The following is a 114686-nucleotide window of genomic DNA, read 5'->3' as shown; positions in this document are numbered from 1 at the left end:
GACGATGCTTTAGAAACGTTAACGGCGTATCAATGGCCGGGTAATGTTCGTGAACTTAAAAACTTTATTGAAAGAGTTTATATCTTGGTGGATAAAGACGAAATCGAAACCAAAGACTTGGCAGAATCTGGTTTGATCGTAGATCCCGATATGGGTGCTATCACGGCTTCGAATTTAAAGATCGCAAGATCTATTTTCGAAAAACAATATATTCTAAAAAAACTAGAAGAAAACAACGGCAACGTCAGTAAAACAGCAGAGATGATCGGCCTTGAGCGAAGCCATCTTCACCGAAAAATGAAAACCTACGGAATTGAGACATAAAGGACAATTGCAATGAAATGGTCAAAGACACATATATTTACCTTAAGAGAGGCACCGGCAGATGCAGAACTCGCATCTCATAAACTTTTGATGAGAGGTGGTTACGTTAAGAAAATTGCGCCCGGTATTTTTGTATATAACGATTTGGCTCTCAGAGTGATCCGCAAAATTGAGCAAATCGTTAGAAAAGAAATGAATAAGTACGCAACAGAAATACTCATGCCGATGGTGCAACCGCGGGAATTATGGGATGAGACAAAAAGATGGTCACAGATGAGTGAGCTTTTAAAATTCAAGAATCGTGCGGACCAATGGTTTTGTTTGGGTGGAACTCACGAAGAGGTTGTGACGGATGTAGTGAGAACGGATGTAAAATCCTACCGTGATTTGCCAAAATTTTTATATCAAATTCAAACCAAATACAGAGATGAAATTCGTCCCAGATACGGATTGATGCGTGCTCGAGAATTCATTATGAAGGATGCATATTCTTTTGATACCACAGTGGAAGATGCGCATAAGAGTTATGATCACATGTACACGGCTTACAACAATATCTACAAAGAAATGGGTTTGGACTTCAGAGTGGTGCAAGCCGATGCAGGAAATATTGGTGGAAGCAAGACCCATGAATTCCAAGTTCTGGCAGAAGCTGGAGAAGATTATTTATTGGTGGCAGGGGATGCTGCTTACAACGTGGAAATCGCTCCATTGGAGTCTAAGCTCACATCCACTGGTGAAGCTGCAAAATCTCCAGAAGAATTCGCCACTCCAGGTTTAAAAACCATCGACGACCTTTCCAAATCACTTAACGTTAAGCACGAAGACTTAGTGAAAACCCTCTTTGTCAAAGATGACGATGGCAAACCGATCTGCATTCTCTTAAGGGGATCAGATGAATTGAATCCCGTAAAAGTAAAAAACTTATTGAAACTGGGAAATCCGCCAGAATTCATGTCCGATGAAGAAGTTAAGCAACTCACGGGAGCTTCGCCAGGGAGCTGTGGGCCTCAAGGTTTGAAGCTTCGTATTCTCATGGACAGTTTTCTTAAAAATCGCACAAACTTCACTGTGGGAGCAAATAAAGACGGATATCACACTAGGAATATCAATCCCGAAAGAGATTTCAAAGTCACTCACACGGCAGACTTGAGACTTGCCAAAGAAGGTGACCTTGCTCCCAATGGTCAGCTTTATAAGGCTTACAAAGGGATTGAAGTGGGTCACATTTTCTATCTGGGAACAAAGTATTCTGAAGCTATGAAAGCTAATTATCTCGATAAAAATGGCAGAACTCAATCCATCGAAATGGGATGTTACGGAATCGGCGTTTCCAGAACGATGCAGGCCGCGATCGAACAAAATCACGATGCCAACGGCATCATATGGCCCAAAGAAATTTCTCCTTACCAAGTTCACATCGCAGTTCTTGATCCGAAGGACGAAAAAGTTATGGCCCAAGCTCAAAAACTTCACGATGCTCTTCAAGAAAGAGGCCACGAAGTTCTACTCGATGATCGTGATGAGAGACCAGGAATCAAATTTAAGGACGCTGATCTCCTAGGTTTCCCAATTAGAGTAAACATTGGTAAAAAAGGTTTAGAAAACAACGAAGTAGATTTAGTTATAAGAAAAACTGGAGAGCAAACAAAAATGACTCCAGATCAAATTTATCCACAAATCTTAGAGATTTTAAAGTAGGAGAGTCATGAGCAATAAATTTGACGGAATGAAAAATCCAATTTTTGTTGCTCTGGACCTAGATGATAAGGAAAAAGCTCTAGATATAGTTTCAAAAACTAAAGATCACGTCGGGGGATTTAAGATTGGTCCTAGGCTCGTTTTCCGCCACGGAACAGAAATCATTTCTCAAGCAGCAAAGTCAGCTCCGGTATTTTTAGACTTTAAATTTTTGGACATTCCATCGACGATGGATAGCGCAGTTCGTGCTGCATTTGAGGCAGGAAGCACGTTCGTGACAGTTCACGCAACTTCAGGTCCGGAAGCTCTCAAGCTCTTAGCAAAAACCGAAAAAGAACTTTCACAAAAAAGGCCATTCCATATTTTTGCTGTCACTCTTCTCACAAGCTTTTCAAAAGAAACATTACCTGCAAACTACAATAATGATTCTATCCAAGAACAAATCTTAGCTCTGGTAGAACAAAGTGTAGAGTGCGGAATCAAGTCCTTCGTTTGCTCGCCACATGAATTAAAAACTCTAAAAAATAAATTCCCTCAATGTCATTTTATTACTCCTGGAATCAGGTCTCTAGCAGATAGCGCTGGGGATCAAAAAAGAACTGCAACGCCTGCTGAGGCATTGAATCACGGAGCTTCCGCTTTAGTAATAGGCAGACCTATACTTCAATCCAGTGACCCCAAACAATTTATATTGGATATTTTAAAAAGCATAAATTAAGATATTTCTTATGCACTCATTACCAGAAACAAAAATTTATGCTGATGGATTTAAACTCGCACTTTGCACGGTTTATAATGAAAAGGCAGAAGCAATTCAGCTGAGAACTCTCTGGGAAAAACAACCTGCCATTTTGATTTTCCTTCGTCATTTCGCTTGCGATGCTTGTCGTACGCACGCGCTTGAAATTTGGAAAAGCAGAGAAGTCTACGAAAAGAAAGGTGCGAAGCTACATTTCATTGGCAATGGGCACCCTCAATTCATGCAGCAGTTTAAAGAAATGCACGGCCTTCAGGAGGCTTCTTTTTTCACAGACCCAAAGTTATCCGCGTTCAATGCAGCGGGCTTTAAGCGCGGCTTCTGGATCGATCCAGGCGAAATGCACAGTCGTGGTGAATTTTTATGGTTGGCCACAAGACATGCAATGAGAAAAACGGGATCAGGTAATGTCTGGCAACTCGGTGGGGTTTTAGCGATCTGCCCCGGTGGCAAGGTGACTTACCAATTCACCAGCCAAATGATGGGCGAATTCGCTCCATCAGGTGACATTCCAAAGATAGTTGAAGCGACTGAGGCGCCTGACTCTAAAAAGGCAAAACAGTCTTAGAGACATTCTCCGCCGGAGTACTGAACCATCTTTTCAAGTTCATAAGTTGATTGCGGACATTCAAGGTACGCTGCATACCACACGTACTTTATGGGGTTATACCAACGGTTATCTACACCAACGGCTTCAACTTCACTGATGATTTTACATCCCAAGATATCGGCTTGAAGAGTGATCTTCTCTTTTCCAGCGCTCAAGCACTTTTCAGCAAGCTCCTCATCAGGAATTGCGAAAGCGTTTGTAGAAACAAGTAATAATAAAGCAAAAATAACTTTCATATGAATTCTCCCAATAAAATTACTCTAATCAACCCAAGCGTATTAGTAGCTAGATTTATTCAGGTTTGTAATCCTTACTTTATTACATCTATGTAATTCATTAAGGGTTCGCAATTGCAATTTTCCTAGAGCCCAAGTACAAATGTCCCATGAGAAAAATTGTAGGCCTTCATTCAGTCAACGAAGTTTTTAAAATTCGTCCCGATAAAATTAAATTGGTAACTCTAAAAAGAGACTACGAATTCACTCCAGAATTAAAAGAGCTTCATGCGATCGCTACAGGTAGAAAAATTCCCGTTAAAGTCACTTCGGTGAATGAAATCGACAAAATTTGCGAAGGCAATCAAGGTGTCATGATTGAAGTTGCTGGCGAACCAGAATTTCCATGGGAAAAATTAAAAGGTGAAGATCCTTCTCTTGTTCTAGGTCTTGATGGATTAGAAGACCCGCAAAACTTAGGAAATATTTTAAGAACAGCATGGCTTCTCAATACAAAAGGAATTCTCATTACAGAGAGTAAATCCGTTGGTCTTACTCCGTCAGTTTGTAAGATCGCGAGCGGTGGGGCAGAGCATGTTGGTGTTGAAACTTACAACCAACTTTTTCAACCACTAAAGCAATTAAAGGAACAAGGCTTCTGGATTTATGGGTTCAGCGAAAAAGCAGAAAAAAGTATCTGGAATACGGAATTTCATCACAAATGCGTTATTGTAGCAGGTTCGGAGATGAAAGGTATGCGTCCACAAACCCTGAAAGAATGTGACGAACTTATAAAAATCCCTCAAATCGATGTTCACGCCAGTTTGAACGTTGCAACTTCGATTTCCATCGGAATTGCAGAATTTAATAGGCAACATATTAAAACTTAAGACTTTTTTTCATTTTTCAGGCAATTTCAGATTATTATATTGCCTATTCTTATAGCGAGAGTAGAGTGGCCCTCTGAGAAAAGTGAATTAAATAGTAAAACAGCCAAACAATATCTTTGACTTAGACCTACTATCTAAATTAAAAAAAAAGACTTCTTTGAACAAACAGGCACCGGTTTGTGATGGTTTCATTATTTGAGACTTTTACCAATATTGTGTTTAGAAATTCAAAAAAGGTTTTGTTGCTGGTTTAGCTCAATTGGTAGAGCAGCTGATTTGTAATCAGCAGGTTGCGGGTTCAAGTCCCATAACCAGCTCCATTTTTTTCGGAGAGGTGCCCGAGTGGCCAAAGGGATCAGACTGTAAATCTGACGGCTTTATGCCTTCGAAGGTTCGAATCCTTCTCTCTCCACCATTTGCTTTTTTAAATGGAAATTTAAAAAGGAAATGTGGCCATGGGTTTTTAGAATTTCAGCTACAGCTGAAGTTATGTTTGCGGGAGTAGCTCATTTGGTAGAGCATCAGCCTTCCAAGCTGAGGGTAGCGAGTTCGAGCCTCGTCTCCCGCTCCATTTTTTCTAAAGATAGCTTTAGGGAAGATGAGCGTTTTGATACTTTGCCCACATAGCTCAGTGGTAGAGTACGTCCTTGGTAAGGACGAGACACGAGTTCGATCCTCGTTGTGGGCTCCACAGCGTTGATATGGATGGGTGGAATTTTAATTTAAGATTAAAGTTTGAATCGTTGGATTCAAAAAGTTTAAGAAACGAAAGTATTTATTAATATAAGATTGTGCCTAGAAAAAATAATTTAGGCGCAACATCTAGGAGGAATTACGAATGGCTAAGGCTAAATTTGAAAGAAAAAAGCCCCACGTTAACATCGGAACTATTGGTCACGTGGATCATGGTAAGACATCGTTAACAGCTGCGATTACAAAAGTATTAGCAGAATCTGGTGGAGCTGAATTTAAAGCATACGATATGATCGACAATGCTCCAGAAGAAAGAGAAAGAGGGATTACGATCTCTACAACTCACGTTGAGTATGAAACTGCAAACAGACACTACGCACACGTAGATTGTCCAGGTCACGCCGATTACGTTAAAAACATGATCACAGGTGCTGCTCAGATGGACGGAGCAATTCTAGTTGTCTCTGCTGCTGACGGACCTATGCCACAAACTCGTGAACACATTCTTCTTGCTCGTCAAGTAGGTGTTCCTGCGATGGTTGTATTCATGAACAAAGTAGACATGGTTGATGATAAAGAATTATTAGACCTAGTTGAAATGGAAGTTCGTGATCTTCTAAATAAATATGATTTCCCAGGTGATGATATTCCAATCGTAAAAGGTTCTGCTCTTAAAGCTCTTGAAGGCGATAAAGGCGACATCGGATACGGTGCTATCACTAAATTGATGGCTGAAGTAGATCGTTACATTCCACAACCAGTAAGAGCGCTTGATAAGCCGTTCCTAATGCCAGTGGAAGACGTTTTCTCAATCTCTGGTCGTGGTACAGTTGTTACTGGCCGTATCGAGAGAGGCAGAATTAACGTGAACGACGAAATCGAAATCGTTGGTTTAGCTGTAACTCAAAAAACGACTGTGACAGGTGTTGAGATGTTCAGAAAACTTCTTGATTACGGTGAAGCAGGGGATAACGTTGGAGCTCTATTACGTGGTACTAAGAAAGAAGATGTACAACGTGGTCAAGTTCTTGCTGCTCCAGGCACTATTAAGCCGCACAAGAAATTCAAAGCTGAAGTTTACGTATTAACTAAAGAAGAAGGTGGAAGACATACTCCATTCTTCAACGGTTACCGTCCACAGTTCTACTTCAGAACTACAGACGTAACTGGTGTTGTATCACTTAAAGGTGGAACTGAAATGGTTATGCCAGGTGATAGAACTGAAGTTAACGTAGAGCTTATTGCTCCGATCGCAATGGAAAAAGAATTGCGTTTCGCTATCCGTGAGGGTGGTAGAACTATCGGTGCAGGTGTTGTTACAGAAATCGTTGAGTAACGACATTTTTTAATCTGGTATAAGCGCAGCGGGGACTCCATTTACTTGGGTCCCCATTGCTGTTTTAAGAGCAAAAGTATTTTTTAATCTTAAAACGAATATAAACAACGCTTAAGAAATTAAGCACAACTCAAAAACTACGGCCGTCATTCCTAAAAGTTAGGTCAACCGGTGTAGTAGATGAAAAACCAAGTGCGACGAATTGTTCTTGGATTGTTTTTAGCTAGCAGGAAGTTCGATAGGGCAGTAGCTCCAACGGTAGAGCAGCGGATTCCAAATCCGCGTGTTGGGAGTTCGAATCTCTCCTGCCCTGCCATTATTTGGATTATCGGATAGGCGAACTAAAAACATGAAGTAGACAATGAATTGTACAAATCGAAACGGAGTTGAACGAATGGATCAAACGAATAAAAAAGTCATAACAGTTGGCTTCTTAGCTGCCGGCGCACTCACTGCATACGTATTGAATGTGTTGATTCAGCTTTTGCAAGCTTCTGTCAGTTTTTTCGCTAGACTCGCTGAAAACGACCTTTTTACACACGGCCTTCCTGTAGGTGCAGGTATCCTCGTTTTCTTGTTTCTTCAATTCAATCCTAAAACGGTAAAGTGGGCTGACGAAGTCGTTACTGAAATCCGTAAGATGGTTTGGAGAACAATGAAGGACACTGTCGCAGTAACAATTGCGGTTTGTATCATGGTGATCATTTCTGGAATACTTCTTGGCTTCCTTGATTTCTTATCGGGAAAAGTCATTAACTATTTAGTGTCACTGTAAAGGGGAATATTTGTGGATAAAAAATGGTACGTTGTAAACATTCATTCAGGTTTTGAAGCGCAAGCGAAAGCTTCTCTTCAAGAAAGAATTAAAAGACATAATTTGGATACACAATTTGGTGAGATTCTAATTCCGTCTGAGAATGTTGTTCAGCTAGTTAAAGGTAAGAAACAAACACGATCTAAAAAGTTCTTTCCTGGCTACATGTTTGTAGAAATGGAAATGAATGAGCAAACTTGGATGCTTGTGAAAGGTACGAACAAAGTTTCTGGCTTTGTTGGTAACAAAACAACTCCTCAAGCCGTTCCACCTGAAGAAGTAGCGAGAGTTACTAAGCAGGCAGAACAAGGCGCAGAAAAACCTAAAGCGAAAGTGGATTTTTCAGAAGGTGAATCTGTAAGAGTGGTTGATGGACCTTTCAGTAATTTCAATGGAACGGTTGAAGAGATCAACATTGAAAAAGAGAAAGTAAAAGTATTGGTCAGCATCTTTGGTCGTCCAACACCAGTGGAACTTGATTTCGTTCAAGTTGTTAAAAGCGAATAAAAATTGAAGAAGAATTCTGAAGGAGAATTAATATGGCAAAGAAAATAACTGGATTAGTAAAATTACAAATCCCTGCAGGTAAGGCGAATCCCGCACCACCAGTAGGTCCCGCTCTTGGTCAACAAGGCGTGAACATTATGGAGTTCTGTAAGCAATTCAACGCGAGAACTCAAAAATTAGGCGATACTATCGTTCCTGTGATCATCACGGTTTATCAAGATAGATCATTCACATTCATCACTAAGACTGCGCCAGTTTCAATCTTGTTAAAGCAAGCTTTGAAACTTGAGAGTGGATCTAAAATGCCACAAAAAGACAAAGTTGGAAAAGTGACAATGGATCAAATTAGAAAAATCGGTGAAATTAAATTGCCAGATTTAAACTGTATGTCAGTTGAATCTGCTGCAAGCCAAGTTAAAGGTACTGCTAAGAGCATGGGCCTTGAGATCGTAGGAGAATAAGATGGCTGGAAAAAAATACGCGGAAGCGTCTAAAAAAGTAAATAGAGATAACAAGTACACTGTTGATGAAGCATTTGCTTTAGCTGTTGAAACCTCAATCGCAAAGTTCAATGAATCCATCGACGTATCGGTAAACCTTGGCGTAGATGCAAAGCAATCTGATCAACAAGTTCGTGGAGCTGTAACACTTCCTCACGGTCTTGGAAAAGAAGTTAAGATTCTTGTGTTTGCAAAAGGCGACAAAGAAAGAGAAGCAAAAGAAGCCGGAGCTGATTTCGTAGGATCTGACGATCTAATCGAAAAAATTCAAGGTGGGTGGTTAGGTTTCGATAAAGCTATAGCAACTCCTGACATGATGGTTGCTGTTTCTAAAGTAGCAAGAGTATTAGGTCCAAGAGGACTTATGCCGAATCCAAAAGTTGGAACAGTAACTTTTGATTTAGCAAAAACAATTGCTGCTGAGAAAAAAGGTAAACTGGATTTCAGAATCGAAAAAGCTGGTATCGTACAAGTTTCTGTAGGTAAAAAAGATATGGGCAAAGATAAGTTAAAAGACAATTTCATGTCTTTCTTAACTGCGCTTATGAAAGCAAAGCCTGCAACAAGCAAAGGGAACTACATCAACGCAATCACTGTGTCTTCTACAATGGGCCCAGGAATTAAAGTTGATATTAACAAAGCACAAGCGCAAGCAACTGCTTCAACTACGTAATCGCTGGACTGAATGCAGTGCTCACTAAGGTGAGCACTATGAATATAGAATTGGATTTTTAAATTTTAATAACCGCGGTCAGAGACAGAAGGTCTGAAATACTAGATGAGGTAATGCTTTTATAGCAGAGCGCCTTCCGAGACAGGTGAAGAATTACATTCTCCCTGATCGCTAACCCGAGAAAGGAGGATAAACATGGATAAAGCTAAAAAAGGCCAAGAGATAGCTGACATTTCTGAAAAATTCAGCCGTGCGAAAGCAGCATTTCTAGTGGACTTTAAAGGCATGAACGTTGAGCAAGTTACGAATCTTCGTAAAAAGCTTTACGCTACGAAATCAGAAATGAGAGTAGTGCGTAACACTCTTGCTAAACGCGCACTGAAGGATTATCCAGCTCAAGCTACTGCTCTTAACGAAGGATTCACTGGCACAAACGCCATCGTGTTTGCTTACGGAGATGCATCTGCTTCAGCTAAATCATTATCTGAATTTGGTAAAGATGTGGAAACACTCGATATCAAGTTAGGAGTGATGGATGGTCAGGCATTAGACAGAGATATGATTAAGTATCTCGCGACATTGCCGCCACTAGAAGTACTAAGAGCTCAGTTCCTTGGTACACTTGCAGCACCTATGCAGAAATTTGTTTCTACATTGGCTGCTCCTGGTACGCAATTCGTTAGCTTATTAAAAGCTTACGAAAATAAACAAGCGAACGGATAAGTCTTAAAGCAATTTAAGATTTTACGATTTGAATTAATTAATTATTAACAATTTTTTTTAAAATAAACTTTAGATGTGGCAAAGCCACCAAGTTTAAATTTAGGAGACACAGAATATGTCATTATCACAAGACCAAGTAGTAGATTATCTATCAGGTTTACCTGTAACTGAAATTGCAAAACTTATCACAACTCTAGAAGAGAAGTGGGGAGTTAAAGCTTCTTCTGGCGTAGCTATGGCTGCAGCACCTGGAGCAGGGGCAGCACCAACTGAAGAGCAAACTGAATTCACAGTTATGCTAATGGATGCTGGCGCTAACAAAATTAACGTAATTAAAGAAGTAAGAGCATTAACTGGTTTAGGCTTAAAAGAAGCTAAAGATCTAGTTGAAGGCGCTCCGAAAGCCGTTAAAGAAGGCGTTACAAAAGAAGATTCAGAAAAAATGAAGAAGCAATTAGAAGCTGCTGGCGCGAAAGTAACAGTTAAGTAATTTTTGTTTTAATAATCTCGATAAAGGGATGTGATTCACCTCACATCCCATTTTTCCTTTCAAAAAAATTAGTGGATAGCCTTCTCCCGAATAAGGTAAATTTTAGTAATTCAAGCTGAGCCAAATTTTAGGCCAAATTAGGAGAGTAAATAATGTTATCCCTTACAGGATCCAATTTACGCTTACGTAAAAGTTTCTCAAAAAGTAAAAACGTAATAGAAATTCCGAACTTAATTGTTCTACAAAAAAAATCTTACGAACAGTTTCTACAAAAAGAAGTAGATCCAGATAGACGTGGTGATGAAGGCTTACAAGGCGTTTTCAAGTCTGTATTCCCAATCATGTCTTTCAACAATACATCAAGCTTAGAGTTCGTAAGCTACACATTAGAGCCGCCCAAGTACGATGTTGATGAATGTCGCCAAAGAGGTATGACATTCGCTGCACCATTAAAAGTTACATTAAGACTAATTGTATTTGAAGTTGATGAGCAAACTGAAGCTCGCAACATCAGAGACGTAAAAGAACAAGAAATCTATCTTGGTGAAATTCCACTTATGACTTCTAATGGTTCTTTCATTATCAATGGTACTGAAAGAGTTGTTGTTTCTCAGTTGCACAGATCTCCAGGTGTATTCTTTGACCACGATGATGGCGAAAGCGCATCAAGCGGTAAATTAATTTACACAGCAAGAGTGATTCCATATAGAGGTTCTTGGTTAGATTTCGAATTTGACCAAAAAGACGTTCTTCACGTACGTATCGACAGAAGAAGAAAGTTCCCAGCAACAATCTTGTTGAAATCTTTAGGTTACACAACTGAAGATCTACTTTCTTACTACTACGATGCTGACACAGTAAAATTAAACAAAAACGGCAAGATCACTAGAAGCTTAGACATCGAAAAAATGTCAGGCCAAAGGGCACTTGCTGACATCGTAGATCCAAAGTCTGGCGAGACACTTGTAAAACAAGGTCGTCGTATCACTAGAGCCGCAGTTAACAAAATCACAGCATTGAACTTAAAAGAAATCGAAATCGAAGTTGAAGCATTGATGGGCAAAGTTATCGCTAAGTCTATTGTTGATGAATCAACGGGCGAAGTGATCGTAGAAGCGAACACTGAAATCACTCCAGATGTTTTTGCTAACGTAAGAACTGCTGGCGCTAAAGAAATCAAAGTTATTTTCTTTGACGGTCTTTCAGTTGGTCCATTCTTAAGAAACACATTATTGGTTGATAAAGTTCAAAACTCTGATGAAGCATTGATCGAAATCTACAAGAGATTAAGACCAGGCGAACCAGCAACTATCGAAGCTGCAAAAGCCTTCTTCGAAAGATTGTTCTTTGATCCTGAAACTTATGATCTATCTGAAGTAGGTCGTATCAAGATCAACCACAAATTCAAAATCTCAAACGAAGAGTGTCCTATTTCACATAGAACACTTACAAAAAAAGACATTATGTCTGTAGTTAAGACATTGATCGATCTTAAAAACGGCCGTGGTCAAGTGGACGATATCGATCACTTAGGTAACCGTCGTGTAAGATCTGTTGGTGAATTATTAGAAAACCAATACAGAATCGGTCTCGTGAGAATGGAAAGAGCAATTCGTGAAAGAATGTCTCTCCAAGATATCGAAACAATGATGCCTCATGATCTAGTGAATGCAAAACCAGTGAACGCCGTAGTAAAAGAATTCTTCGGTTCAGGTCAGCTTTCTCAGTTCATGGATCAAACAAACCCTCTTTCTGAGATTACTCATAAGAGAAGACTTTCTGCTCTAGGACCCGGCGGGTTAACAAGAGACAGAGCTGGGTTCGAAGTACGTGACGTACATCCGACGCATTATGGTCGTATATGTCCGATTGAAACTCCAGAAGGTCCGAACATTGGTTTGATTGCATCTCTTGCAACATACGCAAGAATCAACAACTACGGATTCATCGAAACTCCATACAAAAAAGTGGAAGATGGAAAAGTAGCTTCTAAAATTGATTATTTCTCTGCCCTTGAAGAACAAGGTCACGTTATTGCTCAAGCGAACTCTGTAATCTCTGGTAAAAACCAAGAGAAGTCAGTGAACGTAAGACAAAATGGTGAATACGATCTAGTGGGTCCGGAACAAGTAACTTTAATGGACGTTTCACCTTCACAGTTGGTGTCTATTGCAGCTTCACTAATTCCATTCCTAGAGCATGATGATGCGAACAGAGCCCTCATGGGATCGAACATGCAACGTCAAGCGGTACCATTATTAAAATCAAAAGCCCCACTTGTTGGAACAGGCGTTGAGAAACTAGTAGCACAAGATTCAGGAACAAGTGTTGTTGTAACAAACGACGGTGTTGTTGAAGCTGTTGATGCTTCTAGAATCGTAGTACGTCGTATTACAAAAGGTGGCGGTCTTGGTGCAAACGTAGATATTTACAATTTAACTAAGTATCAACGTACAAACCAAAACACATGCTTCAACCAAAAACCAATCGTAAAAGTTGGTGATAGAGTTAAAGCAACAGACATCATCGCCGATGGTCCTTCTACAGAGTACGGAGAATTAGCTCTAGGTCAAAACGTGTTGATCGCGTTCACACCTTGGATGGGTTATAACTTCGAGGATTCTATCTTGATCTCTGAAAGAATGATCAAAGAAGACACATTCACCTCGATTCATATCGAAGAGTTCGAGTGCGTTGCGCGTGATACTAAATTAGGTAAAGAAGAAATTTCTCGTGATATCGCAAACGTGGGTGAAGAAGCTCTTAGAGATCTCGACTCATCAGGTATCATCAGAATCGGAGCTGAAGTATCACCAGGAAACATCTTGGTTGGTAAAGTAACTCCAAAAGGTGAAACTCAACTCTCTCCTGAAGAAAAACTCTTAAGAGCAATCTTCGGTGAAAAAGCTGGTGACGTACGTGATACATCGCTCAGAGTTCCATCAGGAGTTTCTGGTACTGTTATCGATGCTCAGGTTTATAGCCGTGAAGGAATCGAGAAAGACGAAAGACTCCAAGAAATCATCACTGAAAAGAAAAAGAAATTGGCTAAAGATTTAGACGTTGAGCAAAACGTTATCAAAAACAATGCTCTCGATAAATTGAAAGACATGCTTGTTGGTAAAAAGACCACTGGTGTTCTAGTCAGTGAAGATGGTTCTAAAAAATTATTAGAAAAAGACCAAAACATCGAAGCTGATGATCTTGAATCAGTTCCGTTTGAGTTGTTGAATTACATTCCACTCGAAACAGAACTTGAATATCAAGTTACAAAAGTAATCGATTCTGCAAGAAACCAATTGGATGCTGTGAAAATGGTATTCAATGAAAAGATCGACCGCTTAAACCGCGGTGATGAATTGCCTCCAGGCGTGATCAAGATGGTAAAAGTTTACGTTGCAATTAAACGTAAGCTTCAAGTTGGTGATAAGTTCGCCGGCCGTCACGGAAACAAAGGTGTTGTTTCTAAGATCATGGCTGTTGAAGACATGCCTTACCTTGCTGACGGAACTCCGGTTGATATGGTGTTGAACCCACTTGGCGTTCCTTCACGTATGAACATCGGACAAATTCTTGAAGTGCATTTAGGTTGGGCGGCCCATCACTTAGGTTCGCAGATCGAAGAGTATCTAGAAAACTTCGATGCGAAGGGTGCTAGAGAAACATTAAAGAAAATTTACAAAGACGATGATATTTCTAAGAAGATCGACGACACAGACGATGCTTCAATTAAGAAAGTTCTTCCGGCTATCAGAAACGGTATCCATATTGCGACACCAGTATTTGACGGAGCGAAAGAATCTGAAATCAAAGATCTTTTAACATTGGCAGAACTTCCAACTCGCGGTCAGGCCATCTTGTTTGACGGTAGATCAGGTGAACCGTTCGAAAGAGCAGTTACAGTTGGGATCATGTACATGTTGAAACTGCATCACTTAGTTGAAGAGAAGATCCATGCGCGTTCAATCGGACCTTACTCACTCGTTTCTCAACAACCACTCGGAGGTAAAGCTCAGTTTGGTGGTCAAAGACTTGGAGAGATGGAAGTTTGGGCAATTGAAGCATACGGTGCTGCTTATTCATTACAAGAATTCTTAACTGTGAAGTCCGATGACGTTGCAGGTAGAACTCGTATGTATGAAAGCATTGTTAAGGGTGAAAACATTCTCGAGCCAGGATTACCTGAATCTTTCAACGTATTGGTGAAAGAACTTCAGTCATTGGCATTGAACGTTCAATTGGTAGAGTCAGATATTTTGACTGACCAACCTGGACAAGAAGTGTTACCGCCACCGCAATTGGAACAGTAATTTTAATTTGTAAATAAAAGGAGAATACCTTGAAAGATCTTTTAAATTTTTTCGACAAGCCAAAAGATCCTCTAGCATTTAATGCTGTTCGCATCTCAATTGCGTCTGCAGAAATGATTAGAAGCTGGTCATATGGTGAGGTTAAAAAACCGGAAACTATTAACTATCGTACATTCAAACCTGAGCGTGATGGTTTGTTCTGCGCTAAAATCTTTGGACCAATCAAAGACTACGAATGTCTATGTGGTAAGTACAAGAGAATGAAGTATCGTGGCGTAATTTGTGAGAAGTGTGGCGTTGAAGTTACACAATCTAAAGTACGTCGTGAAAGAATGGGTTCAATTGAACTCGCAACTCCTGTAGCACATATTTGGTTCTTAAGATCATTACCATCAAGAATTGGTAACGCGCTTAACATGACATTAAAAGACGTTGAACGCGTTCTTTATTGTGAAGCTTACGTTGTGACTGACCCTATGGAAACAACTCTAGAAGAATCTCAAGTTCTTTCAGAAGAAGCTTACCAAGCGGCATTAAATGAATTCGGTCCAAACTTCAAAGCTGGAATGGGTGGAGAATCTGTTCGTGAGCTTTTAAGAAAAGTGGATCCAGAATTCTTATCTCGTAAATTAAGAAAAGAAATCAAAGAAACTACATCTGAAGCTGCAACAAAAAAACTAACTAAACGTTTAAAAGTTGTAGAAGCATTTAAAGATTCAGTGAACAAGCCAGACTGGATGATGCTAGAAGTGATTCCAGTAATTCCTCCTGATCTTCGTCCACTAGTTCCACTTGATGGCGGAAGATTTGCGACATCTGACTTGAACGATCTTTATAGACGCGTAATCAACAGAAACAATCGTTTGAAGAGACTTCAAGAGTTAAACGCTCCAGAAATCATCATCAGAAACGAAAAGAGAATGTTGCAAGAAGCGGTTGATGCATTATTCGATAACGGTAGACGCGGAAAAGTATTTACTGGTCCAAACAAGAGACCATTAAGATCACTTTCAGACATGCTTAAAGGTAAGCAAGGTCGTTTCCGTCAAAACTTACTTGGTAAGCGTGTGGATTACTCTGGTCGTTCGGTGATCGTAGTAGGACCAACACTTAAGCTTCACCAATGTGGTCTTCCAAAGAAAATGGCTTTAGAATTATTTAAACCATTCGTTTATAATAAATTAGAAGAAAAAGGTTACGCTTCAACAATCAAGCAAGCTAAGAAATTAGTTGAGCAAGAAACAGTTGAAGTTTGGGATATCCTTTCTGAAGTGGTTCAAGAACATCCAGTGCTATTGAACAGAGCACCAACTCTTCACAGACTTGGCATTCAGGCGTTTGAACCCCTACTCCATGAAGGTAAAGCGATTCAGCTTCATCCATTGGTTTGTACAGCGTTCAACGCCGATTTCGATGGTGACCAAATGGCGGTTCACGTTCCACTTTCAATCGAAGCACAAGTTGAAGCTCGTGTTTTGATGATGTCTACGAACAACATTTTATCTCCTGCCAGCGGACGTCCGATCATCAACCCATCACAAGATATTATCTTGGGGATCTATTGGATGACGAGAATTCGCCCAGGCGCTAGAGGAAACGGCAGAGCATTCTCTTCAGTTGATGAAGTGATCCATGCTTTTGAGGACAAACAAGTTGATCTTCAAGCTGCAGTTAGAGTTCGTATCAATGGCGAAAGATTTGAAACAAGCGTAGGAAGAGCTATCTTGAGCGATATCGTTCCGGAAGAAGTTCCATTCGCATCAGTAAACAAAGTGATGACTAAAAAAGAAATCGCATCACTGATCGATAAATGTTTCAGGGTTGCAGGAGCGAAAGCGACTGTTCTTTTAGCTGATAAGATCATGCAACTTGGATTCCAGTTCTCTACAAAAGCTGGTATTTCAATTTGTATCGATGACATGTTGATTCCTGATAACAAACAAAAAATGATCGAAGATACAGAGAAGCAAATTACGGAAATCCGTCGTCAGTATGACGAAGGTTTGATCACGTTCGGTGAACGCTACAACAAAGTTGTGGACGTTTGGGCGCAAACTGGTGACCGCGTTGCTAAAGAAATGATGAAGAACATCGAGAAAGAAACTTTCATCGTAGACGGTAAGTCTGTTGAAGAAGCTTCATTCAACTCGATCTTCGTTATGGCTGACTCTGGAGCCAGAGGTTCTGCGGCTCAGATTCGTCAGTTAGCTGGTATGAGAGGTTTGATGGCGAAACCATCAGGTGAGATTATCGAATCTCCGATTACGGCAAACTTCCGTGAAGGTTTATCAACACTTCAATACTTTATTTCTACTCACGGAGCGCGTAAAGGTTTGGCCGATACAGCTCTTAAAACTGCAAACTCTGGTTACTTAACAAGAAGACTTGTAGATGTAGCTCAAGATTGCATCGTTGTTGAAGAAGATTGCGGAACACAAGACGGAATGACAATCACTCCATTAATGGAAGGTGGCGAGATCATTCAACCATTGGGCGAGAGAATTCTTGGCCGTGTTTGTATGGAAGACGTGACTCATCCTTACTCTAACGAAGTTCTCGTTGGCGCTGCGGAAGAGATTACGGAGAACCACTTAACTCAAATTGATGAAGCGGGTATTGAATCAGTTCATATTCGTTCAGTTCTTACATGTAAAACACTTCGTGGTGTTTGTATGAAGTGTTACGGCCGTGATTTATCACGCGGTAACATGGCAAACCTGGGTGAGACAGTAGGTATTATTGCTGCTCAATCCATCGGTGAACCAGGAACGCAGTTAACAATGAGAACATTCCATTTGGGTGGTACTGCAACTAGAGCAGTTGAACAATCAGTTCACGAAACTCGTCATGATGGAACATTGAAGTTCTCAAATATTATTGCTGTAGGAAACAAAGATAGCAAGCTCACTGTTATGAATAGAAATGGTGAGGTTATTGTTATCGATGCTACAGGAAGAGAAAGAGAAAGATTTAAAATCGTATACGGAGCTGTGTTGAACTTCAAAGAAGGAAGCATAGTAAAAGCGGGTCAAGTTGTTGCGGAATGGGATCCATACTCAAATCCGATTATCTCTGAGACAGGTGGAAGAATCTTGTTCAAGGATATCGAAGAAGGTGTGACTCTCGCAGAACAAGTGGATCCAGTGACTGGATTCTCAACAAAAGTAATTACTGAAGGTAAGGGCGGGGACATGAAACCTCGTATCGCTGTTGTTGATGAAAACGGAAACCCTAAGAAATTCTCAGGACGTGATGTCGATGTTCAGTACGTTATCCCAGTAGAAGCGCAGCTTCTAGTGACTGACGGAGAAGAAATCACAGCAGGTCAAATCATTGCAAAAATGCATAGAGAAACTTCTAAAACAAGAGACATCACGGGTGGTCTACCTAGAGTTGCTGAATTGTTTGAAGCACGTAAACCAAAAGAAGCTGCGATCATCACAGAGATCGATGGTTACGTTTCATTCGGTAAAGATTTAAAAGGTAAACAACGTGTGATCGTGACCCCTGAAGTTGGTGAACAAAAAGAATACCTCATCCCTAAAGGGAAGCATATTGCGGTAAGAGAAGGTGAATTCGTAAGAGCCGGTGAGGCCCTCATGGATGGACCAACGAACCCGCATGACGTATTGAGCGTACTTGGTGACAAAGAACTTGCTGGTTATATGTTGAATGAAATCCAAGAAGTTTACAGACTTCAAGGTGTGAGCATCAATGACAAGCATATCGAAGTTATCGTTCGTCAGATGCTTCGACGTGTAAAAGTTCTTGATGCTGGTGATACAGCGTTCTTACCTGGAGAGCAGATTGAAAAACCTGATTTCGAGGCAGAAAACGAAAGAGTAAGAGTTCTTGGTGGCCAATTGGCAACTGCAGAGCCATTATTGTTGGGTATCACTAAAGCTTCATTGAGTACTGAATCATGGATTTCAGCAGCTTCATTCCAAGAGACTACAAAAGTTCTTACGGAAGCAGCTCTTAAATCTAAGACAGATAACTTGAGAGGTCTAAAAGAGAACATCATCATGGGTCGTTTGATCCCTGCTGGAACAGGTCTACAAACGTATAAGACTTGGAAAATCATGGTGGAATCTAAGGACAATGACGTAGCTGCAAGCCTCCCATTCGCAATGGGTAATGCACAACAACCTCAGACGTAGGTTATTGCTTGGCTTAATCCTCAGAATAGGTAAAAAGTGCCCTAAATCGGGTACTTTTTAATTAGAATAGAAACTTGACGTGGGGGCTAATTTTGTATAATTTCCCCCAATTGATATAAACACGGAGTAAGAATGCCTACTATTAATCAGTTGATTAAAAAAGAAAGAAGCGCGCAGAAAGCTCGCTCAAAATCACCAGCTTTAAAACAATGCCCACAAAGAAGAGGCGTTTGTACAAGAGTTTATACAACAACTCCTAAGAAGCCAAATTCAGCTTTAAGAAAAGTTGCAAGAGTAAGATTGAGTAATGGTTACGAAGTAACTTCTTATATTCCAGGTGTTGGACACAACCTTCAAGAGCATAGCGTTGTTATGATCAGAGGCGGAAGAGTTAAAGATTTACCAGGTGTTAGATATCACATCATCAGAGGTATTCTAGATACTCAAGGCGTACAAGGTAGAGCAAACGGAAGATCAAAATACGGAACTAAGAAAGCTAAAAAAGCAGTTTAGCGCTTATAGCAGTGCTTACTCAAGTGAGCACTAATTATTAAATATAGAGGAAAATAAAAATGTCTCGTCGTAAAGGTAATTATAAAAGAGAAGTTCTCCCAGACCCAGTTTTTAATGATGTTACAATCACTAAATTCGTAAATACACTTATGGAAGGTGGGAAGAAAACTACAGCGCAAGGAATTTTGTATTCTGCATTTGATGAAATCAAAACTAAAGTTCCAGCTGAAGAACCATTAAGTGTTTTCAAGAAAGCTCTTGAGAATGTAAAACCATCTCTTGAAGTTAGATCAAGAAGAGTTGGTGGAGCGACTTACCAAGTTCCAGTAGATGTAAGACCAAACAGACGTCTTGCACTGGCAATGAGATGGATCGTTGAATACGCAAGAGCTCGTGGTGAAAAATCTATGGCTGCAAGATTAACTGGGGAACTAGTTGATGCTTACAACAAGCGTGGAAACTCTATCAAAAAGAGAGAAGACGTTCACAAAATGGCTGATGCAAACAAAGCATTCGCCCACTACAACTGGTAAAATTTCCGAATCTTTTGGTCCGTGGTCCGTGGACTGCGTTGCTTGGTCGGTCGGATACCTTAACGCGTATACCTCCCTCCCGCGCGCCTTGCCACGAACCAAAATATTCAGAAATTTAAAATCTACAAAGACCTCGGCAAAAGCTGGGGTTTTTTGTTTTTGGAAATAGGCTTTGTGTACTTCTCTATTAGAGACTTCTGTGTTCTCTGTCCTCACAAATTTAACATCAATAAAATCTAGAGTTGAAATCTTTCTAAATCGCAGGCATGAATTTCTCAATGAAATAAACAAAGACAGAATGTCTTTTATGGGGGATCAATGTTTAAGATTTTTTTAATTACAATGTTCTTAGCTCAAGGTGTGTTTGCGCAACAAAGTGTTCAAGTTGTTATTGATGGGGATAGATATTATTGTTCTCAAGATTCTAGTGAAGGTGGTTCTGCTTTATGTAAGCAAGCATCAAGCTCATTCAGTCAAGAGTTTGAGGCATGTAAATCAGCTACAAATAACCCGTCATACTGCTTTGATAAGGCATACGGTAAAGTGAGCGAGAAGGATAAAGAATGTCCTGAGGTTAAAGTTGCATGTAATAACACGTGTAAGCTGGCAACAAACAATCCCTCGTATTGTTATGATAAATGCTTCTAAATTAAAAGTTCAATTTACTTGAAATATTCCAAGTTCTTAATTAATTTCTATACTTTAGAGAAATTCAGAAGACAATATTGAAAACTTGGAGTTATCCCGTGTCGTTTTTAGACCCCAAAAATCGTGATGAGTTAAGGTGGACCCGTAATATCGGGATCATGGCTCATATTGATGCCGGGAAAACTACAACTACCGAAAGGATTCTCTACTACACAGGTCGTAATTATAAAGTGGGCGAAGTTCACGAAGGTAATACTACGATGGACTGGATGGAGCAGGAGCAAGAGCGTGGAATCACGATCACTGCAGCTGCAACAACAACTCAATGGAAAGACTACCGAATCAATATCATCGATACCCCAGGACATGTGGATTTCACAATTGAAGTAGAAAGATCTCTTAGAGTTCTCGATGGTGCTATCGCTGTGTTCGATGCCGTTAACGGTGTTGAGCCACAATCTGAAACTGTTTGGAGACAAGCAGATAAGCATAAAGTTCCAAGAATTTGTTTCGTAAATAAAATGGATAGAGTTGGCGCTGATTACAAAATGTCTTACGAAAGTATCGTTTCAAAATTAGCAGCGAATCCTGTTCCTGTGCAAATGCCATTGGGCGCGGAAGATCAATATAAAGGCGTCATTGATCTTATGAATATGAAAGCGCAAATCTGGCAAGGCGATGGCGTAGATGCAAAATTCTCAGAGCAGCCCATTCCAGAAGATTTAAAAGCGGACGCTACTGAAGCCAGAAATTTCATGATCGAAAAGATCGCAGACCTTGATGATAAATTAATGGAAAAATATTTAGGCGGTGAGGAGCCAACCGTTGCAGAGTTGAAAGCCGTACTTCGAGCAGCAACAATTGCACTCAAAGCTTTTCCTGTGTTCTGTGGATCTGCATTTAAAAATAAAGGCGTTCAATCATTACTCGATGGAGTAATTGATTATCTTCCAAGCCCAATTGAAGTTCCAGACATGGAAGGTATGGACGTAAAAGATCACGACAAAAAAATCCTTTGTAAAACAGACTTCGATGAAGAGCCCGTAGCACTTGCTTTCAAGCTCATGACGGATTCTTACGGAGTACTCACATTCATTCGCGTTTACTCAGGAGTTATTGCGCCAGGAAGTTATTTATTAAATCCAGGTAAAGACAAAAAAGAAAGAATTTCAAACATCGTAAAGATGCACGCCAACTCTCGCGAAGAAGTAAAAGAATTAAAAGCTGGAGACATTGGAGCAGTGCTAGGTCTTAAGTACACTTACACTGGAGACACAATCTGTTCGACAAAGCGTCCGGTGCTTTTAGAAAATATTAAATTCCCAGAGCCAGTGATTTCATCTGCTATCGAAGCAAAATCTATTGAAGATCAGAAAAAACTTGTTGATGCGCTTATAAAGCTTCAGCAAGAAGATCCATCTTTTAGAGTGAGAAATGATGCAGAGACTGGACAACAATTGATTTCAGGAATGGGAGAGCTCCATTTAGAAATTATTGTTGATAGGCTGAAGCGCGAACACAAAGTGAACGTTAATCAAGGTAAGCCTCAAGTTTCATACAGAGAAGCGATCACAAAAGCTGCGACGGCAGAAGGTAAGTTCATTCGCCAATCAGGTGGGCATGGACAATACGGCGATTGCACAATTAAAATTGAACCTCTCGAGCAAGGAAAAGGCTTCATTTTTAAAAACGACATCAAGCAAGGAACGATCCCTGCGGAATTTATTCCGGCTATTGAACAGGGCGTTAGAGAATCCATGGAAAACGGGGTTTTGGCGGGTTATCAGGTCAATGATGTTAAGGTTACATTATTACATGGCAGCTTCCATGAAGTGGATTCTTCAGAAGTGGCCTTCAAAATTGCCGGCAGTATGGCGTTTAAAGAAGCTGCAAGAAACGCCGGACCACAGCTTTTAGAGCCTATTTCCCGCTTAGAAATTATTACTCCGGAAGAGTTTATGGGCTCAATCATCGGTGATTTGAACTCTCGTCGCGGAAAGGTCCATCGCATGGATCCTCGCGGAAATGCTCAGGTTATTAAGGCTGAGGCTCCGTTAGCAACGCTTTTTGGATACGCTACAGACATCAGATCTATGAGCCAAGGGCGCGCGACATTCACCCTAGAGCCAAGCCATTACGCTCCTGTTCCTTCTAAGATTCAGGAAGAGATTTTGACCCGCTTGGGTAGGATTTAAAGGCATCCTGCCTGAAAAGGGCTTTGCCCTTTTGAACCCATTTCGACCGGCCATCGTGGCCGTTCGATCAAGGTTTTTGAGAAGAGTAAGAATTATTTAAAATATTATTTTTTCTCTTTGACAATTTTCACCCCGAAAGTGCATATTTGCCAATTCGTACGGGTTATAGACCTTTACTATTCTCAGAAATCAATGCCGCCCAGGTGTTTTTCCTGCAAGTCTTTTCGAAGATTTAAACAGGGAAAAAGACATCGATGGGTGGAATTTACTTTGGATAGAGTAAATATTTTTTGAGGAAATGTTTTTTGAAAACATAAAATTAGAGCAATAAGGATAAGATATGCAAAGTCAGAAAATTCGAATTCGTTTAAAAGCTTTCGATCATAAACTTCTCGATCAATCAACGAAGGAAATCGTAGATACAGCAAGAAGAACTGGTGCAAGAGTAGCGGGCCCAATCCCTCTTCCGACTCGTATCAACAGATACACAGTTTTGAGATCGCCACACGTTGATAAAAAATCAAGAGAACAATTCGAAATCAGAACACACAAAAGATTGCTCGACATTTTAGAACCATCACAACAAACAGTAGACCAACTCATGAAGTTAGATCTATCTGCTGGTGTAGATGTAGAAATCAAGTTGTCAGTGGTATAGGCCTGAGGAGATAAGCAATGACTGAACAAGAAGTAACAACAGAAGAAACTAATACAGAAGCAGCTGCTCCTTCGCAAGACAAGCAAAGCAATGAGCTTAAGCTTGATGGGATCTATGCTTTCAAAATGGGTATGATGACTATTTATGGTGATGACGGAGCGGTTATACCTGTGACTGCATTAAAATACGATCCATTATTTGTTTCGCAAGTTAAAACAAAAGAAAAAGACGGATACGAAGCAGTTCAAGTATCTTTCAAGCCAAAGCCAGCGAGAACTTCAAACAACGCTGAACTTACTCTTTGCAGAAAGGCTGGATTCGAAAATGCAGCTTATTTTTCAAAAGAAGTAAGGCAGGCACTTCCAGAAGGTGTAACGGTTGGGCAAAAAGTTTCAATCGACTCTCTTCCAAAAGGCACAAGCGTTAGAATCGTAGCTAAGTCCAAAGGACGTGGATTCACTGGCGTTATGAAAAGACATAACTTCAAAGGCGGTCCTGCAGCCCATGGTTCTAAGTTCCACAGAAAGCCAGGTTCAGTGGGTATGAGAACATGGCCGGGTAGAGTTCTAAAAGGTAGAAAGCTTCCGGGTCAATTCGGTGACGAACAAACAACAGTTAAAAATGTACAAATCGTGGATGTTATCCCAAGCGAAAACGTTATTTTAGTAAAGGGGCCGGTTCCAGGAGCTATGAACACCCTTGTAAGATTGATGAAAGAGTAGGACTTATTATGGCAATCAAATTACCTGTATTAGGTTGGAACAAAAAAGAAGTTGGAGAAGTTTCTGTACCAAAAGAAATCTTCGGTGCGGACGTTAGAAAAGATATTCTTCAAGTTGTAGTAAAATGGCAGTTAGCTTGCCGTAGACAAGGCACTCACAGCACTCTTGAAAAAGGCGATGTTCGTGGTGGCGGAAAAAAGCCGTTTAAGCAAAAAGGAACTGGTAACGCTCGTCAGGGTTCTAGTAGATCTCCATTGAATCCGGGTGGAGGAGTAATCTTTGGACCAAAACCAAGAGATTATTCTTACAGCTTGCCTAAGCAACTAAAAAAAGCAGGGTTAAGATCAGCGCTTTCATACCTACATAAAGAAGGAAGATTTTTTGTTGTAAAAGATATGACTTCTAAAGAAGGTAAAGCAAAAGAACTTGCAACAAGATTACAAGAGTTCGGAGTAGCAAAAGCATTATTGGTTGACCAAACTGCTGATGTAAAATTCGCAAGAGCTACTCGTAACCTCAAAAATTATAGATACACAAAAGTTGATGGATTGAATGTATTCGATCTATTAAAGTACGACGCAGCCGTTGTTACAGAGTCTTCTCTTGAGAAGATTTTGGCTCGCTGTGGAGAAGGGAAATAGTCATGTTTGATATTATCAAGCGTCCTCTCGTAACAGAAAAAAACACAGTTTATTCAGCAATGAACACTTATGTTTTTGAAGTTGATAAGAAGGCTGACAAAAAACAAATTAAAGTAGCTATTGAAAAAGCGTTCAACGTAAAAGTTGACGAAGTTAGAACACAGATTTGCCGTAATAGAGCCAGAAGAACTGGAGCTAAAGTGAGTGCTGTCCGTTATTGGAAAAAAGCATTTGTTAAGCTTCAAGATGGTGAAAAAATCGGTCTGTTTGAGGGAGCATAAAGATGGGCATCAAGACATACCGTCCAACCACAGATTCTAGAAGACACATGACTGGTTTTGATTTCTCTGAAATCACAAAAGATAAACCAGAAAAGTCACTGACGTCGAAGTTGATGAAGAACGCGGGTAGAAATAACCACGGTCAAATTACAGTAAGACATCAAGGTGGCGGTCATAAAAGAAAATATAGATTAGTAGATTTCAAAAGAGTTAAGACTGATATTCCGGCAAAGGTTGCAGCAATTGAATACGATCCAAACAGATCAGTTCGTATCGCTTTGATCAGCTATGCTGACGGGGAAAAGGCTTATATTTTAGCTCCAGTTGGATTGAGTGTGGGTGATCAGGTAATCTCTAGCGAAACAGCGGATATCAAGCCTGGAAATTCACTAAAATTAGAAAGTATCCCAGTTGGTACAATCATTCATGGAATCGAAGTGAGACCTGGAAAAGGTGCTCAAATCGTTCGTTCTGCTGGGAGTGGAGCATCTCTGGTTTCTAAAGAAGGGCAATACTGTTTAGTAAAATTACCTTCTGGTGAAGTCAGAAAAATCCTTAGTGTTTGCAGAGCTGCAATCGGACAATTAGGAAATACAGATCACGAAAATATTAAAATTGGTAAAGCAGGAAGAAACCGTTGGAAAGGTATTAGACCTTCAGTTCGCGGTATGGCGATGAACCCAGTTGATCACCCACTCGGTGGTGGTGAAGGTGTTGGTAAAGGTCACCATCCGGTAACTCCTTGGGGGCAACCTTGCAGGGGTTATAAAACTAGAAACAATAAGCGTACAAATACGTTTATTGTTAAGAGACGTAAATAAGGGAGAATGAAAAGTGGCTAGATCGATAAAAAAAGGTCCATTTGTAGACCAACATGTACTTAAAAAAATTAATACTGCAAATGACACTAACAATAAAAAAGTTATTAAAACTTGGTCACGTCGTTCAGTGATCATCCCTGATGCTGTCGGATTAACATTCGCAGTTCACAACGGGAAAAAGTTTATCCCTGTTTACATTACAGAAAACATGATTGGACACAAACTTGGTGAATTTGCACCAACTAGAACATTCCATGGTCACTCTGCGGTTAAAAAAGCAGAAGTAACGAAGTCGTAAAGGTAAGGAAAAATGGAAGTAAAAGCTTATTTAAGATTTGCAAGAGTGAGTGCGCAGAAGGCAAGACTAGTTGCTGATCTGGTGCGTGGAAAAGATGTTAACGAGGCTCTTAAGACGTTGTCATTCACAAATAAAAAATCTGCATTGATGATGAAAAAACTGATCGAGTCTGCTGTAGCAAACGCAGAACAAAAACAAGTTATCGATGTGGATAATTTATTCGTAAAACACATCTCGGTTGATGCTGGCCCACATATCAAAAGATATATGCCAAGAGCACAAGGTAGAGCAGCAGAGATCAGAAAAAGAACCGCACACATCAACTTAGCATTGGAAGAGAGGTAATTCGTGGGTCAAAAGGTTAATCCAATTGGTTTACGCGTAGGCGTTATTAGAACTTGGGATTCTCGTTGGTTTGCTAAAGGCAATTTGTATGCTCAGCAGGTTCATGAAGATTTCAAACTAAGAAAATACATAAAAGCAAAATTAAAACACGCTGGTGTTGCTCGTATTGAAATGGAAAGAGCAGCTAATAAAGTGAAGATTGTAATCTCAACAGCTCGTCCAGGTGTTGTTATCGGCAAAAAAGGAACTGGAATTGATCAGTTAAAAGCTGAAGTTCAAAAGCTGACAAAGAATGAAGTGTTTTTGAACATTCACGAAGTTCGTAAGCCAGATATGGATGCACAATTGATTTCAGAAAACATCGCTCTTCAATTAGAAAAGCGTATTTCTTGGAGAAGAGCTGTTAAAAAAGCTATTCAAGCGGGAATTAAAGTTGGTGTAAGAGGAATTAAAATTAAAGTTGGCGGAAGACTTGATGGTGCAGAAATCGCAAGAGTTGAATGGTACAACGAAAAGTCTGTTCCATTGCACACATTGAGAGCGGATATTGATTATGGAACAGCAGAAGCTTTAACAACATACGGTTTAATTGGAGTTAAAGTTTGGGTTTACAAAGGTGATATTTTAACTGCTAAGGAAGTTTCGGAGGGCAGCCGTGCTTAGTCCAAAAAGAGTAAAACATAGAAAACAACATAAAGGCAGAAGAAAAGGTATTGCTCACAGAGGGAGTACTTTGAATTTTGGAGATTTTGGTCTTCAAACTGTTGAAGATGGTTGGATTACTGATCGTCAAATTGAAGCAAGTCGTATTGCTATCAGCCGCTCTATCAAAAGAGGCGGAAAAGTTTGGATCAGAATTTTCCCAGATAAATCTGTAACAAAAAAACCAGCTGAAACTCGTATGGGTAGCGGTAAAGGTAATCCGGAATTTTGGGTTGCTTCAGTAAGACCAGGAAGAATCCTGTTTGAAATGAACGGTGTAACAAGAGAACAAGCTTTTGAAGCTTTCAGACTCGCGGGGCACAAGCTTCCTTTAAAAACTAGATTCCTTGAGAGAGAATAATTATGGAAAACAAAGAAATTAAAAACTTATCGTTAGAACAACTGAACAAGAAGGCTCAAGAAGTTAGAAAAAGCTTATTTGAGTTACGTATGAAGAACACGGTTGGACAATTGAACAATCCAATCCAAATCAGAGATACAAGAAAGACAGTTGCTAGAATTATGACAGCTATCATAGCCGCTAAAAATGCAGCACCAGTTGCAAAGAAAGCTCCGAAAGCTGCTCCTAAAGCAAAAGCTCCTAATAAAAGCGGAACGAAAAAAGTTACTAAAACTAAAAAAGTTACTAAGAAATAAAAGGTGAATGAATATGTCGTCAGCTCATACACATACTGAAGGTAGAGGAAGAAGAAACGAGAGAACTGGAGTCGTTGTTAGCGATAAGGCTGATAAAACGATTAAAGTTGAGATTGACCGTTTGGTTAAGCACACTCGTTACGGAAAATACATGAGATCACACGCTAAATTTACAGCTCATGATGAGAAAAATGAAGCAAAAATGGGTGATAAAGTTTTGATCGTAGAAACTCGTCCTTTGAGCAAAACAAAAAGATGGAAGCTTGTATCTGTAATTGAAAAATCAGTTCAAGAGGGAGTGTAATCATGATTCAGATGCAAACTCGTTTAAAGGTTGCTGACAACTCTGGTGCAAAGGAAGTCCAATGCATTAAAGTTATCGGTGGATCTAAGAGAAGAACAGCTTCAGTAGGGGACATCATTGTTGTTTCTATTAAAGAAGCTCTTCCTAATTCAAAAGTAAAAAAAGGTGACGTTGCTAAGGCTGTGATTGTTAGAACAATTCACAAGGTTCGTAGAGTGGATGGAAGTTACATCCGTTTTGATGACAACTCAGCAGTATTAATTAAAGCAGATAAAGAACCAATCGGGACACGTATTTTCGGCCCCGTAGCAAGAGAACTTAGAGCGAAGCAATTCGTGAAGATTATTTCTCTAGCTCCAGAAGTGTTATAAGGAAGGTAAGCAGTGAACCGTTTACAAGAAAAATATAGAAAAGAAGTAGTTCCTGGTTTGCAAAAGGAATTTCAATTTAAGAGCGCGATGCAAGTTCCAAAATTGGATAAAATCGTTATCAACATGTGTGTTGGTGAAGCGACTAAAAATCCAAAGTTGATTGAAATTGCAGTAGCTGAATTAACTCAAATTACTGGTCAAAAGCCAGTTATCGCTAGAGCTAAGAAAGCTATCTCAAACTTTAAATTGAGAGAGGGAATGCCAATTGGTTGCTACGTAACTTTGAGACGTGAGAAAATGTGGGCATTCATTGATCGTTTAGTGAATCTTGCTTTACCACGCGTAAGAGATTTCAAAGGCGTTTCTGCAAAAGGTTTTGACGGCCGCGGGAACTACAACATGGGTTTAAAAGAACAGATCGTATGGCCGGAAATTAATTTCGACAGAGTAGATCAAACTCGTGGAATGAACATTACAATTTGTACAACAGCTAACAACGATGACCAAGGTAAAGCGCTACTAACAGCCCTTGGCGTTCCATTTAGACAGTAGGAGAGACTGTGGCTAAAAAATCAATGATCGTAAAAAATGAAAAGAAAGCTGCATCGGCAGATAAGTTTAGAAAAGTTCGCGCAGAACTTAGAAAAGTTATCAAAAGCCCAAGCACTACACCTGAAGCTAGACATGAAGCTCAAGTGAAACTTGGAAGCCTTCCGCGCAGATCTCTTTCAACACAAGTGAACAACCGTTGTAAAATTACAGGTCGTCCACGAGGTTTTTTAAGAAAATTCCAAATGTCTAGAATCGCGTTTAGAGAAAATGCAAGCCGTGGGATGCTCCCAGGCGTAATCAAAGCTAGCTGGTAAGAGGAAAATATGGATTCAGTATCAAACTTCATTACAAGAATTAGAAATGCATCAGATGCAAAGCACACGAAAGTGGATATTCCTTCTTCTAACGAAAGAAAAGGGATTGCGGAGCTTCTAAAAAAAGAAGGTTTCATCAGAAACTTCAAAGTTGTTGCAGATGATAAACAAGGAATGATGAGAGTTTACCTTAAGTACAACGACAAAGGTGAGCCCGCAATCAACACAATTAAAAGAATGAGCCGTCCTGGAAGACGTTACTACATCGGTTACGATAAAATCGAAAAAGTAAGATCTGGTTACGGAGTATCTGTATTGAGCACTAACAAAGGTATCGTTAGCGGAACTGACGCTGAAAAGCTAAAAGTTGGCGGCGAATATCTATTAAAGATTTGGTAGGATTTTATGTCACGTATTGGAAGATCACCGGTTATTTTCGATAAGGCAGTTCAGGTTACAATCACTCCAGCTAATGAAGTGGTAGTAAAAGGTGCGAAGTCTACAGAGAAAGTGCCAATGAGAAAAGAAATTAAGGCAACTGTTAACGGTCAAGAAATCGTTTTCACTAGAGCAAATGAATTGAAGCCAACTAAAGCCCTTCACGGTCTTTACAGAGCATTAGTTCAAAACGCAGTAACTGGTGTAACAAAAGGTTTCACTAAATCTTTAGATCTAGTGGGCGTTGGTTACAGAGCTGGTGTTAAAGGAAAACAACTTGAAATGACTTTGGGATTTAGCCATCCGATCATTTTCGATATTCCAGCGGGAATCGAAATTAAAGTTGAAAAGCAAACCCACGTTGATGTTATCGGTTCAAACCGTGCATTGGTTGGTCAAGTTGCTGCAAAAATTAGAGGATTCAAGCCGCCAGAGCCGTACCTCGGTAAAGGTGTGAAATATTCAGACGAAGTTATCCGCAAAAAAGCTGGTAAGGCTGCTGGTAAGTAATTTTAGAAAAATAATAAAGGTAGAACATTATGAGATTAAGATTAAAAAATAAAACTGCGAAAAAAAGAGCAGATAGAATCAAAAAGAAACAAAGAGTAAGAAAGAAAATCTTTGGTACAGCTGAAAGACCAAGACTCTGCGTTTATAAATCTTTGAGATACATCACGGCTCAAATCGTGGACGACGACACAAGCAAAACTTTGATCTCTATGTCTACTAAAGATCTAAAGTCTACTAACAATCTTGAATCGGCTAAAGCTCTTGGAAAAGAGTTCGGCAAGAAAGTATTAGACACAAAAGTTAAAGCAGTTGTTTTTGATAGAAACGGATTTTTATACCACGGTCGTATTAAAGCTTTTGCAGATGCTGCAAGAGAAGCCGGCCTACAGTTTTAATAAATATATGATACTAAGAACGATAGTTCTTGGGGCATTCAGAGGAGAATTAAAGAGTGAGCACTACTGAAAATAAAGAATTACAAGAAAGAGTTGTTTCTATTAGCCGTGTTGCAAAAGTTGTAAAAGGCGGAAGAAGATTCTCTTTCTCAGCACTTGTTGTTGTTGGAGATGGTTCAGGAAAAGTTGGTTATTCTCTAGGAAAAGCAAACGAAGTTCCAGAGGCTATCGGTAAAGCAACTCGTGGAGCAAAAAAACTACTACAGCAAGTTCAAGTTGTTGAAGGAACAATTCCACACGAAGTAGTTGGAAAATTTGGTGCAGCTAAAGTTCTCCTTATGCCGGCAAAACCAGGTACTGGTGTTATCGCGGGTGGAGCTGTTAGAGCTGTTCTAGAAACTGCTGGAATTAAAAATATTCTTACAAAGTGTGTAGGCACAACAAACCCTCATAATGCTTTAAGAGCAACTATCGATGGCCTAGCACAATTAAGAACTGCTAAAGAAATTTATGCATTAAGAGGAAAAGAGGAATAGTCATGGCAAAAACATTTAAAGTGACATTATTAAGAAGCACTATCGGTTGCACTGTAACTCAAAAAGAAACAGTTCGCTGCCTTGGTCTTCGTAGAATTAGACACACAGTTTCTGTGAACGATACACCGGCAAATCGTGGCCAAATCTATAAGGTTCAACATCTTGTAGACGTACAAGTGGAGAAGTAAGATGAGTTTATTATCAAGCCTCAGACCTAGAAAAGGTTCTGTTAAAAAGAAAAAGAGAATTGGTCGTGGTGACGGATCTGGTACTGGTAGTACTGCAGGTAAAGGTCATAAAGGACAATTAGCAAGAACAGGCGGAAAAGTACGTCGTGGTTTTGAAGGTGGTCAAACTCCTTTACACAGAAGACTTCCAAAGTTTGGATTCTCTAACGTAGATTTCGCAACTAAATATTCTATCGTAAATTTAACTCAACTTGAAACATTGAGCGGAACTGTAACTCCAGAAACTCTTAAGACAGCAAAACTTGTAAAAGGTAGAGCTCCAATTAAGGTTCTAGGTAACGGTCAGTTAAAGAAAGCTTTGACTGTAAAAGCTCACCAATTCAGCGAAACTGCTAAAAAAGCAATCGAAGCTGCTGGTGGAAAAGTAGAAGTTGTAAAACAATAATCCTGTTTAACTAGCGCTCACATTAGTGAGCACTGAGATAGGAGAGGGAAACATCTGTGTCAGGCGTATCAAACATTGTTATAAATCCAGAGTTAAGAAAGAGAATCCTATTTACCCTAGGCGTTTTGATTGTGTACAGAATTGGTGTACACGTTCCGACTCCTGGAGTGGATGCAACACAAGTTATTGCGTTCTTCCAATCTCAAGCAGGTGGAATCTTCGGACTCTTCAATACATTCACGGGTGGAGCTTTAGAGCAATTTTCAATCTTTGCTTTAGGGATCATGCCTTATATTTCTAGCTCGATCATTTTTCAGCTTTTAACAGCTGTGGTTCCGGCTCTTGAATCTTTGAAAAAAGAAGGTCAGCAGGGACAAAAGAAAATCAATCAATACACAAGGTATGGGACTATTGTTCTTGCAGTTATTCAAGGCTACGGGATCAGCACGTTCTTAAAGTCACAAACTAACGGTGGAATTCCATTGGTGCATTCTGCATTCGTAGGGCCAATTCCATTCGAGCTAATGACAATCATCACACTCACAGCGGGAACTTGTTTCATCATGTGGTTGGGTGAACAAATCACGGAAAGAGGAATCGGAAACGGCGTAAGCTTAATTATTTTTTCAGGTATCGTTGCTGGAATTCCGAGCGGTTTCATGAAGATGTTAAACCTTATTAATCAAAACCAACTTCTTCCAATCGTAGCCATCGCAATCTTAGCTTTAATGATAGTTGTAATCGGAGCGATCATTTTCTTGGAAACTGGTCAAAGAAGAATTCCAATTCAACACTCTCAGAGACAAGCGGGTAGAACGCAAATGTCATCGAACACGAATTATCTTCCATTGAAGCTGAACTTCTCTGGAGTTATTCCTCCGATCTTTGCTTCAAGCTTATTGATGTTCCCTGCGACAATTGCACAGTTTAGCCAAGCACCATGGTTGATTAATCTGCGTGATTCATTATCGTTTCAAGGTCCTTTGTTTAACATCGCATTTGTTGGATTGATCACATTCTTCTGTTTCTTCTATACAGAAGTAGTATTTAATCCTAGTGATGTAGCAGAGAACTTGAAGAAGAATGGTGGATTTATTCCAGGAATTCGTTCTGGAACTTCAACCTCTGAATATATCATGAAAGTTTTAAACAGAATCAACGTGGGTGGCGCGATGTACATCAGTGCTATTTGTATCATGCCGACATTGATTTCTAATTACACAGGTATTCCTTTCCAATTTGGTGGAACAAGTTTATTGATCGTTGTTGGTGTTGCTTTAGATACAACTCAACAAATTCAATCTTACCTTATCTCTCAAAAATATGAGAGTTTCCTTAAAGGAACTAAAATTAGAGGTAGGAGGGTACAATATTGAACCTTTTGATTTTCGGTGCCCCTGGATCTGGCAAAGGAACTCAGTCGGCACTACTTGTCGATAAAAAAGGATATAAGCAAATCAGTTCAGGCGATTTGTTTAGGAACGCAATAAAAGCCCAAACACCCCTCGGCCTTGAAGCAAAAAGCTTTATCGACGCTGGAAATTTGGTGCCTGATATTCTAACTATTAATCTCATTAAAGAGGTTTTGGAAAAGAATCAGGATAAGAAGTTTATTTTGGATGGTTTTCCAAGAAACATTAAGCAGGCTGAGGCCCTAAATGACCTTCTGAAAGGGTTAAATAGAACTGTCGGAGTTGCGCTGTTTCTGGAAGTGTCGCAAGATAATTTAAAGAGTCGACTTATAGGTCGTCGCGTATGTAAAAACTGCGGGGCTACCTACCATGTGGACTCTTTCCCTACAAAGGTTGCAGGAAAGTGTGACAATTGTGGCGGTGAAGTGGTTCAAAGGCCTGACGATAAGGAAGACGTCATTGCTAAGAGGCTGGATGTTTATGAGGTAAATACAGCTCCTTTGAAAGATTTTTATAAGAGAATGGGCCTATTTAAATCCATCGATGGATTAGGTAGCCAAGAAGAGATTTACAAGCGAATTATACAAGAATTAGAAAAATAGTAACAAAACCACTAGACAGGTGTAAGTCCCGCAGGTAAAGTTTGCGGTCATTTGTCTATTAAATATATTTAAATGAAAGTATGACCAGAGGAATTTATTATGAAGGTTCGAGCGTCAGTTAAGAGAATTTGCAAGAAGTGCAAGATGATTCGTCGTCAAGGCACTATTAGAGTTATTTGCGAAAATCCAAAGCATAAGCAAAGGCAGGGATAAAAAATGGCACGTATTTCAGGTGTTGATTTACCAAGAAACAAAAGAATTGAAATTGCATTAACATACATCTACGGAATTGGCCGTGTGACTGCTTCAAAAATCTGTAAAGAGGCTGGATTCGCTCCGTCTTTAAGAACGGATACATTGACTGACGCTGACGTAGCTAAAATTCGTGAAATTTTAGATAGAGATATGAAAGTTGAAGGGGACTTGAGAAAAGACGTTTCTCTTTCAATCAAGAGATTGATGGATTTAGGATGTTACCGTGGAATGAGACATAGAAAAGGTCTTCCAGTACGTGGTCAAAGAACTAAAACAAATACAAGAACAAGAAAAGGTCCACGTAAGACTGTGGCTAACAAGAAAAAAGCTGTTTAATAGCTAAAGATAAGAGTTAGTGCTCTTCACAGAGAGCGCTGAAGACCAGAGGAGTTAATTTAAATGTCTGAGAATACACAAAAAGCCGAAGCAAAGAATAAGCCGGTAAAGAAAAAAGTTAAAAAGAACGTTTCCGTAGGACGTTGCTATATTTTTGCAGGTTTCGGTAACACTATCGTTACGATCACTGACACTGGTGGAAATACGGTTTCATGGTCTACTGGTGGAATGTTAGGTTTCAAAGGAAGCAGAAAAGGAACTCCATATGCAGCTCAATTGACTGCTGAAGATGCTTGTAAGAAAGCTCTTGAGCACGGTCTAAAATCTGTTGATGTTTTCGTTAGCGGACCGGGAGCTGGTAGAGAAACTGCAATCAGAGCTGTAGGTGCTGCTGGTATCAGAGTTTCTACAATCAAAGATGTGACTGGAGTGCCTCACAACGGTTGTCGTCCTCCAAAGAGAAGAAGAGTTTAATCTTAGTGCTCTTATCTAGAGGGCACTGTTACTAGCGGATTTTTGATTTATTTATTTTTGATTATTGTTCATTTAGGCCATAGGGAGTTTTTAAAATGCAAGAATACTATTACAAGTTCTGGAGAGATCTCATTAAACCAAAAAGCTTCGATGTGGATAAAGACACATTGAGAGCTACTTACGGTAAATTTGTGATCCGTCCACTTGAAAAAGGATACGGAGTTACTATCGGTAACTCACTTAGAAGAATCCTTTTAAGTTCAATGATGGGATCTGCAGTTTCTGCAGCAAGATTCGAAGGCGTTCTACATGAATTCTCTACGATTCCTGATGTAATGGAAGACGTAACAGACATCATTTTGAACCTGAAACAAGTTCGTTTCAAACAATTCGATTCTGAACAAAAGACAGTTAGAATTCAAAAACAAGGTCCTTGCACGATCACTGCTGGAGACATGCAGTTAGTGGATGGTCTTGAAATCTTGAATCCAGATCAACACATTTGCACAGTTGGTGCTAATGGTAAGATCGATGCTGAAATCATCGTGAACTTCGGTCGTGGATATGTTCCTGCAGAAGCTCATTCAAAAGGTTTCCCAGTTGGATTTATTCCGGTGGATAGCCTTTTCTCTCCAATCAAGAGAGTAAACTACAATGTGGCAAATGCTCGTGTTGGTCAAAGAACTGACTACGATGCTTTAACTCTTGAGGTTTGGACAGATGGATCAATCAAGCCTGAAGAAGCTCTTTCACTCAGTTCAAAAATCATGAAAGAACAACTTCAAGTGTTCATCAATTTTGATGAATCTGTTGAGCCTGAAGAAGGTCAAGAAACAACATCTTCACCTAAGCTTAACGAAAATCTCTTTAGATCAGTTGATGATTTAGAACTTTCAGTAAGAAGTGCGAACTGCTTAAAGAACGCAAACATCAGATATATCGGTGAATTGGTAACTAGATCTGAAGCAGAAATGTTGAAAACAAAAAACTTCGGTAGAAAATCTTTAAATGAAATTAAAGAACTTCTTTCTGAAATGGGATTATCACTTGGTATGAAAATCGACGGCTGGCCTCCACAAGGCTGGGATCCAGATCAACCAAGAAAAACGAACTAGTAATAATTATCAACTAGTGCTTACACCAGTGAGCACTGTATTAGGTAGGAATTGTCATGAGACATAAGGCGGCCACGGCACATTTAGGTAGAAGTTCAGATGCAAGAAGAGCACTTCTTCGTTCACTTACGATTTCTCTTGTTGAACACGGTAGAATCAAAACTACTGTTGCAAAAGCAAAAGAATTAAAAAGACACGTTGAAAGAGCAGTTACACTTGGTAAAAAAGGTGACTTGAATTCAAGAAGACTTTTAATTTCTAGATTAAATTGCAAAGACACAGCAAAAGCAATTATGGATGATTTATCTCCAAGATTTAAATCAAGACCAGGTGGATACACACGTATCATGAAACTTGGCAACAGACCCGGTGATATGGCTGAAATGGCGCTTATTGAATGGGTTGATTATGAGCTTCCAGCAGCTACAACTGAAGGAACTAAAGAGAAAGCCGCTGCAAAGAAACCAGCTAAGAAAGCAAAAGCAGCAAAGCCTGCAAAAAAAGCAAAAGTTGCTAAGAAGTAATTCCGAAGTTTAAATAGTAAATATTTGAATATAAGGATTAAAGACGCCCGATGAAGAGTAAAAAGATAGCAACACTGTTTTTTGTATTCATAATCTTGGGCGTTTTTTATTTTATCTATCGCGCAATTCTCAGTGATAATAGTCCCGAGTTAGAGAGCATTCAAAATCAAACTGGAAAAATTGAAGAGATGATGAATGCAGGTCTTCAAGACTTTCAGGCGCCAACGATCAATGATTCTATTTTTAAACTCTCTCAATTAAATCAAAAAGTAATCATCATAAATTTCTGGGCTTCATGGTGTGGACCTTGCGTTGAAGAAATTCCCTCTTTACTTAAGCTAATCGATCAAGCCAGTGGGCAAGTGGCCTTAGTAGCACTTTCGTTAGATAATGATCAAAAGGCTATGATGGACTTTTTAAAAAACTACGATACCTCTAATCCTAATATATACATGTTAAAAGACCCTAACTATATGCTAGCCGAAAGCTTTGGGACTTTTAAGCTTCCTGAGTCCTATATATTAAATAAAGATAGAAAGCTTATTAAGAAGATATCAGGCTCAATCAATTGGACAGCTTCCGATATCACAGCCCTCATCAACTCAGAACTTCAAAAATAGACCGAGCAACTAAGGTGTATAACTTTAACAGCTGAATGACAATTTACGTTCTGAGCTGGCTCTAGGGATAAACCTAATATTCTCACTTATTCAACATATTGATTTTACTGGTATTTATTAAATTTAAAATTGTCCTGAGTTGGCTCAAGGCTTGCTCTAATAGGTTGTGTAAGTTTAATAAAACAAAGAGAGAGATTATGAAAAACTACAATTTGATCAGATTTGCAAAAGTACTAATGTTGTTACCCTGCTTACTGTTCTTAGTTAACTGTAGCAAGAGTTCTAAAGACAGCAATAGCAATAATAACCAATGTTATAGCCAGAACAACCAAGGTCAGTACGGTAATGGTTCTACTTATTACAATCCAAATTGTAATAATGCTGGGAACGGGCAATACGGCCAATCACAATCATGTCAAGGTATCTACTTCTATCAAGGTCAGCCAGTTCGTTGTGATTACCCACAGCAGTGTTCAGGTTGGACTTTACAAATGAACAGCAATGGACCATATGGTGCACTAGGTACTGAAGGACAATCAGTTCGTTGTATCTAAGTAGACAAACGTTTAATCGTCAGTAAAGATAAAACCTTATACAATACTCACGAGGAGATAGTGTATGAGGTTTTTTTGCGTCTTAAATCTATTTTTATTTTTTGTTTCTCAAAACGCCTATGCATCCAAAGTATGTGGTGAAGTAATTCAAATTACCGGGAAGGTTGAAGTTCTACGTGCTCAAGCTGGCGAAGACCTAAATCGTGTGGCCATCCGTATTGAAGCGCCTTATTCAATTCTCTGTACAGATGTTCTTGTGACTCAAGCTGGATCAAGAGCAAAGGTAAAATTGGCAAACGGTCTAATCACTTTGAGTCCTAACTCTAGAATATCCATAGCTAAAGTTGTTAAGGGTTCACAAACTCCAAGCCTACTCAATTTGACTTATGGAAAGATGAGAACTTTCTTTGATGGAAAAAAGAATGAACAGAAAAGTAAAGATAACCAGACGCAATTCAAAGTGAAAACTCCGAGTGCTGTAGTTGGAGTCAGAGGTACAGATTTTTATGTCGGTTACGATCCAAATAAAGAAATAACAAAACAGGCAACTCTCAAGGGCGAAGTGGAAGTCGAGCAGATAAAAACTAAGAATAAAGTTATTGTTAAAGGCGGAGAGCAAGTTGATGTTGCGATTGCCGATAAAGTTACAAAAGCAGAAACACAAGAGTCTTTACAGGATGTAGTTTCGAAAGAATTAGCTACACCAATCTTAATAGTAAAACCTATTGAAAAAGAAACGATTATTCAAATCAGACAAACTTCACCTCTTGTGAAGGAAGATATAGAGTTTAAATCTACAGAAGCTGTAGCTATCTTGGGCGAACCAGAGAAATGGATTCCGCCTACGGATGAAATTCCTGGTGATCTAAAAGATATTAAGAATGAATTCTAGAAGTTGAATTCTCTAAAAGTTAAATGTCGGGCCGAGGTATAAAAAGCCAGCATATTCGGTGATCGTGCTACGTGGATCCTTGGTTTCTGAAAAGGGCTGATTAAAGTATTCAACTTTTCCTTGAGATAAACTTTGAATCAGTTTTAAATCCACTCCAATCACGAGTGAAATCCAATTCTTTGCCCAGAATATTTTTTGATATCCGCCTCCAACAGTAATGTTGTAAGGATATTCAATCTCCCCATCATAAAAAGAGGAACTCTCTGGCCTTAAGTGAAACTCTACACGCTGTCTTGTGAGTCCTAAGTAGTAATAGTAGGATGAACTACTTACGTGACTATGTCTTAGCCCCAATCCAAGAGTGAAGGCCTCAAAGCGAATAGATCTGAAACCAATAGGAGGAGGCCCCATGGACTGATTTTTATTGTCCTTTGATTCACCTTGATTGAATTCTAGAAATGTAAATATAGATTTACCTCTCCAAGGAAAATTTGTGCCAAGTCTGAACGCATGAGTGTCCATATCAAACTCACTCACAGTATTTTCTAATTCATGGTGATAGAATCCTGCAATGCCCACAGGAGCAACATTTAAGAATACTCTTGTGACGTAAGGATCAATTGGTTTTTCCATTTTTAATCTCGTACTCTCAAGTGGAGGAGGGAATTTATCATGTTTTTTCCATAGGTCATAAGGATCTGGTTGTTCCTTGAGAGAAAGCCATTTTCCATTCTTATAGACATAAATAGTTTCGAGCTTTAAATCTTTTCCATCATAACGAACGTTATCTCGAATTGCGGTGAGTTGATTTCCCAGCAAAAGAAATTCTCCATTCTGTACTTGGATTTCTGTGTCTTTGTAAACTATACGTTCGACCCGATCTTCTGGGCAGATCCACCTTACATTTCCAGATAAAATTTTCCACGGAGAAACTTTGTCAGTAGGAGATTGCAACTTCGTATTTTCATAAAATACAGCTACACATCTTTTTTGTGTGACCACCTTGATATTGGCATTCTTAGGAACCTCGATTGTTTTGTCGAAAGTTATAAGATCTTTGAAATCCAATTCAGTTTTACCATTCGTATATTGGACTATGGCTGCAAATTTTTCTTCTTGCGAAGGAGTAATCTGCGATGACTTTTCGCTTTCTTCCGCATGCAAAGAAGTTGTAAGTAGTAAAGATAATGCCAATGCAAATTGTTTCATTGCTTTAAAGAATGAAATTTAAAGCAATAAGAGTCAAGTCTAAGAATTAATCCAGATCATCGATAAATTGTTCGATAGCTTGAATATCCCTAGTTTGAAGCGGGCCTTGTGGAGGCATCAATCGCATTTCTCCACCTTTTAAGCGTTTTACAATTAAACTTTCAGATGAATTTCCAGGATTCATCCAGCCCGAAGAAACTAGTTCCTTAATAAGTTCTTTGCCGTTTTGATTCTGAACTTGGTTATGGCAAGTAGCACATTGCGGAGTTAAAATATTTTTTTGGATTTTTGACCATCTAGCCATAAATACAGAATCGTTGAATTTCTTTTCGTCTAATGTGCTGGAATTTTGATTTGATCCATTGTCATTAGAACTTTTTCCCTTGGCAATTCTTAAGATGGTTTTGTTTTTATCTTCAACTACCCAAATGGCTCCATCACTTGCGACAGTCAGGCCAACTGGAGCACCTATTGGCCGTAAGTTCGGTACTTTGTACCAATCAAATACAACCTCTGTATAAGAAGCGGTTCTAACAAGTCCACCAGCAGGATTGGCTTGAATTTTTTGTGTTTTATCGGTTTTTGGATTGTAGCTATTGTAGTAAAATGTATCTTGCGAAACATACGGCAATCCATCCGTATTTGTGGGGTATGATACAATTCTTTGTCCTGTACCACGATAGCCGTGCCAGCTCACAAGTAAGGTATTCTGTAATTCTGGAAACATATTTCCTGAATAATACAAACCATCCAGAGGAGCGGTGTGCGGCGGTATAAGGGCATAAGGTTCTTCATAGCTTTTATTTGTTCCATCGCACTTGAAGAATAAATTGTAAATTGGGTTTTGACCTTTGAAGTTAAAACAATAAGGCCATCCATAATGACGTGCTTCTTTTAAGATATTTATTTCTTCAAAAGGTTCTTTTGCATCGGGGAAGTCCATGGAGTTTTCCATTTGAATTATATTTCCAGATTCATGCGACACAAGAACCATGGAGTTCCTAAGGCCGCGAGCTAAAATTCTAAAATTTGGATTCCAATTTCCATTGCCTAGATATTCGTATTCTCTTACTGACGCGCCAGGATTTGATCCTTCCATCTCAGAACATCTTCCCTGTGAGTCGACTTTGATTTTTCCAGATTTGTCTGTGCAATTGTCGGAAGAGCTCCCACTATTCACAATTAGGTTTCCTGCTGTGCTGGGATTCTTTGAAAAAGTAAAACTCACTAAGGGATGGCTGATTTCCTGTGTTGCTTTGGAAACTTTCTCATCTATGCAAGGATTGCCTTTTGTTCGAAGCACTGTAGACGGGAGATTGTGAATTACAGTTTGGCAAGTTTGGCTTGGCTTTGGTGAGTTCGGGTCAAACTTAAAAATCAATCCCATTTCGCCGACATAGATCATTCCATCAGGGCCGATGGCAAGTCCGTGTGGTAAGGTGAGTTTATCAATTAACTTAGTAAGTTTATTTTGAGATGAATCTAGTAGCCAGATTTTTCCTTGAAAGGGTGGTTCCCATCCCCCCATGTCTGAAATTAAAAATAAATTAGGTTTTAATTCTATAATTTTTCTTGGGAACTTTAAGGTCTCTCCATTTTTGTCTTTGAGCTGCGATGAGGCTACGAGGCCGATGCAGCTTCCAGGAATGCTTCCAACAGAAATTTGAGGATAACCATCGCAAGTTTTCCCAGTCACAAGTTGATAATCTTGAGAGTAGGCTAAAATAGGAAAAATTAAAATAAGTAAGATTCTATGCATTTGCAAAGCATAGAATCATGTCTTACTACATATGAAAAGACTCAAGATGAATTACAATATTTTTTACAGGGAACTTTCGATATTGTTAACGTAATTGACTACGCCAGCTTTAATAGAGCTAACCACTTGTTTTAAGCGATCTGAATAAGGGTAGTTTACGCCATTGATAATCATCGGATATTTAGTATTTGTAAATGCAGAGAACTCTTGGGGGCGGTTATAGAACAAACACTCTAGATATGCCACTGCAGGAGCTTCTAGGAATCTCGGAAGAGTTAGGTTTCTAGCAAAAATTCCTGGTGCGACAGGAATGCTGCCTTCGGAGCCACTCGGATAGCTCAAGCCCATTTGAGAATTGAATTGATCAAGAATATTTCTACTCAAGTTAATAGACTCGTTCCATTGATTTTGGTCCAAGAGTTTTTTGGCAAATTGTTTTCGGGCTTTTCTAGAGCCAAATTCGATATCAAAGTAAGAGCCTGCAACATAAATTTTTGTTTGATTTGGGGCTTGAGGGTTTACGGCGTGCCCATCTCCGCTGTTTGGTAACACGTCATAGTGAATGATGAGAACTATGTCGGGTTTAAAATTATTGATCTTATCAGCTCTTGCCCAAAGATCTTCTTTCAGGATGAAGTAATTGTAGCGAGAAGTATCTGACCAAAGTTTTTTTCTATCAGCGTTCTGATCAAAAGCTTTATGAAGCACGCTTCCTGTACCGCTTGAAAGAAGCTTTAGAAACCAAGGTGAGTAAACATGTTCGAGAAGCTCGGTTTTTGCAAACTTTGTTACAGGCAAGTCTTCATACTTCATCTCCGTGACCGGAACCATTCCCATTCTAGTCAGCTCAACTTCGGCCCCTAATGCTTTGAGCTCGCTTTGTAAAAGTAAAGAAGTCTGTAGTGCCATGACTCCTTCGCTCAGGTATTTTCCTTGATGTTTAACATACTTTCCAGTCATTTCATCCCATTGAGATTCACCCATATGGCCCGGGTCAATAGCTACTCGGAGCCCACGTAGAGGTGAGCTTGGTGTTCCTAGGCGCTGGAAAGTTGTCGGTGCGGCTGTTGGATTGAGTTTGATGTTTAGAGTTTGTTTTGTTTTTCCATTGAAATCTTCGAAACCTTTAAGTTCGTTTGAGGAGAGTGTAAAGAGTTTGTCGAAAGTATTTTGCTTATCAAAATACTTTAAAAGTTTTTGAATATTGGAATAACTTTGGAGGTTATTCATCTTAACGAGCTCCTCTTGGCCAGTCGATAAAACAGGAGAATTGTAGTACTCTAAAACAGATTGGGTTCTTGTATAGATTTCTGCGGGAGTGAGCGGAGAAATAAAAGAACGATCATAGCTGCTTCGGGGTATGATTTCTAAATCTTCATCTTCTGTGGCAAATGAAAAGTTAGAAAAAGTGAGTGAAAATAGTCCGACGAATAGCCCAAGCATTAAGAGTGTAGATTTGATTCTCATGCTTAAATCATATTCAAAAGTACAATAATGTCAAAAAATATATCTTAAAGTGGTTTTATAGAGTCTGAAGGAAGTGAATGAGAGCTTTTTTATCGTCTACAGTCAGGATTTCACTGCCGTGTTCATCTTGAAAGATTTTTTTGTAGTGCCCGCTATTGGATAATCCGACTCTCTTTGTATCGTAAAGAAAGGCTTTCTTTTTCCAATTTTTTGGAGTTTTTTCGCCCAATGGATAGCCATTGCATTCAAAATCAAAATCCGTTTCTGTGCTGATAGATTCACCTGAATAATAGCTGGGAGGTCTTAACTCGGGAGGAGTCATGAGAGCGCAAAGATTTGGAATGGAGTTATTGTGGAGGTACGGCCATCTTGCCCAGATTCCCACGAGAGGAGGAGGAACGTAACCTTCTTGAAGTTTAACCTTAATCCCGTTGTTTTTTGAAATGGCTAAGTCATTCAATTGCTCAAGGGAAGCCATGCCTTTCCAGCGATTTGGATCGGTTCCTACATTTCGAACTAAAGTGTCTTCGGGGTAATGAACTTCTGTGGTTTTGAATTTATCCTTCCAAGAAAGTTTTGCCAAATCTTCAGGAGGAAGATCCCAGGCTTTTTTATAGGTGCCATGGCATCTTGCGCACTTTGCAGTCTCAAATGCGCGTTGACCTTGAATTGCTTTTTGAAGATCAAAACGTTGATCATCAAAGAAATCTGTCATGCGAGGAGCTTCACTTGCAAAGACTGCAGTTGTTAGTTCGTCTACAATATTTTTATTATTATTCAACCAATTTTCTAAAATGCGAAGATTTGATCCTCTGCCAATTTCATTCCAGAGGATATTTGTAAGAATTGGATTTCCTGCAACGACAGATCCATCCAATAACCATTTGTTTTTGTATTTTACATTCCACCAAACTGCGGGTTTGGAATCAGCAACAAAGGTTCTTAGTGGTTCGGCTCTAGGAAATAATGCATTGGCAAGATTCTTATCTGCATATTCATTTTTGGCTCTACGGCTTAAAGAAATTGCCACATGGGCAAGAGAGGTATCAAGACCGAGCAAAACAGGATTTCTTGCTTCGAGAAACTTTAAATTGTTTTTTGTTTCTCTTATCATATTGAGTTCAGCTTTTGTAGGATTGCTCACCATACTGAAGGTGATTTCGTTGATGGCGTGAAATGCCTTTTTACCTTTCACAAAATAATCATTTGCCCTAGGAAATCTATTTGTAAGTCCAATGATTTTTTTGCCAAAGAGATTATTGCTGTGGCAAGCGGCGCAAGAATGAGTAAAGCCCAGAGCATTGTTTCTTTGCATGAGAGTAAATCCCATACGTTCTTCTAAAATATTGTCAGGACGAGGGACCATATAGGCACCTTCACCCACTTCTGAAGGATAGGTATTGAGGCCTAACCATCGATTCATATCATCAAAACTTTTTACCTCGGCAACACCTTTGATAAATTTGTATAGAATTTTTTTGATTGGATTTTCGGTGTCAGATTCTAAAATGGTTTTTATAGGGTAGTAGGGAAGCAGAATTCCAGTTGCTGTTACCGGATAGCTCAACGCATGTTTTCGGCCTTGCAAATTTTGTCTAGCAAGTTCATTTGTATCAAGATTAAAAGGGTTTGAAAGACCGTCGACAGGCGTAGGTCTATTCTCCGACCACAGAGGAGTAGGATCCCATGCATAACTCTGGATTGTCCATAAGTGCATAGGTAGCGTGAAAGCCACTAGAATTATTAATATTGTTTTCAAGGTCCCCACCTTAATTCATGAGGACTTTACATGGACTTGGATTAAGAATTCAAACAAAAACTGTTCGCTTAAAATCCATTAGATCAAATATATTGGGATTGGCTTTTTTCATCGGCCCAAGTCTTGCATTTTACTTTTTCTGGCGATTCAATTTTATTTAAATTGATTATTGTAGCTCTTTTTATGCCGTTCTACGCCACTGTGATAATTAACTATACATAGGCGAGATAACTTTGAAAAAGGTATTTTTAAGTAAAATAATGATCATTATGGTTTGCACCGCGATTTGTACCGTGGATTTTCAAAATCCTGCTTTTGCTGAGGATAAAATAGAAGAGATCCAAGTGGATGGTATTTCTCAGGCTACAAGCGAAGATGATAATGTTTTTCTTTTGTATTTCCGTAAGAAGGTTATTGCTTCTATTTCTTGCTACCATCAGGGTGCGAATAGACATGTTGTCAGTATAGGAAAAAAAGAATTCGATTTTAAAAAAGGTCCTTTCTGTAGGCGAGCAGTCCTGAATATTCAAGAGAAAACACAAAATAACGAAATCGTTTTAGTAAAGGTTGAAACTGTAGAAAGTTTTTTTGCTGATTATAACGTGGTGAACTCTATTGAGTAGCATTTAAAAAATAAAAATCTTTAAATTCCGAAAGATCCTTTAAAGCTCACTTTTTTTGCGGTCACGTCTTGATATGCAAAAGATAATTCGTATTGAGTTGGGACCAAATCAATCACCACAAAATTCTCAGCTCCTTCTCCATACAAACGAGTTGGATTTTTTGGCAGCGAGCTCTTTGCCATAGAATGAAGGCTACTACTTGTAATCTCTACTGTGTTGTAACCAAAGTAATCTTTAGGCAATTTATTGACCTCAGTAAAGTGCACATCGCCCGCGGCAAATACGGAAGGTGAGTTGAGTTGTGAAATTTTCTTTCTAAATAATTCACATTCTTGAGGAGCATCTAGGATATAGCATTCGTTTCCTTTTCTTTGGCCTTGAAAGAATTGACTTCCCTCCATGATCCAATTGGGCTCAGTGCCTGTGACTAATCTTGAGAATGCCCAGTCCATTTGATCTTGTCCTAAGAATCCCTTCATTCCATTGTGCATAAGCCCCTTGAAATAGCGATTGTCGAGGAGTAAAAATTTTTGTCCAAAGGCTCTGAAGAAACTAGATACTCCAGGGCCATTTTCAAAGGAACTCACAATATCATCTTGAGCGGTGAAGGCTCTGAAAGTATCCAGAGAATCATTTTTATGTTTGTAATTACCGTTGGTGTTGTTTGCTCCGTAATCATGATCATCCCATGTCACAAGTGCGGGCTTTAAATTTTTCCAATGGTAATAAGGTAATTTTTGGCGAGTTTCAATGTAGCGTCTCCACAAGAGTTCGGGTCCGTTGAAGGTGGCTAAAATATCACCGTAGACGTGATCACCGATAAAGAATAAAAGATCACAGTCTGCTTGTTCTACTCTTGGCCAAATAACGTCTTTATTTTTATTGCTGTCCATCATGCAAGACATCATTGCAAAACGCGCGTCTCTTTTTTCGATATCGAGTAAGCCCAAATTTCTTTCGTCTAATATTTTTTTCTTATCATCTAAAACTCTAAAGATAAACTCACCCAGATACGGTAAGTTGATGTATGCGAGTTTATCCACTCTCCAATCTGAAGAATCTCTTGTTGCTTGCTTGAGATAGTGTGGGGAATAGGATTTGCCCGTACTTGTGTGGATGAGTTCGTAATGAACGTTCATCTGTTTTGGCACGTCCACGGTGAGCTGAGTCGTTGTTTGAGTCGTTAAACCTTGAAGTATGCTGAATCCATTTTTCTGAACATCGTAGGTATCTTTTGCAAAGGCATGTTCGGGTAAGGCAAGATCAACGGCCAGTACAGTTGCTGAAACAGAAGATAATTTTAGAAAGTCACGACGATTCATATCCCTCTCCACCTTAAGAGTTTGAGTTAGATACTTGTCGGACTTTTAGGCACCGTGTTTAGAAAATGACACAAGATCAGGACTTAAGAATATAAGAGCAACCTTGTGGAATGCGGACTTAGGAATAATAGTTAAAGTGATTTTGTTTTTTAAGGCTTTGTTGTTCGTTTCATTAAAAAAAATGCCAATCATTATGATTGGCATTTTTTTAAATCATTCGAATTTATCTAAAACTTAATTGCAGCCCCAATTTTCATCTGGGCTAAGAGCATTCACGTGAAATAATTCTGCATCTTGATGAGTCCAAACGGTAGAGCTCACCCAAGCCACGTCTCCATATGGAGTTTGGAATAACGCCTGAACAACGCCTTTGTCAGAGAAATACTCTGGACGAAGTTGAGAGCAGTCCATGCTAGGAGCGCTGTTGATAGAAACGTATTTACCATCTGTAGATTTTGATGAATAACGATAAACGCTTTCTTTAGAAACGATAACTTTCTCAGGATTTTCATTTCCTTCAGTTTTTGCGCTGAGGTAAACAGCAACGTTTTCGCTGTCCCCAGGAATAGCTTCCATGTGCCAAACGATTTTCCCCGTTTTTGCCCAAGCTTCTGGTGATATATCTGAAACTGGTTTTGTTGGATTAAAATAATTTGCTTCATAAGTATTTACAAGATCACCAGGTCCTGCATTAGCTACATTTAGAATTGATACTGCGATTAGAGCCAGTACTAGTAAGTGTTTCATAATTTCCCCCTTTGGTTTTTAAACTCAATAACCTGAAAACAATCTCAGAAAAGATATCCTTTTCCAATCAAGTTTATATTTAACGCGCTATATTCTGTGTAATTGGGAGAAATCAATAGCTTGGGAAGCTTGATACCTATCAAATCAAAGATATTTTACGTTCTCCAAGGCTCGGGTTCATTTCAATAATGAAATATTCTATGTGGGAAGTTTCTTATAAGCTATAGACATAATTATTTTCAATATATTGAAATTTAATAAAATTTAAATAAGAATAGTTTGAAGAAGCGAGAGAAAATGAACTTAATAGGAAATATAGTATATGTCGTTTTCTGATGACTTGAAAAAAGTCGGTAGAACAATCTTTAATCAATTTATCAAAGAGACTTTGAAAAAGATTTTTTCACCCAAGCCTGACAAATCGGAAGGAAAAAAAGAAGAAAATTCTAAAGAACCTAATTTCCCAAAAAGTCATCCATGGAGAATGTGCCCAATTGGACAGCATTGGGTCCGTACGCATCCACTAACTATCCCACCAAGTGATAAAGGTCCTAAAAGAACAACCACCCGTCACGGTCATTGCCGTATAAATTCCGGTCGTTCAGAATTTTATACAGCAGATGAACTTAGAGAAATAGCTAAACAGCATTTCGATAAATTAATTCAAGACTCTTATACTATGCCTGTTCCTGATTCGCTTAGTTTTCCCAATGGTAATGCATATGATGAACTTATTGGAGGTTGGACAAAGTTTTGGAATGAAACGTTGAAACCTAAAAACCCTCTCACGCCAGATTTTGTAAAAGCGCTTATCGCAACCGAATCTAGCTTTCGAGTGCCGCCAGATGTGAAGAGTAAAGATGGCTCAGCGCGAGGGTTAATTCAAATAACAGAAAATACTCGAAAAATCCTTCAGGATCCAAAAGGTGAATTGCGAAATCACTTGATTGAAATGACTATAGAGGAAAGTAGAGAGCCCGTCATCAATATAGGGGGCGGAATTCGCTGGCTCCATCACAAAAAATACTTAGCAGAACATCGACTCAAAAGGGAGATTACATGGGAAGAGGGTGCCGCAGAATACAAGGGAATCTTACAAGCTTTAGGCAAAGACAAGAAATCCGACGAGATTATGACCAAATTGAGAGGGTACCACAAGAGGCTCAAAGATCAGCGCGCACAAAAAAAATGATCATATGCGCAGTCTTTGTACTGACATTGATATTAAGCACAATAAGTCATGGATCGTCTACAAATCCAAGCATAAAAGTACATAATCGAACAGAGAATTTCATTGATGTTGAAACTTCTGTGAATCAATTAAAAATTGATTGTTCAAAGGGTAATCCAAAATCTGAAAACTACTATATGAGTATTGATGCTTTTGATGGTAAAGAGGTTTACCACTTTTTTTATCGACGGCCGTTGAATCGTTCATTATGCAAAGAAGAAGAAAAAGAATATCAGCAGATATTGAAGGGCGCAAAAACAGTTCGTATAGTTGGCATTAGTCCAGATGAAAGTAAGGAGCCACCACCTGAACAATTTAGAAGTAAAGATTTAAAAAAAGCTCTTGCGCCTGTACTTGTAAAATGGACGAATTCGGTTTTTATACGTTTGCAAGTTGGAGAAAAATGTAAAGCTTACTTTAAAGATGATTGTGATCTCCCTAAAAACTATTGGGCCAATACTATACCACCTAAGAAAAAATAGAATTTAGTATATTAATTTAACTGCATTGAGATTTTACTTTCTCAATTGTTTTTTCGAAAATGGTTATATAGTTTTCAGTAATTTCCTTACATAAAGAAACTGCTAATTTTTGGTCATAGGTGTGGGATGTTTTGTTCCGAGCATCCATAATGAGTTTCCAAACCTCATTTCCTTCTATCAAATCTCTTTTGAAGGCTTCCTCAAAAGTAATTCTCGGAAACGGTGATTTGATTCCGTTGGATTCAAGTAATATTTTGAGAGTTTGCCATGTGAGCTCATAAACAAATTCAAAACTTTGAATAATGCCCGCGTAATCTCTTTCCTCTATCGGAGGTGTGGCAACTGCTCTTTTTAAGCTTTGGAAAGATCTTTCTAAGTTTTTAAAGGATTGTTGTAATTTAGTCATTGGAACTACTGTACAAAACAATTCCGTCTTTTAAAATATTATTTTTAAATTCATCAGATATTTGATCCATTCTAATTAAATCTAAGCTATTTAGCTTAGGTTTTTTTTCATTTAGAATAGAGGTGAGTTGTCCCCACATTAATAGCGACTCTGAATCTGTACTCAGCAGTTCAAAAGCGAAATCATAATCAGATTTTTTGTGAGCAGTTCCTTTTGCTTGGGATCCAAATAGAATTATTTTTCTAAAAATTTGAAATTTATCAGCACTCTTTAGTACATGCTGAATCATCGTATCTGACAATATGGAAGCCGGTGCTGTGACCAACGATTAACCCCAGGCGCAAAAAATGGCGATCCCGGCACGACTCGAACGTGCGACCTACTGCTTAGAAGGCAGTTGCTCTATCCAACTGAGCTACAGGACCGTAGGATAAAATATCCGTAAAAGGAAAGTATGTTTTAATGTTTAGTGGCCGGGGTTGTCAAGATAAGTGAAATCGTTCTTTGGCTTTAAAGTCATCTTTTTCGGCCTCAACGCTGGATAAATCGCAGTAGGGATCGTGTTCAAAGTAAATGAACCAGCTGTTTTGGACGGCTTCCTTTAAAAAAGCCCGTTTTTCCTTGATAATGGTTAAAGGGTCAAGATCGTAGCCCATAATCCAGGCAGATCGGATATGGGTGCTTGTCGGGATTACATCAGCGGCATAGAGGATACCGGTATTGGCATCCGCAACTTTTACGATCTGTTGAGCTTCGGTGTGGCCATTGCTCACCAGCACGCTCACGTTTGGAAAAAGATTTTCTACATCACCATCTAGCAAATTCAAAACTCCAGCTTTCACTAAGGGTTCGAAGTTGGGTTTTAGATAACTTGCTTTTTCGCGGATATTTGGATTTCTCGCTATTTCTAAATTCTTCTTTTGGACATAATATTTTGCCTTAGGAAAAGTCGGAACAATTTTTCCGTCTTTAGCGCAAGTCGCCCCTCCTGCGTGGTCAAAATGGAGGTGGGTTAAAATCACATCGGTGATGTCTTCTGGGCTTAACCCATGCTGCTTGAGGGATTTCAATAACGAAGCCTTGCTGGGATCGACAGCGTACATCTCAGCAAATTTTGATCCCATTTTATCGCCATACTTCTCTGTAAAATCAGAACCATTTCCGGTATCGATCAAAATATTTCTATCTTTGCTCTTCAGTAAAAGCGCCCGGGCCTCCATGGGAATTCTATTGGCTTCATCAGGAGGATTGGTCTTAGACCACAGAACTTTTGGTACCGTTCCAAACATTGCTCCGCCATCCAAACCAAACTCTCCCGTGGGGACAGCTTTGAGCTCGTAGGGGCCGATACGTAAATTTATTTGGCTAAGAGTTGCTTTTGACGTTTGCATGACATATTTGATATCACATCGCTCTATATATTTCAGCTGAAAAAGTATTCGAAAAAAGGTAATTAAACTCATGAGTAAAACCATTGAAAAAGAAATCAAATTTGACGCTAAAGACATATTAGCAAACACAAGACCCACGCCATATCATGACACCAAGATGTCGGATGCAGACAAGATCGAAAAGATCACCGGACACTTTCAAGCCATCATGGAAACTTTGGGTATGGATTTATCCAACGACAGTCTTCAAAAAAGTCCACATCGTGTAGCCAAAATGTACGTGAACGAAATCTTTGCGGGACTGAAAGAAGAAAACTTTCCTAGAATCTCAGTGATCGAAAATGAAATGCAATACGATCAAATGATCGTGATCAAAGATGTGAATGTTGTTTCTTTTTGTGAACATCACTTTGTGACCATTCAAGGAAAAGCGAATATTGCTTATATCCCAAACAAAAGAGTGATTGGCCTTTCGAAAATCAACCGCGTAGCCAAGTACTTTTCACAAAGACCGCAAGTTCAAGAGAGGCTTACCAAGCAAATCGCAGATTGTTTGAGTTATGTTTTGGACACACCAAATGTTGCTGTGATGATCGATGCCAAACACTACTGCGTAATCTCAAGAGGCGTAGAAGACGTGAACTCGACAACGTTGACATGTGATTTACGTGGTGAGTTTCGAGAAGACGAAAAAACCAGACAAGAATTTATGATGCACACGAGAGTGAGTGAGCGATGATTGAAAGACCCCGCAGAAATAGAAAATCCGCCGTGATCAGAGACATGGTGAGTGAGACTCATCTTTCGACAAAAAATTTGATTTATCCGTTATTTTTAAAAGACGGAAATGATAAAGTTGAAATCAATTCGATGCCGGGAATCTTTAGATTTTCACCAGAATTACTTTTGAAAGAAATTGAAAGTTGCTTGGAAGTAAGTCTCAATTCCTTTGCTTTGTTTCCTTGTGTGGAAGAAAATTTAAAAGATCAAAAGGCTACAGAGAGTTTTAATCCTCAGTCGACCTATTTAAAAACTATAAAACTCATCAAGCAAAAATTCCCCGAGGCTTGCATCATTACGGATGTAGCGATGGATCCTTACAGTACTGATGGTCACGATGGTTTGGTGCGAGGCGGACAAATTTTAAACGATGAAACTCTAGAGATTTTAGCGAAAATGGCGTTGGCCCAAGCGGCAAGCGGAGCTGATATTATTGCTCCTAGTGATATGATGGATGGAAGAGTGGGTTACATTCGCCAAGCACTGGATGAAAATGGATTTCAAAATGTTTCTATTATGGCCTACACCGCAAAATATGCTTCGGGATTTTATGGTCCTTTCAGAGATGCTTTGAATTCTGCGCCAAAGTTTGGAGATAAAAAAACTTACCAGATGGATTATGCCAACAAGCGCGAAGCTTTTAGAGAGGCAAGACTAGATATGGAAGAGGGTGCGGACTTTTTAATGGTAAAGCCTGCGCTATCTTATCTGGATGTGATTTCTGATTTGAAACAAAACTTTGATCTTCCGATTGCGGCTTACAATGTGAGCGGTGAATATGCGATGGTAAAAGCGGCTGCGCAAAAAGGTTGGATTGATGGAAACAAAGTGATGACCGAGATTCTCACTTCGATTCGTCGTGCGGGTGCGGATGTTATTTTGTCTTACCACGCGAAGGAATTTGCCCAACTGGAGCGGTAGTCGCTTCTTTGGCTTCTCTTACTTCGGTTTTATCTTTGATGGCTCTTTCTTTAACTTTAGAATCAGTCATAATTAGCGTTCTACCCAATTCCCAAATAAGATTTTGAGAGGCAATATCAAAAAGTTGATACTGAATCATAAGACCGTAATCTGATTTTCCATTTTCGTTATCTAGCCAATCATCCACGGTCACTTCCATTCGGTATTTTCCGGTATCGTGCGTACCGAGTGGAGGACGGATCTTTGCGAGAAGGTCTTTTGTGGTTTCTGTGAGAGGGAAATATTTGATTTCTGAAACTTCAATCCACTCCTTCGGAAGGGATTTAGAACGCACTAGAAGCTCCATATCCTGCTTCCAAAGAGTTTCTATCTGTTGGCTTTGAGTGGAGTCGAACCAGAAGGGCGAGAGGTCCTTATACGTCGTAACTACGGCCAGTAAACCGAAGAAAAGTACAGTCATTCCGAATATTTTAGCCATAGACCTTCCACCCATATCTGTCTTGATGTTTTCACCTATGAGGGTAGGGACGAAAATTGTTATTGTCTAAAGAATTCGTAAAAAAATTCCAAACTATTGATTTTGATAGGTATTTTGCCATGAATAAATTGCTGTACAGAATAATAACACTTTATTGTGGCTCCAAACTGCTTTATGGCCAAGGCCAAAATTGAGTGAATTCAATAGGTTGGAAGATCTTCGTCATGGCATAAATATTGGAATAGAAAGGGTAGATAACCAGCGCCCGAGATGCGCCTAAATATGGAGATGGAACGTGAACTTAAAAATGCTAATAACAGTTTTTATGTCATTATCGGTAGCGGTTTCATGCTCCGATGTGAAGTTCAGTAATGCTCCAAGCTCAGATTGTGCGGCAGCTGACAGTTGTATTACAGAGCCTAGCGGTGAGACTTTAACAAAGTTTTTAAAAGTTTCTCATCCAAACACTAAAGTAGACATTTTATTCGTAGATGATAACTCCAGAACAATGCTGGATGAGCAAGCTAAAATCTCTCAACGCTTACAAGGCTTTTTAAATTCAATTTCTGGTTTAGACTATAGAATTGCCATCGTGACTACAGATAATAAAAGTGGATCACAAGACTACAGAGACGGAAAAATGGTTCCATTCTTAGCAACGAATAGCAATGGTGTATTCACGTACGCAACTGATGGCGCAAATAAAATCTACTATATTACTAAGAATACACCAAACGCGGCTGCACTTTTTCAGAATACAATGTATAGACCGGAATCTTATACTTGTTCTCAAAATCAATCGGCTTGTCCTTCCATCGTATCTGGTGATGAGAGAGGTATTTACTCAGCAGTTAGAAATATTAAAGCAAATTCAAATGGCTTTATTAGAGCAGATGCTCAACTTCATGTGGTAATTATCTCGGATGAAGATGAAAGATCTAATGGTGGCGGATTCGCCGGAATGCCAATCGAGGCGGGTAACGATCGTCCAGAAGATCTTTTGAATGCGTTGAGAGCTTTGAACAAAAGAACAAGAGTTCACTCTATCGTTGGGTTACCAGGTGGATTTGATTATGCAAATTTCAATTTTGCATCATGTGTGAATGCACAAATTGGGAATACAACAGGTCAAGAATACGTAGGTTGTCACTATTTGAAATCAAGCGTTGATTCTGGTGGTATCGTTGGAAATAAAAACTCTAGTGATTACACTTCAATTTTGAGCGCTATCAGCACTGACATTCAAGACACAAGCATCAGCAGATTTACATTCAACTGTGTACCAACAGAAATTAAGCTAGAAGCGGTTCAGGGAGCTCCATTTCCACCGCAGTTCACAAATCCACAAATCTTATCTGCAAATGGTCAAAGCCATATCGACTTCAACCCTGTGTTGACGTCAGGAATGGAAATGAAGATCACTTGGAAATGCCCAAGAAGTTAATATTGAAATCAAAAAATTCATAATCAGTTATTTAAACATCAAGTCATGTCATATTTTCACGATCTATATTTTAGATCAGTTTGATCTAATTTAAATTTCTAAATTTTAAAATCTCACTTATAACCTCTCCAAATTGGAGAGAAATATGTTTTTAGGTGAGCAAAAGCTAAAAGAAATACTGATGACCGAGTTTATGAATTCTAAAACTCGCAACTCAAGTTATTCGATGAGAGCCTTTTCTAGAAAGGTCGGTATTCCGCAGTCAGCTATTTCTGAAATTTTGGGTGGCAAGAGAAGCATTACAAGTAAGATGGCTCTGAAGATCATGAATGGTCTCAGTGTGACATCAGAGCAGATTAGTGAAGTGTTTGGAAGCAATAACTCGAACAAACCTGACTTATATAAATCTCTTGAGATGACAACCTTTGATGTTATTTCTGATTGGCATCACTTTGCCATTATCAGTTTAATTGAAACAAAAAGTTTTCAATCTCGTCCCGATTGGATATCTAAAAGATTGGGAATCTCTTTAAAGGCAGTTAAGGACTCTTTAAATAAGCTTCAAGCTTTAGACTTAATCAAGGTAGACCCAAAAAGTAAAAGAATCTCTTTAACTAATGAACAAGTGGCCGCGATTTCACCAGTGGCCACAGCTGCATTAAAGAAAGCGAACAGACAAAATTTGGATCTGGCATTGGATAAGTTAGAAAGTACGAAGTTTGAAGAGAGAGATTTTACGGCTATTACGATGTGCTTTGATCCCGGTCGTATGGAAGAGGCAAAGAAATTGATTAAGGATTTTAGAAGAAAGTTTTGTAAAACAATGGAATCTGGAAACAGAAAAGAAGTCTATAAGTTATGCGTACAACTTTTTCCTCTGAGTAAAATACAAGATACAAAAAATTAATAAAAATTCATTGGCATTTTTGCCATGAGAAGGAGATTTATGAATTTTCTAATTATGAATATAGTTTTTCTGATGGGCATAGCATGTTATGCGGGTAATAATAATACCGTAGGCAAACCGATCTATTCAGGCAGTGATCAGGGCGGCGGGGGCCACTTAATAGTGGACTCTAGTGGGAGTTTGATTCCGTTGGATTTATATAAGGAGCCTGTGAAGGGTATTGATGTATATTCTAATCCCTCAAAAGGATTGAATGTAAATCTTGTAGATGTATGTCCTAGTGACTCAATTAAAAAAATAGATTCAGAAAATGGTCCGAAATGGTTCGTTGAATCTTATCGTTCAGCATTACAATTTTTAGATTTATTGAAGCAAGATAAAGATTATAAATTAGCAGAGATAGCTTTTAATCAGAGTGCCACTTCTATTAAGTGGAGTTTATGTGCAGTGGATCTACCTCTGATTGCTGATCATAGATATAAAGATCAGCAGACTGATAAAGAAATAGTTCAAATGGCTATTCAAAATAATAATGGAGAAGTTATTTTTTCTTCACCTGTGATTTCTCGTTTATTAAAACAAGATAATGCGATCAGTGTTATGCGCTATATAATTATACATGAGATCGCTATCCGCGCCTTGCCTTTAACACCAAGAACTCAAATATCGTCAATTATTGAAAGTTTGGAAAAATTTTATACTCAAGGCCAATTTGATTATAGTCTGCAGAGAATGTTTAGTGCAAGAGCTTCAATGGAAGCATACTTCGATTTGAAATCTACAGTAAAACAAAATGGCATTATAATTAATGAAGCTGCTGTCCCAAATATGGATGTTTCAGTTTACTTAGAAGATGGTAGCATTTTGTCTTCAACCTATACCAATCAATTTTCTCCGATCTCATTTCATAGGGTTATTTTGTTTACGAAAAAAAGAAAAACACTATTCTTGGAAGGATTTAGCCCAAAGAATACGGAAGTTAAAAAAGCAAATTATAATTCTACAATACATGGTGCATTGCCTGGCTTTAAATCAAATACTGGTATTATAGTTGAGTATGATTTTAAAAGAGCCATCGAAAAAATTTGTTTTGAAAATATCAATTATTCTAAGAGCTATGCAAACCAATCTTCCAAAAACAGTAACAGTAAAACAGTTGATTTGCGTTTGGACGTTGTTTATGGCTTAGGTAAGAGCATAGGTCATGATAAACGCGCAACTTTGGTGGATTTACGAGATGTAACACTTGAAGATAAAAACGGTGACGGTAGATTGGACTTTCCGCATCCGGTTTGTATAAATATCGACGATTACTTTGCTAAAAATTAAGATACTTTTTTCTTATTATCTGCTGTACGGAGAACATACCCTTGTCCGTACACGCTGTCGATCATCTCACCAAGCTCTGGAAATTTCTTTTTGAATTTAGAAATCTGAGCATCGATGGATCTTGGTGAGATCTCTTGTCCTTTCCAAACTACATCTTGCATGTGTTTTCTTGAAACCAATTGATCTGGATGTTCAAAGAAAAGCTTAATCAATCTTGTGTGGATAGGTTCGAGTTCAATAAATTTTCCGTTATGTTGAATCTCGTGTTTTAAAAAATCAATAACATAGGGACCGAATTGAACCACGCTTGAATTTTGGAAGCCATTGATTCTTCTATTGAGGGCATAACACTCTAAGTAGATTCTTTCCATTTCTGTGTATTGAGTAAGAACCATATCGCTACCCAATTCAAAAAGTTCTTTTTGTTCTGACATTGAGGGATTACTCATCACCGAGATTATGCCGTGATTATAGAATTGAGGATTTTCTCTGATCACTGTCGTTTGTGCTTTCAAAAATTCGAATGAATTTGAAACAAACAAAAAGACCAAAGGGTTTTCCTTCAGCGCCGTAGAAAAGTAATCATGTGGCTTTAGCAAAGCACACTTCACTCTTCCGCTTAAGAAGTTATAGATAAGATTTCCTCGAATTGGGTCATCGCTGACTATATAAATTAAATCCATAAATATTTATCGACCAATTGTTGTGAAACATTAGTCATAAATTAAAAGACAGGACCTCCGTCCTGCTTTTGTATAAAAATCTAAACAACTTAGACATTGAGGGTGCGACTCAACTCAAGTTAGATGGCTTTAGATTTAACTTAAAAGGAGTTTGTTTATGAAAAAGTTTTTATTAGCCTTATCAATTTTATCACTACCTTTAGTGGCTTGTACAAATAGCGGTGTCGACAATGCCGCAACCAGTGCTCCATCCGAAACATGGACGGAAAGAAGAGATGAATTCATTTCGGGGTCACAAGCTAAACTTGAAGACCTTTCAAGAAAAATTACAGACCTCGAAAAAAGAGGGAAGCTAGTTAAGGCTGATGATTCTCGCAAGGCTAGAAACGAAGCCAAAGATCTGCGAGAAGACATTGCAGACTTAAAAGAAGATCTTGAAAAAGATGCTCCGAAAGTTTCTGCAGGAAAATGGGAAGAAGAACGCGTTGAACTTCAAAGCGATCTTAATGAGCTTGAGCAAGAATTTTCAGAATACAGTTCGCTATACAGATAATTTAACTTTTTTAATCGGTTCATGGGATACGGCTGCGGCGATTACGAGATCGCCGCTGACGTTAATAGTTGTGCGACACATATCCAACAATCTATCTACACCCAAAATAATTCCCACACCTTCAGGAGGAATCCCTACAGCTTGAAGTAAAATCATCATTGGGGGGAGTGATCCTCCAGGAATACCTGCAGTCCCAATTCCAGCTAAGATCGAAATTAAGATTACAAAGACTTGTTCAGCCAGCGCCAATTCAATACCGTAAACTTGCGCTAAGAATAGAACGGTAACTCCTTCAAAAAGTGCGGTTCCATTTTGATTGGCCGTAGATCCTACTGTGAGAACGAATCTCGCAATCTGAGGCGGAAGTTTCAATTTGTGTTCTGCAGTTTCTAAAGTTCTAGGTAAAGTGGCGTTGGAAGAAGCCGTGGAAAATGCATACAAGAAAACCTCTCTGCAGTTTTTGTAAAATTCCAGGGGCTTAATATTAGTGAAGGCTTTTAGAATCGCCGTGTAAACCACAAACTGTTGAATCAACAATCCTAATACCACAACGAAAACATAAAATAGTAATGATTTAAAAATATCAAATCCGAATTTATAGGCAGAATTAAATACCAAAGCAAAAACAGCTAGCGGAGCAAGCTTCATGGCAAGCTCAACCATCTTCATACAGGCTTGAAGAACTCTTTCTAATAATTCAATCAGAACATTTTTTTGCCCGACGGGTGAGGAGAGCATAACCCCAATTCCAAAGAGAAGCGCAAAAAGCATAAGAGCTACAATCTCACCATCCAGAGCCCTTGCTGCAGAATCAATGGGATTTTTTGTAAATAGATCTACAACGATTTGGGAAAATGGTTTCGATTTCATTACATTTTCTTTGAGCGTTTGAAGAGTCGAAGCATTTTGCTCAATTATGGATTGATCAATTTTTAATCCTTCGCCAGGTTTAAAAACATTCACGAGAGTAATCCCAATCAATACAGATGCAGTGCTTGTGATGATTGTAAAAATAATGGTCTTCATTGCGACTCGCCCGAGACCGCGAGCTTGGCCCAATTCGTAAACTCCGAGCACTAATGCTGAAAAAATCAGCGGCACCACAACCATAAAAATCAGCCTTAAGAAGATTTGGCCAATAGGATTTAGAATATGGCTATTGATCTGATTTAGCCATTCAAGGTGTGAGTAATTATGAAGAACTGTTCCAAGGAGACCGCCAAGAAACAATGCCAGTATGAGCTTATAGTGAGACTTCATGTTTACCCCTCATTTTTGTCTTAAAAGATTATGTGGACAAGGGGCGTATACTACGTTTTATCTTATAAAAGATGCAAACACTTTTAATTCCGATTCTGCTACAGATTATAATAATTTTGGCTATTTCGCGCTTGTTTGCTGCATTATTTAAGAAGATAGGACAACCTCGGGTAGTCGGCGAAATGCTTGCAGGTCTTTTTCTGGGTAAATCTATTTTTGGTTTATTTTTTCCAGAGAGTTACAATTATATTTTCCCACCAGAGTCCTTTAAATATCTTCATATTTTAAGTCAAATAGGTTTGATCATCTTTATGTTCACGATCGGACTTGAAGTTGATCTTGGGTTAATTAGAAATAAAGCCAAACAAGCTATCGCAGTTTCTCACGTTGGAATAATCGTACCATTTATTTTGGGAGTATTGGCAGCATATCTATTCTATGATGATTTTAGAACTCCTCAGAGTGATTTTGTTTCTTTTGCATTATTCGTAGGAATTGTAATGAGCATTACTGCATTTCCAGTTCTTATTAGAATTCTGCAAGAATACAATATGACGAAGACCGCCCTTGGAACTATGGCTATCACTTGTGCTGCGGTGGACGATATAACCATCTGGTTGGTGTTAGCAGTTTTTATCGGTGTTTCAAAAAATTCAAATATTTTGCATATATTGATGATTGCCACATTTCTTTTGGGTATTGCTTTCTCTCGTACAGAATTTTTTAAAACGAAATTCATCGAAAAAATTGGAAGTGTAAGCTCTAAAATTTTTCTTCCACTCTTTTTTACTTTTTCAGGATTGAGAACGGATATTTCATCGGTACAGAGTGCAACTCTCTGGTCTATATGTATCATAATAATTCTTTTTGCAGTTTTTGGAAAACTTCTTGGAGTTGCTATTATGGCAAAGTTGACAGGATCCAATTGGAAAGATGCATTTGCTCTGGGTGCCTTAATGAATGCGAGAGGATTGATGAGCCTGATTGTATTGAATATTGGTTATGATGTGCAGATTTTATCGAAAGAAATTTTTACGATTTTAATCATCATGTCCTTTGTCACGACAATGATGGCGGGACCTCTCTTGAAAATCACTCTAAAACGAGTTTTATCATAAGGCCGATTACCACCAGCACCAATAAGGGGCGAGCCACTTTTTCGGCGCTCTTACTAGCTAAACTAGAACCAAGCAATGCTCCAACAAAGGCAAACGCGGCTAAATTTAATCCTACTGGCCAATTCACCACGCCACTTAAAGCAAAACTAGCAAGTGCGGTAGTCGCAGAAATAGCATTTGCAAACTTAGAAGATGCAATCGCGGTCATCAACGGAAGTTTTGCCCAGATAACAAGGCTAAGTAACATCAGTGTTCCACCGCCAGGCCCCAGTACTCCGTCATATATACCGCAGAGGATCCCTGAAAAAATCAATTTGTAGAAATGCTCTGAAGCTTGGGGATCTGGCTGTTCATTTTTTAAGAAAGTTTTTTTATTAAGAATGACATAAAGAAAAATAGGGCAAACAGTGATGACTAAATATTTAAATATTTCTACAGGCAAAATCAAAGCAAGCTTTGAGCCAATAAAAGTTCCCGCGCCAACAGATAATAAAAATGGGGTTGCAGATTTGAGTTTGAGGTGACCATTTTTAGCATAAACGATTAGTGCTGTAACGGTAGCAACGGTAGCAATAATTTTATTGGTTGCGACAGCCGCGGCCCCAGGACCCACTAAGAGTGTAAAAACAGGAAGAGTGATTAGCCCCCCTCCACCAACGATGGAATCTATGAATCCTGCAATAAACACTAAAATTTTGAAAACGATTTCCACTTTACCACTTTAACTTTTACTAATTAACTTTTTCCACTTTAACTTTTTAAATGCTTCAACAAAACAAAATACAAGCTATTTATCTCAAGTGGCTTAGTAAGATAGTCATTGCATCCAGCTTGAAGACAGCGTTCCCGATCTTCTTTCATGGCATTTGCCGTTAGAGCAATGATGGGTTTGCTGAAACCTTTATTTCTAAGTTCTTGAGTGGCTGTACAACCATCCTTAACAGGCATTTGAATATCCATCAACACAATATCGGGATTAAGAGAAAGCGCCTTCTCTACCCCTTCGTTCCCATTGCTTGCAAAGTGAACATTGGCTTTTACTTTAACCAAATAGACTTTTACCAAAAGCTGATTATCAACACTGTCTTCTACAACTAAAATGTTTTTTCCATTAAAATTTTCTAAATCTTCATTGGTCAGAGTTCGAGATTGTAAATAAGTTGGTGTATGATGTTCTTTATCGTGCAGCTTAATTTGACAAGCGAATATGGAACCTTTATTTGGTTCGCTATACTTCAAAATTACATCTCCACCCAGAAGATTAGCTAAACGTTTAGAAAGAACTAAGCCAAGTCCTGATCCGCCAGGTTTTCTTGTTGCAACAGAGTCCACCTGTGAGAAGAGTCTAAAGAGTTTTTCTTTTCCTTTTTGATCAATTCCTGTCCCGGTATCTGAAACTTCAAAATGTAAATTTTTAGACTCTATCCAATAGCTCACCTCAATAGTTCCTTTTTCAGTAAATTTCAGAGCATTATTCACGAGATTGAGAAGAATTTGGTGGAGTCTTGTTTCGTCAGTTATGATTTCCTCAGGAATCTTTCCTTTCGATTTAAAAATAATATTATTTTTAGTTTCATGCGATTTAATTTCTAATATTGAAGCTAAATTTTTTAGAAACGGGGCAAATTTAAATTTGCTTACAGAAACCTCAATATATCCGGACTCAACTCTCGAAACATCTAAAATATCATTTATAATTCTTAAAAGATTATTACTAGTGCGATGAATAGTGTCGATGTAGTGATCGCGATCATGCTGTGTGATATGAGGGTCTTTTAAAAGCTCCGTGAATCCCAGAATAATTCCCACCGGAGTTCTAATTTCATGGCTCATATTTGCCATAAAAATAGTTTTCAAATGACTGTCGCTTATAGCTTTGTCTTTTAGACCTAAACTGTTTTTTAAATCTTCAGTCATTTTGTTGATGGCTAAGGCAAGTTGTCCCAGTTCATCTTTGGATCTTACAGGAACTTTTTCGTTGAAATTTTTCTTTCCCACTTCTTGAGCTACGTGATTCAATTCATCCAGTGTACGATTTAAATTTTTACTGAATTTAAATGTTAAAAATAAACCACTACCCTCAACAATAACGATCGTACAGATGAGCATAAGCATGAGGAGCTTTTCCAGCCACCTAGAGCCTTCGCCAAGAATATATGAAAACCGATCTTCAACCTCCGTCAATCTTGTATCTACTTCATAAATTTTAATCAGCTTGGCTTGAACAATATCTGCATCAGCGTTATTTTGAATGCTTGCATGGAGTTCTTCGGCCGCTTTAACGAATTCATCGATAAGAATATCGGCTTCTCTCCAAACCTCTATGGCTCTGCGAAGGTGTGGAATTTTGTGAAATCTTCGGATAACATTAATAAGGCCGTCGATATCGTCCGGGTGAATTCTGCCTTGCAGAAACCCTTGGCGAACTTCTTCAGGATCATATTTTTCCTTTTCTAGCTCTAATCTTGCACGCCTATCGCCTAATGGAACTTTTAGGTTTTCTATAAACTTGTCATAGTAATCATGATCTTTTGTTAATGCATAACTCTGTAAATTACGAACTGCGGTTTTCTGAGCTTTTGACCAGAGTCCTTCTCCGCCAACAAATGATCTTACTGCAGAAAGGGTGTTCATTGCGAAGAATAAAGTGAATAGCTCAGTCGCTATCAGTAGCGCCATAATGCCTACTACGCAGTATAGTTTTTTAGAAACAGACAAATCTTTCCAGTTTAGCAAAATATCTCCCATGAGAAGTAAGCCAAGATAAGCAAATATTAATAATACACAGATTTTGTTTAAAATCATGCAATATGTGTTGTGCCTATCTGTGTCAAGACCATCTCTTTAGTAGTATTTCAATTGGGGGTTGAATTATGATTTTCATTCGCAGACATATGTAAAGGGAGACTTAAGAAATGCAGCCAAAGATTCCAGAGAATATTATTTGTCATAACTTTATAAAGGGTGCTTGGATTTTGGGCGAACAGGGCACGCAAAATGTAAACTCACCCTATAACGGTAAAAAAATAGGGATATTCAGTATTCCCACAAAAAAACAAATTGACCAAGCCATCGATGCAGCGGAAGTGGCGCAGAAATCTTGGGCAAAACTCCCCATCAAGGAACGCAGTAAAATTTTATTTAACTTCAGAAATATTTTAATTAGAGACCAAGATGAGATCGCTCATTTAAAAAGTTCAGAAAGTGGAAAAACCTTTGAAGAAGGTAAGGCTGGTCTAATGAAAGGGATTGAAGTGTTGGAGTACGCGCTTTCAATTCAAAACTTAGATCTTGGTGGAAAAGTAGAAGTGTCAAAGGGTGTCACGTGCGAGTTTCGTCGTGAACCTTTAGGTGTTGTTGCGAACATCACTCCATTTAATTTTCCAGCGATGGTACCGATGTGGACGATTCCAATCGCAATCGCTCTTGGAAATTCATATATCTGGAAGCCGTCAGAAAAAACACCACTCACAGCATTTAAAATCGCAAGTAGTTTCAAAGAAGCAGGTTTGCCCGATGGAATCCTCACGGTCCTTCATGGTGGTGGAGATACAGTGAATGCCATTATTGATCATCCCAAAGTGAAGGCAATTGGATTTGTTGGTTCAACGAAGATTGCAAAACTTGTCTATCAAAGAGGAACTCAGTTGGGAAAAAGAGTTTTAGCATTAGGCGGAGCAAAAAATCACATCGTACTTTTACCAGATGCAAATACGGAATTGAGTGGAATTGGAATTTCCGATTCTTTCACGGGCTGCGCCGGACAAAGATGCATGGCCGCTTCCGTGCTGCTTGCGGTTGGTGATGTAAAATCGCATATCGAAAAAATTGTGCAAAGAGCAGCCTCACTTGAACTTGGAAACACAATGGGTGCAATCATCACCAAGGATCAAGTTGAATTTTTAAAAGGTGCCATTGACCGCGCTGAAAAGGCAGGAGCAAAAATTTTATTGGACGGTAGAAAAACCAAAGCTCCGGCAGGTATGGATCACGGCAATTGGATTGGGCCAACGATCTTGGATATGGTGGCAACGGGATCTGAAGCGAGCACGCATGAATTATTCGGACCGATCTTAAGCATTGTTCATTGCAAAGACATCACTCAAGCTATGGAAATTGAAAATGGCGTAGATTACGGAAATGCTTGCAGTGTCTTCACCACAAACGGAGCACTTGCAGATAGAGTATCTAGAGAAGCTTCTACTGGAATGGTTGGTGTGAACGTAGGGGTTCCTGTTCCTCGGGAGCCATTCTCTTTTGGTGGCGTGAATGCTTCAAAATTTGGTCACGGTGATATCACGGGGCCCTACAGTTTGGACTTTTGGTCCAACGTAAAAAAAATAACAACGAAATGGGAAATGCAGGCAGACAGTAATTGGATGTCTTAAGAAGATCTTTTAGGAGATTAGGATGAAGGAAAATAAATTTACAGATTTCAAAAAGAAATCAAGCCATGTGATCTTGGCTTCACATACAAATTTAAAATACAAAGAAACTCTACCAATTGATTGGGGAAATAAAGACCCTCTCAAGCGTGGCCCAGTAGTGGCGTCGATCACCAATGCGCGTGCAAGAAACGCTATTGGGACTCACAGTGGAAGTTATACTGTTTACAGAGCGCTATCGATTGCTAGCGGGAAGTTTTCAACAACGCACAAACCTGATCTACAAAATACACAAAGTCCGGTGAAGATTGGACCTTATGAACAATGGTTTGATCCTACAAAGATGGTTTCTATTGATCCTTGGGGGCTTGATCCGCAAGTTCATTTTAAAACTTTATTTGATCAAGGTTATGATATCCGTCCAACGATTGCCGTTACGCAGGCGCATTTGATGCTTCCAGAAATTGCAGAAGCAATCGATAAAGGTCGCTTACAAATCGATGGAAAAATTATTCGCGAGAGCAAAGACATTAAAGTGACTAAAGTCGCTTTGGATCCAGTTTGGTATCTTCCTGGTATCGCGAAAAGATTAAATATTGAAGAAGGTGAGCTTAGAAAAATTCTCTTTGAAGAAACTGGTGGAATGTACCCAGAACTTATCACAAGAAGAGATTTAAAAGTTTGCTTACCACCGATTGGCAGCACGACAGCTTATATCTTTGGTGATCCGCAAGCCTTGGCCAATCAAAAAGTGGAACTCACTTGCCGGGTGCATGATGAATGTAATGGTTCTGATGTATTCGGATCTGATATTTGCACGTGCAGACCATATTTGATGTACGGAATTGAGGATGCAGCAAGAACAGCTCAGCGTGGAGGCGTTGGCATTATTATTTATTTCCGTAAAGAAGGCCGAGCTCTAGGAGAGGTAACAAAGTTCCTGGTTTATAATGCAAGAAAAAGGCAAGAGGGCGGAGACTCTGCTGCAACTTACTTCCAACGAACACAGTGTGTCGCAGGAGTTGAGGATGCGAGATTCCAAGAGCTAATGCCAGATACCTTGCAATTCTTTGGAATTAAGAAAATTCACAATCTTCATTCCATGAGCAATATGAAATACGATGCCATTGTTGGTAGTGGTATTGAAGTGGTAAATAGAATTTCAATTCCGGACTGGCTGATTCCTCAAGATGCACAAGTTGAAATGGAAGCAAAAAAAGCGGCTGGATATTTCACTAAAGATAAAAAGAAATCAAAAGATGAATTGTCAAAAGTTAAAGGACGTCCAATTGAATAAGCTTTCTGATCAAAAAATAATACTGACAGACGAACAGATTGATTTTTTGCTTTCTCCTAAAGCTATTAGAGAAAGAACAAAGAAAATTTTTGATTTAACTCGTGAGGGAAAAACTCACTTTATCTATCATCCAGAAAAAATGGATGCGACGGTAAACTATGTTCTTCAGGTGATCAAAAAGAATTACCCATTGATGGATATTCCATTTCATTCAAGGTGGGGACACTTTAGAGTTGGAAAAATTGATCGCGTCAAAAGATTAGATGAAACATTATCAAGACTAGATGCGCTTGAAAAAGCGAGAACAAAATTGGATCTAGTGATCACATCTGTCCTCCTGGATGCAGGTGCTGGCGCTGCCTGGAAGTTTTTTGAAAAAGAATCGGATAAATCTTTCTCAAGATCGGAAGGCTTAGGTGTTGCGAGTCTTTACATGTTTTTAAAAGGAACAATGAGTTCTGATAGAAAGACATTGAGGGCTGATCGCGAAGGACTCAAAAACATTTCTATCAATGATTTAAAAGAAGCCTTTCAAGTTTCAGAAACAAATCCACTCGTCGGGGGCGAAGGAAGAGTATTGCTTTTAAATAATCTTTCAAAAGCTTTAGAAAATAAAACTATTTTTAAAGATGGAAGACCGGGAAACATTATTGATTATCTTATCGCTAAATATGGTAAGGATATCCCGGCAAGTGGCGTGCTCAGGGCCGTCCTTGACGGACTCGGACCTATCTGGCCCGGGAGACTAGAGGCAAATGGCATTAACCTTGGTGATGTTTGGTCACATTCGCAACTGGGAAAAGCAGGAAGTTTTGAATCATTAATTCCATTCCATAAACTTTCGCAATGGATGACGTACTCATTGATTGAGCCCATCATGGAGGCAGGAGTTGAGGTCACAGGTGTTGAGGGGCTCACGGGTCTAGCGGAATATCGCAATGGCGGACTTTTGATTGATTCTGGCCTTGTAACAATGAAAGATCTAGAAAATTTCAAGAAACCCTGGTCACCAGATTCGGAGCTTATCATTGAGTGGAGAGCGTTAACGGTTTATTTGTTGGATCGTTTTGGTGACGCTGTTCAAAAAGCAATTGGGAAAACTCCACAAGAATTTCCATTAGCAAAAGTATTGGAAGGTGGAACTTGGTGGGCAGGAAGATTTCTGGCTCAAGAAAAAAGACCCAGTGGAGATCCACCAATTATGATTAAAAGTGATGGAACAGTCTTTTAGTTAGCAAAAAATTGATAAGGAAAATATTTATGGAAGGCAAAGTTATAGTTCTCAATCATCCATTGCTGAAGCATAAGCTGGGATATTTGAGAGACAAAAATACAAAGTCAGTTGAATTTAGAGAAATCATGAAAGAGATCAGTGTGCATCTTGGTTATGAAGCTATGAGAGACTGGAAAGAGTTCATGAGCGTGGATATCGAAACGCCTGTTGCCGCAACAAAAGTAGAAAGAATCGTAAAAGCTCCCGTTATTGTATCTGTAATGAGAGCTGGGAATGCTATGTTGGATTCCATTTTAACGGTTATCCCTTTTGCTTCGGCAGGCTTTATCGGAATCTATAGAGATAAGTTCATCAACAACACGGTAGAGTATTACTTCAAAATGCCTGAAGACATTAAAGGTCGTATGGCGATACTTTGTGATCCGTTGGTTTCAACGGCGGACACGATGGTGGCGGCGATTGATCGATTGAAAAGTTATGAAGTGAAAGAGATCAAAGTTCTCACGATTCTTTTGAGTGAATATGCAAAAGAAAGAATTCATTACTTTCATCCTGATGTAGACATTTACACATTGAATATTGAAAAAGAAATCAACGAATCAGGATATTTGGTTCCGGGTTTAGGAGACGCTGGTGACAGACTTTACCAAACAAAGTAGGCCGTCAGATTCTGTGCTTACTAGTACGAGAACTAGACCCTATATTCTCGGAGTCGCTGGAGGCAGTGGCTCGGGGAAAACTTATTTTGCGAGAGACTTGTTGGATGCTCTTGGTGATAAGGCTGAGATCATTTACCAAGATAACTTCTATATTGATAACTCTAAGAAGTTTGATTTTGATGGTGGATCTGTAAACTTTGATCATCCTGAAAGCATTGATTTTGATCTTTTGGGCGAACACATTGCTCAATTGAAAGAAGGCAAAGCCGTGGATATTCCAATCTATGACTTTGCTACGCACTCGCGGAGACCAAATAAGCTCCACATTCGTCCACGGCCTATCATTATTGTGGATGGAATTTTAATATTTCATGCTGAGCAAGTGAGGAAGCATTTTGATGATATGGTTTTCTTTGATACGCCAGAAGAGTTAAGATTTGAAAGAAGGCTTGAACGTGATGTAAAAGAAAGAGGAAGAAAGCCTGAAGGTGTAAAGAATCAATTCCTCAAGCAAGTAAAGCCAATGCACGATCAATTTGTTGAACCCTCAAAAAAATACGCGACGACGATTGTAAAAGAAATTTCAGAATACGAATATATTTTGAGCGATTATTGCGCAAAACTTAAAAAGAAGACCTAATGTCACAGGTAAAGAAGAAGACAAGTAATTCATTTAAAGCCAGAAATCCTTCAAAAAGAAATCAACCTTCTAAATCACAAACACAACCACAGTTCAATATTGGAAAACCGCAAAGAGACTCTCGCTCCAAACCGAGAGACGATGGGCACTTTTCAAAAGTGTATGGAATCAATGCTTGCAAGGTATTTGCTAAGCAAAAATCTTCAAGTATCATCCGAGCTTTCTTCACTCAAAATGTGGCTCCTCAATTTTCTGATCTTATGAAAAAACTTGCCGCGCAGAAAAAAGTATATCGAATAGTGTCGGAAGAAGAATTAGAAAAAGTAAGCCAGAGTCAGCATCACGAAGGTGTTTGCTTCAATATAGAACTAGATCCTCCGATAAAGCTTTCTCAATGGCTGAATGATGAAAAGAAAAAGAAGCAGTCTTATTTATTGGCGCTAGAGAATGTGGGCAATCCTCATAACCTTGGCGCAATTATGAGATTGGCGGCACACTTTGGAGTTGATGGAATTGCCATGACCAATCCAAAAGCTCTTCAATCGGGTGCGGCGAGAAGAACAGCTGAGGGGGGAGCAGAGTTCATCAAAATCATAGAATGTGAAAGTATGAAATCTTTAATTTCAGCAGCTAAAAAAGAAGGTTATTCTGTCGCAACAACAAGTAGCCATAAGGGCAAGAGTTTGTATGAGACTGAGTTCTCGGACAAATGCGTTTTACTTTTTGGTGAAGAAGGACCTGGGCTTTCAAAAGACATATTGAGTTCTGGTGATTTTTCTATTCAGATTCCTGGAACGCAAAATGTAGAAAGTCTAAATGTCAGCTCTTCTATTGCAATAATATTAGGCGAGATCTGGAAGCAAAAGAAGTAGTAATGTCTCGCCATCTTTTTATTTAATTTTTAATTTAGAATCCAAGAGCGATTTTAACACCAATACGATTGGCATCAAAAGCACGGCTAAATTCTGCACCTAATTTAAAAAGAGCTAAGCTTCCTTCAACTCCCACTAGAAATTGAGTGCTTGATTCTTTCTTTGAATCTGACTGTGCAAGAGTGTAGTCAAAGATTGTGCCTGTTGTTCCTGTCACTCCAAGTTCATTGTCGACTTTAAGGTAACCAATCCCTACATAAGGCTCAATCAGCGGGAGCATTGGGCTCACCAGCAATTGAAGACCGGTCACATTGGTTTCATTTTTTACGGTAGCATTTTGTGCGGAAACAGTTTGCGCAAAAGAGAGTTCGGCCTTTGAATAAAAACCTCTAACGGCAACGTTGACTGGCAATACCGGAACTACTTCATTGATATTCCACTTCACTCCAAGTGAAGTCGATTGAACATCAGAGTCACCGGCAGAAACTTTTGGAATCAACACGGCTTCAATAGAGATTCCGAAGGGAACGCCGACTGCCCCCATCAGGCCTGCATTGTACAGCGCAGGGAGTTCGCCGCCGTTTCTTTTGGCGATGTCATCGAGTTTTGGTGTGGAAGTTCTTGCGGCTGTTACGCCCACTTGAAATCCAAATAGCGTCCCCATCTTTGATGCACCCATCATTGAGTTGTGGGTGAAGTTTGCCCCCATGCTTTTTGAAATCTCTTTAAGGTCATTTTGGTCAATACTATCGAAATTTGGATCTGCAAAGACCGAAAAAGGAAAAAGAAATACGATCAGTATGTTTAGAATTTTCATGTGTTACCTCGTTGTTTTAGATTTATTTTAATTTAGTTTTATGTTTCCAAATAGGTAAATATTGTGTAATTAGCCTAAAGAAGGTCCTGAAGTTGGACCTTAATGACACCAAAGGGGTGGGCACGGTACTTGAATAGCAGTAAGGGTGGGGATCAAAATGATCCTATATCTGGGCGCGTAATAAAATAGCAGGGGGAGCAACGGTGAAGAGATCATTAATTTTATTGGCATTAACGGGGCTTGTGGCATCTGAGGGTTTAGCGGGTCAGATAGAAAAAAAAGACAGTTGGATTCTAAATGAAATCAACACCAGTGACGCAGTCATTTGTGAAGCTTCAACCGTAGATAATGGCTTATTGAGAGATTATACGTTTAAAATTCAAAAAGTTAAAAATTCTCATATGCCCTTAGAAATATTTTTACATGAAAAGGGTAAGGCAGATTACGGTCCTATTGCCGCATCAATAATTAATAAAGAAATTCTTCTTTTTAGCCAAATTTCTGCTGAAGAAAAAAGCCAGTCTTTTTGGTACTTACCTGATGAGACAAAGCAGTTTGTAGATCTGCTTAAATCCACAGAAAAGTCTTTTGAGGTGAAGCCCTATGGTGACCTCAAGGGAAGAGATCTAAAGTTTTCACTAAAAGGCGCAGCTCATATTCTCGCGGCGATGGAAAAACATTGTAACGGTGGTAAATCTCTTGTGGATGAAAGGTTAGCAAAGTTAACAAATCATCCAGCAAGTTTTGACCAGGCACCAAAAGTTTTTGATGGCAGCACGGTCTCTGCAATTAGAGCAAATTATTATGAGCTTGCAGAATACTACAACCAGCTTGTAATAAATGAAGCAAGTCTTGCAAAACTTGTTCAACAGAATCTCCCAAACATTACAGAGCGAGATAATCTCCGAGTTGAGAGAACAGATCTTGTAAATAAAAAAATACCAAATTTAAAACAAGATATTCAATCTACAACGGCAAGAATTGATGCAACTGAAAAAAGATTGTTGCAACTAAAGACTGAGATCCCAGCAGCAGAAAAGCAAAAAGCTTTAGCTCAAGCTCGCTATGATGAGGCCTACAAAAAAATTGAACCTCATTTGCCAAAGCACAATCAGTTGGTCGATGAGTTGAGATATGCAGAGAATTCTTTGTCAGACGCTCTCCAAGAAGTGTCTTCCGCAGAAGATGAGATTGATAGCAACTTGAGACGCATTCAACAGCTGGATAGAGAGGTTCAGCAGTTAACACAAACTATTCAAAGACTGAGAAATGAAATCCCTTCAGCGCAAGCGGAAACGGACAGAGCGTTCAGAGAATACAATGGCTACGATACTGAGTATCAAATTCAAAAAAAGCTCTCAGAATCTAGCAGATATCGTTCGCTAAGAATGGAATCTGAAAGATTGCGTGAACAAATCAGTAGAGCGCGCGAGACACTCGGTTCTTTAGAAAGAGAACTCGGTAGAGCTAAGATGAAATTGAATGATTGCCAATCCGTAGTCGGGAATGATTGTACGGCTTTCATTAACAGAGTGAGTGAATTAGAAGGACTAGTGAGTTCCAATGAAAGAGAGCTTTCTCGTTTGGAAAGTGAATACAGTTCAGTTCAACGTGAGATGGAGAATATTGAAAATGATATTGAGCGCGAAGTTCGTAGAATAAAAGATCAGTTGAGAGCAGAGTATGATCAAGCGGCATCACGACTTAGCAATTTGAACTCTCAACTCCAACAAGCCGAGAGTGATCGTCGAGATATCGTTGAATACCAATTGCCTCGCTTAAAATCTCGTAACGAGGAACTGAGAAGACGTATCGTTGACCTTGAAAGACAGATCATTTCGTTGAGACAAGATGTGGCTCGTGCACAGAGCGAATTGAATAAATTCGATCAAAGCGTTGGTTTCAGCAAACTGGAACAGAATCTGGAGAGCGCGGAATCACAGTTGGATACGGCGAAGGATCAGCTCAGCAAATTGGTTTCTGAGGACTCTGGGTTGAAAGTGCAATTGCCACAAGATAAAGCTCGCTTAGCTCAATTGACTGAGGCTTTGAAATCAAGTGAAACGCGACTTGTACAAGTGAATCAAAGATTGGTTCAGCTGGATAAAGACCTTGCAGGTTTTGATAGTGCAAAGAGCGCTCTTGAGGAAAAAATGCTTTCCATCAAAAACCAAATTAAAGAAGCTCAAGATCGCTACTTGAGATTTTTTCAATAATAGAGTCTTCTCTTTAGAGAGTAGAGAAGTTGAGCCTGAATGTACCTGGAGGCAGCATGAGAAGAGCTGAGGCAAAAATTAATAATGGAGTCCCAGAGGTTGGGGTTGAAGGTGTTTTTAAAACATTGGGGCAAGTAAAACTTATTGATGTACGGCGTCCTGATGAATTCAACAATGAGCTTGGTCATATAAATGGCGCAGAACTTGTGACGCTAGGATTAGAGCTAACAGAATATTTAAAGGGCCATAAAAATAAAGATCAGGAAATTATATTTATATGTCGAAGCGGCAAGAGATCTGAAGCAGCAACACTTGAGGCTCAGCAGTTAGGCTTTAAAACAGTAGCTAATATGATCGGCGGTATGATTTTGTGGAACGAAAAAACATTTCCTACGGTAAAGGAGTAATGAAATGCCACAAGAATGGATAAATGCACTCATAGGTGGAGCTGTTATTGGCTTAGCGGTTTCAGTGATGCTTCTATTTAACGGAAGAGTAACGGGTGTAAGTGGAATTATTGGAGGAATATTATCTCCTACGAAAGGCGATGTTCAGTGGAGAGTTCTTTTTGTTTTGGGATTAGTGTTTGGTGGTTTTTTTCTAAAAAATTTGAGTCCCCAAGTTTTTTCAGGACAAATTGCAACGGAGAGCTGGACTCTTGTGTTAGCAGGAATTTTGGTTGGATTTGGGACTTTATTGGGAAGTGGGTGTACAAGTGGACACGGAGTTTGCGGAATGAGCAGGCTTTCTATTCGATCTGTAATTGCCACAGTCGCCTTTATTTTAGCCGGGATTCTCTCAGTTATATTTTTTAGATCTTTAGGGGTTTTGCCATGAAAAATTCATTACTCGCATTTGTAGTAGGTTTTTTATTTGCATTAGGACTTGGTTTTTCAGGAATGACAGAGCCTCAAAAAGTTGTAGGATTTTTAGATCTTTTTGGAAATTGGGATCCATCCTTGATGTTTGTAATGGTTGGAGCAATTGGCGTTCACTTTGTTATGTATAAAATTATTAGAAAAAAGAATTCACCCATACTGTCAGCGGAGTGGCATGTACCGAATAAAAAAGATGTTACTCCATCTCTTATCATAGGTTCCTTGTTATTTGGTGCGGGCTGGGGATTGGCGGGATTTTGCCCGGGTCCGGCAATAACTTCGATTGCGAGTTTAGAGATGCGGCCATTAATTTTTGTTTTAAGTATGTTGGCAGGAATGGTTCTTTTTCAGCTGGTAGATAAGAAAGTCAAATTTAAAAAGTAGGGGATGATAGTGGAAATCCTAGGTTATCTGGCATCAATATTGATGGGACTAACTCTTGGACTTTTGGGAGCTGGCGGAGCAATTCTCACAGTCCCAATTCTTGTTTATTTTTTTCATGTAGATCCAAAAATTGCAACGGTGAACTCACTTTTTATTGTTGGAATGACAGCTTTTTTTGGTGCAGCAAATGCAAAGTTCAAGAATAAACTAGACATCAAGGTAGCATTTCTTTTTGCAGTCCCAGGCTTTGTGGGTGTGTCCTTTACAAAGTACATATTTTTACCGTCGCTACCTGATCATATTTTTTCTATTAACAATTTGGAGGTAACAAAATCAATTCTCATTATGCTTGTTTTCTCTATTTTGATGCTCTACTCATCTTTAGCGATGGTTCTTGGAAAAAAAGCTGAAATACAAAGCTTAAAAAAGGATATTTCATTTTATTTGAAATTGGTACTTCAAGGGTTCTTTGTAGGATTTGTTACAGGATTTATTGGAGCTGGAGGGGGCTTTCTGATTATCCCAGCGCTGGTGGGGCTAGTTGGATTACCTATGTCTATAGCAGTAGGAACCTCTCTTGCGATTATAACACTAAATTCTGGAATTGCTTTTTTGGCGGCTTTACATAAAGGATTTATTCCTGACTGGAACCTTCTTATTAGTCTTCTTATGATATCTTTGGTTGGTTTTTTTATAGGGTCTTATTTTTCTCAAAAAACATCTGAGAAAATTCTAAAGAAAATTTTTGGCATTTTTCTTTTTGTTGTGGCCTTATTTATTTTATTTGATCAAATAAAAAATTTATAAATATTGTTTATTAATTACAATCTTCATCGTTCAAGTTTTCATACATCTTATCGCCAAAAATTTCGAATGATTTCATAAATCGCTCGAAATTCTTTTTATCAATACAGTATTTTGACCTTGGTCCATCAATTTCACCTTTAATGAGTCCTACTTCTTTGAGGGCTTTTAAGTGCTGACTGACTGTTGATTGCGCAAGTGGAAGATCTAAAACTAAATCTCCACAAATACATTCACCTCGGCGAGCCAAAGTTCTGAGTATTGCTATTCTAGCAGGATGAGACAGCGCTTTGCACCAATCGGCGAGTAAAATGTCTTTGTCTGGAAATTCTTCTTTTCTTGATAAGGCCATTCAATTATCGTATATCGTAATATTACGATAATCAAGGATTTATGCGTGAGTGTTTCAATGACTAAAAAATTATCATTTCTAGATCGATACTTATCCTTTTGGATACTCTCGGCGATGGTTCTGGGTGTGTTGGTAGGCGTTCTTGTACCTGGGGCGCCACTTGTATTGGATAGCCTCAGTATAGGCTCTACATCAATACCGATCGCTATGGGATTGATTCTTATGATGTATCCGCCACTAGCAAAGGTGAAATACGAAGAGCTACCTAAAATATTCAAGCAACCCAAAATTCTAGTATTGTCGCTTGTCCAGAATTGGATCGTGGGCCCAATTTTGATATTTTCCTTAGCGATAATTTTCCTAAAAGGTTACCCAGATTATATGATGGGACTTATATTAATTGGTCTTTCAAGATGTATTGCTATGGTTCTTATATGGAATGAGTTAGCGGAAGGAAATAGCGAATATTGTGCGGGCCTGATTGCCTTCAATTCTATTTTTCAGATTCTATTTTTTCCATTTTATGCTTGGCTTTTTATGACTTTACTTCCTGGTTATTTTGATGCTCAAGGAGTCGTTGTGAGTTTTTCCATTTGGGATGTGGCACAAGCTGTATTTATTTATTTAGGAATTCCATTTGCGGCAGGCTTTCTAACTAGACATTTTTTAAGAAAAATTAAAGGCGACAGTTGGTATCAAGCTCAATTCATCCCTAAGATTAGTCCTGTGACTCTCTACGCATTACTTTTTACTATTGTGATTATGTTTTCCTTAAAAGGAGATCAAATTGTTCAATTGCCATTTGATGTTTTAAGAATTGCAATTCCGCTAGTAATTTACTTTGTGATTATGTTCCTAGTTTCTTTTTTGATGAGCAAGGCAGTTGGAGCTGATTATTCAAAGTCCGTTACACTATCATTTACGGCCGCTAGTAATAATTTTGAATTGGCTATTGCAGTAGCAATCGCTACATTCGGAATTCATCACGGGGCAGCCTTTGCTGCGGTTATTGGGCCACTTGTTGAAGTCCCTGTATTGCTTGCTCTTGTCAGCGTATCACTTTGGATTAAAGAAAAATATTTTAAGAGTGAGGTTGTAGGATGAAAATACTTTTTTTATGTGTAGCCAATTCAGCACGAAGCCAAATGGCTGAGGGTTTAGCAAAACATCTTTTTGGAAGTAAAGTAGAAGTGGAAAGCGCTGGATCTGAACCATCAGGTAAAGTTAATCCATTTGCTATTCAGGCAATGAAAGAAATAGGAATTGATATTTCAGGTAACAGATCAAAGTTTTGGGATTCATTATCACCAAAATTTTTTGTAAGTTTAGATTATGTAATTACATTGTGTGCGGAAGAAATTTGTCCGACTTTAGGATCTCAAAAAGCTCAAAAGCTTCATTGGGGAATGCCTGATCCAGCATCAATTGGCGATACTGATATCGAAAAGCTTCAGGCATTTCGTAAAACACGGGATGAAATTTTAAAAAACTTAAAGAATTTCAAACAACCATTTGTCTTTAGAACAAAGTTCGAATGAATGCCTTTTGCAGTATTATTTGGATTCAAAGAGCAGGAAGATGTTGTCATATAAGCTGTAGCCACTGTCTTCTGAAATAGGACCAAGGTTTAATCTGCCGCGAGAACCAGCCAAAATTTGGTCTTTGGAATTGATGCGTGAAAGATACACTCTGGACTAATGACTTTTTTGAATTTTCATTCTGAAAAATTGGTCGGGAAGACAGGATTCGAACCTGCGACCCTCTGGTCCCAAACCAGATGCGCTACCAGACTGCGCTACTTCCCGACTGTGCTCAAAATGAAACTCCGAACCTACTAGATGTGCGCTAAGTATGTCAAATGCCTAATCTTTAGGCCTAACGCGTCTAGGCTATATTGTTAAATTTCTATTGCAAAATAATGGGGCGCTAATAACATTTTATCGTACGCATAAGATTTACTTTTTAAGTGTAAACAACGATTTGTGTTAGGCCTTTGGACTAAATCCAGAACCAGCACGAAAAGAAAACAACAAGGAGACAAGAATGAAAAAATTATTATTTGCATTCGCGAGCTTAGCGCTTATTTCAAACGCTGTTGCTCAAGAAGGTGCGGATATGAAATGGAATGCAGAAATGCGTTTCAGATTTACGAACACTGAGAACGAAGGGTTCGATAAGTCAGCTAATGACAACGAAACTCAACAAAGAACTAAAATCGGTGCAACAATGACTAAAGGTGAAGACCTTACAGCTACTGTGACACTTTTGAATGCTTCTACTTGGGGTAATGCTGGTGCTGGAAATACTTCAGGTGAACTTATCTCAAATGGTTCTGATTCAGAAATCTACGTATATGAAGCTTTTGCTTTCTGGAAAGCAATGGACAACTTCGCACTTAAAATTGGTCGCGGAGCACTTGATTTAGCTGACGGTTCAGTAATTGCAAAAAACGACTGGGAACAAACTCCATGGTCTTTCGAAGGTGCATATGGCGCTTACTTTACTGAATGGGCTAACATTGGTCTTTTTGGTGTAAAAGGTATGAATGACGAATCTGGAGCTACAGTTGGTGGTAACACTGCTGATATTAACTTCTACGGTTTATCAGTAGATGTTAAGAATCTTCCAGAGTGGTTAAAAATGGTTAACATCCATGCTTTACAATCTAAAGCTACTGGTGTTGGCGGTACTTTAGGTTTTGATGAGAAGTTAAGACTTGGATTAACTGTAAAAGGTGATTCTTCAGCTGTTGATTATAGACTTTCATACGCTATGTATGATGGTGAAACATCTGTTGGCGGAACTGCTGATCACGAAGCTTCTATGTTAGATGCTGAAGTTGGATTCTCTATGCCAGACGTAATGAACATGAGAATTTCTGCTCTTTATCACATGGATTCAGGTTCATCTGCAACTGCTACAAAGAACGAAACTTACGATGCATTCTTCTACGAAAGACATGCTAACGCAGGTTTAATGGACATCATCGGATGGGGTAACTCAACTTACATTAAAGTTGGTGTAGCTCTTGAGCCAATGGAAATGACAAAAGTAGGATTAGACTACTACATGTTCACAAAAACTGAAAAAGATGATTCAGTTTATAACTACTCTGCTACATCTGGTACTGGCAACTTGACTGCAATTGCAGGCACAGCTGGAACTGATGACGACGTAGGTTCTGAAATCGACGTTTGGGCAACTAAAATGCTTTCAAACGGTGCTGAATTAAACGCAAGACTTGGTTTCTTCCAAGCTGGTGATGCATTCGGTACAAGCCCAGAAGACATCACTCAAGCTTCTTTAGGCGCGACTTTCAGATTCTAATTTAGAATCTAAAGACAAAACGTCTTGATAAAAGGCTAGGGAAACCTAGCCTTTTTTATTTGAAAAAGGTCAGCAAAAAGGTGAGCCGCACCTTTTCCACAGATCTGCGTCGAAATCTACTTCAACATCCACGATATATTCGGTAGAATTGAGCTACATGAGAAAAGTTGTAAGTTGTATTTTATTGGTGATGTTTTGTTTCGTTCTGGATGCCTCAACGGGCAAGAAAAGAATCGAGCTAGATGACATCACGACCAAAGAGCTTCTTGCAATCATTCAGCAATCTGAAAAGCTCCATAAGTATATGTTCGGTCGCAAAGAACCGATGGTCACGTCTCAGATTAACCTCTTAAGAAATAATATTAAATCCACTGTAAAAAAAGTTAAGGGCCAACAGGGTCAGCATGTTTCTAAAATCCTAAATGCCGTGAATAAGGAGCTTACGAGCGCTCAGATGACATCGGGTGAGGATAGAGTAAGGTACTTGCAGCATGCGTTTAAACAGATCGTAATGCTTTATCAGAGTTACGAAATCAAAGCCTCCTACAAAGTATTTTTTTGCAAAACCGATCGCGCCGTATGGATTCAGGAAGACGGGAAGAAGCCTGAGAATCCATTCCAAGTCACATCGAACTGCGGAAGAAAAGTTTTTTAATGGATAATTTTCTAAACTCATTGCCCCGAACTGTTTTGGTTGGAGGAGCATTGGCTTTAGGACTCTTGTTTATTTTTTTCATGAATCCTCCTCACACAAAATGTGACTCTCAGTTTGAAATATTTCAAAAAGCACAAACTCCATTTTTGTATAAAGACCCTGCGAAAAAATTTATGGATGAGACGGTATTGCAATCCAGTACGAGGACTTGTAGGGATCGTAATCTTCCGGGTTCTTGTTTTCAGTTTTTTGAGGGCTTAAGATTTTTAACAAAAGACATTCAAACGGTCTCCTATGATTGCAGATCCCAAGTTTTGTCTAAGGCTGAAATCTCAAGTGCTATTTGGCAATCTTTAGGATTTATCTTTGAACTGGCTTGGGGAAAAACTGCTCCACAAAGTTATCTGGACAAAATGGGATGGCTAGATAGCGTTCACGTCAATGTATTCTGTGAACTGCAATCTCTAGCCAAAGAAAGCTTTTCTAATGAAGAGTGGGAAGCGTTTAGAGAAAAAACGCTCACAAGTCTTCCGGGCGCCTCTGCCATGGATCGTAAAGAAGTCTGGAATAGATCGCTTTTTACATTGAAATGCCCTTAAATGCCGTGATTTAATACCAAAAGAATGACGGTTACAAAAGCTACCATCAAAGATCTTCTAATAATTTTTGCCATTGAGATCCTCACGGTTCCCTTGGTTATCACTTATTTTAAATTCATCGAGCCCAAAAAATTAGCGGCAGTGATTGCTGCATCCACTTTTGTGATCACCGGTTTTATAATTTTAAGGGTTACAAGAAAATGGCCTGATGCCTACGCATCGTTTGTTTATTGGGCTGTACATATTCATATCTTTGTCTTTTCCATCCCAATGCTAGTCGCAAGAATTGCGTTCTGGGAAAAAGATTTTAGTGAGATTAAATTCTTATACTTCACAGGCCCACAATTTCACAGCTTCTCTGAAAAAGGTTACCTGATCCTGATGATTGGAACTTTGGTAGATATCCTCGTCCACGCTGTTAAGCTCAAACGCTTGAACCAGAAGAAGGAAACTACGGAGAAAAGACTTTAATCTATTTTCGTCTTTTTAACTATAATTCATTATGTATTTGAATTGACATTTTAATCAATTCAAATACATAATGTAAATATGACTGTTTACACGGACAAACAACAAAGAGAAGTATTTCATTTGCTCTTTTTAGAAAGACTGATGAAAATATCGGACCCCAATATGTACGTCCTTAAGGGTGGGGTAAATTTGCGTTTCTTCTTTCGGAGTCCTAGGTATTCCGAAGACATGGATATAGATGTTTTTGGTGGAAGTGTCGCTACGCTTAAGAAGAACGGTTATAAGATCCTACAAGATCCATCATTAATCAGGAATCTTCAAACTTACGGAATTACCGATTTAAAAATAAATGATCCTTTGAAAGCAAAGCATACTGAAACGACTCAAAGATTTCGATTTCGTTTAGTCAATAATAGCGGTGAAGAATTCCCAACAAAGGTTGAGTTTTCTCGTAGAAATAAAAATTCTAACCTTGATATTCTTACAGAAGCTATCAACCCAGAAATCATTTTTCCATACAAAAAACTCAGTTTTCAGACTCGTCATTATGGTGCTGCAACGGCTGTTGCACAAAAAATCCACGCATTAGGCGGTCGCAGTGAAGTTCAATCGCGAGATGTATTTGATCTATATGTTTTTTACTTAAGTGGAAATCTAAATAAAGATGCTATCACTAGGAATACGACTATGGAGGAGCGGGAGAAAGCACTATCATCTCTACTTATGTTAGACTACTCCGATTACAAGGGACAGGTTATTGAGTATTTGGAGGAAGAAACAAAAAATCAGTTAGGTAATAAAAAGGCCTGGGATGATATTTGCAATACGGTTATAGGTTATTTAGATGAATCAGATTGATTTTTTTAATAAAAATATTTTTTTTACGACCAGGCAGTATGCTCTTTCTCTTGGTATCCCAATTGCTACGGCTTCGAGGCAGCTTAAAAAATTGGATGGTTCGAATTCAATTCAAAGCGTAACTAGAGGAATCTGGGCGCAAATGAATCACCCGTTTTATTCTCCATATGGAGCGGTTCCATATATTTTAGGGAATGAGCAAGGTTATGTATCTTTTTTGACGGCTCTCCACCGTCATGACGTCATTTCTCAAATCCCAAAGGTTATACAAATTGCTACGACGGGGCATGGCCGTAAGCTTTTTAATAAATTAGGTGAATTTGAATTATTTCATATACAGCCGAGTCTTATGCAAAATGGAGTTAATGTGCACGAGGGAAAACTTGTATACAATATGGCAACAGCCGAAAAATCTTTAATAGATACTCTATATATTTCCACAAGGAAGGGGAATCGCTTCTCAAAATTTCCAGAGCTCAATTGGGACGCTATAGATAAGAAAAAACTCAAGCAAATGATTTCTCATCTAAAGCCCAATATACAAAAATTAATTAATAAGAAATTAAAATTAAATTTTTAATTCAATTAGAATTTTGAAATGGAAACATGAACCAATGTGCCGAGATTAACTTTTGACGACAGTTCGATCCTGCCATTGAATTTTTCTATAATTTCTTTTGCATGGGCAAGCCCCAGTCCGGTTCCTGTCGCTTTACGAAAGCTAACTCCACGCTCAAATAATTTTTCGATAATGTCTTTCGGGATACCTTTTCCGTTGTCTTTAATTTGTATAGAAAAAGAATTTTGATTTTCACTTAACATTAAATCTATAACTCCACTAGAATCCTCAAAAGCTTCGATAGAATTATTTATTATATTCGATAAAACACGTTTTAATTCAAACTGTAGTTTAGGATCCTTAATTTTATATTCTATGTTCCCATGAATTAAAATTGTATATTTTCTAAAATTTGATTGAAGAAGTATCTTTTCTTCTTTTAAGGACTCAACCAATTCACTGATTGTTTGTTCATCAAAAGCATTTTTGCTTTCGCTAACTTCTATTTGGTTTGTGAATGTTTTTCTGTATTCATTCATTAAGAAATCAGCGATTCCGTTGATTCTTTTTGCTGAGTCAGACACTATTTTTAGCTTCTTAGAATCAATATCATCAAATGAGCTAATGAAGTTTTCTAATGCCATAACTGGAGAGCGGATATCGTGGGCAGCCTGTGTGGCAATATTATTTAATTCTTCAAGTTGTTTTGATTTGTCTAAGTTTTGCTTATATTCTGATTGCAGTTGCTCTAAGCCTCGAATTCTCCAAATCCCGAAAAATGCCGCTAACAAAATTAAAGTCAGCATATTTCCCCAATGAGCTCTCTCTACAAATACATCCGATACTAAAATCCAATAAATACAATAGAGAGAAAACGATATAGAGTAGAGCCACAAAAACCAGCGCTTGTTAATGACCGCAAGGCAAGCTGTTAGTACTACATAGAGTCCGGTGCTATGAACCATATTTTTATTTACTGCGACTAAATAACTATAATCTGCTGTTACCAAGAGAATTCCAAAATAAGCAATCAGTTCGATGTTTAAATTTCTAAAAATTAAATAACAAAAAACTAAAGTTATAAATGGCGATGAGACAATCAGACGATGACTAAAAGAATCAATTAAAATTCCAGGGCAAGTAATTGGAGTAACATATCCCCAAAATAAAAATACTACGATTCCTATAAGGCAAAAAGATAAATAAAATTTGTTCATATTTTATATATTACTAGCATAGAGAAGAAGGTCCAGGTTTTTATAACTTCAGAACTTTAGGCTTATCGACTTTCATCGCTATTTAAAAATTTCTTACTATTTAAATTATTTTCGCTACGGAGGTCGAGTATTCGGGCTTAAGTAAGCAGTGTATAAGCCGATGATAAGCTTATGGAAAAGGTATAAATTATGGCAAAAAAAGTACTCAGAAGAACTCGATACCAAATAAAAGATAAACAAGAGTTGAATATTCATTTAACTTCTCTTTCCGGAGAAAGAATTCTAGGTAAGGTGAGAGAAGTTTCATCGACCGGACTTTCTTTTGAATTGCAAGTTGCCTCAGAAGAGTTACCAGTTTTAAAAGATCAAGTTCTATCTGAAGGAAAGCTTGTCTGGGAAGCGAATGAATGGGCGTTTGGTAGATCTGTTGTAAAATTCGTTCATAAGTCAGAAAGTAAAGTTACTCTAGGAATTATGTTTATTGATAGTCATGCGCCGATTGAAGGTCCATTAAGCAAATGCTTTAAAATGAATCTCGAAGGAAACATGGCAAAGTCTGAACTAGAATATAGCTCAGACAACTCATCATTGGCTGACTTCCTTGGTAAAGATGATGGATCAGTCGATATATTTAACAAAGCAAAAAAATATCACTTCTATCACAACTCATTACAAAAATCTGTACGTTGGGGATATTGGATTCCACGAGAGCCAAGTAAAGGTATTCGAGTTACATTGACTAAAAAAAGATCAGATGGTCGTAATGATTTCATAGTTATGTCGTCAAACGATTATCTAGGCTTATCTGCACGTCCTGAAGTCGTTGAGGCTACAAAAATAGCTTTGGATAAATATGGCTTCGGAGCTACAGGATCACCAATCACATGCGGTCAAACTGAAGAGCATGAAAGACTGCAAGAAACTTTATCAAGAATGTTTAGAACAGAAGCGACTACATTATTTAATTCTGGATATGCTGCGAATATAGGATTGATAAGTAGTTTAGTGGGGCCAAATGATTTAGTTATTGCTGATATCTTATCACATGCTTCAATTTACGATGGTATGCAATTATCTCAAGGTGTAAAAAGATTTTTTAAGCATAATGATATGGATCATCTAGAGAAAGTTTTATCTAGAACACGATACGAGTCGAATGGTTGTTTGATCGTTGCTGAAGGCGTGTTTTCAATGGACGGTGATGCCGCTCCACTTAATGATATTGTAAGTTTAGCTAAAAAATATGATGCACGAGTAATGATCGATGAAGCGCATTCATTCGGAGTGCTTGGTAAAAACGGATTAGGTCTTTCGGAAGAATCAAATCTCCTTGGGGGAATTGATCTTACTATGGGAACTTTCTCTAAAATCTGCGGAACTATAGGTGGATTTGCCTGTGGTTCAAAAGAGCTTATCGATTGGTTAAACGTTTCCGCAAGATCTGTATTCTTTAGTGTGGCATTACCACCATCAACAGTGGCTGCTACTAATAAATCATTAGAATTATTTCAAAGCGAACCACAGTTATTAGGTAAACTAAGATCGAATATTGAGTTCTTTACATCGGGTCTTAGAAAAATGGGATTCGATATTCCAAAAGATCATAAAACTGCAATTGTTCCAGTTGTTATTGGAGACGAAGAAAAATTAGGTAAGATGTATAAAATCCTTTATGACTCTGGCATATATACTATTCCAGTGGTTTATCCAGCAGTAAGTAAAAATACCTGTAGATTTAGGTTTACCGTATCTGCCCAGCATTCATTGAGTGATTTGGATTATGCATTGCTAGTTATAAAAAGAGCTATGGAAAAAGTTGGACTAGCGCCAAAAGAAATAGCTCTGAAAGAGTCAGCATAATGAACCGATTGGGTTTTAGGTTTTTTTTTACCTACTAATTCTAATTTTCACCAATCAAGCCTTCGCTTCGAATGTGTGGACAATTACTAGCGACTGGTCTAAGAATTCAAAAAATAATTATCAAGCAGAATTCCAAGCAAATATTAGTGATTTAAATTGTAGGGAAGGACAAAAATTAGTTTTTCCCAATGTGATGCATTCATTCCAGAAAGTTTCTATTGATGGATCATTAATATATTCTTACGGAGATGAGGGACAAAACTACATAAGATCAATTTATGGATCTCCGGTCCTGCCATGCGAATCTATTCGAGGTGAGAAGATAAGTTGGATAGTGATTTCTCCTTTCAAATTTTTTGCAAAAGTTAATTCTTATCCCTATATATCAAAGTATTCTGAAGTGATTAATAGAATTGAGATTAAGCATTTAGCTATTTATGGTGCTTTATTTGTATTCGCCTTGGTATTGTTTTTTGGAATTAAAACTCAATCTCTATATATGCAGTCTGTTTATCTAGGATTGTTCTCTGTTTCTATGAGTGCATTTTTTCTATCTAGTGTATTGGGATTGGTTGGTATAAAACTTGATTTGCTATTGGTAGATAAAATAGCTGCATTCAGTTTGGGAGTTGCCACATTTTCATTTGTGAGCTTTCTAAAAGTTAGAGGGCTACTAGCAAAAAAGATATTCTATGTATTTTGTTTTTTAACTATTCCTGGAACTTTGGTAATACCATTCTTATCTAGCGGAGATACGATTCAAGTATTTCTGAATATTATTTTTGCTCCTGGTGTTTTATCCACATGGATAGCGTTTTATTCGGAGTTTAGATTTAATATTCATTCCTCTTGGAAGGCTAAGGCCCTTGATTTGGCGGCCTTATCATCTTTTGCGGGAGCCACTACTTTAGATGTGTGCTATACAATGGGTTTGCATAATTACGGAATGGTTCTTGGATACGGTGTTCTAGGTACGGTGTTCTTCTTCACGAGATCACTTCAAACCGAGATTAATCAGACTTACCAAGAAAGAGATTATCTCAGAGAAAATCTAGAGCTAGAGGTTAATAGAAAAACGATTGAATTAAAAAATAAAACCGTTGATTTAGAAAAGACCATGCTAGAACTCAAAACAACTCAAGCCGAATTGGTTCAAACAGCTAAGCTGGCTTCCCTGGGTACTTTGGCGGCAGGTATTGCTCATGAGATTAACAATTCTGTGAATTATGTCAATGGAGCACTGGTTCCTCTAGAAAGAATTATTGAGAAAAATATTACAGATGAATCTTCTAAAAATAAGACTGAAAAATTAATGAAAGTTATGAAAGAAGGTCTAGGTTTAACAATAGATATTATCAAGAGTCTAAGAAATTATACAGGATTAAACCAAGCTCAATTCAATGACTTAAATATAGATGAAATTATAAACTCCGTACTTACGATTCAAAAAAATAAAATTTCAAATAAAATCAAAGTCAATTTAGACATTCCTAATAATTTAAAAGTATACGGTAGTGTGGTTGGCCTGAATCAAGTGCTGATGAACTTAATCTCTAACTCTATAGATGCAATGCCTGATGGTGGTACGCTCGATATTAAAGCTCAAGAAGTGGATAAATTTGTTGTGGTAGAGGTGAGTGATACAGGACACGGAATTCCTGAAAATATTCAAAGTAAGATCTTTGATCCATTTTTTACGACTAAGCCTGTGGGAAAAGGGACTGGACTAGGCTTGCACATAGTCTTGAATGAAATTAAAAAACACTCTGGAGCTATAGACGTTAGTTCTGTAATTAATGAAGGAACCAAGTTTACGATAAGATTACCGATAAGTGATATAGCTGGAGCAAAGGATAAAGTCGCATGAAGCCGCTCATTTTTTATGTGGATGACGAACCACATAATTTGACAGTATTTGAGGCCGCACTCGGAGATGAGTGGGAGGTGCTTACTTTTGACAATCCAATGCAAGCTCTAAAGGAAATGGACAAAAAAACTCCTTGGATTATTGTTTCTGATCAAAGAATGCCAAATATTTCTGGTGTAGAATTTTTAGAACTATCAATGAAGCTTCATCCGAACGCTGTAAGAATGATTGTGACAGGCTATTCAGATGAAAATCTGGTTGTGGAGTCGGTAAGAAGAGCAAAGGTTTTCGACTATATCAGAAAGCCTTGGGACTACGACGATCTTGAAAAAAGTTTAGCAAGAGGCATAGAGTTTTACAAAACGGACACTGAAAGAATTAGGCTACAAGAAGAAGTTAAGAAAAGAGAAGAAGAGCTTAAAACTCGCAACAACGAGCTCCTTCAGATGACCGTAGACCTTGAAAAAGCCAATAAGAATGAAATAAAAATGAGACAAGAACTTGAGTGTTGGGTTCCGCCTTTTGTGCTTTGGGCAATCAACGATAACAAAATTAAATTTCCTATGAAGAAAGACATCGTAGGAATTACTTTTGACATTATCAATAGCAGTGCGATTCACGAAATTAAAGTTAAAGAAAAATCACTCAGGGGAGAAATTATTAGATTGTTCTCTGAGTTGATCATTAAGCATGGCGGATGGAGAGAGTCTCACACGGGAGATTCAGCCTACGGTCATTTCGGACTATTCGAAGACTCACAAAATCCCCGTGAGGCAGCCTTAGCGGTAGCACGTGAGTTCAGAGTTGCTTTAAGAAGTCTCTGTTCAGTGAATAACATAAGCGTAGAGTGTGGCATTGCATTGCACACAGCCAAAGACAGTGTCGTGGATATACATACTGTTCAATTGAATACTCCTAAGGGAAATATCATTCAAAAATCATTTGATACAACTTCATCTGATATCGATTTACTGCACAGAATAGAAAAATTTGTCCACACGTTACCTGGCACAAATATTATCATGACAAAAGATTTCCTACATGGCTTGAACCAAAAACCAGAGAATATTATCGCTTTGGGAAGTCATAAATTTTTAGGTCAGAGCAATATGGCAGAACTCTATTTAATACCAAGTGATAGAGTTAAGCCTGAAGACATAGACAGCCTCAAGCAGGTTTCTAAAGCTGCTTGAGTTTTTAATTTATAGATCAGTATTATCTCTCCAATCTCTTGGTGCTCTTTATTTAATATGCTTTCTACAAGTTTGTATTCTAGGTTTTTAATCAAGAAATATTGGGTCTCTAATTTTTTATTTTTCTCTAGAAAAAGAGAAATTTGTTGTATAATTGTTTCTGGTGTCGTGTGCATTCTACCTCCTGGACAGAGGTAGATAAAGCAAGAGTCTAGCCGTAAATAATTCATTAAATGGCCCTATATCGATTTTAAATGTGAATTTAATCTCAATTATTAGAATTATCTAAACTTTAAGAATTTAATTGTTAATTAAATTAATTGTTAAATAAATTTTATTAACAAGACTTAATGGTGTAAGTTAATGGTTTTTTTAATGTTTTAAGCGTTCCAAGCCGATAATTAGATGTATTGGAATGTATATAAAGGTTGATATGCTAAAGCTGAATAATATAAGAGAACTTAAAAAAGACGAAGAATCAGAAGGTGATTTAAAAGGATTAAATCATGATCAATTAATCCAAAATACAAAGCCCTATGTGTTCATGGCCATAAAAAATGTTGATATAGAAATTATTTATAAAATTTCTGAGATATTTCATTTATTGGTTGAGCAGAGTAATAATGAAGAATGGATTCTCGTATTGCAAAATAAATCTGAAAACTTCAAAGAAGATGCATTGATCCTGACAGCTGCTGCAATTGTATTAACTAAATTCGATTCAGGGTGCAGCGTATTTGTGGGAGTTTCTCAGTTATTGAGAGCATTGCTGAGTCAATCAAATAAGCCTCAAAAAGATTTGTCAGTTGGAGAGCAATTGGAGATTAATGGGTGCAGTTATCAGGATGCAATTTTAACATTGTCTCCTTGGGTACAGTTAATTTTAAAACAATCAGGTATTCATTGTGTTACTTCAGATAAAAATAGAATGTTAGCAGACAGAGTTGATATAGAAAAACTATTACATGAATTTACAAATGATACGAATACAGTAAGAAAATATAATTTAGAGAAAGTGGGTTAATATGAATAATATTATTCCTGCCTCAATCATTACAGTTATATGGCTAGGTTCATTTGTAATATCATCCACCCCATACTTACTAGTGGATAGTAGTTCAAAGATAGTCAATTTAAGTTTGATAGCATTAGGTTTATTATTATTTGTTTTTACCTCTACGATCATCGCTGGAGTGGTGAGCTTAATCGGTAAATCTGGGATTAAAAGAGGCAAGTTTCCTAGAGATTTAGATCATCCTGTTTACTTCAAAAGAAGAATATATGGTATTTGCTGGACTCAGTTATTTTATTTTAAACCTATCTATTCAGTTGTTATTTCGATTCCTATTTTAAAAAAAATTGTATTTAGATTGTTTGGATATAAAGGATCGATGGATATAACTATTTATCCAGACACGTGGATTAGAGATTTACCTCTATTAAAATTTTCTCCAAAAACTTATTTGTCTAATCGTGCCACGATTGGCTCTAATATTTGTCTTAATGATGGAACAATTTTAGTTGACGGAATTACAACGGGTAATTCAGCTATGATTGGTCATTTGGCAATGGTGGCCCCAGGGTGCAAAATAGCGGCTAAGAGTGAGGTTGGTGTTGGAACGGCTTTAGGAATTAGGGTAAGAATGGGTACATCTTCAATAATTAAACCAACATGCGCAATTAACCATGGTGTAGTTATTGGCGATAATTGTGATATTGGTTCTCATACATACTTGGGGTTAAAAACAATCATTGGTAATAATGTAGTTCTACCTCCTGGCTCTAACATTCCAAATGGCAGTACGATTATGAATCAAGAAGAAGCAAATAATTACTATTCTTCTGAAACACTAAAGTTAGAAAAACAAAAAGATACAATGGCGCAATTATTAATTAAAACATTAAATCACGGGTCGTAGTTTGTTAAACAATGAAGATTTACTAAAAGTAAATGAAAGTCTTCTTAGAGGAGTGGTCAGTAGAGCTGGCATTCTCAGTGGTATATTTTGTGTTGCGTTTACTATCTATGGCTTTAGTAGTTACGAATTTATTACGACATTTCATCCGGAATTAACATTGCTAAACAACGTATGGCCAAGATTTATTTTTAACACAATACCGCTTGGTCTTTTTTGGTATTATTTTAGAAACTATCAAGACAACGTTAAGCTAAAAGTGATAATGTGGACATTTGGACTACCGCTGATTCTGGTTTCTGCCTGTTTTATTCACGTGTGGCCAATAATTTATTCAGGGCAATCAGAGATTATTTTGTATGTTCACTCGGCAAATGCATTTATTATTACGATGTGTTTTCTTACAGTGTCACCACCGCCTAAATATCTATATTTTCAAGGTCTAACTTTAACAACAATCTTTGTCGCACCATTGGCATGGATGTTATATAAAAATAACAGTTTTATTTTACTGAAGACAGTCTTGAGTGATTTAGGGATTGCTTTTGTTGCATCAATTATTATTGCTCTTCAAATTTACAAACTTAGATTAAAGATTGCTACTTTCGATATTAAAGTGAAAAGATCTGCTGCTCCATTCTTAGGAGACAGGCTTACAAAAGCTCTTTATGAGCAAAACGAAGACTTATTAAAAGAAAGAAAAGTTGATGCTATAATTGTCATGGTGGATATCAGGAATTATTCAGAATTTTCTAATAAAAACAGTGAGCAATTAGTTAAAGACTTTATGAATGAATATCACGCCAACGTATCTAAGATATTCAATGATAAAGGCGGCTATTTGCACAAAACGAGCGGTGATGGGCATATGGTTTCATTCGGCGTTATGGATGAATCTCCAGACTTAAAAGACTTACCTGGTTATGATACTGAAGGGCTTGCTGCAGAAATAAAGCTTGGTAGAGCGAGGTTTACGAATGCATTAGCGGCAATGGCAACCTTAGCTTATCAATTTGATACTTTGAAACAAAAGTATGATGTCACAGAGAATATGGCTTTAGGAATCGGAGTAGCTGAAGGGGACGTAACTGTAAGTGTACACGGCGATGAACATCGCAAAGAGCTAGATATTAGCGGTAGAACTATTATCTTATCGTCTAGGCTCGAGACTTATTCAAAGACTATTAAGAGTAAAATTGCTCCTACGCAATCAGTAGTTGTTTTGCAATCTACGTTATCTCGGCATTTTGAAGACAATCATAGAATGTTTAAAAAATGGGATACACTGGAGTTAGATTTAAAAGTTAGAAATTTCCCAGAAATTGATCACGTGTATTATCATGTGTTTTTCAATAAATATGAAAAGAGAGAAAGCATTCTCAAATTGCGAGCCAGCTAAGCCGTTATATATTGACCCAAATAAAAAATTATTTTCGTCTTTTCTTAAGAAAGAGCCTAAATTCAATAATCTAATTTCTTAGAACCTCATCCGGAATTCCGGACAACCTAGGTTTAAAACCTGTTTGTTTCAATTTGAGACGCAAAATCTTGGCCCTTTGATTGCTCTATTGAGGGGAGCCAAGGAGGCTCTATGCTAAAATTTTTGCTACTTTTGTCTTTTTTGCAAGCAAACCCATATCCAGACACCAATAAGGCTTTATCGAATATCAATATGCTAGGGCCTACGCTTTTAATCGGATTATCAAAGTACGTGGATATGAATTGTCAGCATCAGACTCAAAATGTGGATGAAACTTGTTTTATACCTAAAGTTTATGGAGATTATTTAAAATCAGCTTCATTTCTAAAAGAAAAAAGTTCAGCGGAAATTAATGATTTATATATTCCTGAAGAAATAACAAATGTGGATTATAGAGCTACCAATTGGCACCTTGGCCCTTTCACGACAACCTCAATTCATGCACAAATTATTGAGAATATATATAAAGTAGAAATCACTAAGCATCTGCTTTCTTTACTCGTAGAAAAATTCAAAGACAAGTTAGATACTTGGTACAGTCAGATCCCGAGACCCTACAGATATCATCATATACCTTTGATGGTGGCGTGGTTATCGGGCTCATCAAAATTTTCTCAGTATTATCATTTTACCAGAGTCCAAACATGCTTGGCGGGTCAACCACTGTGTCTAGATCAAAATAAGCAATACAGATCAGTAATTGCAAGTGTAAGACAAAAATTTTCACAAACAATTATCAATACTAAAAGCATGATCGAAAATTACAGCCCTCAACCATGGGAAGAGGCGAGACTTCTAAAGCAAATCTATGATCTCGATAATCACATTATGAATCTAAAAAAATTAGACCTGAAATCCACTTTAGCTCTATGGAAAGGCGATATCAGTTCGCTACTGGGCTTTCAGAGTTATTTCGAAGAAGTGATGAGCATCACTTCAATGCCAAAAATGTTGTCCGACGCGAATCAAGTTATGCTCTACAGACAGGTCATCAACTTGAAAGAAATTGAAAGAATCAGTCAAGAGCCAGTACCAAGTGCGGACACGAATACAGCATTACACGAACTATTGAGTGATTCTGTTAGTGAAACTGTAAATACAATCGGAGAATTTTATTTAGCAAGAGAAAGAGATGTGACAAATGGTTTATAAATTTTTAATCTTAATTTCATTATTGGTGATTACGGCTTGCAAAGATAATAAGGGTTGCGTGAACTGTGATGTCCCAAAAGTTCCGGTGTCTTCATCTACCAAGGCTCCCTCCCTAGCTGATATTGTGGCCCCCAAAGACCAATCTATTAGATTGGTCACGGCAGAGTACGCTCTTGACGATAAGACTTTAAAAATCAGTAATCTTGGCTGGTGCAAAACCTTTCCCGGACATTCCGGTGCTCTTAAAGAGGAAGACAAGTGCGCAAGGATCTATGACTACTCTAAAATCGAGTATGATGGGAAAATCTCTTATCTCTACAGAGAAGTAGCTTCGAGAAAGCCTTTCGTAAAAATTCCAAGTTTAACCGGAGTTAGCAGCCAAAAGTCATCTTCGTCAAAAAAATGGGAAGAAGCATTGGCTGAAAGAATTGAATCGGCTGTACGACACGAAGTTAAAAGAACTTTAAGTTTAGAAGATTGGAAGTATCAATTGGAAGTACTTCAAAAGCTTCAAACATCGCGTTGTAAATCAAGTAAGTATCATGCAGTAGCGGTTCGAAATCATCCTCTAAAAATGGGAAATCGATTACTCAATACCGACAATATTTTTTATCTAGATACGGTATTCAATACAGTAACTGTCGCCGAAATTGATCTCAAAAAATCAAAGGTTATTGGATTCCCTCTATTGTTAGACGGCTACAAATCAGTCAGTGCAAATAATTGGGATGATTCCTCGGTGCTGGCTAGCAGAAATAATGAAATCACAATGTACGAATCAGATAGAATTGATGATCAAAATCCTATTCGAAGAACAGACATGCAATGGTTTTTCACAAATTGTGGTATCTATTATAACTCTGTTCTCAACGAAAATATCAATACTCATCAAACTCCATCACTAGCATTTTTTCCAACATTTAACTCTAAATACGACAGAGAGATCTCTCAAGAAGTAGATCGCGTACTTGAGACCATGGAAAAATCAACTTACAAAGAGGCTACTGATTATAAGCCTATCTTGACCCGCCAAGAAGTGGACGGCCTAGTGCCAGCAAAAGAAAATTTATCCACAAAGGCCTTAGAATTTTTAATTAAAGATGGTTACGAAATTTATAACTTACAACAATTTAAAAGAGGAATTTAATATGTTAACAGCATTAATTTTATTATTAGGAGCCGCATTTGCAAACCCTACAGACGGAGTGGCTACTGAACCAAAAAGAGTTTTCATTGAAACCAATCTTCAAGTGGGCATGAGGGTCCATGGCTTGCGCTATAGAGAGTGGAGAAGTGGTATTTTGAGAACTAAAAAAAATGACGTTAAAGCAATTGATTTTTTGGCCTTCGCTCATGCCGCCAATGGAAGATATACCGAGAGCAAAGATCTGGAATACAATTTGGTTGCGAGTGTCGTCATGTCAAAATCAAGTGATGACAATGCGATTGATTACCAAAAAACATTGGCGCTCTACGAAAAGAACCTAAAGGATCAGCAAGACGGAAAATGCGAAGGTTGTGCTATATACAAGCCTATCGATAATTTCAATCACCCTAATCATCGTCCTTATTTAAAGCGATTGCGTACTACAAATCTAAATATTGATTTTTCCGAAAGTAATAAATCCACAAATATCAAACTTTCTTTAAAAGACAATCAGCTTCATCAAAAGTGGGTGATTGGTGGTGGTGCGAACCGATGGGACTTGGCTTCGTCAAACGATGAATTGAAAGGAAATATCAAAGTGGGTTATAAATTGCCTGAAAATACTTGGGCGGCAATTATTCAAAGAAAGAATAGATCAGGTGTTTTCAATCTCCCACAAGTAGATAGAGGTTTTCAGAATGCTTTCAATAGTAACCTCCCGTTGCAAGGCGATGAAAAATACATTGTATGGGGAAAGCCGGGTACAGAGGTTTACCAAGAATTTTATTTCAATAGTTACTCTCAAGCTTCTAATTTAGAAGGAAGTTTCGAAGTGGTGGTAACGCCAATTGATCTATCGACTGTTCAATCAAAGTCTATTGATCAAATAATTCAATATCTTTACAATATTGAGCCTTACAGAACCCAAGTGAATTTTGAAACTCATATCAGAAATATCCAACATCTTTTATTCTTAATTTCACAACCTAGTTTGCTTGAATCAGTTATGAATACACTAACGACAAAGCAAATTATTCAACTCATCACCAAATTATCAGATGTGGCTTACAATTACGAACCTGTTGCTTGGATGTGGGACTTAAAGGCTTCTTCTACGATTTTATCCCATGAATTGGCACTTTTATTTTTAAAGCAAATTATACCGTTCTGTAGAGATGAAAAAATCATCTTACCCTATACGCAAAAAGAGGTTCAAGTTTTAGGCTTAAAGCTTGCCAATTTCTTCTTAGAAAAATCAAAGATGAGATTGGAGTTTGAACACTTCAAGCATTACGAAACATTGCTAAAGTTATTATCTACTTATAACGGGAAAACTTTTGCGCAGGTAAGAGCTAATCAAGCAGAGGCACTGAAAATCAAAAAAGCTTACGATGTTTTGATCAACACGGTGAACATGAGATTTTCTGCTTTTAAAGCAGCTCATGATGAAATTAAGTTTATCTACGATAAATTTGGGAGCCTTGGTGCTCCAGGCAGTGACAATGCTTTAATTTTTGATCTTATGAAGAATATCAACGGAAAAGACACGGAATTCAATGCTGAGCTTCTGTCTTTCTTAAGATTATTCCAGGAAAACAACAATTCAGTGATCTCTACCGATGCACTGACGGAAAAACTTAATCACATCAAGGCCAATCAGAAAATTGTCGTTGGTCAAATTGATGCAAAAATTAAAATTGCAGGCTTTACACCGACAGATTCGGGAACTTCGTTCATTCAATCCATTCAGGCAATGACGATTCACAACTTAGATATTCTTACGCAGCCATTGAATGGATCTTTCGAAAATTTTAGAAAATCTTATTTCAGTCCAGAGAAAGTAAATCCAATTCTTAACCAAATTCAAGGTTGTGTGAGGTAATTATGAAGTACGTTCTAATTCCAGTATTGATCTTAAGTATGATTTTCTGTCCTTATACTGTAAATGCGCAATCTATGATGGATGATGCAAAAAAAGCCGTGGAATTTCAAAAGCAGAATGTAGAAGATCATGTTAATTTAATGATCAGTAATGATGTAAATAAAATCCTAGATAATATTTTTAATGCTTCCGGGGCTCTCAATGAACAGGTCAATCAGTTGAATCAATTGGATGAAGAAGTTCAGCGTATTGAAAAGGCTTTTTCGAACGTCGCAAATCTGAAGGTTTTAGAAGATGAAGATCTAGAAAATCTACTGAACAAAGTCATAGCAGAATATACACTACAAAACCGTAAGCTGTTTGATATGTCATGGACACCGTCAACAACTGCAATTTTTCAAAAAGAATTTATCGCTACGGTTACGCAGATGATTACGGGTTTAAAATATCAATGTTCCGTTGGTCGCAACGATCTTTCTTTTAATCCTTTTATTCCAGTGTCACCACCTCCTCCCAGCTTGGCCTTTTCATTTATGATCAGTACTTCGACGGCTGATGAGAGAAATGGAGTTCAGTACAACCAGTATAATTATGGCATGAGTAAGGACGTACAAGATGTACAAAAATATGCTTCTTATACGGCTCAAGTTGGAGGGACATATCTTGCTTCAGTTTATGGTACCGCCATGCTTAACGGCGCAACTACGGCAGCGGTGAGTGCGCAAGCTAGTACCATGACGGCTTTGGCCGCCACGGGTGTTGCTGTTGCCGTCGTGGTTGTTATAGCTGTAGTCAGCTATATGAGTGGAGCAAGGAAAAGATTCAAAATGATGAAGAAATATCACGAAGCTGAATTATACAAATTCTATAATTCTCTCACGAGCCAAGACATCAGCAGCATGTACAGAGAAAGATGCCAAGACATTACCTCAAACCTCGATGAAGCGTTAGTTAGAGTTACCGCATTAGCTAATGGAGGAGACGATGCCGAAAAAGAAAAGCAAAGATATCATCAAGAAAAAGAGCACATCAAAGCACTTACAAATGACATTCAAGAACTTGTAGCTCTCAGCGATAAAATTATCAAAATGAAAGAAAATAATGCTTCAGAAGAAGAGCTAAAGCCTCTCCTTGAGAAAGAAAAATCTTTAGAAGAAAAATTAGACAAGAAAAGTCTTATTAATATGGCATCTCATTTTATTGTGGAGTCCTTTGGTATCAAGGCAGAAAGTGCGTTCAGCAACTTTAAACTTGATAACGTAAGAAAAGCTTTTGCTGAAAGACAAAAAGCTTTAACAAAACTACAGAGACTCATTGAGATGAAGAGACATACAAATCTTGTAGTGCTAGAGAGCGAAAAGGTAGCCTTCAAAGAATACTTAACTCTAAGAGCAGAATTTTTGAATATTCTAAGCGATAGCTTTGAATATATCTGGGGTAAGAAAAATAAAAATACAACTTTTGCTAAAGTTAAAATATTTAATGCAAAAATTGAGTCCATGTCTAACAAATACCTGCACGTTGAGGAATTTAGAGCTTTAAAGAATTCTGCAAAATGGCTGGTGCAATTTTTTGAGAGGGAGCCATGATCTACTTAATTTTTCTTTTAAACAGTGTCTTTGCTCAATTCACGGGTTGTATTGGCATGGGAGGTTATACCACTTGTTCCCCTACTATTGTTTACGAAAAAAATAACAATGGAGATGGAAAATTTGGTGGTGAATCCTACGCCGCAGAAAAATCTGCCATGGAAAGAATGGTGGAGGATCAAGAAAGACAGAGACAAGAATTTACCCAAAAATATATTGATCGAGAAACCGTAAAAATGGACGCGGCACAGACGCAAATAAAAAGAAATTTAGTTTCGATGGTCTCTAGAAACAGTGCAAATTACGCGAGTAAAACCAAAGATGTAGATCAATTTAGAATGTATATCGACAGTGCCGAGTCTCTAAAATTTAAGTTCGATAAATACAATCAGAATATCGATTCCAATTCGAGGAATTATAAAGCTGCTGTGGACAATGCTGAAGGAATTATTTATTCCAATATTTCTTCAAGTTTTCCAAAAGGCTTTAATAGCGAAGGTATATTCATTCCTGAATCCATAGATTCTTCTGTACCAAAGAGTCCGCTTGTGGATTTCAAGTCGAATCATGCCTTAACTTCTCAGCAAGGACAGATTGTCCGAAGAATGGTTAATCAGTATCAGGCTTCTTGGGGAGAAAATTCATTTTTCCTTCGTAGGTCATACAGTGAAACTTCGCAATATCTATTGGGCGCAAGCTACGTAAGGCTAGCTGACGAAAAATTCAACTCCAATCCAATGCAAGCGCTAGCTTACCTACACATGGCAAAAAGTATTCTGGATTTTTCTGAAGGCGTAATCACTGGTGCTAAAGACAATATTAAAAATATAATTAAAATGGCGCCAGAGCTTGCGAATGCACTGAAAGATTACTCTAACGCCGTGGTAAATGATCCAACGCATTTGGTGAGCTCAATTTATGATCTAGCTATGGCTACTCCGAGATTAGCAGCGGCTCTTACCGATCATCTGAAGAGTCAAATGGAAATTCTAGAAAAGGGTTCTGCCTATGAGAGGGGCGAGGTTGTAGGGGAATATATCTTAGATGTATTGGGAGCATTTTCCAGTTTGGGAAGTTCAACGATAGTGAGTGGTGTTCGAGTCGGAACTGTAACCGTTGCAAAAACAGCAATGAAAGAATTTGCTGAAGAATTAGCTACCAATCCTGTTGTGCAAAAATTAATTTCCAAAGAACTTATTCCCGCTGTACGTGAGGCTGTTGAAATTACCAATACTCTCAAAAATGCTTCAAGGCCAGATGCTTTAAAAGCACTTGAGATGAATCACGCTTTAAAATCAACGGGAAAAGTTAAGGTTACATCTGAAGCCGTGGAATACACACAAGTTGTAGCAACACCAAAAGGTAATATTGAGTGGAATCACAATGTATTGATCAAAGATTTAAATAATGTGCATGTAAAAACAGCTGAAGAAGTAAACCATTTATCTAAAATAGCTTTTGAAACTAATCCTGCAAATGTGGGTAAGCAATATCAACCTTCTGTTAAACCAAATACAAAAGTGTTTGAATACACCACCCACGTGCCGACGAATGACAAGTTTGCGCGCGTTTATTCAGATGAGCTAAATCTCTTGGGCTCATGGATATTAGATAAAAATAGTATAAAAGGCCTTACTCCAGAACAAATCCAAGACAAATTTGCACTTCCAAGGTTACCTGTGTATATTGTGGACGTTGATGTTCCTGCGGGCGCAGTACTTCGCAAAAGTGTTCCGAATGCAATATTTGGTTCTTCAGGGAAGCAAGTTGCTACGCAATTTGAAATTGCAGTTGAAAAATTACCAACGGGTTCTAATTTAGAATCTATGTTCAAAAATCCAAGGAAGTTACCATGACAATTACTTTTAATAATCAAGAATTACTAATTGGGAAAATTAAAGTCGAGTTTTCTCATCCTATTAGCAAGATAGTAGAAGTAGAAAACGGTATTATAGTTATGCTCAAAGCAATTACGAAAATATCAGATAAAAACGTGTTCTTCGTAAATCTAGATGGATCTATCAGATGGCGCATTCAAGATACAGAACCATCTAAAGAATATAGCGCATATTACACAGGCATGGGACTACATGATGATGGCGTTTTGCAGGTATATGACTTCACGGGTTACGTGTGTAAAGTAAATTTAGAAGATGGCACTATTTATGATCGTGAGTTTACTAAATAAATTGTAAGGAATTGCCATGAATATTTCATTCCATGAAAAAGAACTTTCTATTAACGAAAAAAAAATTACATTTCCAACTTCTATTCAAACAGTCGTGCAAGTTAAAAACGGCGTAATTGTATTGATTAAAGCATTTATAAAAGTATCAGACAGAAACGTGTATTTTGTTAATCTGGATGGAGCAATAAAATGGAGAATTCAAAATCTAGATCCATCAAAAAAAATCAGCAATCAATACTATTCTTATGCTGGATTGAATGAAGATGGGGTTCTTGAAGTTAATGATATCAATGCATATTTATGCAAAGTGAACTTAGAAGATGGAGCTCTTTATGACTGTGAATTTACTAAGTAATGTATTTATGGGATTAGATAAGGAAAGAGTTCATATAAGTACTAGGAGGGTGCCGGGCCTGGAATTGGTTGGAAGTTCGAGTTTTAACTCAATTTCAAAAAAATCCTTGGCTATGGTCTAACTCAGATAGCATACATTGCGAAAACATCGTATAAAACTTAATATAAGAATTCATCACAGAGGACTGATCTATGAATCAAGATATAATGAATGATATTAAAATTTATTTGAATGAATTTCCGCAATTTTTGAAAAGGCTTTTAAAAGATCCGTTTGGTCATATTGACCGTGAAGTCTCAATGGATTGGATCAAGATTGTTCTTTTTGGGTTTTTAGTTGAGGCAGGGACGAGCACTCTTTATTCGATCGCGATTCTTAACCTATCCGGAATTACATCGAGTCTTATCTTTTCTCCGATTCAAACTTTGATGGTGATCGCTTTTATAAGTTTCTTGGTTTGGTTTATTTTAGATCGTATTGGGTTTTCGCAAATCACGTTCTTATCAATATTTAAGGTCATCGTGATTGCCGAAATGCTTATTAGCATCGTTGCCCTTCCAATTATGATCGCCCTGGCCTACGTTAAATCTGTGGATTTTATTTACATCACAGCGGCTTTGTTGATCTTGGCTAAATCTTATTTAGTTTACCGTGGATTCAGTAAACAGTTTCAATTGTCTGACAAAAGAGCTTTGGGCATAGTGGGGGCTTTTACTGTTATCCTTTTGGCGCCGATCATTTCAGATTTCTTTGATGGTTATTCTATGAGAAGAGATGTGCGTGATAAACAAAAGCTCCATGAGATTCAAATGGAGCAATCCATCGAGGAACTAGAAAAAGAACTCGGCGGCGAAGAATAATTCCAATAAAAAAAGCCATCACTCTATTTTTCTAAAGGGATGGCTTTCTTTATCAATATCGAATGAACAATATTATGCGTTTTTAGAAGCTTTCTTTTTAGCTTTTTTCTTAGTTACTTTTTCAGATGCTGCAACTAATTTTACGTTTGAATAATCAAAGAATCCTTCTTTCTTAAGAAGTCCTTCTTTTTTATCAAAGTGAGTTTGAACTTTAACGCCTTGAACTTTAATTTTTAATGGAGCAGTTTTGATTTCTAAAACTTTTCCGCTCTTACCTTTATCAGAACCAGCAATAACTTGTACCGTAGCTCCTTTTTTAATCTTAAGCTTCACTTGCCGCTCCTTTAGCTTTTACTTTTTTCCCAGATAATTTAGCTTTAATTCTTTTTTTGATATCGAGAGCTTTTTTAGAAAGGTCTTTGTTATCACGGCTTAAAAGATATCCGTCAAACGTGCCTCTGTGCTCGATTGTTCTCAAAGTGCTTGTTGCAATCTTCAAAGTGAATGATTGGTTCAAAGCTTGGCTATGAAGTTTTTTGTATTGAATGTTCGGCTGGCTGATCGATTTTGTCTTAATGTTCGAGTGCGACACTAAGTTGCTAACAACAGGCCCTTTTTGAGTTAATTCACAACGTGGCATACTAATGCTCCCTAATCCCTAATTTGGATAGATGATATATATTACGAAGTTCATGAAAATAGTCGAAAAATACGCTTGTTGGCAACACTAAATTATATTATAACCCTTTTTTAGCTATAAATTATAGGCTACCTAATTATTAGGTTCTAACAGGAGACATCCCTTGCTTAAAAAAGGTTCTGGAAAAACAAAATTTAGATCTGAATACCCAGTCGACTTTAAATTTGATTTTAAAGACGCTTCAACTATTTCAAAGTTCATCATTGAAGGTGCTAAAATCATCCCTTCAAGGATCAGCAAACTTAGCTCTATGCAACAAAGAGCAGTAGCTAACGCTGTGAAAAGAGCTAGAAATATCGCTTTATTGCCACTTGGTGCTGATGCTTACGATAAAATGCATTATCCAGAACCAATCAGCCCAAAGCCTTTCAAAATCGACTAAATTATTAGTATATTCTCGCGATCGTTTATCTTAATAAGAAGGAGGAAGACACAGGTTTTCTTCCTTTTTGTGTTTTTACGCGTTTTGGTTGTCTGGAAGTAGCAAATCTTCTAGGAAAAATGCGGCGAACTCTGAGCGGTTACGTAAACCTGACTTTGTATATACCGCTGTAATCTGCTGGGTTACGGTTTTTTCTGAAGTTCCACGAATGTCTGCTATTTCTTTATTTGCGAAGCCCTTTAAGAGAAGTAAGGCTATTTCTTTTTCTGCTTTTGTCATTTCCCACTTTTCAAGCTGTTCATCTATTTTGAGACTTAGACCTTTAACAAGATGCTGGGTTTCTTTGCGGTAGTCTTCTAAGCTTTTTCTTACATTTGCAAGGTCTGCGCGTATTTCTACATTTTCTTTTTTTGAAACAAAATATCTAACGGCAACAGTGATGATCCAAAATGCAGCAAAAGATATAATTATACCTTCAATAGCTAGGTGGCCCCAGCTCGATCCGTGAGACAAATCATCGATTGCATCAACGGCCCATAATGCGACAGCAGCCATTAAAATTATTAGAACGGACACTTTCTGCCGTCCATCCAGTTTTGAGAACGCGTTCATGACTAGAGCTCCTTATAGGGATAAAGTCCTATAGTAGATGCAAATTACCGTAATATAAAAGAATTTTCTTAAGACATTCATCGGATTTCACATATCAGAAATAGTTGCGAAAATAGCATTAGTTCAAATCAATAAAGAGGTGATTATGTCTAAAATACTATGTGTCTCAACAGTGCAACCAGGTTTTGAATATACAACTGCAGAAATTGTAAAGGCGGCGGATGAACTTTGGCTAAGTCATATCAATCCCGATATGAGACGTATTGCTTTAAAAATATTTGCAGGTGCAGATATCCAAAAGCGCCAGTCGGCATTTCCTCTCGAAACAGTTTTTGCTAGCATCAGTTTTGAAGAAAAAAATAATCTGTACATTAAAGCAGCAATAGATATGGCAGAGCGTGCACTAAAAAAAGCACTAGCTGATAGCGGTACTCGACCAGAGGAGTTGGACTTTATTGTTACCACAAGTTGCACGGGATTTATGATTCCATCAGTTGATGCTTATCTCATTGATAAGTTGGGTTTGAATAGAAACATTAAACGCCTTCCTGTAACAGAAATGGGATGTGCGGCAGGAGTTTCGGCTCTTATGTATGCAAATGATTATTTAAAAGCACATCCCAATTCTAAGGCTGCAGTTGTCTCTGTTGAATTACCAAGTATCACATTCCAAAAAGATGACTTTTCTATGGAGAACCTTGTTAGCACAGCGATTTTTGCGGATGGTGCGGCCGCAGTTATCTTGGGAAGGGATGATAGTAGAGTTGCTCCCGTAATTGTGGATACAGATATGTATCACTTTGCAAATACAACTCATCTTATGGGATATGAGTTGAGAAACTCAGGTCTTAAAATTGTACTTGATCGTGATGTCCCAGATACCATTCAAGAACACTTTCCAAAGCTGTTTCTTCCATTCTTAGAAAGAAATAATTTAAAAGTCGAAGATATTCATAATTATATGTTCCATCCGGGCGGTAAAAAAATCATCAATCGAGTTGAGGAATACATTACTCAATTTGGAAAAGACATTTCCGACTCAAAAGCAGTTCTGAAAGAAAGAGGTAATCTCTCGAGTGCTACGATTCTGCATATTTTAGAACGCATACTTATGAAACCTCACAACGCTGGAGAACTTGGATATATGCTTGCTTTTGGTCCCGGCTTTTCAGGGCAAAGTATCTTACTTAAGTGGGAGTAGAGTTATGAATAATATTTTTGATATTATAATAGTCGGCGCAGGTCCTGCAGGTGCGTTTCTTGCGTATAAGCTTTCTAAGATTGGATTGAGAATTCTCGTGCTTGAGAAAAACATAACGCCTAAGCGTAAGGTATGTGGAGAATACCTATGCCCACTCGGTGTTGAGTTGTTAAGGCGTGAAGGACTTGAGCGAGAAATTATCGGAGAATTTTTACCTCTTAGCGGAATGCTAATTGTTACGGCCTCTGATACTCGTGTAAACACGTCTTTTCCTTTTCAAGAGAAATACCACGGAGTCTCTGTGAACCGTCAAATTTTTGATGAAAATATCATAACCCTCGCAAAAAGATCTGGGGCAGAATTTAAAACCGGTGTGGAGGTTCGAAAAATAACCCAACAGTCTGACAGATGGATTGTTGAGACCAATCAAGGCTCATTCATAACCAACGTTGTTGTTGGAGCTGATGGAAGAGGGTCGGTTGTGTCTAAGGCATTTCAAAATGATATTCCTAATACAGGAAAGCGCGTAGCACTTCATGTCTTAGTACATAATAAAGATAAGAATCTTCGCCGAGGAGAGATGCATATATTTGATAACGGGGCTTATATTGGAGTGAACCCCACTGGCGAGAAAGAGGTTAACTTTTCTTTGGTTCTGGATGCTGAGGATCTTAGAAAGTTAGGCAGTCCTTTTGAGGCACTGAACTATTACTTAGAAAAATCTCCCAATTTAAAATCCAGATTTCCAAGATTTTTGGAAGAAGATAAAATCAGTACTGCATTTCCGATACAGCATCAGACAAGGTCCATTATTCCTTGTCGCAATGTTGTATTGATAGGAGATGCTGCGGGATTTGTGGATCCTCTAACTGGAGAGGGGATGTACAATGCTATGCTATCTGCATCACTTCTAGCGAAGGAAATCATTCGGGATTCAGAGAAAAGCTTAAAGATTACAAAGCAAGTCTTCACAAACTATCAAAAGCAGTATTCAAAGGTTTTGAGACAAAAAATCCTTCTGAACCGTTTGTTTCAGCTTTTGATTCGCAGACCTCGCCTTGTTGAATTGGTCGCTAGTTATTTGCTAAAAAAACAAGCCCGCGCTGATATCTTCATCGGAATAATTGGAAATATTTATTCACCAATAAAAGGAATTTTAAAACTGATACTAAACTTAAGGAGCGCACAATGAAAAATAAATTACTACTAATTGCAGTTATGATATTTTGGTTTTCACCAATAGTCAGTAAATCTGAAAGTTACAATTTTTCTTCTTCTAACTATGAAGATGCAAAGAAAGCAGACTCATACATTAAGTTTGATATGGCCAGTACAAAAGTTGGAATTTTTACTAGTCATTTTACCGGTTATGTAAAAAAATTCTCTATTTCAGGAAACAAAAAAAATAACTTCATATCGGATGCAATTGTAGAGTTTGATGTGAAAGAACTCGATACTGATATAGATAGTAGAAACGAAAAAATGTGGGATCAGTGCTTAGATGCAAGTCATAATCCCAAGATTCAAATAAAATTGTCTCAGAAAATTGAGATTGGTGGACCAAGAAAAGACATTGCGGGAGTGATCAATGTCCGTGGAGAAGACCATCCTTTGACTTTAAGTGTAGAAGTGAATTCAGATATGATTGCAGATATTAAAGGTCAGGTTTCAATTAAAGATTTAAAGATTCCAGATCCTTCAATTGCAATAGCCTCTGTTCGGGATACAATAGATATCAGTGCACATTTCATAATCAAAGAAAATAATCAAAAATAAGGTTGGTATATAATGCGCTTTTGGATTCAGCTTATGATCAAGTACCGCAAGGCCGTAATTGTCTTGACGGGTTTACTCACAATTTTACTTTTAACTCAATTGAGCGGTCTGCAAATAATTATTGATCCAGATAATATTTTGCCTCGCAACCATCATTTTGTAAAAACGAATGATCTAATAGAAAAAACTTTTGGGAATAAATTTACAGTAGTGATTGGGCTCACTCCAAAGTCTGGTGACATTTATCAAACACAATTTTTAGACCGGGTAAAAGAAATCACCGAGAGAATTGAAAATGCTCCAGGCGCTATCAAAAGCCATATCAATGGCCTAGCAACAAGTAAAGCTAAGCAAATCATACTCACTCCGGAGGGACCTGTTCCTGTGCCGATCCTAGATAAAACACCGGAGACGATGGAGGAGATGCTGCAGTTCAAAGATGCGCTCCATTCAGATCCTGTTTTTAAACGACTGCTTTATTCTGACGATGAAAAAACCACTCAGATTATTGCTGAGTTTTCAAAGATAGAAGGAGGGTTTAAGGCCATTGAAAAGAACGTACGGGATGCAATCAGTCCTTCACTGGACGGCAGTATTGATGTTGAGATTGGCGGATTGCCTATTTTTCTGTCCGCTCTAGAGTCTTTTTCTGAGCGTATGGCATTTCTATTTCCACTCGCTCTAATATTGATTGGATTGATTCACTACGAAGCCTTTCGCACAAAGCAGGCGTTAATTTTACCGCTTGTAACCGCACTACTTGCTGTAGTTTGGGCTATCGGTGGACTTGGATTAATGCGCCAGTCATTTGATGTTTTCAATGCCTCTACACCCATACTTATTTTAGCTATTGCTGCGGGTCACGCTGTACAAATTTTAAAGAGATACTACGAGGAATTCCATCACATTAAAAAATCACGTCCAGAGCTTTCATTAAAGGAAATGAATTTTGCTGCGGTCGAAGAGACTCTAACAAAAGTTGGACCTGTGATGGTCGTAGCTTGTACAGTTGCGGCACTTGGCTTTTTTAGTTTAGTTATCTTTGAAATTAAAACCATCAGAACTTTCGGTCTATTTACGGGCTTTGGAGTATTGAGTGCTCTCGTTATTGAGCTGACATTCATTCCAGCATTGCGGGCAATACTGCCGCCTCCTGGAGATAAAGAGAGTCAGCGCGAACAGCAAATTTCTTTTTGGGATAAAATTACAGAGTATTTCTTTAACTTGGCTTTCAATAAAAGAAAATTTGTTTACATCATATCTTTGGCATTTCTCGTTCTATTTTCGTTAGGAGCTTATTGGGTAAAAATTGATAACTCTCAGAAAGAGTATTTTTTGGATTCGTTACAAGTTAAAAAAGACGATGCCCTTATAAACGCTAAATTAGCAGGAACAAATGTTGTCTATGTTTTGGTAGATGGGAAAATCCCAGACTCTGTTTCGAAACTCCCTGTTGTACAAGGCATAGAAAAAACTCAAAAATTTTTAGAACAACAGCCATTGGTGGGAAAGACTGTTTCCATAAATAATTTTATCAAGCGAATGAATCAGGCTATGAACGTTAATAAGGAAGAGTTTTATAAGTTACCTGAGGACCCAGAAACCCTTGGTGCGTTCTTTCAAGCTTTTGAGGAACGCGGTGAAGAAGGAGAGTTTGATAGCTGGGTAGACAAAGATCGTAAGAAAACCATAATAGCAGCTTTTATCAAAACTGATAGCAGTGCCTATATTGAAGATCTAACTAAAAAAATAAATGTATTTGCTAAAACTAACTTTCCACCAGAAATTTCAGTTGATATTGGAGGTGGTGCCGTCAATGGCGTTGCTCTGAACGAAGTAATGATTCGTGAGAAAATTTTGAATATTGCTCAGATCCTCTTCGCAGTATTTTTAGTTTCCTCAATAGTATTTAGATCGTTCATTGCAGGAATTCTAATTTTGGTGCCATTGATTGCAGCGGTTGTTGTTAATTTTGGTGTGATGGGCTTATTCTCCATTCCACTTCAAATTGCCACAGCACTAGTGTCGGCAATGGCAGTTGGTATTGGAGCAGATTATGGCATCTATATGAGCTACAGGATGAGGGAAGAGCTCCGTAAAGATCAATCCGAGGAAGATGCGTTACACAAGGCCTATCGTTCTGCAGGCAAGGCCACATTGTTTGTATCTTCTGCTGTTGCCGGCGGCTTTGGTATTTTGATGATATCTTGGGGATTCCTAATTCATATATGGATGGGTTTCTTGATCGCAACGGCAATGCTTACAAGCTCTATAGCGGCACTAACGTTGTTCCCAGCTTTAGTACTTACAATGCGTCCACGTTTTATTTTTGAAAAAAGAAAATAAAGATTAGTTTTTAATGCATTTCTCAATGAGTTCGTCTGAAGGAGGGAAGTTGGTACTTTCTTCAGTCAGTCGTTTTTCTGTTAAAGAAATCTTATTCATTTCTTTCTTCATCATGCTGCGAGTGGTTGGGCCTAAGGCTCTAACGTACCACCTTAGAGGATAAAGATAAGAAATCTCTCTAATGATCAAGCCGTCCTTAGTTTCTTCGAGCACCTTAAGATTATCTCTTAAGGCAAAGCCTTTTTCATCTTTAACGAGCTTAGCGCGAATAAATGTATAAGGAGCTTTTGTGGTCGATGTGTATTCTAATGTGTAATCTTGATCTTCAATAGCAGGAACTTTTTTGTAGATTCTCGCTTTGAATTTATTTTTATTAAAATCTGCTTCTGCAACTTTTGATTCTCCATCAAGATTGTAGATTTTTTTAAAGAGCTCAGGCGCAGCCCACAAAGATTTGATAAAGTCAGCGTTCTTGCTGTCAATAGCGACTTGTCTGTAACCAATTGCGAGAGTGAAAGTTTCGTCATTAACAATCAGACCTTCTCGCTCCACAACCATAGATGGATTTTCTTTGGTGTGATCGGGGAATAGATTTGTATGATCGGCTACAAACTTTTTGAAAGCTTCTGGGGTTGTAAGATCGTTCAATCTTTGATTGAAGATCTCAGTGATTTCCTTTTCAGGAACCTTTCCGTAGGAAAAGTTCCCACATAAAAACGATGAGAGCAGGAGGCAAACTAGAACTACTCTCAAACAACAACCTCAGGAGACGGAACATTTGTGTTTCCACCACTGATGCTTTCAAAAGAAATATCGTCAGAGTTCTCAAGCATATCCGCCATTGCGGTATCACTTGAAGCCATAGCCTGAGATTCTTTTACGATATCCACGAGAGATTCAAAGGCCGCGATGGCTTTATCCAAATCTTCTTTTGTATGAGTCGCCATCACTGAACATCTGATGACGGCTTGTCCCTTAGGAACAGCAGGGTAAACAACCGGAGTTGTAAAGATACCTTTTTCTAAAAGTTGCTGGCAGATGTAAAGAGCGCCTTCGTCAGCACCTATAAATACCGGAACTACACACGTTTCTGTACCCATTGTGTTTAAACCAATTTTTTCGTAAGCGTTCTTTAGATAAAGTGCATTTTCTCTTACTTTATTCACAAGTTCTGGTTCGGCTCTTAGAATTTTTATAGCTTCCAATGCAGAGGCTGCACTTGCTGGTGCAAGAGCTGCTGAGAACATGAATGTTCTAGATTTGTGTCTAAGCCATTCAATCAACTCTGCGGATCCACAAACGTATCCACCTTGAGATGCAAATGATTTTGAGAACGTACCCATCAAGATATCTGGTTTTAAATTGAAATGAGAGGCTGTTCCTCTGCCGCCTTCACCGATAGTACCGGCACCGTGAGCATCGTCAACGTAAGTTCTAGCATTGTATTTTTTTGCAAGAGCATGGATTTCATTGTATGGAGATAGATGTCCTGTCATTGAAAACACACCATCAACAATGATTAATTTTCCAGAGTCCAAAGGAACAGATTTTAAAAGTTCTTCGAGGTGAGCCATGTCTCCGTGTTTGAAAACATGAATTTTGCCTTTAGTAAGTTTGCAGCCTTCGATAATGCACGCGTGGTTTTCTTCGTCTGAGAAGATATGATCTTTTTCACCCACAAGAGCCGTTATTGCGCCTTGGTTTGCCATAAAGCCCGTCGCGTAAACAAGTGAGGCTTCATAACCATAAAATTCTGCAATCTCTGCTTCTAACTCTTCGTGAAGTTTTAAATTTCCGTTAAGGAACCTTGAACCTGTGCAACCTGATCCCCATTTTCTAACCGCATTGACGGCTGCTTCGATAACTCTGTTGTCGTGAGTAAGGCCTAGGTAGTTGTTCGAGCCCATCATCACTAATTCTTGGTCATTGAAAACAACATTGTTACCCTTTGAACCTTGAAGCGCTCTGAAGAAGGGATACATTCCCGACATTTTTAAAATCTTAACGATTTGTAAGCCTTTAAGTTTATGAAACAAATCCATTCCATTACTCCCGTAATCTAGTCATGTTAAATGCCATCGCCCCGATGCATAAGTATTAGTGCAAAGTACTAAAAACCATTTTTTCTAAGGTTAATAAAGAGTTTTCTGCTAACAGATTCCTAACGGACTCTTAATTGATAGAGCGCGTTAAGTCTCTAGATACAACCGGAAAGTATGACTAGGGTTGAAGCGGAATTTTATCAAAGATTCTGTAAACTTTGCTTTGTTTCCCATTCATAGCTTTGGAGAGTTCATTCATTGGGCCGTTGTTCGCAAGAACCCAAGAAATTTCTGCATAGTTATAGCCGATCTCAGCACCAATTTTGTACATTTCATCGACCAACAAACTACCAATTCCTTGACCGTGGTGTTCTTTGAGAACTCCTAGAGCATAGCCTCTCAATTTTCCTTCCGTGAATTTTTGACGATTTAAATATCTCCATAATGTGGCCAAAGAAAATTTTCCTTCTGATGGTTTTATCATACCATTGAAATTCGGAATCATAATTAAGCATCCAATGTCCTTTCCGTCTTTATGAACAATTGCGATTACGCGAAGATCTAAAAAATATTTGAACATCAGAACCATTTCATCCACTTGCTCTTTTACAAATTCCTCAAAACCCCAATTGTCGGAAAGTGCATCGTTAAAAATTTTCGCAATGCTGGTGGCTTCGGCTCTTAATTTTTTCTTATCGGGAAAGCGAACTTTGTATCCATTGTCTCTTGCGGTTTGTGCATTTTTAGTAATCAACGGATCGACTGGGACGTGAGTTGAGAGTTCATAAGTATATAGATCCATGGTTTTGATCATTCCACACTTTTCTAAATATTCTTTGTAGTACGGGGGATTGTACGACATCAGAAAGTATGGCTCTTGTTCATAACCTTCCACAAGGACGCCAATGTAAGGATCTTCCATTCTGAATTGAAATGGACCTCTCATGGTGAGGTGAGGATAGAGGCTGTGACCTTTGTTGATCAACGCCTGAGCTGCATCGAGATGACCTTCTTTGCATTCAAAAAATCCAAAGTTGAGCGTTTCTTTTCCGTCATGTTTGTGAACTTTGAAGCCACATCTGGCAATCAGTTCGTCACCTTTCTTAACCATGAAGAGATGTTTTCTTTGAGACTTAATGTCTCCGATCATCATCTTGAGATGAAGGTTGAGTGGAGTGACATAGTTTGGGTATTTGTCTTTGTAAATCGTTCGTGGCAGCTCAAAAAATTGTTTTAGCTGTCCATTGGACTTGATCTCGCTAATTTCCATCACACGCACTCCTATTTCTGACAATGTGGTCATAGACTAATGTCTTTGGACCGTTGTTGAGAATAAAAAGAAATTGGGGTAAAAGGGAAGCGTTTTGTGATATAAATATAAGGAAGTATTAAAACTCTCGAGGTAGGACATGACAAAATTTTTATTATTGCTTCCCACTCTGCTGTTATTATCTGTTCCTTATAGTCATGCTGAAGAAGAAAAAGACGGCGAAGTTAAGCAGTACGTTATTTGTAGAAATCAAAAGGTTGTTCGTACAATTAGAGTTGAGTGCGTAGGAAGTGAATGCGATACAATTTATACTAAAGATGGCGCAGATAAAATTGAAGGTTCAAATAACAATGTTATGGGCGGCCAAAAAATTTTAGGAAACATTCAGGCGAACTTAGAAAAAGCGGCTTGGAAATGTAACGACGTTACGGCAAACGCAAAAATCGCTGATTAATCTTATGGCTACTGTTGCGCAGATATTCCAATACTGCTAATCTGATTGAATGAATAAAAATGATTTGCAAAGCGAACTTCATGTCATCATTTGTCAGCTTACATCTACGAATAGTATTGATAATAATGATAAACAAATAAAAAAACTTTTAAATAGCATTCCTAATCTTGAAAACGTGAACATAATTAGTTTTCCGGAAAATTGTTTTTTTATGAGAATGAAAGAAGGTGAGGCCGTTCAGTATCTCACCTTGGATAATGATATTTTTCAGTTCTACAAAGAGTTTGCTAAGAAAAATAACTTACTTATCCACTTTGGAGCAACTCCGCTCCAAATGGGAGATCATAAGTACAACGCCACAGTTGTCGTTATGCCTGACGGATCTATTGAGTCTCCATACCAAAAAATTCATCTCTTTGATATACAATTAGAAAATCAAAAACCCGTGAGAGAGTCTGACGCTTTTACAAAAGGATCAAGGCCTAAACTTATTTCCTATTTGGGTTGGAATTTGGCTTTTACCGTTTGCTATGATCTTCGTTTTTCGGAGTTGTTCTTGTATTACCAATTGAAAGGTGCGGATGTGGTTTTTATCCCAAGTGCTTTTTTGGTTGAAACAGGAAGGATGCATTGGGAAATTTTAAATCGTGCTCGTGCTATTGAGGGCCAGTATTTTGTGGTTTCGGCGGCTCAAGGTGGAACGCATTCAGAGACGCGCAAGACCTTCGGTAATTCCATTGCGGTTGACCCTTGGGGAAATGTCATTGCCCAACAGAAGGATGACTCTAAGCCGAGCTTTATCGCTGTTAAGCTTATTAAAGAAGTGCTTGATAAAGTCCGCAAACAAATTCCGATGAAGGATCATAGAAGGATGAAGGTCGAGTTTTTAGACTCCTAGTCCTTTATCTAAGCAAGTCTTTACAGATATTACCGAAAAGTAATCGATGCATAACAACGTTATATTATCATTTATTTTTATATTTCTATCGAGCCTTCCAACGTTTGCTCAGCAGGCAATCTTAGAATTGGGCAGCTCACTTGCGGACGATACGCTTCCTATTGCACACACAAGATATGATGAAGCTGTTGAACCGCCAAAAGATAATTTTTCCTCTGTGGGTAAGCAAGATATGTGGGAAAAGTTTGAGAGAGGTGAGTTGGATGAAAAAGCATTTATTAAGCTCCAAGAAGATTATCAGATGCAAGCGAATAATTCGAAAGATCCAATCGTAAAAAGAAAAATTGCTTCGGACATGAAAGAAAAGAAAAAGGAAGAGCTTGTTAAGAAAAAAGAAGAACGAGCGGCGAAGCTAGCTGAAGAAAAGAAAAATAAAAAGAAAGCAGAAGCCAATAAATTTGACACTGAAATTAGCATGATGGCTAAAGAAAAAGAAATTGCCCAAAAGAAAGCTCAATCCGAAGTAGAAACTCAGAAAAAAGCTAAAATCAAAATGGCTCAAAAAGCAGCTGCGAAGAAAAGAGCACCATCATCAGTTAAAAAGAAACTTCCAAAAATTAAAAAGAAATGATTTAAAACTTTTGGATCAACTGATTTACAGCTTGAAATCTGTGAGAGATCTTATTTTTTTCTATTACTGTGATTTCTGCAAGAGTTTGAGTTGATCCTTCTGGTACAAAGATGGAGTCATATCCAAATCCATTTGTTCCTCGCATATCTTTTGCAATTTCACCCTTAAGAATGCCTTCAAATTTATACTGAACTCCTTGAGGGTCAAAAGCAATGATCACGCTTCTGAACTGTGCTTTGCGATTACCGGGAGATCTAATGTTTAACATTTTAAGAATTTTACTTGTGTTCTCAACGTCTCGAGCATTATCACCTGCGTAGCGAGCAGAGAATATACCAGGCATATTTCCTAAGCCTTCTACCTCGATACCAGAGTCTTCACCTAATACCCATAGACCTGGCTTGATTGCTTTAAAACTTTTGGCTTTTATAGTGGCATTCTCTTCAAATGTTTTTCCATTTTCAGGAGGAGCCGAGTAAGATTTCATATCTTGAATGGAGAAAACTTGATGTCCCACTAAAAGTTCTTTGAATTCTTTTACTTTACCTGCGTTTCCAGTTGCTACCCAAATCTCCATGATACCTGCTTTCTATTTCAAAGGAAAAAATTTTCCAATAATCTCGGATTGTTTTATGAAAATCTCAGCGCAACCTTTAGTTGCGAAGTCTGACATCTTGTCCATTTCAGCTTTTGTGAATGGATTTTTCTCAGCTGTTCCTTGGATTTCAACGAAAGCTTCTTGAGAGGTCATAACAAAATTCATATCTGTATCAATGCTAGAATCTTCTTCGTAATTTAAATCCAAATAAGGTTGTCCTTCAGAGAGACCAACGCTCACGGCAGCGATGTAGCCTCTGAGAGGAATTTCTTTGATGAGTCCGCGCTCTTTCATTTTTTGAAGAGCAAGAGTCAAAGCCACAAATCCACCAGTGATTGCAGCAGTTCTGGTTCCACCATCTGCTTGAAGAACATCGCAATCAACAATGATGGATTTCTCGCTGAGTCCTGACAGATTAGTGATTGCCCTTAGGCTTCTTCCAATGAGTCTTGAGATCTCTTGAGTTCTTCCAGATGACATTGCTTTTTCACGATGAATTCTTGTGTGAGTTGATCGAGGTAACATTCCGTATTCTGCATTCACCCAGCCTTTGCCACTACCTTGAAGCCATTTAGGAATTCCTTCTTCAAGAGTTGCGGTACACATCACGCGAGTGTTTCCCATCTCAATAAGAGCTGAACCCTCAGGATATAAAATTGGATTTGGAATGATATTGATTTTTCTTAGGTCATCAAACTTACGAGAGTCGTGTCGCATTATATTCCTTCTGATAGGATGTTACCTTCGAGAAATAATATGACTTGAGAACTCTTGTTTGTCTATTTTTTCTTTATAGTTTCTGATGCTTTTATAGATAATATTTGCGATTTGATTTTGATGAGTAGGGCTTTTGAGTAAGGGGAGTTCTTTGTGGTTCGTCACAAATCCAACTTCGATGAGTACAGAGGGCATTGGCACATTAACGAGCACATGGAAAGGGCCTTGTCTGATGGGTTCGTGTCTGATAGGTAATTTTTTTTTCCATTGAGAAATTACAGTTTCTGCAAAAATTTGACTATTGTAAACATGTTCATTCTTTTTTAGATCGTCAACGATAACAGCCAAATCACCTTGAGGAGCTTCTGAATCATCATCCACTTTGTTTTCATGCCCTTGATTTTCTCTGCTTGCTAAGAATAGTGTTTCCTCATCTGGAGGCATTTGACTCTGAAAGTAAACTTCAGCACCTTTTGCATCAAGGTCCGTTGAGCTGTTTGCATGGATGCTGATGAATAAATCTGCTTTTGTTTTTTTAGCAACTCCTGATCTTTCAAAAAGAGGAACAACTTTGTCCGATGATCTGGTTAAAATCACATCGAACTGAGAATCTTCGCTCAAAAGTTTTGATACCCTCTTGGAAATCTCCAAAGTAATATCCGCTTCTTTTATTTTTTCTGAAACTGCGCCTGCATCGGTTCCCCCATGGCCGGGATCAATGACAACTTTGAATTCAGCAGCATGGAGTCCTAAAGACGCAAAGAAGAGCACAAAGAGGACGACAAGATAAAAGTATTTCATATCCTCTTAGTTTACGTGTTTAGTGAAAATTCCGGGAGATTACCCTTGTATCAAATAGCTTTAAAGACCCACGTCCTAGGAAAAATATTCTTACCAAAAGGCGCTTAGTCGCTTTTGGCGAC

The 114686-nt window shown here is 38.3% G+C and carries 126 protein-coding genes and 7 tRNA genes (1 of these 133 running past the window's edge); 103 read left to right on the top strand and 30 right to left on the bottom strand.

Going from position 1 to position 114686, the window contains the following annotated elements; translation table 11 throughout:
• The 4 genes in view from V4596_07310 to V4596_07295 are tightly spaced (at most 12 nt apart) and all read left to right on the top strand, a layout consistent with a single transcriptional unit that may run on beyond the window.
• Positions 1-324, top strand: partial view of a sigma-54 dependent transcriptional regulator gene (locus V4596_07310; GenBank protein MES2768935.1) — the final stretch only. 1005 nt of this gene lie to the left of the window's left edge; 324 of the gene's 1329 nt are visible here — the last part of the coding sequence; the start codon falls outside the window, past its left edge; it ends in the stop codon at positions 322-324.
• Between the two features lie 12 nt (positions 325-336).
• A complete protein-coding gene (locus V4596_07305; protein ID MES2768934.1) occupies positions 337-2025 on the top strand; it encodes a proline--tRNA ligase in 1689 nt (562 codons plus the stop codon).
• A 7-nt stretch (positions 2026-2032) separates the two neighbouring features.
• Positions 2033-2743: an orotidine-5'-phosphate decarboxylase gene (gene pyrF / locus V4596_07300; protein MES2768933.1), complete on the top strand. Its 711-nt coding sequence runs from the start codon at positions 2033-2035 to the stop codon at positions 2741-2743.
• A 10-nt stretch (positions 2744-2753) separates the two neighbouring features.
• Positions 2754-3350: an AhpC/TSA family protein gene (locus tag V4596_07295; protein ID MES2768932.1), complete on the top strand. Its 597-nt coding sequence runs from the start codon at positions 2754-2756 to the stop codon at positions 3348-3350.
• Here the strand turns inward: V4596_07295 and V4596_07290 are convergent.
• Positions 3347-3628 (bottom strand): hypothetical protein, encoded by a 282-nt coding sequence (locus tag V4596_07290; protein ID MES2768931.1) that lies wholly within the window; start codon positions 3626-3628, stop codon positions 3347-3349. The genes V4596_07295 and V4596_07290 overlap by 4 nt on opposite strands.
• Positions 3629-3777: 149 nt before the next feature.
• On the opposite strand from V4596_07290, the gene V4596_07285 reads away from it, so the two are divergent.
• The 48 genes from V4596_07285 (at position 3778) to V4596_07050 (ending at position 38554) form a co-directional block, all read left to right on the top strand.
• Positions 3778-4497 (top strand): RNA methyltransferase, encoded by a 720-nt coding sequence (locus V4596_07285; protein ID MES2768930.1) that lies wholly within the window; start codon positions 3778-3780, stop codon positions 4495-4497.
• A gap of 244 nt (positions 4498-4741) precedes the next feature.
• Positions 4742-4817, top strand: a tRNA-Thr gene (locus V4596_07280).
• 8 nt (positions 4818-4825) lie between these two features.
• Positions 4826-4912, top strand: a tRNA-Tyr gene (locus V4596_07275).
• Between the two features lie 80 nt (positions 4913-4992).
• Positions 4993-5068 (top strand) — tRNA-Gly (locus V4596_07270).
• A gap of 46 nt (positions 5069-5114) precedes the next feature.
• A tRNA-Thr gene (locus V4596_07265) sits at positions 5115-5188 on the top strand.
• Between the two features lie 147 nt (positions 5189-5335).
• Positions 5336-6526 (top strand): elongation factor Tu, encoded by a 1191-nt coding sequence (gene tuf / locus V4596_07260; protein ID MES2768929.1) that lies wholly within the window; start codon positions 5336-5338, stop codon positions 6524-6526.
• A gap of 240 nt (positions 6527-6766) precedes the next feature.
• A tRNA-Trp gene (locus tag V4596_07255) sits at positions 6767-6842 on the top strand.
• A gap of 78 nt (positions 6843-6920) precedes the next feature.
• The gene (secE, locus tag V4596_07250; protein ID MES2768928.1) at positions 6921-7301 is read left to right on the top strand and encodes a preprotein translocase subunit SecE; all 381 of its coding nucleotides are present in this window, start codon (positions 6921-6923) and stop codon (positions 7299-7301) included.
• A 12-nt stretch (positions 7302-7313) separates the two neighbouring features.
• Positions 7314-7847 (top strand): transcription termination/antitermination protein NusG, encoded by a 534-nt coding sequence (nusG, locus tag V4596_07245; protein ID MES2768927.1) that lies wholly within the window; start codon positions 7314-7316, stop codon positions 7845-7847.
• Positions 7848-7879: 32 nt separating this feature from the next.
• Positions 7880-8308, top strand: coding sequence for a 50S ribosomal protein L11 (rplK, locus tag V4596_07240; protein ID MES2768926.1), 429 nt, complete (start codon positions 7880-7882; stop codon positions 8306-8308).
• A gap of 1 nt (position 8309) precedes the next feature.
• Positions 8310-9020: a 50S ribosomal protein L1 gene (gene rplA, locus V4596_07235; protein ID MES2768925.1), complete on the top strand. Its 711-nt coding sequence runs from the start codon at positions 8310-8312 to the stop codon at positions 9018-9020.
• A gap of 195 nt (positions 9021-9215) precedes the next feature.
• The gene (rplJ, locus tag V4596_07230) at positions 9216-9743 is read left to right on the top strand and encodes a 50S ribosomal protein L10 (protein MES2768924.1); all 528 of its coding nucleotides are present in this window, start codon (positions 9216-9218) and stop codon (positions 9741-9743) included.
• Between the two features lie 115 nt (positions 9744-9858).
• Positions 9859-10233: a 50S ribosomal protein L7/L12 gene (rplL, locus tag V4596_07225; GenBank protein ID MES2768923.1), complete on the top strand. Its 375-nt coding sequence runs from the start codon at positions 9859-9861 to the stop codon at positions 10231-10233.
• 152 nt (positions 10234-10385) lie between these two features.
• Positions 10386-14543 carry a DNA-directed RNA polymerase subunit beta gene (gene rpoB / locus V4596_07220; GenBank protein MES2768922.1) on the top strand — a complete coding sequence of 1386 codons (4158 nt, stop codon included), beginning with the start codon at positions 10386-10388 and terminating at the stop codon, positions 14541-14543.
• A gap of 29 nt (positions 14544-14572) precedes the next feature.
• Positions 14573-18703, top strand: a complete 4131-nt coding sequence (gene rpoC, locus V4596_07215) for a DNA-directed RNA polymerase subunit beta' (protein ID MES2768921.1) — start codon at positions 14573-14575, stop codon at positions 18701-18703.
• A gap of 132 nt (positions 18704-18835) precedes the next feature.
• A complete protein-coding gene (rpsL, locus tag V4596_07210) occupies positions 18836-19216 on the top strand; it encodes a 30S ribosomal protein S12 (GenBank protein ID MES2768920.1) in 381 nt (126 codons plus the stop codon).
• Between the two features lie 59 nt (positions 19217-19275).
• Positions 19276-19749 carry a 30S ribosomal protein S7 gene (gene rpsG, locus V4596_07205; GenBank protein MES2768919.1) on the top strand — a complete coding sequence of 158 codons (474 nt, stop codon included), beginning with the start codon at positions 19276-19278 and terminating at the stop codon, positions 19747-19749.
• A 318-nt stretch (positions 19750-20067) separates the two neighbouring features.
• Positions 20068-20397 carry a hypothetical protein gene (locus V4596_07200; protein MES2768918.1) on the top strand — a complete coding sequence of 110 codons (330 nt, stop codon included), beginning with the start codon at positions 20068-20070 and terminating at the stop codon, positions 20395-20397.
• A 98-nt stretch (positions 20398-20495) separates the two neighbouring features.
• A complete protein-coding gene (gene fusA, locus V4596_07195) occupies positions 20496-22592 on the top strand; it encodes an elongation factor G (GenBank protein MES2768917.1) in 2097 nt (698 codons plus the stop codon).
• 340 nt (positions 22593-22932) lie between these two features.
• The gene (gene rpsJ / locus V4596_07190) at positions 22933-23250 is read left to right on the top strand and encodes a 30S ribosomal protein S10 (protein ID MES2768916.1); all 318 of its coding nucleotides are present in this window, start codon (positions 22933-22935) and stop codon (positions 23248-23250) included.
• A gap of 17 nt (positions 23251-23267) precedes the next feature.
• Positions 23268-23972, top strand: coding sequence for a 50S ribosomal protein L3 (gene rplC / locus V4596_07185; protein ID MES2768915.1), 705 nt, complete (start codon positions 23268-23270; stop codon positions 23970-23972).
• Positions 23973-23980: 8 nt separating this feature from the next.
• Positions 23981-24613, top strand: coding sequence for a 50S ribosomal protein L4 (gene rplD, locus V4596_07180; GenBank protein MES2768914.1), 633 nt, complete (start codon positions 23981-23983; stop codon positions 24611-24613).
• Between the two features lie 2 nt (positions 24614-24615).
• Positions 24616-24894 carry a 50S ribosomal protein L23 gene (rplW, locus tag V4596_07175; GenBank protein ID MES2768913.1) on the top strand — a complete coding sequence of 93 codons (279 nt, stop codon included), beginning with the start codon at positions 24616-24618 and terminating at the stop codon, positions 24892-24894.
• 2 nt (positions 24895-24896) lie between these two features.
• Complete coding sequence (rplB, locus tag V4596_07170; GenBank protein ID MES2768912.1) at positions 24897-25715, top strand: 50S ribosomal protein L2; 819 nt, start codon at positions 24897-24899, stop codon at positions 25713-25715.
• A 13-nt stretch (positions 25716-25728) separates the two neighbouring features.
• Positions 25729-26013 carry a 30S ribosomal protein S19 gene (gene rpsS / locus V4596_07165; protein MES2768911.1) on the top strand — a complete coding sequence of 95 codons (285 nt, stop codon included), beginning with the start codon at positions 25729-25731 and terminating at the stop codon, positions 26011-26013.
• 12 nt (positions 26014-26025) lie between these two features.
• Complete coding sequence (gene rplV, locus V4596_07160; protein ID MES2768910.1) at positions 26026-26358, top strand: 50S ribosomal protein L22; 333 nt, start codon at positions 26026-26028, stop codon at positions 26356-26358.
• Between the two features lie 3 nt (positions 26359-26361).
• Positions 26362-27021: a 30S ribosomal protein S3 gene (gene rpsC / locus V4596_07155; protein ID MES2768909.1), complete on the top strand. Its 660-nt coding sequence runs from the start codon at positions 26362-26364 to the stop codon at positions 27019-27021.
• Positions 27014-27421, top strand: a complete 408-nt coding sequence (gene rplP, locus V4596_07150) for a 50S ribosomal protein L16 (GenBank protein ID MES2768908.1) — start codon at positions 27014-27016, stop codon at positions 27419-27421. The genes rpsC and rplP overlap by 8 nt, the downstream gene beginning before the upstream one ends.
• Positions 27422-27423: 2 nt before the next feature.
• Complete coding sequence (gene rpmC / locus V4596_07145) at positions 27424-27717, top strand: 50S ribosomal protein L29 (protein ID MES2768907.1); 294 nt, start codon at positions 27424-27426, stop codon at positions 27715-27717.
• Between the two features lie 13 nt (positions 27718-27730).
• Positions 27731-28021, top strand: coding sequence for a 30S ribosomal protein S17 (gene rpsQ, locus V4596_07140; GenBank protein ID MES2768906.1), 291 nt, complete (start codon positions 27731-27733; stop codon positions 28019-28021).
• A 2-nt stretch (positions 28022-28023) separates the two neighbouring features.
• A complete protein-coding gene (gene rplN / locus V4596_07135; protein MES2768905.1) occupies positions 28024-28392 on the top strand; it encodes a 50S ribosomal protein L14 in 369 nt (122 codons plus the stop codon).
• Between the two features lie 12 nt (positions 28393-28404).
• Positions 28405-28944, top strand: a complete 540-nt coding sequence (gene rplE, locus V4596_07130; protein ID MES2768904.1) for a 50S ribosomal protein L5 — start codon at positions 28405-28407, stop codon at positions 28942-28944.
• 8 nt (positions 28945-28952) lie between these two features.
• Positions 28953-29258, top strand: a complete 306-nt coding sequence (gene rpsN, locus V4596_07125) for a 30S ribosomal protein S14 (protein MES2768903.1) — start codon at positions 28953-28955, stop codon at positions 29256-29258.
• A 9-nt stretch (positions 29259-29267) separates the two neighbouring features.
• A complete protein-coding gene (gene rpsH, locus V4596_07120; protein MES2768902.1) occupies positions 29268-29657 on the top strand; it encodes a 30S ribosomal protein S8 in 390 nt (129 codons plus the stop codon).
• A 6-nt stretch (positions 29658-29663) separates the two neighbouring features.
• Positions 29664-30206 (top strand): 50S ribosomal protein L6, encoded by a 543-nt coding sequence (gene rplF / locus V4596_07115; protein MES2768901.1) that lies wholly within the window; start codon positions 29664-29666, stop codon positions 30204-30206.
• Between the two features lie 29 nt (positions 30207-30235).
• Positions 30236-30601, top strand: coding sequence for a 50S ribosomal protein L18 (rplR, locus tag V4596_07110; GenBank protein ID MES2768900.1), 366 nt, complete (start codon positions 30236-30238; stop codon positions 30599-30601).
• A 56-nt stretch (positions 30602-30657) separates the two neighbouring features.
• Complete coding sequence (gene rpsE, locus V4596_07105; GenBank protein MES2768899.1) at positions 30658-31137, top strand: 30S ribosomal protein S5; 480 nt, start codon at positions 30658-30660, stop codon at positions 31135-31137.
• A gap of 2 nt (positions 31138-31139) precedes the next feature.
• Positions 31140-31325: a 50S ribosomal protein L30 gene (rpmD, locus tag V4596_07100; GenBank protein ID MES2768898.1), complete on the top strand. Its 186-nt coding sequence runs from the start codon at positions 31140-31142 to the stop codon at positions 31323-31325.
• A gap of 1 nt (position 31326) precedes the next feature.
• Positions 31327-31770: a 50S ribosomal protein L15 gene (gene rplO / locus V4596_07095; protein MES2768897.1), complete on the top strand. Its 444-nt coding sequence runs from the start codon at positions 31327-31329 to the stop codon at positions 31768-31770.
• A 56-nt stretch (positions 31771-31826) separates the two neighbouring features.
• On the top strand, positions 31827-33146 hold the full coding sequence (gene secY, locus V4596_07090; GenBank protein ID MES2768896.1) for a preprotein translocase subunit SecY: 1320 nt from the start codon (positions 31827-31829) through the stop codon (positions 33144-33146).
• Positions 33143-33784, top strand: coding sequence for an adenylate kinase (locus tag V4596_07085; protein MES2768895.1), 642 nt, complete (start codon positions 33143-33145; stop codon positions 33782-33784). The genes secY and V4596_07085 overlap by 4 nt, the downstream gene beginning before the upstream one ends.
• A gap of 99 nt (positions 33785-33883) precedes the next feature.
• A complete protein-coding gene (gene rpmJ, locus V4596_07080; protein MES2768894.1) occupies positions 33884-33997 on the top strand; it encodes a 50S ribosomal protein L36 in 114 nt (37 codons plus the stop codon).
• Between the two features lie 3 nt (positions 33998-34000).
• On the top strand, positions 34001-34375 hold the full coding sequence (gene rpsM, locus V4596_07075; GenBank protein MES2768893.1) for a 30S ribosomal protein S13: 375 nt from the start codon (positions 34001-34003) through the stop codon (positions 34373-34375).
• A 63-nt stretch (positions 34376-34438) separates the two neighbouring features.
• Positions 34439-34849 carry a 30S ribosomal protein S11 gene (gene rpsK / locus V4596_07070; protein ID MES2768892.1) on the top strand — a complete coding sequence of 137 codons (411 nt, stop codon included), beginning with the start codon at positions 34439-34441 and terminating at the stop codon, positions 34847-34849.
• 95 nt (positions 34850-34944) lie between these two features.
• Positions 34945-35964, top strand: coding sequence for a DNA-directed RNA polymerase subunit alpha (locus V4596_07065; protein MES2768891.1), 1020 nt, complete (start codon positions 34945-34947; stop codon positions 35962-35964).
• A 56-nt stretch (positions 35965-36020) separates the two neighbouring features.
• Positions 36021-36488, top strand: a complete 468-nt coding sequence (gene rplQ, locus V4596_07060) for a 50S ribosomal protein L17 (GenBank protein MES2768890.1) — start codon at positions 36021-36023, stop codon at positions 36486-36488.
• Positions 36489-36538: 50 nt separating this feature from the next.
• Complete coding sequence (locus V4596_07055) at positions 36539-37108, top strand: TlpA disulfide reductase family protein (GenBank protein MES2768889.1); 570 nt, start codon at positions 36539-36541, stop codon at positions 37106-37108.
• A 618-nt stretch (positions 37109-37726) separates the two neighbouring features.
• Positions 37727-38554, top strand: coding sequence for a FecR family protein (locus V4596_07050; GenBank protein ID MES2768888.1), 828 nt, complete (start codon positions 37727-37729; stop codon positions 38552-38554).
• A gap of 12 nt (positions 38555-38566) precedes the next feature.
• Here the strand turns inward: V4596_07050 and V4596_07045 are convergent, their stop codons facing one another.
• The 4 genes from V4596_07045 to V4596_07030 all read right to left on the bottom strand — a co-directional run bounded on the left by V4596_07045 (position 38567) and on the right by V4596_07030 (position 44748).
• The gene (locus V4596_07045; GenBank protein ID MES2768887.1) at positions 38567-39763 is read right to left on the bottom strand and encodes a hypothetical protein; all 1197 of its coding nucleotides are present in this window, start codon (positions 39761-39763) and stop codon (positions 38567-38569) included.
• A gap of 46 nt (positions 39764-39809) precedes the next feature.
• Positions 39810-41522 (bottom strand): PQQ-dependent sugar dehydrogenase, encoded by a 1713-nt coding sequence (locus V4596_07040; GenBank protein ID MES2768886.1) that lies wholly within the window; start codon positions 41520-41522, stop codon positions 39810-39812.
• 63 nt (positions 41523-41585) lie between these two features.
• Positions 41586-42989, bottom strand: coding sequence for a hypothetical protein (locus V4596_07035; protein ID MES2768885.1), 1404 nt, complete (start codon positions 42987-42989; stop codon positions 41586-41588).
• Between the two features lie 55 nt (positions 42990-43044).
• Complete coding sequence (locus tag V4596_07030) at positions 43045-44748, bottom strand: hypothetical protein (protein ID MES2768884.1); 1704 nt, start codon at positions 44746-44748, stop codon at positions 43045-43047.
• Positions 44749-44981: 233 nt separating this feature from the next.
• Here V4596_07030 and V4596_07025 point away from each other — a divergent pair, with 233 nt between their 5' ends.
• Positions 44982-45371 carry a hypothetical protein gene (locus V4596_07025; GenBank protein ID MES2768883.1) on the top strand — a complete coding sequence of 130 codons (390 nt, stop codon included), beginning with the start codon at positions 44982-44984 and terminating at the stop codon, positions 45369-45371.
• Positions 45372-45391: 20 nt separating this feature from the next.
• Here V4596_07025 and V4596_07020 read toward each other — a convergent pair whose 3' ends face one another.
• From V4596_07020 to V4596_07010, 3 genes are read right to left on the bottom strand one after another with little or no spacing between them, the layout of a single operon-like run.
• On the bottom strand, positions 45392-46693 hold the full coding sequence (locus V4596_07020; protein MES2768882.1) for a hypothetical protein: 1302 nt from the start codon (positions 46691-46693) through the stop codon (positions 45392-45394).
• Positions 46694-46738: 45 nt separating this feature from the next.
• The gene (locus V4596_07015) at positions 46739-46885 is read right to left on the bottom strand and encodes a hypothetical protein (GenBank protein ID MES2768881.1); all 147 of its coding nucleotides are present in this window, start codon (positions 46883-46885) and stop codon (positions 46739-46741) included.
• Between the two features lie 42 nt (positions 46886-46927).
• Positions 46928-47440, bottom strand: coding sequence for a hypothetical protein (locus V4596_07010; GenBank protein MES2768880.1), 513 nt, complete (start codon positions 47438-47440; stop codon positions 46928-46930).
• Positions 47441-47762: 322 nt separating this feature from the next.
• On the opposite strand from V4596_07010, the gene V4596_07005 reads away from it, so the two are divergent.
• Together V4596_07005 and V4596_07000 are read left to right on the top strand one after the other, a co-directional pair.
• On the top strand, positions 47763-48632 hold the full coding sequence (locus tag V4596_07005; protein ID MES2768879.1) for a transglycosylase SLT domain-containing protein: 870 nt from the start codon (positions 47763-47765) through the stop codon (positions 48630-48632).
• A 119-nt stretch (positions 48633-48751) separates the two neighbouring features.
• The gene (locus tag V4596_07000; GenBank protein MES2768878.1) at positions 48752-49153 is read left to right on the top strand and encodes a hypothetical protein; all 402 of its coding nucleotides are present in this window, start codon (positions 48752-48754) and stop codon (positions 49151-49153) included.
• Between the two features lie 16 nt (positions 49154-49169).
• Here V4596_07000 and V4596_06995 read toward each other — a convergent pair whose 3' ends face one another.
• The 4 genes from V4596_06995 to V4596_06980 all read right to left on the bottom strand — a co-directional run bounded on the left by V4596_06995 (position 49170) and on the right by V4596_06980 (position 50950).
• Complete coding sequence (locus V4596_06995; protein ID MES2768877.1) at positions 49170-49559, bottom strand: HI0074 family nucleotidyltransferase substrate-binding subunit; 390 nt, start codon at positions 49557-49559, stop codon at positions 49170-49172.
• On the bottom strand, positions 49552-49848 hold the full coding sequence (locus V4596_06990) for a nucleotidyltransferase domain-containing protein (GenBank protein ID MES2768876.1): 297 nt from the start codon (positions 49846-49848) through the stop codon (positions 49552-49554). Before V4596_06990 ends, V4596_06995 begins: the two co-directional genes overlap by 8 nt.
• Before the next feature lie 59 nt (positions 49849-49907).
• A tRNA-Arg gene (locus V4596_06985) sits at positions 49908-49984 on the bottom strand.
• A gap of 57 nt (positions 49985-50041) precedes the next feature.
• On the bottom strand, positions 50042-50950 hold the full coding sequence (locus tag V4596_06980; protein ID MES2768875.1) for an MBL fold metallo-hydrolase: 909 nt from the start codon (positions 50948-50950) through the stop codon (positions 50042-50044).
• A 70-nt stretch (positions 50951-51020) separates the two neighbouring features.
• On the opposite strand from V4596_06980, the gene folE reads away from it, so the two are divergent.
• Both folE and hemB read left to right on the top strand, forming a co-directional pair.
• Positions 51021-51689, top strand: coding sequence for a GTP cyclohydrolase I FolE (folE, locus tag V4596_06975; GenBank protein ID MES2768874.1), 669 nt, complete (start codon positions 51021-51023; stop codon positions 51687-51689).
• On the top strand, positions 51686-52651 hold the full coding sequence (hemB, locus tag V4596_06970; GenBank protein ID MES2768873.1) for a porphobilinogen synthase: 966 nt from the start codon (positions 51686-51688) through the stop codon (positions 52649-52651). Before folE ends, hemB begins: the two co-directional genes overlap by 4 nt.
• Here the strand turns inward: hemB and V4596_06965 are convergent.
• Complete coding sequence (locus V4596_06965; GenBank protein ID MES2768872.1) at positions 52605-53129, bottom strand: hypothetical protein; 525 nt, start codon at positions 53127-53129, stop codon at positions 52605-52607. The two genes, hemB and V4596_06965, sit on opposite strands and share 47 nt — an antisense overlap.
• Before the next feature lie 295 nt (positions 53130-53424).
• On the opposite strand from V4596_06965, the gene V4596_06960 reads away from it, so the two are divergent.
• From V4596_06960 to V4596_06950, 3 genes are all read left to right on the top strand, one after another.
• Positions 53425-54573 carry a hypothetical protein gene (locus V4596_06960; GenBank protein MES2768871.1) on the top strand — a complete coding sequence of 383 codons (1149 nt, stop codon included), beginning with the start codon at positions 53425-53427 and terminating at the stop codon, positions 54571-54573.
• Positions 54574-54718: 145 nt separating this feature from the next.
• Positions 54719-55480, top strand: coding sequence for a TIGR02147 family protein (locus tag V4596_06955; GenBank protein ID MES2768870.1), 762 nt, complete (start codon positions 54719-54721; stop codon positions 55478-55480).
• Between the two features lie 54 nt (positions 55481-55534).
• Complete coding sequence (locus V4596_06950) at positions 55535-56809, top strand: hypothetical protein (protein MES2768869.1); 1275 nt, start codon at positions 55535-55537, stop codon at positions 56807-56809.
• On the opposite strand, the gene V4596_06945 is transcribed toward V4596_06950, so the two are convergent.
• The gene (locus tag V4596_06945) at positions 56806-57492 is read right to left on the bottom strand and encodes a winged helix-turn-helix domain-containing protein (GenBank protein ID MES2768868.1); all 687 of its coding nucleotides are present in this window, start codon (positions 57490-57492) and stop codon (positions 56806-56808) included. The two genes, V4596_06950 and V4596_06945, sit on opposite strands and share 4 nt — an antisense overlap.
• A 157-nt stretch (positions 57493-57649) precedes the next feature.
• Here V4596_06945 and V4596_06940 point away from each other — a divergent pair, with 157 nt between their 5' ends.
• On the top strand, positions 57650-58045 hold the full coding sequence (locus V4596_06940) for a hypothetical protein (GenBank protein MES2768867.1): 396 nt from the start codon (positions 57650-57652) through the stop codon (positions 58043-58045).
• Here V4596_06940 and V4596_06935 read toward each other — a convergent pair.
• A complete protein-coding gene (locus V4596_06935) occupies positions 58034-59305 on the bottom strand; it encodes a dicarboxylate/amino acid:cation symporter (protein MES2768866.1) in 1272 nt (423 codons plus the stop codon). The two genes, V4596_06940 and V4596_06935, sit on opposite strands and share 12 nt — an antisense overlap.
• Before the next feature lie 71 nt (positions 59306-59376).
• Between V4596_06935 and V4596_06930 the strand changes: the two genes are divergently transcribed.
• Positions 59377-60423 (top strand): cation:proton antiporter, encoded by a 1047-nt coding sequence (locus V4596_06930; protein MES2768865.1) that lies wholly within the window; start codon positions 59377-59379, stop codon positions 60421-60423.
• Here V4596_06930 and V4596_06925 read toward each other — a convergent pair.
• Together V4596_06925 and V4596_06920 are read right to left on the bottom strand one after the other, a co-directional pair.
• Entirely contained in the window at positions 60398-61135 is a 738-nt protein-coding gene (locus tag V4596_06925; protein ID MES2768864.1) for a sulfite exporter TauE/SafE family protein, read from the bottom strand. The two genes, V4596_06930 and V4596_06925, sit on opposite strands and share 26 nt — an antisense overlap.
• Positions 61136-61173: 38 nt before the next feature.
• Positions 61174-63228 (bottom strand): response regulator, encoded by a 2055-nt coding sequence (locus V4596_06920; GenBank protein ID MES2768863.1) that lies wholly within the window; start codon positions 63226-63228, stop codon positions 61174-61176.
• Between the two features lie 110 nt (positions 63229-63338).
• On the opposite strand from V4596_06920, the gene mmsA reads away from it, so the two are divergent.
• Genes mmsA through V4596_06890 form a run of 6 tightly spaced genes read left to right on the top strand, consistent with a single transcriptional unit; the run spans position 63339 to position 69510 of the window.
• Positions 63339-64811 carry a CoA-acylating methylmalonate-semialdehyde dehydrogenase gene (gene mmsA / locus V4596_06915; GenBank protein ID MES2768862.1) on the top strand — a complete coding sequence of 491 codons (1473 nt, stop codon included), beginning with the start codon at positions 63339-63341 and terminating at the stop codon, positions 64809-64811.
• Between the two features lie 22 nt (positions 64812-64833).
• Positions 64834-66105: a GTP cyclohydrolase II gene (locus V4596_06910; protein ID MES2768861.1), complete on the top strand. Its 1272-nt coding sequence runs from the start codon at positions 64834-64836 to the stop codon at positions 66103-66105.
• Positions 66068-67336 (top strand): URC4/urg3 family protein, encoded by a 1269-nt coding sequence (locus V4596_06905; protein MES2768860.1) that lies wholly within the window; start codon positions 66068-66070, stop codon positions 67334-67336. Before V4596_06910 ends, V4596_06905 begins: the two co-directional genes overlap by 38 nt.
• Before the next feature lie 29 nt (positions 67337-67365).
• Complete coding sequence (gene upp / locus V4596_06900; protein MES2768859.1) at positions 67366-67998, top strand: uracil phosphoribosyltransferase; 633 nt, start codon at positions 67366-67368, stop codon at positions 67996-67998.
• Positions 67973-68638, top strand: coding sequence for a uridine kinase (udk, locus tag V4596_06895; GenBank protein ID MES2768858.1), 666 nt, complete (start codon positions 67973-67975; stop codon positions 68636-68638). The genes upp and udk overlap by 26 nt, the downstream gene beginning before the upstream one ends.
• Entirely contained in the window at positions 68638-69510 is an 873-nt protein-coding gene (locus V4596_06890; GenBank protein ID MES2768857.1) for a tRNA/rRNA methyltransferase, read from the top strand. Before udk ends, V4596_06890 begins: the two co-directional genes overlap by 1 nt.
• A 34-nt stretch (positions 69511-69544) precedes the next feature.
• Here V4596_06890 and V4596_06885 read toward each other — a convergent pair whose 3' ends face one another.
• Positions 69545-70327: a DUF6588 family protein gene (locus V4596_06885; GenBank protein MES2768856.1), complete on the bottom strand. Its 783-nt coding sequence runs from the start codon at positions 70325-70327 to the stop codon at positions 69545-69547.
• A gap of 203 nt (positions 70328-70530) precedes the next feature.
• Between V4596_06885 and V4596_06880 the strand changes: the two genes are divergently transcribed.
• Genes V4596_06880 through V4596_06860 form a run of 5 tightly spaced genes read left to right on the top strand, consistent with a single transcriptional unit; the run spans position 70531 to position 74612 of the window.
• Positions 70531-72543, top strand: a complete 2013-nt coding sequence (locus V4596_06880) for a hypothetical protein (protein MES2768855.1) — start codon at positions 70531-70533, stop codon at positions 72541-72543.
• A gap of 56 nt (positions 72544-72599) precedes the next feature.
• A complete protein-coding gene (locus tag V4596_06875) occupies positions 72600-72950 on the top strand; it encodes a rhodanese-like domain-containing protein (protein ID MES2768854.1) in 351 nt (116 codons plus the stop codon).
• A gap of 4 nt (positions 72951-72954) precedes the next feature.
• On the top strand, positions 72955-73380 hold the full coding sequence (locus tag V4596_06870; GenBank protein ID MES2768853.1) for a YeeE/YedE thiosulfate transporter family protein: 426 nt from the start codon (positions 72955-72957) through the stop codon (positions 73378-73380).
• Positions 73377-73805, top strand: a complete 429-nt coding sequence (locus V4596_06865) for a DUF6691 family protein (GenBank protein MES2768852.1) — start codon at positions 73377-73379, stop codon at positions 73803-73805. The genes V4596_06870 and V4596_06865 overlap by 4 nt, the downstream gene beginning before the upstream one ends.
• 3 nt (positions 73806-73808) lie before the next feature.
• The gene (locus V4596_06860) at positions 73809-74612 is read left to right on the top strand and encodes a sulfite exporter TauE/SafE family protein (protein MES2768851.1); all 804 of its coding nucleotides are present in this window, start codon (positions 73809-73811) and stop codon (positions 74610-74612) included.
• A gap of 10 nt (positions 74613-74622) precedes the next feature.
• On the opposite strand, the gene V4596_06855 is transcribed toward V4596_06860, so the two are convergent.
• The gene (locus V4596_06855; protein MES2768850.1) at positions 74623-74961 is read right to left on the bottom strand and encodes a metalloregulator ArsR/SmtB family transcription factor; all 339 of its coding nucleotides are present in this window, start codon (positions 74959-74961) and stop codon (positions 74623-74625) included.
• A 57-nt stretch (positions 74962-75018) separates the two neighbouring features.
• Between V4596_06855 and arsB the strand changes: the two genes are divergently transcribed.
• Together arsB and V4596_06845 are read left to right on the top strand one after the other, a co-directional pair.
• Positions 75019-76065 (top strand): ACR3 family arsenite efflux transporter, encoded by a 1047-nt coding sequence (arsB, locus tag V4596_06850; protein MES2768849.1) that lies wholly within the window; start codon positions 75019-75021, stop codon positions 76063-76065.
• Positions 76062-76499, top strand: a complete 438-nt coding sequence (locus V4596_06845; GenBank protein ID MES2768848.1) for an arsenate reductase ArsC — start codon at positions 76062-76064, stop codon at positions 76497-76499. Before arsB ends, V4596_06845 begins: the two co-directional genes overlap by 4 nt.
• Before the next feature lie 190 nt (positions 76500-76689).
• Here V4596_06845 and V4596_06840 read toward each other — a convergent pair.
• Positions 76690-76766, bottom strand: a tRNA-Pro gene (locus V4596_06840).
• 238 nt (positions 76767-77004) lie between these two features.
• Here V4596_06840 and V4596_06835 point away from each other — a divergent pair.
• The 6 genes from V4596_06835 to V4596_06810 all read left to right on the top strand — a co-directional run bounded on the left by V4596_06835 (position 77005) and on the right by V4596_06810 (position 81451).
• Positions 77005-78288, top strand: a complete 1284-nt coding sequence (locus tag V4596_06835; protein MES2768847.1) for an alginate export family protein — start codon at positions 77005-77007, stop codon at positions 78286-78288.
• A 157-nt stretch (positions 78289-78445) separates the two neighbouring features.
• Positions 78446-78943 (top strand): hypothetical protein, encoded by a 498-nt coding sequence (locus V4596_06830; GenBank protein MES2768846.1) that lies wholly within the window; start codon positions 78446-78448, stop codon positions 78941-78943.
• Positions 78943-79542 (top strand): hypothetical protein, encoded by a 600-nt coding sequence (locus V4596_06825; protein MES2768845.1) that lies wholly within the window; start codon positions 78943-78945, stop codon positions 79540-79542. The genes V4596_06830 and V4596_06825 overlap by 1 nt, the downstream gene beginning before the upstream one ends.
• A gap of 24 nt (positions 79543-79566) precedes the next feature.
• Positions 79567-80013 carry a hypothetical protein gene (locus V4596_06820; protein ID MES2768844.1) on the top strand — a complete coding sequence of 149 codons (447 nt, stop codon included), beginning with the start codon at positions 79567-79569 and terminating at the stop codon, positions 80011-80013.
• Between the two features lie 78 nt (positions 80014-80091).
• Entirely contained in the window at positions 80092-80871 is a 780-nt protein-coding gene (locus V4596_06815) for a nucleotidyl transferase AbiEii/AbiGii toxin family protein (GenBank protein MES2768843.1), read from the top strand.
• Positions 80858-81451 (top strand): hypothetical protein, encoded by a 594-nt coding sequence (locus V4596_06810; GenBank protein MES2768842.1) that lies wholly within the window; start codon positions 80858-80860, stop codon positions 81449-81451. Before V4596_06815 ends, V4596_06810 begins: the two co-directional genes overlap by 14 nt.
• A gap of 5 nt (positions 81452-81456) precedes the next feature.
• Here the strand turns inward: V4596_06810 and V4596_06805 are convergent, their stop codons facing one another.
• Positions 81457-82647: a HAMP domain-containing sensor histidine kinase gene (locus tag V4596_06805; GenBank protein MES2768841.1), complete on the bottom strand. Its 1191-nt coding sequence runs from the start codon at positions 82645-82647 to the stop codon at positions 81457-81459.
• A gap of 189 nt (positions 82648-82836) precedes the next feature.
• On the opposite strand from V4596_06805, the gene V4596_06800 reads away from it, so the two are divergent.
• The 14 genes from V4596_06800 to V4596_06735 all read left to right on the top strand — a co-directional run bounded on the left by V4596_06800 (position 82837) and on the right by V4596_06735 (position 100136).
• Positions 82837-84507, top strand: a complete 1671-nt coding sequence (locus V4596_06800; GenBank protein ID MES2768840.1) for an aminotransferase class I/II-fold pyridoxal phosphate-dependent enzyme — start codon at positions 82837-82839, stop codon at positions 84505-84507.
• Positions 84508-84580: 73 nt separating this feature from the next.
• Complete coding sequence (locus tag V4596_06795) at positions 84581-86374, top strand: ATP-binding protein (protein MES2768839.1); 1794 nt, start codon at positions 84581-84583, stop codon at positions 86372-86374.
• Positions 86371-87567 (top strand): response regulator, encoded by a 1197-nt coding sequence (locus V4596_06790; GenBank protein ID MES2768838.1) that lies wholly within the window; start codon positions 86371-86373, stop codon positions 87565-87567. The genes V4596_06795 and V4596_06790 overlap by 4 nt, the downstream gene beginning before the upstream one ends.
• A 433-nt stretch (positions 87568-88000) precedes the next feature.
• On the top strand, positions 88001-88591 hold the full coding sequence (locus tag V4596_06785) for a hypothetical protein (protein MES2768837.1): 591 nt from the start codon (positions 88001-88003) through the stop codon (positions 88589-88591).
• A gap of 1 nt (position 88592) precedes the next feature.
• The gene (locus tag V4596_06780) at positions 88593-89486 is read left to right on the top strand and encodes a hypothetical protein (protein ID MES2768836.1); all 894 of its coding nucleotides are present in this window, start codon (positions 88593-88595) and stop codon (positions 89484-89486) included.
• Between the two features lies 1 nt (position 89487).
• Positions 89488-90882, top strand: a complete 1395-nt coding sequence (locus V4596_06775; protein ID MES2768835.1) for an adenylate/guanylate cyclase domain-containing protein — start codon at positions 89488-89490, stop codon at positions 90880-90882.
• Positions 90883-91074: 192 nt separating this feature from the next.
• A complete protein-coding gene (locus V4596_06770; GenBank protein ID MES2768834.1) occupies positions 91075-92115 on the top strand; it encodes a hypothetical protein in 1041 nt (346 codons plus the stop codon).
• The gene (locus tag V4596_06765) at positions 92105-93262 is read left to right on the top strand and encodes a hypothetical protein (protein ID MES2768833.1); all 1158 of its coding nucleotides are present in this window, start codon (positions 92105-92107) and stop codon (positions 93260-93262) included. Before V4596_06770 ends, V4596_06765 begins: the two co-directional genes overlap by 11 nt.
• A 1-nt stretch (position 93263) precedes the next feature.
• Positions 93264-95144 carry a hypothetical protein gene (locus tag V4596_06760; GenBank protein MES2768832.1) on the top strand — a complete coding sequence of 627 codons (1881 nt, stop codon included), beginning with the start codon at positions 93264-93266 and terminating at the stop codon, positions 95142-95144.
• A gap of 2 nt (positions 95145-95146) precedes the next feature.
• Positions 95147-96733 carry a hypothetical protein gene (locus V4596_06755; protein ID MES2768831.1) on the top strand — a complete coding sequence of 529 codons (1587 nt, stop codon included), beginning with the start codon at positions 95147-95149 and terminating at the stop codon, positions 96731-96733.
• Positions 96730-98589 carry a hypothetical protein gene (locus V4596_06750; GenBank protein ID MES2768830.1) on the top strand — a complete coding sequence of 620 codons (1860 nt, stop codon included), beginning with the start codon at positions 96730-96732 and terminating at the stop codon, positions 98587-98589. The genes V4596_06755 and V4596_06750 overlap by 4 nt, the downstream gene beginning before the upstream one ends.
• Positions 98586-98921, top strand: a complete 336-nt coding sequence (locus V4596_06745) for a hypothetical protein (GenBank protein ID MES2768829.1) — start codon at positions 98586-98588, stop codon at positions 98919-98921. The genes V4596_06750 and V4596_06745 overlap by 4 nt, the downstream gene beginning before the upstream one ends.
• Positions 98922-98937: 16 nt before the next feature.
• Entirely contained in the window at positions 98938-99276 is a 339-nt protein-coding gene (locus tag V4596_06740; GenBank protein MES2768828.1) for a hypothetical protein, read from the top strand.
• 191 nt (positions 99277-99467) lie between these two features.
• Entirely contained in the window at positions 99468-100136 is a 669-nt protein-coding gene (locus tag V4596_06735; GenBank protein ID MES2768827.1) for a hypothetical protein, read from the top strand.
• 72 nt (positions 100137-100208) lie between these two features.
• Here the strand turns inward: V4596_06735 and V4596_06730 are convergent, their stop codons facing one another.
• Positions 100209-100469 (bottom strand): KOW motif domain-containing protein, encoded by a 261-nt coding sequence (locus tag V4596_06730; GenBank protein ID MES2768826.1) that lies wholly within the window; start codon positions 100467-100469, stop codon positions 100209-100211.
• Positions 100459-100776, bottom strand: coding sequence for a 50S ribosomal protein L28 (gene rpmB, locus V4596_06725; protein ID MES2768825.1), 318 nt, complete (start codon positions 100774-100776; stop codon positions 100459-100461). Before rpmB ends, V4596_06730 begins: the two co-directional genes overlap by 11 nt.
• Positions 100777-100939: 163 nt before the next feature.
• Here rpmB and rpsR point away from each other — a divergent pair, with 163 nt between their 5' ends.
• On the top strand, positions 100940-101218 hold the full coding sequence (gene rpsR / locus V4596_06720) for a 30S ribosomal protein S18 (protein MES2768824.1): 279 nt from the start codon (positions 100940-100942) through the stop codon (positions 101216-101218).
• Between the two features lie 75 nt (positions 101219-101293).
• Here rpsR and V4596_06715 read toward each other — a convergent pair whose 3' ends face one another.
• Positions 101294-101830 carry a helix-turn-helix transcriptional regulator gene (locus V4596_06715; protein MES2768823.1) on the bottom strand — a complete coding sequence of 179 codons (537 nt, stop codon included), beginning with the start codon at positions 101828-101830 and terminating at the stop codon, positions 101294-101296.
• Positions 101831-101975: 145 nt separating this feature from the next.
• On the opposite strand from V4596_06715, the gene V4596_06710 reads away from it, so the two are divergent.
• Genes V4596_06710 through V4596_06695 form a run of 4 tightly spaced genes read left to right on the top strand, consistent with a single transcriptional unit; the run spans position 101976 to position 107153 of the window.
• A complete protein-coding gene (locus V4596_06710) occupies positions 101976-103031 on the top strand; it encodes a 3-oxoacyl-[acyl-carrier-protein] synthase III C-terminal domain-containing protein (GenBank protein ID MES2768822.1) in 1056 nt (351 codons plus the stop codon).
• Between the two features lie 4 nt (positions 103032-103035).
• Positions 103036-104223, top strand: coding sequence for an NAD(P)/FAD-dependent oxidoreductase (locus tag V4596_06705; protein MES2768821.1), 1188 nt, complete (start codon positions 103036-103038; stop codon positions 104221-104223).
• Positions 104220-104807: a YceI family protein gene (locus V4596_06700; protein MES2768820.1), complete on the top strand. Its 588-nt coding sequence runs from the start codon at positions 104220-104222 to the stop codon at positions 104805-104807. The genes V4596_06705 and V4596_06700 overlap by 4 nt, the downstream gene beginning before the upstream one ends.
• A 12-nt stretch (positions 104808-104819) precedes the next feature.
• Entirely contained in the window at positions 104820-107153 is a 2334-nt protein-coding gene (locus V4596_06695) for an MMPL family transporter (GenBank protein ID MES2768819.1), read from the top strand.
• A gap of 3 nt (positions 107154-107156) precedes the next feature.
• Here V4596_06695 and V4596_06690 read toward each other — a convergent pair whose 3' ends face one another.
• From V4596_06690 to V4596_06680, 3 genes are all read right to left on the bottom strand, one after another.
• Positions 107157-107906, bottom strand: a complete 750-nt coding sequence (locus V4596_06690) for a hypothetical protein (GenBank protein ID MES2768818.1) — start codon at positions 107904-107906, stop codon at positions 107157-107159.
• Positions 107903-109195, bottom strand: a complete 1293-nt coding sequence (locus tag V4596_06685; protein MES2768817.1) for a pyridoxal phosphate-dependent aminotransferase family protein — start codon at positions 109193-109195, stop codon at positions 107903-107905. Before V4596_06685 ends, V4596_06690 begins: the two co-directional genes overlap by 4 nt.
• Positions 109196-109373: 178 nt before the next feature.
• Entirely contained in the window at positions 109374-110465 is a 1092-nt protein-coding gene (locus tag V4596_06680) for a GNAT family N-acetyltransferase (GenBank protein MES2768816.1), read from the bottom strand.
• A 139-nt stretch (positions 110466-110604) separates the two neighbouring features.
• Between V4596_06680 and V4596_06675 the strand changes: the two genes are divergently transcribed.
• From V4596_06675 to V4596_06665, 3 genes are read left to right on the top strand one after another with little or no spacing between them, the layout of a single operon-like run.
• Positions 110605-110919: a hypothetical protein gene (locus V4596_06675; protein MES2768815.1), complete on the top strand. Its 315-nt coding sequence runs from the start codon at positions 110605-110607 to the stop codon at positions 110917-110919.
• A 49-nt stretch (positions 110920-110968) separates the two neighbouring features.
• Positions 110969-111817, top strand: a complete 849-nt coding sequence (locus tag V4596_06670; GenBank protein ID MES2768814.1) for a nitrilase-related carbon-nitrogen hydrolase — start codon at positions 110969-110971, stop codon at positions 111815-111817.
• A 46-nt stretch (positions 111818-111863) separates the two neighbouring features.
• Positions 111864-112448 (top strand): hypothetical protein, encoded by a 585-nt coding sequence (locus tag V4596_06665; protein ID MES2768813.1) that lies wholly within the window; start codon positions 111864-111866, stop codon positions 112446-112448.
• A 1-nt stretch (position 112449) separates the two neighbouring features.
• On the opposite strand, the gene rdgB is transcribed toward V4596_06665, so the two are convergent.
• From rdgB to V4596_06650, 3 genes are read right to left on the bottom strand one after another with little or no spacing between them, the layout of a single operon-like run.
• On the bottom strand, positions 112450-113025 hold the full coding sequence (gene rdgB, locus V4596_06660; GenBank protein ID MES2768812.1) for an RdgB/HAM1 family non-canonical purine NTP pyrophosphatase: 576 nt from the start codon (positions 113023-113025) through the stop codon (positions 112450-112452).
• 12 nt (positions 113026-113037) lie between these two features.
• On the bottom strand, positions 113038-113763 hold the full coding sequence (gene rph / locus V4596_06655) for a ribonuclease PH (protein ID MES2768811.1): 726 nt from the start codon (positions 113761-113763) through the stop codon (positions 113038-113040).
• 21 nt (positions 113764-113784) lie between these two features.
• A complete protein-coding gene (locus tag V4596_06650) occupies positions 113785-114564 on the bottom strand; it encodes an N-acetylmuramoyl-L-alanine amidase (protein MES2768810.1) in 780 nt (259 codons plus the stop codon).
• Positions 114565-114686 lie beyond the last annotated feature (122 nt).

It is taken from the genome of Bdellovibrionota bacterium, from assembly GCA_040386775.1.
Lineage (GTDB): Bacteria > Bdellovibrionota > Bdellovibrionia > Bdellovibrionales > JAEYZS01 > JAEYZS01.
This window is presented reverse-complemented; position numbering and strand designations above follow the sequence as displayed.

Bases quoted from the DNA above. Each gene is read 5' to 3' on its own strand.
- rpmC (MES2768907.1), top strand. From the start codon at position 27,424: ATGGAAAACAAAGAAATTAAAAACTTATCGTTAGAACAACTGAACAAG.
- V4596_06870 (MES2768853.1), top strand. From the start codon at position 72,955: ATGCCACAAGAATGGATAAATGCACTCATAGGTGGAGCTGTTATTGGC.
- V4596_06705 (MES2768821.1), top strand. From the start codon at position 103,036: ATGAATAATATTTTTGATATTATAATAGTCGGCGCAGGTCCTGCAGGT.
- V4596_07035 (MES2768885.1), bottom strand. From the start codon at position 42,989: ATGAGAATCAAATCTACACTCTTAATGCTTGGGCTATTCGTCGGACTA.
- V4596_06950 (MES2768869.1), top strand. From the start codon at position 55,535: ATGAATATAGTTTTTCTGATGGGCATAGCATGTTATGCGGGTAATAAT.
- rplJ (MES2768924.1), top strand. From the start codon at position 9,216: ATGGATAAAGCTAAAAAAGGCCAAGAGATAGCTGACATTTCTGAAAAA.
- rplK (MES2768926.1), top strand. From the start codon at position 7,880: ATGGCAAAGAAAATAACTGGATTAGTAAAATTACAAATCCCTGCAGGT.
- V4596_06980 (MES2768875.1), bottom strand. From the start codon at position 50,950: ATGCAAACGTCAAAAGCAACTCTTAGCCAAATAAATTTACGTATCGGC.
- rplB (MES2768912.1), top strand. From the start codon at position 24,897: ATGGGCATCAAGACATACCGTCCAACCACAGATTCTAGAAGACACATG.
- rpmJ (MES2768894.1), top strand. From the start codon at position 33,884: ATGAAGGTTCGAGCGTCAGTTAAGAGAATTTGCAAGAAGTGCAAGATG.
- V4596_07285 (MES2768930.1), top strand. From the start codon at position 3,778: ATGAGAAAAATTGTAGGCCTTCATTCAGTCAACGAAGTTTTTAAAATT.
- V4596_07045 (MES2768887.1), bottom strand. From the start codon at position 39,763: ATGAAACAATTTGCATTGGCATTATCTTTACTACTTACAACTTCTTTG.
- V4596_06830 (MES2768846.1), top strand. From the start codon at position 78,446: ATGAGAAAAGTTGTAAGTTGTATTTTATTGGTGATGTTTTGTTTCGTT.
- rpsG (MES2768919.1), top strand. From the start codon at position 19,276: ATGTCTCGTCGTAAAGGTAATTATAAAAGAGAAGTTCTCCCAGACCCA.
- rph (MES2768811.1), bottom strand. From the start codon at position 113,763: ATGCGACACGACTCTCGTAAGTTTGATGACCTAAGAAAAATCAATATC.
- V4596_07005 (MES2768879.1), top strand. From the start codon at position 47,763: ATGTCGTTTTCTGATGACTTGAAAAAAGTCGGTAGAACAATCTTTAAT.
- rplO (MES2768897.1), top strand. From the start codon at position 31,327: ATGAGTTTATTATCAAGCCTCAGACCTAGAAAAGGTTCTGTTAAAAAG.
- V4596_06755 (MES2768831.1), top strand. From the start codon at position 95,147: ATGAAGTACGTTCTAATTCCAGTATTGATCTTAAGTATGATTTTCTGT.
- rpsH (MES2768902.1), top strand. From the start codon at position 29,268: ATGGATTCAGTATCAAACTTCATTACAAGAATTAGAAATGCATCAGAT.
- V4596_06905 (MES2768860.1), top strand. From the start codon at position 66,068: ATGAATTGTCAAAAGTTAAAGGACGTCCAATTGAATAAGCTTTCTGAT.
- V4596_06765 (MES2768833.1), top strand. From the start codon at position 92,105: ATGGTTTATAAATTTTTAATCTTAATTTCATTATTGGTGATTACGGCT.
- pyrF (MES2768933.1), top strand. From the start codon at position 2,033: ATGAGCAATAAATTTGACGGAATGAAAAATCCAATTTTTGTTGCTCTG.
- rpoB (MES2768922.1), top strand. From the start codon at position 10,386: ATGTTATCCCTTACAGGATCCAATTTACGCTTACGTAAAAGTTTCTCA.
- tuf (MES2768929.1), top strand. From the start codon at position 5,336: ATGGCTAAGGCTAAATTTGAAAGAAAAAAGCCCCACGTTAACATCGGA.
- V4596_07295 (MES2768932.1), top strand. From the start codon at position 2,754: ATGCACTCATTACCAGAAACAAAAATTTATGCTGATGGATTTAAACTC.
- V4596_06750 (MES2768830.1), top strand. From the start codon at position 96,730: ATGATCTACTTAATTTTTCTTTTAAACAGTGTCTTTGCTCAATTCACG.
- arsB (MES2768849.1), top strand. From the start codon at position 75,019: ATGACTAAAAAATTATCATTTCTAGATCGATACTTATCCTTTTGGATA.
- V4596_06910 (MES2768861.1), top strand. From the start codon at position 64,834: ATGAAGGAAAATAAATTTACAGATTTCAAAAAGAAATCAAGCCATGTG.
- V4596_06735 (MES2768827.1), top strand. From the start codon at position 99,468: ATGAATCAAGATATAATGAATGATATTAAAATTTATTTGAATGAATTT.
- V4596_06680 (MES2768816.1), bottom strand. From the start codon at position 110,465: ATGGAAATTAGCGAGATCAAGTCCAATGGACAGCTAAAACAATTTTTT.
- V4596_06650 (MES2768810.1), bottom strand. From the start codon at position 114,564: ATGAAATACTTTTATCTTGTCGTCCTCTTTGTGCTCTTCTTTGCGTCT.
- V4596_07305 (MES2768934.1), top strand. From the start codon at position 337: ATGAAATGGTCAAAGACACATATATTTACCTTAAGAGAGGCACCGGCA.
- folE (MES2768874.1), top strand. From the start codon at position 51,021: ATGAGTAAAACCATTGAAAAAGAAATCAAATTTGACGCTAAAGACATA.
- V4596_06855 (MES2768850.1), bottom strand. From the start codon at position 74,961: ATGGCCTTATCAAGAAAAGAAGAATTTCCAGACAAAGACATTTTACTC.
- V4596_06745 (MES2768829.1), top strand. From the start codon at position 98,586: ATGACAATTACTTTTAATAATCAAGAATTACTAATTGGGAAAATTAAA.
- V4596_07010 (MES2768880.1), bottom strand. From the start codon at position 47,440: ATGAAACACTTACTAGTACTGGCTCTAATCGCAGTATCAATTCTAAAT.
- rplV (MES2768910.1), top strand. From the start codon at position 26,026: ATGGAAGTAAAAGCTTATTTAAGATTTGCAAGAGTGAGTGCGCAGAAG.
- V4596_06875 (MES2768854.1), top strand. From the start codon at position 72,600: ATGAGAAGAGCTGAGGCAAAAATTAATAATGGAGTCCCAGAGGTTGGG.
- rplC (MES2768915.1), top strand. From the start codon at position 23,268: ATGACTGAACAAGAAGTAACAACAGAAGAAACTAATACAGAAGCAGCT.
- V4596_06835 (MES2768847.1), top strand. From the start codon at position 77,005: ATGAAAAAATTATTATTTGCATTCGCGAGCTTAGCGCTTATTTCAAAC.
- V4596_06780 (MES2768836.1), top strand. From the start codon at position 88,593: ATGAATAATATTATTCCTGCCTCAATCATTACAGTTATATGGCTAGGT.
- rplN (MES2768905.1), top strand. From the start codon at position 28,024: ATGATTCAGATGCAAACTCGTTTAAAGGTTGCTGACAACTCTGGTGCA.
- V4596_06820 (MES2768844.1), top strand. From the start codon at position 79,567: ATGACGGTTACAAAAGCTACCATCAAAGATCTTCTAATAATTTTTGCC.
- V4596_06995 (MES2768877.1), bottom strand. From the start codon at position 49,559: ATGACTAAATTACAACAATCCTTTAAAAACTTAGAAAGATCTTTCCAA.
- rpmB (MES2768825.1), bottom strand. From the start codon at position 100,776: ATGCCACGTTGTGAATTAACTCAAAAAGGGCCTGTTGTTAGCAACTTA.
- V4596_07020 (MES2768882.1), bottom strand. From the start codon at position 46,693: ATGAATCGTCGTGACTTTCTAAAATTATCTTCTGTTTCAGCAACTGTA.
- V4596_06955 (MES2768870.1), top strand. From the start codon at position 54,719: ATGTTTTTAGGTGAGCAAAAGCTAAAAGAAATACTGATGACCGAGTTT.
- V4596_06740 (MES2768828.1), top strand. From the start codon at position 98,938: ATGAATATTTCATTCCATGAAAAAGAACTTTCTATTAACGAAAAAAAA.
- V4596_06700 (MES2768820.1), top strand. From the start codon at position 104,220: ATGAAAAATAAATTACTACTAATTGCAGTTATGATATTTTGGTTTTCA.
- rpsM (MES2768893.1), top strand. From the start codon at position 34,001: ATGGCACGTATTTCAGGTGTTGATTTACCAAGAAACAAAAGAATTGAA.
- V4596_06710 (MES2768822.1), top strand. From the start codon at position 101,976: ATGTCTAAAATACTATGTGTCTCAACAGTGCAACCAGGTTTTGAATAT.
- V4596_06930 (MES2768865.1), top strand. From the start codon at position 59,377: ATGCAAACACTTTTAATTCCGATTCTGCTACAGATTATAATAATTTTG.
- V4596_06670 (MES2768814.1), top strand. From the start codon at position 110,969: ATGAATAAAAATGATTTGCAAAGCGAACTTCATGTCATCATTTGTCAG.
- V4596_07290 (MES2768931.1), bottom strand. From the start codon at position 3,628: ATGAAAGTTATTTTTGCTTTATTATTACTTGTTTCTACAAACGCTTTC.
- rpsL (MES2768920.1), top strand. From the start codon at position 18,836: ATGCCTACTATTAATCAGTTGATTAAAAAAGAAAGAAGCGCGCAGAAA.
- V4596_06695 (MES2768819.1), top strand. From the start codon at position 104,820: ATGCGCTTTTGGATTCAGCTTATGATCAAGTACCGCAAGGCCGTAATT.
- V4596_06715 (MES2768823.1), bottom strand. From the start codon at position 101,830: ATGAACGCGTTCTCAAAACTGGATGGACGGCAGAAAGTGTCCGTTCTA.
- V4596_06845 (MES2768848.1), top strand. From the start codon at position 76,062: ATGAAAATACTTTTTTTATGTGTAGCCAATTCAGCACGAAGCCAAATG.
- V4596_06935 (MES2768866.1), bottom strand. From the start codon at position 59,305: ATGAAGTCTCACTATAAGCTCATACTGGCATTGTTTCTTGGCGGTCTC.
- V4596_06685 (MES2768817.1), bottom strand. From the start codon at position 109,195: ATGGATTTGTTTCATAAACTTAAAGGCTTACAAATCGTTAAGATTTTA.
- rplW (MES2768913.1), top strand. From the start codon at position 24,616: ATGTTTGATATTATCAAGCGTCCTCTCGTAACAGAAAAAAACACAGTT.
- rplF (MES2768901.1), top strand. From the start codon at position 29,664: ATGTCACGTATTGGAAGATCACCGGTTATTTTCGATAAGGCAGTTCAG.
- rplD (MES2768914.1), top strand. From the start codon at position 23,981: ATGGCAATCAAATTACCTGTATTAGGTTGGAACAAAAAAGAAGTTGGA.
- V4596_06790 (MES2768838.1), top strand. From the start codon at position 86,371: ATGAAGCCGCTCATTTTTTATGTGGATGACGAACCACATAATTTGACA.
- V4596_06675 (MES2768815.1), top strand. From the start codon at position 110,605: ATGACAAAATTTTTATTATTGCTTCCCACTCTGCTGTTATTATCTGTT.
- V4596_07040 (MES2768886.1), bottom strand. From the start codon at position 41,522: ATGCATAGAATCTTACTTATTTTAATTTTTCCTATTTTAGCCTACTCT.
- upp (MES2768859.1), top strand. From the start codon at position 67,366: ATGGAAGGCAAAGTTATAGTTCTCAATCATCCATTGCTGAAGCATAAG.
- mmsA (MES2768862.1), top strand. From the start codon at position 63,339: ATGCAGCCAAAGATTCCAGAGAATATTATTTGTCATAACTTTATAAAG.
- V4596_06805 (MES2768841.1), bottom strand. From the start codon at position 82,647: ATGAACAAATTTTATTTATCTTTTTGCCTTATAGGAATCGTAGTATTT.
- rplQ (MES2768890.1), top strand. From the start codon at position 36,021: ATGAGACATAAGGCGGCCACGGCACATTTAGGTAGAAGTTCAGATGCA.
- rdgB (MES2768812.1), bottom strand. From the start codon at position 113,025: ATGGAGATTTGGGTAGCAACTGGAAACGCAGGTAAAGTAAAAGAATTC.
- V4596_07055 (MES2768889.1), top strand. From the start codon at position 36,539: ATGAAGAGTAAAAAGATAGCAACACTGTTTTTTGTATTCATAATCTTG.
- V4596_06890 (MES2768857.1), top strand. From the start codon at position 68,638: ATGTCACAGGTAAAGAAGAAGACAAGTAATTCATTTAAAGCCAGAAAT.
- V4596_06665 (MES2768813.1), top strand. From the start codon at position 111,864: ATGCATAACAACGTTATATTATCATTTATTTTTATATTTCTATCGAGC.
- V4596_06825 (MES2768845.1), top strand. From the start codon at position 78,943: ATGGATAATTTTCTAAACTCATTGCCCCGAACTGTTTTGGTTGGAGGA.
- rpsQ (MES2768906.1), top strand. From the start codon at position 27,731: ATGTCGTCAGCTCATACACATACTGAAGGTAGAGGAAGAAGAAACGAG.
- V4596_06945 (MES2768868.1), bottom strand. From the start codon at position 57,492: ATGGATTTAATTTATATAGTCAGCGATGACCCAATTCGAGGAAATCTT.
- V4596_06760 (MES2768832.1), top strand. From the start codon at position 93,264: ATGTTAACAGCATTAATTTTATTATTAGGAGCCGCATTTGCAAACCCT.
- secE (MES2768928.1), top strand. From the start codon at position 6,921: ATGGATCAAACGAATAAAAAAGTCATAACAGTTGGCTTCTTAGCTGCC.
- V4596_06865 (MES2768852.1), top strand. From the start codon at position 73,377: ATGAAAAATTCATTACTCGCATTTGTAGTAGGTTTTTTATTTGCATTA.
- V4596_06990 (MES2768876.1), bottom strand. From the start codon at position 49,848: ATGATTCAGCATGTACTAAAGAGTGCTGATAAATTTCAAATTTTTAGA.
- rpmD (MES2768898.1), top strand. From the start codon at position 31,140: ATGGCAAAAACATTTAAAGTGACATTATTAAGAAGCACTATCGGTTGC.
- V4596_06860 (MES2768851.1), top strand. From the start codon at position 73,809: ATGATAGTGGAAATCCTAGGTTATCTGGCATCAATATTGATGGGACTA.
- V4596_06940 (MES2768867.1), top strand. From the start codon at position 57,650: ATGAAAAAGTTTTTATTAGCCTTATCAATTTTATCACTACCTTTAGTG.
- V4596_06815 (MES2768843.1), top strand. From the start codon at position 80,092: ATGACTGTTTACACGGACAAACAACAAAGAGAAGTATTTCATTTGCTC.
- rpsJ (MES2768916.1), top strand. From the start codon at position 22,933: ATGCAAAGTCAGAAAATTCGAATTCGTTTAAAAGCTTTCGATCATAAA.
- V4596_07015 (MES2768881.1), bottom strand. From the start codon at position 46,885: ATGATTGGCATTTTTTTTAATGAAACGAACAACAAAGCCTTAAAAAAC.
- V4596_06770 (MES2768834.1), top strand. From the start codon at position 91,075: ATGCTAAAATTTTTGCTACTTTTGTCTTTTTTGCAAGCAAACCCATAT.
- V4596_06785 (MES2768837.1), top strand. From the start codon at position 88,001: ATGCTAAAGCTGAATAATATAAGAGAACTTAAAAAAGACGAAGAATCA.
- V4596_06885 (MES2768856.1), bottom strand. From the start codon at position 70,327: ATGAAAATTCTAAACATACTGATCGTATTTCTTTTTCCTTTTTCGGTC.
- rplL (MES2768923.1), top strand. From the start codon at position 9,859: ATGTCATTATCACAAGACCAAGTAGTAGATTATCTATCAGGTTTACCT.
- hemB (MES2768873.1), top strand. From the start codon at position 51,686: ATGATTGAAAGACCCCGCAGAAATAGAAAATCCGCCGTGATCAGAGAC.
- V4596_06810 (MES2768842.1), top strand. From the start codon at position 80,858: ATGAATCAGATTGATTTTTTTAATAAAAATATTTTTTTTACGACCAGG.
- V4596_06965 (MES2768872.1), bottom strand. From the start codon at position 53,129: ATGGCTAAAATATTCGGAATGACTGTACTTTTCTTCGGTTTACTGGCC.
- V4596_07200 (MES2768918.1), top strand. From the start codon at position 20,068: ATGTTTAAGATTTTTTTAATTACAATGTTCTTAGCTCAAGGTGTGTTT.
- V4596_06800 (MES2768840.1), top strand. From the start codon at position 82,837: ATGGCAAAAAAAGTACTCAGAAGAACTCGATACCAAATAAAAGATAAA.
- rpsK (MES2768892.1), top strand. From the start codon at position 34,439: ATGTCTGAGAATACACAAAAAGCCGAAGCAAAGAATAAGCCGGTAAAG.
- V4596_07050 (MES2768888.1), top strand. From the start codon at position 37,727: ATGAGGTTTTTTTGCGTCTTAAATCTATTTTTATTTTTTGTTTCTCAA.
- V4596_07065 (MES2768891.1), top strand. From the start codon at position 34,945: ATGCAAGAATACTATTACAAGTTCTGGAGAGATCTCATTAAACCAAAA.
- rplR (MES2768900.1), top strand. From the start codon at position 30,236: ATGAGATTAAGATTAAAAAATAAAACTGCGAAAAAAAGAGCAGATAGA.
- V4596_06920 (MES2768863.1), bottom strand. From the start codon at position 63,228: ATGATTTTAAACAAAATCTGTGTATTATTAATATTTGCTTATCTTGGC.
- rplA (MES2768925.1), top strand. From the start codon at position 8,310: ATGGCTGGAAAAAAATACGCGGAAGCGTCTAAAAAAGTAAATAGAGAT.